General features: G+C 40.4%; 109 protein-coding genes and 5 pseudogenes (2 of these 114 only partly in view). 66 read left to right on the forward strand and 48 right to left on the reverse strand.

Translation table 11 applies throughout. The annotated features are described in order from the left end of the window. On the forward strand, positions 1-1,079 hold the 3' portion of the coding sequence (locus tag AACU25_RS33425) for a reverse transcriptase domain-containing protein (protein ID WP_096583080.1). 487 nt of this gene lie to the left of the window's left edge; 1,079 of the gene's 1,566 nt are visible here — the last part of the coding sequence; its start codon lies beyond the left edge, outside the window; its stop codon occupies positions 1,077-1,079. 215 nt (positions 1,080-1,294) lie between these two features. Next, positions 1,295-1,660: a hypothetical protein gene (locus tag AACU25_RS33430; protein WP_096583082.1), complete on the forward strand. Its 366-nt coding sequence runs from the start codon at positions 1,295-1,297 to the stop codon at positions 1,658-1,660. 305 nt (positions 1,661-1,965) lie between these two features. Here AACU25_RS33430 and AACU25_RS33435 read toward each other — a convergent pair whose 3' ends face one another. After that, positions 1,966-3,234: an RNA polymerase sigma factor gene (locus AACU25_RS33435; RefSeq protein ID WP_096583084.1), complete on the reverse strand. Its 1,269-nt coding sequence runs from the start codon at positions 3,232-3,234 to the stop codon at positions 1,966-1,968. Between the two features lie 168 nt (positions 3,235-3,402). Here AACU25_RS33435 and AACU25_RS33440 point away from each other — a divergent pair, with 168 nt between their 5' ends. The 5 genes from AACU25_RS33440 to AACU25_RS33460 all read left to right on the forward strand — a co-directional run bounded on the left by AACU25_RS33440 (position 3,403) and on the right by AACU25_RS33460 (position 5,975). Then, positions 3,403-3,762 carry a YciI family protein gene (locus tag AACU25_RS33440; RefSeq protein WP_012408899.1) on the forward strand — a complete coding sequence of 120 codons (360 nt, stop codon included), beginning with the start codon at positions 3,403-3,405 and terminating at the stop codon, positions 3,760-3,762. 35 nt (positions 3,763-3,797) lie between these two features. After that, the gene (locus AACU25_RS33445) at positions 3,798-4,295 is read left to right on the forward strand and encodes a VOC family protein (protein ID WP_096583086.1); all 498 of its coding nucleotides are present in this window, start codon (positions 3,798-3,800) and stop codon (positions 4,293-4,295) included. A 231-nt stretch (positions 4,296-4,526) separates the two neighbouring features. Beyond that, positions 4,527-4,958 carry a YciI family protein gene (locus tag AACU25_RS33450; RefSeq protein WP_096583088.1) on the forward strand — a complete coding sequence of 144 codons (432 nt, stop codon included), beginning with the start codon at positions 4,527-4,529 and terminating at the stop codon, positions 4,956-4,958. A gap of 84 nt (positions 4,959-5,042) precedes the next feature. After that, positions 5,043-5,453, forward strand: coding sequence for a VOC family protein (locus tag AACU25_RS33455; protein WP_096583090.1), 411 nt, complete (start codon positions 5,043-5,045; stop codon positions 5,451-5,453). An 87-nt stretch (positions 5,454-5,540) separates the two neighbouring features. Further along, on the forward strand, positions 5,541-5,975 hold the full coding sequence (locus AACU25_RS33460; RefSeq protein WP_096583092.1) for a VOC family protein: 435 nt from the start codon (positions 5,541-5,543) through the stop codon (positions 5,973-5,975). A gap of 305 nt (positions 5,976-6,280) precedes the next feature. On the opposite strand, the pseudogene AACU25_RS37030 reads toward AACU25_RS33460, so the two are convergent. Further along, positions 6,281-6,986 (reverse strand): annotated as a pseudogene (locus tag AACU25_RS37030) (hypothetical protein). Positions 6,987-7,144: 158 nt separating this feature from the next. Next, on the reverse strand, positions 7,145-7,396 hold the full coding sequence (locus AACU25_RS33470) for a hypothetical protein (RefSeq protein WP_339382098.1): 252 nt from the start codon (positions 7,394-7,396) through the stop codon (positions 7,145-7,147). Between the two features lie 198 nt (positions 7,397-7,594). Between AACU25_RS33470 and AACU25_RS33475 the strand changes: the two genes are divergently transcribed. Beyond that, positions 7,595-7,744 carry a hypothetical protein gene (locus AACU25_RS33475; RefSeq protein ID WP_190446003.1) on the forward strand — a complete coding sequence of 50 codons (150 nt, stop codon included), beginning with the start codon at positions 7,595-7,597 and terminating at the stop codon, positions 7,742-7,744. A 27-nt stretch (positions 7,745-7,771) separates the two neighbouring features. On the opposite strand, the gene AACU25_RS33480 is transcribed toward AACU25_RS33475, so the two are convergent. After that, positions 7,772-8,758: an NAD-dependent epimerase/dehydratase family protein gene (locus tag AACU25_RS33480; RefSeq protein WP_096583096.1), complete on the reverse strand. Its 987-nt coding sequence runs from the start codon at positions 8,756-8,758 to the stop codon at positions 7,772-7,774. Between the two features lie 385 nt (positions 8,759-9,143). Then, positions 9,144-9,650: an NUDIX hydrolase gene (locus AACU25_RS33485; RefSeq protein WP_190446004.1), complete on the reverse strand. Its 507-nt coding sequence runs from the start codon at positions 9,648-9,650 to the stop codon at positions 9,144-9,146. Between the two features lie 111 nt (positions 9,651-9,761). Here AACU25_RS33485 and AACU25_RS33490 point away from each other — a divergent pair, with 111 nt between their 5' ends. Then, positions 9,762-10,478, forward strand: a complete 717-nt coding sequence (locus tag AACU25_RS33490) for an MGMT family protein (RefSeq protein WP_339382099.1) — start codon at positions 9,762-9,764, stop codon at positions 10,476-10,478. A gap of 200 nt (positions 10,479-10,678) precedes the next feature. Here the strand turns inward: AACU25_RS33490 and AACU25_RS33495 are convergent, their stop codons facing one another. The 3 genes from AACU25_RS33495 to AACU25_RS33505 all read right to left on the reverse strand — a co-directional run bounded on the left by AACU25_RS33495 (position 10,679) and on the right by AACU25_RS33505 (position 14,039). Then, positions 10,679-11,071, reverse strand: coding sequence for a hypothetical protein (locus AACU25_RS33495; RefSeq protein WP_096583102.1), 393 nt, complete (start codon positions 11,069-11,071; stop codon positions 10,679-10,681). Between the two features lie 70 nt (positions 11,072-11,141). Further along, positions 11,142-11,453, reverse strand: coding sequence for a hypothetical protein (locus AACU25_RS33500; RefSeq protein ID WP_199347502.1), 312 nt, complete (start codon positions 11,451-11,453; stop codon positions 11,142-11,144). Between the two features lie 72 nt (positions 11,454-11,525). Continuing rightward, complete coding sequence (locus tag AACU25_RS33505) at positions 11,526-14,039, reverse strand: protein kinase domain-containing protein (RefSeq protein ID WP_096583106.1); 2,514 nt, start codon at positions 14,037-14,039, stop codon at positions 11,526-11,528. 592 nt (positions 14,040-14,631) lie between these two features. Between AACU25_RS33505 and AACU25_RS33510 the strand changes: the two genes are divergently transcribed. Beyond that, positions 14,632-15,126, forward strand: coding sequence for a quercetin 2,3-dioxygenase (locus AACU25_RS33510; RefSeq protein ID WP_096583108.1), 495 nt, complete (start codon positions 14,632-14,634; stop codon positions 15,124-15,126). Positions 15,127-15,595: 469 nt separating this feature from the next. Next, positions 15,596-16,003 carry a hypothetical protein gene (locus tag AACU25_RS33515; RefSeq protein ID WP_096583110.1) on the forward strand — a complete coding sequence of 136 codons (408 nt, stop codon included), beginning with the start codon at positions 15,596-15,598 and terminating at the stop codon, positions 16,001-16,003. A gap of 210 nt (positions 16,004-16,213) precedes the next feature. Here the strand turns inward: AACU25_RS33515 and AACU25_RS33520 are convergent, their stop codons facing one another. The 5 genes from AACU25_RS33520 to AACU25_RS33540 form a co-directional block, all read right to left on the reverse strand. Continuing rightward, positions 16,214-16,534: a BON domain-containing protein gene (locus AACU25_RS33520; RefSeq protein WP_321206875.1), complete on the reverse strand. Its 321-nt coding sequence runs from the start codon at positions 16,532-16,534 to the stop codon at positions 16,214-16,216. A gap of 426 nt (positions 16,535-16,960) precedes the next feature. Continuing rightward, complete coding sequence (locus AACU25_RS33525; protein ID WP_096583114.1) at positions 16,961-17,488, reverse strand: hypothetical protein; 528 nt, start codon at positions 17,486-17,488, stop codon at positions 16,961-16,963. 35 nt (positions 17,489-17,523) lie between these two features. Next, positions 17,524-18,585 carry a hypothetical protein gene (locus AACU25_RS33530; RefSeq protein ID WP_190446005.1) on the reverse strand — a complete coding sequence of 354 codons (1,062 nt, stop codon included), beginning with the start codon at positions 18,583-18,585 and terminating at the stop codon, positions 17,524-17,526. 16 nt (positions 18,586-18,601) lie between these two features. Further along, positions 18,602-19,072, reverse strand: coding sequence for a hypothetical protein (locus tag AACU25_RS33535; protein ID WP_190446006.1), 471 nt, complete (start codon positions 19,070-19,072; stop codon positions 18,602-18,604). 66 nt (positions 19,073-19,138) lie between these two features. Next, positions 19,139-19,366: a hypothetical protein gene (locus AACU25_RS33540; protein WP_096716357.1), complete on the reverse strand. Its 228-nt coding sequence runs from the start codon at positions 19,364-19,366 to the stop codon at positions 19,139-19,141. Positions 19,367-19,626: 260 nt separating this feature from the next. On the opposite strand from AACU25_RS33540, the gene AACU25_RS33545 reads away from it, so the two are divergent. Further along, positions 19,627-20,835: a lysozyme inhibitor LprI family protein gene (locus AACU25_RS33545; protein WP_321206876.1), complete on the forward strand. Its 1,209-nt coding sequence runs from the start codon at positions 19,627-19,629 to the stop codon at positions 20,833-20,835. Between the two features lie 78 nt (positions 20,836-20,913). Here AACU25_RS33545 and AACU25_RS33550 read toward each other — a convergent pair whose 3' ends face one another. Continuing rightward, positions 20,914-21,507 (reverse strand): hypothetical protein, encoded by a 594-nt coding sequence (locus AACU25_RS33550; RefSeq protein ID WP_321206877.1) that lies wholly within the window; start codon positions 21,505-21,507, stop codon positions 20,914-20,916. Between the two features lie 296 nt (positions 21,508-21,803). Further along, positions 21,804-22,253, reverse strand: coding sequence for a hypothetical protein (locus tag AACU25_RS33555; protein WP_096583120.1), 450 nt, complete (start codon positions 22,251-22,253; stop codon positions 21,804-21,806). A 359-nt stretch (positions 22,254-22,612) separates the two neighbouring features. Here AACU25_RS33555 and AACU25_RS33560 point away from each other — a divergent pair, with 359 nt between their 5' ends. The 4 genes from AACU25_RS33560 (at position 22,613) to AACU25_RS33575 (ending at position 26,925) form a co-directional block, all read left to right on the forward strand. Next, positions 22,613-24,037, forward strand: coding sequence for a hypothetical protein (locus AACU25_RS33560; RefSeq protein ID WP_096584409.1), 1,425 nt, complete (start codon positions 22,613-22,615; stop codon positions 24,035-24,037). 127 nt (positions 24,038-24,164) lie between these two features. Continuing rightward, entirely contained in the window at positions 24,165-25,172 is a 1,008-nt protein-coding gene (locus AACU25_RS33565) for a WD40 repeat domain-containing protein (RefSeq protein WP_321206878.1), read from the forward strand. Between the two features lie 80 nt (positions 25,173-25,252). Then, positions 25,253-26,470, forward strand: a complete 1,218-nt coding sequence (locus AACU25_RS33570) for an SMI1/KNR4 family protein (RefSeq protein ID WP_096583124.1) — start codon at positions 25,253-25,255, stop codon at positions 26,468-26,470. 98 nt (positions 26,471-26,568) lie between these two features. Beyond that, a complete protein-coding gene (locus tag AACU25_RS33575; protein WP_096583126.1) occupies positions 26,569-26,925 on the forward strand; it encodes a hypothetical protein in 357 nt (118 codons plus the stop codon). 22 nt (positions 26,926-26,947) lie between these two features. Here AACU25_RS33575 and AACU25_RS33580 read toward each other — a convergent pair whose 3' ends face one another. From AACU25_RS33580 to AACU25_RS33610, 7 genes are all read right to left on the reverse strand, one after another. Continuing rightward, the gene (locus AACU25_RS33580; RefSeq protein WP_096583128.1) at positions 26,948-27,913 is read right to left on the reverse strand and encodes a hypothetical protein; all 966 of its coding nucleotides are present in this window, start codon (positions 27,911-27,913) and stop codon (positions 26,948-26,950) included. A 10-nt stretch (positions 27,914-27,923) separates the two neighbouring features. After that, positions 27,924-28,583: a hypothetical protein gene (locus AACU25_RS33585; RefSeq protein ID WP_321206879.1), complete on the reverse strand. Its 660-nt coding sequence runs from the start codon at positions 28,581-28,583 to the stop codon at positions 27,924-27,926. A 236-nt stretch (positions 28,584-28,819) separates the two neighbouring features. Beyond that, entirely contained in the window at positions 28,820-29,269 is a 450-nt protein-coding gene (locus AACU25_RS33590; protein WP_321206880.1) for a hypothetical protein, read from the reverse strand. Positions 29,270-29,351: 82 nt separating this feature from the next. Then, positions 29,352-30,449, reverse strand: coding sequence for a tetratricopeptide repeat protein (locus AACU25_RS33595; RefSeq protein ID WP_096583132.1), 1,098 nt, complete (start codon positions 30,447-30,449; stop codon positions 29,352-29,354). A gap of 64 nt (positions 30,450-30,513) precedes the next feature. Continuing rightward, the gene (locus tag AACU25_RS33600; protein WP_096583134.1) at positions 30,514-31,125 is read right to left on the reverse strand and encodes a hypothetical protein; all 612 of its coding nucleotides are present in this window, start codon (positions 31,123-31,125) and stop codon (positions 30,514-30,516) included. Positions 31,126-31,201: 76 nt separating this feature from the next. Continuing rightward, complete coding sequence (locus tag AACU25_RS33605) at positions 31,202-31,672, reverse strand: hypothetical protein (RefSeq protein ID WP_096583136.1); 471 nt, start codon at positions 31,670-31,672, stop codon at positions 31,202-31,204. A gap of 319 nt (positions 31,673-31,991) precedes the next feature. Further along, a complete protein-coding gene (locus AACU25_RS33610; RefSeq protein ID WP_096579305.1) occupies positions 31,992-33,296 on the reverse strand; it encodes an NF041680 family putative transposase in 1,305 nt (434 codons plus the stop codon). A gap of 191 nt (positions 33,297-33,487) precedes the next feature. Here AACU25_RS33610 and AACU25_RS33615 point away from each other — a divergent pair, with 191 nt between their 5' ends. Together AACU25_RS33615 and AACU25_RS33620 are read left to right on the forward strand one after the other, a co-directional pair. Beyond that, on the forward strand, positions 33,488-33,772 hold the full coding sequence (locus AACU25_RS33615; protein ID WP_339382100.1) for a helix-turn-helix domain-containing protein: 285 nt from the start codon (positions 33,488-33,490) through the stop codon (positions 33,770-33,772). Between the two features lie 26 nt (positions 33,773-33,798). Beyond that, positions 33,799-34,617 (forward strand): IS630 family transposase, encoded by an 819-nt coding sequence (locus AACU25_RS33620; RefSeq protein ID WP_339382121.1) that lies wholly within the window; start codon positions 33,799-33,801, stop codon positions 34,615-34,617. A 117-nt stretch (positions 34,618-34,734) separates the two neighbouring features. On the opposite strand, the gene AACU25_RS33625 is transcribed toward AACU25_RS33620, so the two are convergent. After that, on the reverse strand, positions 34,735-35,886 hold the full coding sequence (locus tag AACU25_RS33625) for a hypothetical protein (protein ID WP_096583141.1): 1,152 nt from the start codon (positions 35,884-35,886) through the stop codon (positions 34,735-34,737). Between the two features lie 205 nt (positions 35,887-36,091). Between AACU25_RS33625 and AACU25_RS33630 the strand changes: the two genes are divergently transcribed. From AACU25_RS33630 to AACU25_RS33645, 4 genes are all read left to right on the forward strand, one after another. After that, positions 36,092-36,505, forward strand: coding sequence for a helix-turn-helix domain-containing protein (locus tag AACU25_RS33630; RefSeq protein WP_199347505.1), 414 nt, complete (start codon positions 36,092-36,094; stop codon positions 36,503-36,505). A 67-nt stretch (positions 36,506-36,572) separates the two neighbouring features. After that, complete coding sequence (locus tag AACU25_RS33635) at positions 36,573-37,502, forward strand: hypothetical protein (RefSeq protein WP_096583143.1); 930 nt, start codon at positions 36,573-36,575, stop codon at positions 37,500-37,502. 42 nt (positions 37,503-37,544) lie between these two features. Then, positions 37,545-37,895, forward strand: a complete 351-nt coding sequence (locus AACU25_RS33640) for a DUF5674 family protein (protein WP_190446018.1) — start codon at positions 37,545-37,547, stop codon at positions 37,893-37,895. Continuing rightward, positions 37,876-38,232 carry a hypothetical protein gene (locus AACU25_RS33645; RefSeq protein ID WP_190446017.1) on the forward strand — a complete coding sequence of 119 codons (357 nt, stop codon included), beginning with the start codon at positions 37,876-37,878 and terminating at the stop codon, positions 38,230-38,232. The genes AACU25_RS33640 and AACU25_RS33645 overlap by 20 nt, the downstream gene beginning before the upstream one ends. A 51-nt stretch (positions 38,233-38,283) precedes the next feature. On the opposite strand, the gene AACU25_RS33650 is transcribed toward AACU25_RS33645, so the two are convergent. Continuing rightward, positions 38,284-38,694: a hypothetical protein gene (locus AACU25_RS33650; protein ID WP_096583147.1), complete on the reverse strand. Its 411-nt coding sequence runs from the start codon at positions 38,692-38,694 to the stop codon at positions 38,284-38,286. 68 nt (positions 38,695-38,762) lie between these two features. Here AACU25_RS33650 and AACU25_RS37035 point away from each other — a divergent pair. Beyond that, positions 38,763-38,910: pseudogene (locus AACU25_RS37035) on the forward strand (IS701 family transposase); the annotation flags it as partial. Positions 38,911-39,022: 112 nt separating this feature from the next. Here AACU25_RS37035 and AACU25_RS33655 read toward each other — a convergent pair. Further along, complete coding sequence (locus AACU25_RS33655; RefSeq protein ID WP_096583149.1) at positions 39,023-39,769, reverse strand: rubrerythrin family protein; 747 nt, start codon at positions 39,767-39,769, stop codon at positions 39,023-39,025. Positions 39,770-40,035: 266 nt separating this feature from the next. Between AACU25_RS33655 and AACU25_RS33660 the strand changes: the two genes are divergently transcribed. Next, positions 40,036-40,182: a hypothetical protein gene (locus AACU25_RS33660; RefSeq protein WP_321206885.1), complete on the forward strand. Its 147-nt coding sequence runs from the start codon at positions 40,036-40,038 to the stop codon at positions 40,180-40,182. A 333-nt stretch (positions 40,183-40,515) separates the two neighbouring features. Further along, positions 40,516-42,375, forward strand: coding sequence for a hypothetical protein (locus AACU25_RS33665; RefSeq protein ID WP_321206884.1), 1,860 nt, complete (start codon positions 40,516-40,518; stop codon positions 42,373-42,375). A gap of 264 nt (positions 42,376-42,639) precedes the next feature. Here the strand turns inward: AACU25_RS33665 and AACU25_RS33670 are convergent, their stop codons facing one another. From AACU25_RS33670 to AACU25_RS33690, 5 genes are all read right to left on the reverse strand, one after another. After that, positions 42,640-43,866, reverse strand: a complete 1,227-nt coding sequence (locus AACU25_RS33670) for a multidrug effflux MFS transporter (protein WP_096583151.1) — start codon at positions 43,864-43,866, stop codon at positions 42,640-42,642. Between the two features lie 561 nt (positions 43,867-44,427). Beyond that, complete coding sequence (locus tag AACU25_RS33675) at positions 44,428-45,330, reverse strand: sugar phosphate isomerase/epimerase family protein (RefSeq protein WP_190446016.1); 903 nt, start codon at positions 45,328-45,330, stop codon at positions 44,428-44,430. Between the two features lie 26 nt (positions 45,331-45,356). Beyond that, positions 45,357-46,097, reverse strand: a complete 741-nt coding sequence (locus AACU25_RS33680; protein WP_190446015.1) for a hypothetical protein — start codon at positions 46,095-46,097, stop codon at positions 45,357-45,359. Positions 46,098-46,416: 319 nt separating this feature from the next. Further along, positions 46,417-46,554 carry a hypothetical protein gene (locus AACU25_RS33685; protein WP_190446014.1) on the reverse strand — a complete coding sequence of 46 codons (138 nt, stop codon included), beginning with the start codon at positions 46,552-46,554 and terminating at the stop codon, positions 46,417-46,419. Positions 46,555-46,680: 126 nt separating this feature from the next. Further along, positions 46,681-47,451 carry a hypothetical protein gene (locus AACU25_RS33690; RefSeq protein WP_190446013.1) on the reverse strand — a complete coding sequence of 257 codons (771 nt, stop codon included), beginning with the start codon at positions 47,449-47,451 and terminating at the stop codon, positions 46,681-46,683. Between the two features lie 505 nt (positions 47,452-47,956). Between AACU25_RS33690 and AACU25_RS33695 the strand changes: the two genes are divergently transcribed. The 7 genes from AACU25_RS33695 (at position 47,957) to AACU25_RS33725 (ending at position 57,593) form a co-directional block, all read left to right on the forward strand. Then, entirely contained in the window at positions 47,957-51,610 is a 3,654-nt protein-coding gene (locus AACU25_RS33695) for an NACHT and WD40 repeat domain-containing protein (RefSeq protein WP_096583157.1), read from the forward strand. Between the two features lie 192 nt (positions 51,611-51,802). After that, positions 51,803-52,264, forward strand: coding sequence for a hypothetical protein (locus tag AACU25_RS33700; RefSeq protein ID WP_190446012.1), 462 nt, complete (start codon positions 51,803-51,805; stop codon positions 52,262-52,264). A gap of 235 nt (positions 52,265-52,499) precedes the next feature. Beyond that, on the forward strand, positions 52,500-52,973 hold the full coding sequence (locus AACU25_RS33705; RefSeq protein ID WP_096583161.1) for a hypothetical protein: 474 nt from the start codon (positions 52,500-52,502) through the stop codon (positions 52,971-52,973). A 238-nt stretch (positions 52,974-53,211) separates the two neighbouring features. Further along, positions 53,212-53,916 carry a hypothetical protein gene (locus AACU25_RS33710; protein WP_339382102.1) on the forward strand — a complete coding sequence of 235 codons (705 nt, stop codon included), beginning with the start codon at positions 53,212-53,214 and terminating at the stop codon, positions 53,914-53,916. Between the two features lie 94 nt (positions 53,917-54,010). Beyond that, positions 54,011-54,679, forward strand: coding sequence for a response regulator transcription factor (locus AACU25_RS33715; RefSeq protein WP_096583165.1), 669 nt, complete (start codon positions 54,011-54,013; stop codon positions 54,677-54,679). A gap of 60 nt (positions 54,680-54,739) precedes the next feature. Beyond that, the gene (locus AACU25_RS33720) at positions 54,740-56,590 is read left to right on the forward strand and encodes a sensor histidine kinase (protein ID WP_096583167.1); all 1,851 of its coding nucleotides are present in this window, start codon (positions 54,740-54,742) and stop codon (positions 56,588-56,590) included. A 205-nt stretch (positions 56,591-56,795) separates the two neighbouring features. Next, positions 56,796-57,593 carry a DUF928 domain-containing protein gene (locus AACU25_RS33725; protein WP_096583169.1) on the forward strand — a complete coding sequence of 266 codons (798 nt, stop codon included), beginning with the start codon at positions 56,796-56,798 and terminating at the stop codon, positions 57,591-57,593. A 67-nt stretch (positions 57,594-57,660) separates the two neighbouring features. Here the strand turns inward: AACU25_RS33725 and AACU25_RS33730 are convergent, their stop codons facing one another. Continuing rightward, positions 57,661-60,516, reverse strand: coding sequence for a CHAT domain-containing protein (locus tag AACU25_RS33730; protein WP_339382103.1), 2,856 nt, complete (start codon positions 60,514-60,516; stop codon positions 57,661-57,663). 280 nt (positions 60,517-60,796) lie between these two features. Between AACU25_RS33730 and AACU25_RS33735 the strand changes: the two genes are divergently transcribed. After that, positions 60,797-64,675: a two-partner secretion domain-containing protein gene (locus AACU25_RS33735; RefSeq protein WP_190446011.1), complete on the forward strand. Its 3,879-nt coding sequence runs from the start codon at positions 60,797-60,799 to the stop codon at positions 64,673-64,675. Between the two features lie 13 nt (positions 64,676-64,688). Here AACU25_RS33735 and AACU25_RS33740 read toward each other — a convergent pair whose 3' ends face one another. Then, on the reverse strand, positions 64,689-66,239 hold the full coding sequence (locus AACU25_RS33740; RefSeq protein WP_096583174.1) for an ATP-binding protein: 1,551 nt from the start codon (positions 66,237-66,239) through the stop codon (positions 64,689-64,691). 200 nt (positions 66,240-66,439) lie between these two features. Here AACU25_RS33740 and AACU25_RS33745 point away from each other — a divergent pair, with 200 nt between their 5' ends. From AACU25_RS33745 to AACU25_RS33760, 4 genes and pseudogenes are all read left to right on the forward strand, one after another. Further along, positions 66,440-69,820 carry a beta strand repeat-containing protein gene (locus AACU25_RS33745; protein WP_339382104.1) on the forward strand — a complete coding sequence of 1,127 codons (3,381 nt, stop codon included), beginning with the start codon at positions 66,440-66,442 and terminating at the stop codon, positions 69,818-69,820. Between the two features lie 26 nt (positions 69,821-69,846). After that, positions 69,847-70,122, forward strand: a complete 276-nt coding sequence (locus AACU25_RS33750) for a hypothetical protein (RefSeq protein ID WP_321206883.1) — start codon at positions 69,847-69,849, stop codon at positions 70,120-70,122. Positions 70,123-70,166: 44 nt separating this feature from the next. Further along, positions 70,167-71,234 (forward strand): annotated as a pseudogene (locus tag AACU25_RS33755) (ISAs1 family transposase). Then, a complete protein-coding gene (locus tag AACU25_RS33760; protein ID WP_190446127.1) occupies positions 71,200-72,750 on the forward strand; it encodes a ShlB/FhaC/HecB family hemolysin secretion/activation protein in 1,551 nt (516 codons plus the stop codon). The pseudogene AACU25_RS33755 and the gene AACU25_RS33760 overlap by 35 nt, the downstream one beginning before the upstream one ends. Here AACU25_RS33760 and AACU25_RS33765 read toward each other — a convergent pair. The 8 genes from AACU25_RS33765 to AACU25_RS33800 form a co-directional block, all read right to left on the reverse strand. Next, positions 72,732-73,301: a hypothetical protein gene (locus AACU25_RS33765; RefSeq protein ID WP_339382105.1), complete on the reverse strand. Its 570-nt coding sequence runs from the start codon at positions 73,299-73,301 to the stop codon at positions 72,732-72,734. The genes AACU25_RS33760 and AACU25_RS33765 overlap by 19 nt on opposite strands. A gap of 207 nt (positions 73,302-73,508) precedes the next feature. Further along, positions 73,509-74,387, reverse strand: coding sequence for a calcium-binding protein (locus AACU25_RS33770; protein ID WP_096583184.1), 879 nt, complete (start codon positions 74,385-74,387; stop codon positions 73,509-73,511). 389 nt (positions 74,388-74,776) lie between these two features. Continuing rightward, the gene (locus AACU25_RS33775; RefSeq protein WP_096583186.1) at positions 74,777-75,265 is read right to left on the reverse strand and encodes a hypothetical protein; all 489 of its coding nucleotides are present in this window, start codon (positions 75,263-75,265) and stop codon (positions 74,777-74,779) included. 129 nt (positions 75,266-75,394) lie between these two features. Then, the gene (locus tag AACU25_RS33780; RefSeq protein ID WP_096583188.1) at positions 75,395-75,883 is read right to left on the reverse strand and encodes a hypothetical protein; all 489 of its coding nucleotides are present in this window, start codon (positions 75,881-75,883) and stop codon (positions 75,395-75,397) included. Between the two features lie 261 nt (positions 75,884-76,144). After that, positions 76,145-77,137: a helix-turn-helix domain-containing protein gene (locus AACU25_RS33785; RefSeq protein WP_096583189.1), complete on the reverse strand. Its 993-nt coding sequence runs from the start codon at positions 77,135-77,137 to the stop codon at positions 76,145-76,147. Further along, complete coding sequence (locus AACU25_RS33790) at positions 77,134-77,799, reverse strand: alpha-ketoglutarate-dependent dioxygenase AlkB family protein (RefSeq protein WP_321206919.1); 666 nt, start codon at positions 77,797-77,799, stop codon at positions 77,134-77,136. Before AACU25_RS33790 ends, AACU25_RS33785 begins: the two co-directional genes overlap by 4 nt. Further along, positions 77,786-78,601 (reverse strand): hypothetical protein, encoded by an 816-nt coding sequence (locus AACU25_RS33795; RefSeq protein ID WP_190446123.1) that lies wholly within the window; start codon positions 78,599-78,601, stop codon positions 77,786-77,788. Before AACU25_RS33795 ends, AACU25_RS33790 begins: the two co-directional genes overlap by 14 nt. Before the next feature lie 193 nt (positions 78,602-78,794). Further along, complete coding sequence (locus AACU25_RS33800; RefSeq protein WP_096583195.1) at positions 78,795-79,964, reverse strand: hypothetical protein; 1,170 nt, start codon at positions 79,962-79,964, stop codon at positions 78,795-78,797. A 261-nt stretch (positions 79,965-80,225) separates the two neighbouring features. Between AACU25_RS33800 and AACU25_RS33805 the strand changes: the two genes are divergently transcribed. The 7 genes and pseudogenes from AACU25_RS33805 to AACU25_RS33835 all read left to right on the forward strand — a co-directional run bounded on the left by AACU25_RS33805 (position 80,226) and on the right by AACU25_RS33835 (position 87,199). Continuing rightward, a complete protein-coding gene (locus tag AACU25_RS33805; protein WP_096583197.1) occupies positions 80,226-80,480 on the forward strand; it encodes a helix-turn-helix domain-containing protein in 255 nt (84 codons plus the stop codon). Between the two features lie 174 nt (positions 80,481-80,654). Continuing rightward, on the forward strand, positions 80,655-81,551 hold the full coding sequence (locus AACU25_RS33810) for a hypothetical protein (RefSeq protein ID WP_096583199.1): 897 nt from the start codon (positions 80,655-80,657) through the stop codon (positions 81,549-81,551). 183 nt (positions 81,552-81,734) lie between these two features. Further along, positions 81,735-81,922: pseudogene (locus tag AACU25_RS33815) on the forward strand (hypothetical protein); the annotation flags it as partial. A gap of 108 nt (positions 81,923-82,030) precedes the next feature. Next, positions 82,031-82,699: a sigma-70 family RNA polymerase sigma factor gene (locus tag AACU25_RS33820; protein WP_096583201.1), complete on the forward strand. Its 669-nt coding sequence runs from the start codon at positions 82,031-82,033 to the stop codon at positions 82,697-82,699. A 38-nt stretch (positions 82,700-82,737) separates the two neighbouring features. Continuing rightward, positions 82,738-83,667: a DUF1822 family protein gene (locus tag AACU25_RS33825; protein ID WP_096583203.1), complete on the forward strand. Its 930-nt coding sequence runs from the start codon at positions 82,738-82,740 to the stop codon at positions 83,665-83,667. Positions 83,668-83,728: 61 nt separating this feature from the next. Further along, on the forward strand, positions 83,729-86,869 hold the full coding sequence (locus AACU25_RS33830) for a tetratricopeptide repeat protein (RefSeq protein WP_096583205.1): 3,141 nt from the start codon (positions 83,729-83,731) through the stop codon (positions 86,867-86,869). 114 nt (positions 86,870-86,983) lie between these two features. Next, positions 86,984-87,199, forward strand: a complete 216-nt coding sequence (locus tag AACU25_RS33835; protein WP_321206900.1) for a DUF4351 domain-containing protein — start codon at positions 86,984-86,986, stop codon at positions 87,197-87,199. A 65-nt stretch (positions 87,200-87,264) separates the two neighbouring features. Here AACU25_RS33835 and AACU25_RS33840 read toward each other — a convergent pair whose 3' ends face one another. After that, positions 87,265-87,885, reverse strand: a complete 621-nt coding sequence (locus AACU25_RS33840) for a Uma2 family endonuclease (RefSeq protein ID WP_096583207.1) — start codon at positions 87,883-87,885, stop codon at positions 87,265-87,267. Between the two features lie 194 nt (positions 87,886-88,079). Here AACU25_RS33840 and AACU25_RS33845 point away from each other — a divergent pair, with 194 nt between their 5' ends. Together AACU25_RS33845 and AACU25_RS33850 are read left to right on the forward strand one after the other, a co-directional pair. Next, a complete protein-coding gene (locus tag AACU25_RS33845; protein ID WP_096583209.1) occupies positions 88,080-92,621 on the forward strand; it encodes an nSTAND1 domain-containing NTPase in 4,542 nt (1,513 codons plus the stop codon). Between the two features lie 130 nt (positions 92,622-92,751). Then, positions 92,752-93,531 (forward strand): tetratricopeptide repeat protein, encoded by a 780-nt coding sequence (locus AACU25_RS33850; RefSeq protein ID WP_190446041.1) that lies wholly within the window; start codon positions 92,752-92,754, stop codon positions 93,529-93,531. Positions 93,532-93,566: 35 nt separating this feature from the next. On the opposite strand, the gene AACU25_RS33855 is transcribed toward AACU25_RS33850, so the two are convergent. The 4 genes from AACU25_RS33855 to AACU25_RS33870 form a co-directional block, all read right to left on the reverse strand. Beyond that, positions 93,567-96,212, reverse strand: coding sequence for a tetratricopeptide repeat-containing serine protease family protein (locus AACU25_RS33855; protein WP_096583213.1), 2,646 nt, complete (start codon positions 96,210-96,212; stop codon positions 93,567-93,569). Between the two features lie 124 nt (positions 96,213-96,336). Beyond that, complete coding sequence (locus AACU25_RS33860) at positions 96,337-96,927, reverse strand: COP23 domain-containing protein (protein ID WP_096583215.1); 591 nt, start codon at positions 96,925-96,927, stop codon at positions 96,337-96,339. A 66-nt stretch (positions 96,928-96,993) separates the two neighbouring features. Then, entirely contained in the window at positions 96,994-98,127 is a 1,134-nt protein-coding gene (locus tag AACU25_RS33865) for a S1C family serine protease (protein ID WP_096583217.1), read from the reverse strand. Between the two features lie 307 nt (positions 98,128-98,434). Then, positions 98,435-98,851, reverse strand: a complete 417-nt coding sequence (locus AACU25_RS33870) for a hypothetical protein (RefSeq protein WP_190446040.1) — start codon at positions 98,849-98,851, stop codon at positions 98,435-98,437. A gap of 295 nt (positions 98,852-99,146) precedes the next feature. On the opposite strand from AACU25_RS33870, the gene AACU25_RS33875 reads away from it, so the two are divergent. The 3 genes from AACU25_RS33875 (at position 99,147) to AACU25_RS33885 (ending at position 103,024) form a co-directional block, all read left to right on the forward strand. Further along, a complete protein-coding gene (locus AACU25_RS33875; RefSeq protein ID WP_096583221.1) occupies positions 99,147-101,186 on the forward strand; it encodes a calcium-binding protein in 2,040 nt (679 codons plus the stop codon). Positions 101,187-101,471: 285 nt separating this feature from the next. Then, positions 101,472-102,173 carry a hypothetical protein gene (locus AACU25_RS33880; protein WP_096583223.1) on the forward strand — a complete coding sequence of 234 codons (702 nt, stop codon included), beginning with the start codon at positions 101,472-101,474 and terminating at the stop codon, positions 102,171-102,173. Next, a complete protein-coding gene (locus AACU25_RS33885) occupies positions 102,170-103,024 on the forward strand; it encodes a sugar phosphate isomerase/epimerase family protein (protein WP_096583225.1) in 855 nt (284 codons plus the stop codon). The genes AACU25_RS33880 and AACU25_RS33885 overlap by 4 nt, the downstream gene beginning before the upstream one ends. On the opposite strand, the gene AACU25_RS33890 is transcribed toward AACU25_RS33885, so the two are convergent. From AACU25_RS33890 to AACU25_RS33900, 3 genes are all read right to left on the reverse strand, one after another. After that, the gene (locus AACU25_RS33890; protein ID WP_096583227.1) at positions 102,973-103,305 is read right to left on the reverse strand and encodes a molybdopterin dinucleotide binding domain-containing protein; all 333 of its coding nucleotides are present in this window, start codon (positions 103,303-103,305) and stop codon (positions 102,973-102,975) included. The two genes, AACU25_RS33885 and AACU25_RS33890, sit on opposite strands and share 52 nt — an antisense overlap. Before the next feature lie 461 nt (positions 103,306-103,766). Further along, positions 103,767-104,129, reverse strand: a complete 363-nt coding sequence (locus tag AACU25_RS33895; RefSeq protein WP_096583229.1) for a hypothetical protein — start codon at positions 104,127-104,129, stop codon at positions 103,767-103,769. Beyond that, positions 104,129-104,464, reverse strand: coding sequence for a DUF5674 family protein (locus tag AACU25_RS33900; protein ID WP_096584422.1), 336 nt, complete (start codon positions 104,462-104,464; stop codon positions 104,129-104,131). The genes AACU25_RS33895 and AACU25_RS33900 overlap by 1 nt, the downstream gene beginning before the upstream one ends. A gap of 252 nt (positions 104,465-104,716) precedes the next feature. Between AACU25_RS33900 and AACU25_RS33905 the strand changes: the two genes are divergently transcribed. The 17 genes and pseudogenes from AACU25_RS33905 to AACU25_RS33985 form a co-directional block, all read left to right on the forward strand. Then, a complete protein-coding gene (locus AACU25_RS33905; protein WP_321206898.1) occupies positions 104,717-105,043 on the forward strand; it encodes an XRE family transcriptional regulator in 327 nt (108 codons plus the stop codon). 342 nt (positions 105,044-105,385) lie between these two features. Continuing rightward, a complete protein-coding gene (locus tag AACU25_RS33910; RefSeq protein WP_190446039.1) occupies positions 105,386-105,538 on the forward strand; it encodes a hypothetical protein in 153 nt (50 codons plus the stop codon). Positions 105,539-105,649: 111 nt separating this feature from the next. After that, the gene (locus tag AACU25_RS33915; RefSeq protein ID WP_339382106.1) at positions 105,650-106,351 is read left to right on the forward strand and encodes a hypothetical protein; all 702 of its coding nucleotides are present in this window, start codon (positions 105,650-105,652) and stop codon (positions 106,349-106,351) included. A 246-nt stretch (positions 106,352-106,597) separates the two neighbouring features. Further along, positions 106,598-106,831: a hypothetical protein gene (locus AACU25_RS33920; RefSeq protein ID WP_096583233.1), complete on the forward strand. Its 234-nt coding sequence runs from the start codon at positions 106,598-106,600 to the stop codon at positions 106,829-106,831. Between the two features lie 34 nt (positions 106,832-106,865). Next, positions 106,866-107,231: a four helix bundle protein gene (locus tag AACU25_RS33925; protein ID WP_096583235.1), complete on the forward strand. Its 366-nt coding sequence runs from the start codon at positions 106,866-106,868 to the stop codon at positions 107,229-107,231. A gap of 41 nt (positions 107,232-107,272) precedes the next feature. Then, on the forward strand, positions 107,273-108,127 hold the full coding sequence (locus AACU25_RS33930) for a hypothetical protein (protein ID WP_199347534.1): 855 nt from the start codon (positions 107,273-107,275) through the stop codon (positions 108,125-108,127). Positions 108,128-108,333: 206 nt separating this feature from the next. Then, on the forward strand, positions 108,334-108,552 hold the full coding sequence (locus AACU25_RS33935) for a hypothetical protein (RefSeq protein WP_096583239.1): 219 nt from the start codon (positions 108,334-108,336) through the stop codon (positions 108,550-108,552). 39 nt (positions 108,553-108,591) lie between these two features. Next, positions 108,592-108,888, forward strand: coding sequence for a hypothetical protein (locus AACU25_RS33940; RefSeq protein ID WP_096583241.1), 297 nt, complete (start codon positions 108,592-108,594; stop codon positions 108,886-108,888). A gap of 290 nt (positions 108,889-109,178) precedes the next feature. After that, a complete protein-coding gene (locus tag AACU25_RS33945; RefSeq protein ID WP_096583243.1) occupies positions 109,179-109,472 on the forward strand; it encodes a hypothetical protein in 294 nt (97 codons plus the stop codon). 55 nt (positions 109,473-109,527) lie between these two features. Beyond that, on the forward strand, positions 109,528-109,905 hold the full coding sequence (locus AACU25_RS33950; protein WP_096583245.1) for a hypothetical protein: 378 nt from the start codon (positions 109,528-109,530) through the stop codon (positions 109,903-109,905). A 3-nt stretch (positions 109,906-109,908) separates the two neighbouring features. Beyond that, the gene (locus AACU25_RS33955) at positions 109,909-110,478 is read left to right on the forward strand and encodes a hypothetical protein (RefSeq protein WP_096583247.1); all 570 of its coding nucleotides are present in this window, start codon (positions 109,909-109,911) and stop codon (positions 110,476-110,478) included. Positions 110,479-110,591: 113 nt separating this feature from the next. Then, the gene (locus AACU25_RS33960; RefSeq protein ID WP_339382107.1) at positions 110,592-110,747 is read left to right on the forward strand and encodes a hypothetical protein; all 156 of its coding nucleotides are present in this window, start codon (positions 110,592-110,594) and stop codon (positions 110,745-110,747) included. Between the two features lie 159 nt (positions 110,748-110,906). Beyond that, positions 110,907-112,211: an NF041680 family putative transposase gene (locus AACU25_RS33965; RefSeq protein ID WP_096583249.1), complete on the forward strand. Its 1,305-nt coding sequence runs from the start codon at positions 110,907-110,909 to the stop codon at positions 112,209-112,211. Between the two features lie 381 nt (positions 112,212-112,592). Further along, entirely contained in the window at positions 112,593-113,000 is a 408-nt protein-coding gene (locus tag AACU25_RS33970; RefSeq protein ID WP_096583251.1) for a hypothetical protein, read from the forward strand. Positions 113,001-113,161: 161 nt separating this feature from the next. Beyond that, positions 113,162-113,866 carry a hypothetical protein gene (locus AACU25_RS33975; RefSeq protein WP_096583253.1) on the forward strand — a complete coding sequence of 235 codons (705 nt, stop codon included), beginning with the start codon at positions 113,162-113,164 and terminating at the stop codon, positions 113,864-113,866. Positions 113,867-114,460: 594 nt separating this feature from the next. Continuing rightward, a pseudogene (locus tag AACU25_RS33980) lies at positions 114,461-114,838 on the forward strand (reverse transcriptase N-terminal domain-containing protein); the annotation flags it as partial. A 371-nt stretch (positions 114,839-115,209) separates the two neighbouring features. Beyond that, on the forward strand, positions 115,210-115,343 hold the beginning of the coding sequence (locus AACU25_RS33985) for a hypothetical protein (protein WP_096583257.1). The gene runs 826 nt beyond the window's last position; 134 of the gene's 960 nt are visible here — the first part of the coding sequence; the start codon lies at positions 115,210-115,212; its stop codon lies off the right edge, out of view.

A 115,343-nucleotide genomic window follows, 5' to 3' on the forward strand; every position in this document is an offset into this window, starting at 1 on the left:
AAAGACAGGTGTTTTTAAACCTCAGCAGTAAGGCAAACGGAATCACTAAAAGAATCCTAGAACTAGACATAGAAAAGTGCTTTGACAGGATAAACCACACAACCATAATGGATAACCTTATCGCTCCCAGAGCATTGAAAGATGGAATATTCCGAGCATTAAAAGCCGGAATAAACCCAGAATTCCCAGAACAAGGTACTCCCCAAGGTGGTGTAGTAAGCCCACTTCTGGCAAATATAGCCCTAAACGGCATTGAAGAGTTGCACCAATACAACAGACATCTAGGAAGCAAAATAACCAAACACACAAAAAAGGAGGATATAAAAAGTGCGTGTGTCAGATACGCCGATGACATGGTGTTCTTCCTAAGACCAGAAGATGATGCAGACAAATTACTTGACAAAATTAGCCAATTCCTAGCAAAACGAGGACTAAAGGTAAGTGAGAAAAAGACAAAGCTAACCGCTTCGACAGAGGGATTTGACTTTCTAGGCTGGAAATTCAAAGTACAGCAAAACGGAAAATTTAGATGCGTTCCCTCAGAGGAAAACTACAAAGCTTTTCGTAAGAAAGTCAAGAAAATCGTCAACTGCCCGAATTATGGAGCTAAGGTGAAAGCTGCAAAGCTAGCACCAATTGTTAGAGGATGGAGACAGTACCACAAGTACTGCAAAATGAATGGTTCCCGGTTCTCACTGTGGTTCATGAACCATAGAGCATTCAAGGTATTTAACAAAGAAATTAGACAGGATAAAAAATCAGCCGAAAAGCTGACTAAACAAGCCTTTCCTGCGGTTCCTTACTCCGAAAATGCTCATATCAAAGTTAAAGGAAATAAATCACCTTTTGACGGGGATTTAGTCTACTGGTCTGAAAGGAACAGTAAATTATACGATGATACCACCTCAAAACAATTAAAGAAGCAAAACCATACGTGTGGATACTGCAAGTTAAAACTTACAAGTGAAGAAAAGGTACATCTACATCACATAGATGGCAATCATGGAAACTGGAAGAGTCACAACTTGATGGTAGTACATGAAAGCTGTCACGATTACATCCACATGAGCAAAAGATAGAAGGGAATTAGCTGATACCACCATGCGCGAAAACCCGTTATACCAGTTAAAACGAAAGTGACTTTCGTTTGGGAATGGGGGAGCAGGTTAAGGAACTTACTATCTAAGAATATCGAAAGCTGGATGCAGCGAAAGCGGCACGTCCAGATTGAACGGAGAGGGGCGAAGGGTAATACCTTCCCTCGACTCCAACCCTGTGGATTGGTTTTGGGGCAATGGCGCAGGTAGTATGGTTACAGTGGTGGTTGATTGGGGCGCGTTTGCGGATTTTCCCTATTCTGGCAGTTGCTTGTTTTCCTTGGTTTTTAGCTGCTGGAGTGGCACAGCAAAATCTTAATTTGGGAGAGCGAGTTTTATGGTGGCTAGGACAAAGCACAGTCTTAATTAGTGGTTTTATTCTAGTTCTTTATTTTCTGCCGCAACTAAGTTTTATTTACCTTTTGCTGCCATTATTTCCTATATTTATGGCGATTGTTTCATTCTGTTCTGCATTGCTAAATAATCCTTGGAGCTATGCCCTTGGGAGTTCTTTATTTTTTGGTTGGGTATTAGCATCTGCCTTTCCATTATCGAAAATTTAGCCTGCACCTCTTAGGCGAGTATGTGAATGTAGAATCCCCGCGATCGCGCAGTATCTGAATCATACAATTCATTAGGAGAAGGCATCTCACCGCCAAAGCAAAGATAGCAGAACTATTTCCAGATTTTTCTGTAGTTTAACCAATCTAAACAAGCTTTTTCTAATTGGCTGAGGCACTTAAATGCTTTTCAGAATGTACTTTGAATGTGGTGTTGTTGTTTTGAATTATGAGCCGAAACAGAACTAAGACAGGCGAAACATAAACAGCCTTCACATTGCTTGCCCAATTGAAACTGTTGTAAACCCTTAGCCGGACTGAATGTTAGGTTGAACTTCGCGCAACCGACGTTCCAGAAAACGACGCTCACTGTCATTTGTCACTAATTCTAGTGCTCGTGTATAGCTCTGGGTCGCTTTCTCTAATGCTCCAACACGCCGGAATAAATCTGCACGGGTGGCATGAAACAGATGATAGCTGTCCAGTTCTGGAGCAAGGCTATCAATCAGTGCAAATGCGGCTTGAGGACTGTCTGCCATTGCGATCGCCACTGCTCGGTTCAAGGTCACAATGGGTGAGGGCTGCAAGCCCTCCAACACCTCATAGAGCCGCACGATCTGCACCCAGTCTGTTTCTTCGGCGCGGGTTGCCTGACAATGGAGGGCTGCGATCGCCGCTTGCAGGGCATACACTCCGGTTCCAAAGAGCAACGCTTCCTCTACCAGAGGTAACGCCTCAGCAATCTGTAGATGATTCCAACGACTGCGATCCTGATCTTCTAGCAAAATCAAATCGCCTGCCTCATCTAGACGCGCATTGCGCCGCGAATCGTGCAATAACATCAGCGCCACCAGTGCTGTGACTTCAGATGGGGGTTGGGGTGCCAGCAATTGCCGCACCAGTTGCCCCAAGCGAATCGCTTCGATGCAGAGGTCAGCCCGCACGATCGCATCTCCTTTGGTTGCGGCATAGCCTTCGTTGAAAATGAGATAGATGACTCTCAGGACTACCTCTATCCGGGGAGCGAGATCGGTCGTCTCGGGTACTTTGTAAGGAATGCCTGCGTCTCGAATTTTGCGTTTAGCACGAACTAACCGCTGTGCCATTGTTGCAGTCGGTATCAGAAAGGCGCGGGCAATTTCGTCGGTTTCCAGTCCACCCAACATTCGGAGGGTCAACGCTACTTGAGTTTCCGTTGCCAGTGCCGGGTGACAGCAGGTAAAGATTAATCGCAGGCGATCATCTGCAATTTCATCACTGTCATAGGTTGGTTCTTCAGTGGATGGAATTAAACCAGATGCCGCATACCACTCCAGTTTTTCGGTCAGTTTCGTACGTCGTCGGAGGTGATCGATCGCCTTGTACCGGGCAGTTCGGATAATCCAGGCACGGGGACGATCGGGAATACCGTCGCTTTCCCACTGATTCACTGCTGCTGTAAATGCTGCCTGTGCAGCTTCTTCAGCTACATCAAAATCTCCGACCAGCCGAATCAAAATAGCGACAATGCGCCCCCATTCAGTTCGATAAAGGGCAGCAATTGCTTGAGCCACATCTGTTTTTGGGATTGAAGCCATACCTTTCACAAAAAGACATAAAGAATTTTGGGCAAGGTGTCGATTTGAGCATTTGCCGTTCGACTTACTGATAAAGGGATATACAGTTCAATTGTACTAGATAAAATTTTTGCACTCAGGTGTCGATTTGGACAATTCCCGTTCGACTTAATCACAAAGGAGGTTTAGATGAAATATTTGCTGCTGATTTATATGGACGAAAACGCCATGAGCGACACCGAGCGGGAGCATTGTTATGGGGAATCTGCCCAACTTGCCCAGGACTTGCATACTCAAGGACAATTTCTGGCAACGGCTCCACTCCATCCTGTTGCAACCGCAACCAGTGTCCAAGTCCGTGATGGCAAATCACTCGTGACCGATGGGCCATTTGCCGAAACCCGCGAACAATTGGGTGGATTCTTCCTCGTTAATGCTCAGGATTTGGATGAAGCCATTGCGATCGCCACCCGCATCCCAGGTGCAAAAGTCGGCACCGTCGAAATCCGTCCTGTCATCGAAGTTGCAGGACTACCAGCACAGCCCTGACCGTCCTTAACCGCTTGAACGCAAGGAGAACCCTCATGCAAAACAATTCCAAAATCACTCCCTGTTTATGGTTTGACGATCAAGCCGAAGCTGCCGCTCAGTTTTATACGTCGATTTTTCGCAATTCCAAAATTGTCCACGTCAGTCGATATGGAGACGCTGGACAGGAAATCAAAGGAAAACCAGCCGGAGCAGTCATGACTGTCAGCTTTGAACTTGATGGTCAGCCGTTCACAGCACTGAACGGTGGTTCGACCTTCAAATTTAACGAGGCGATTTCCTTCCAAATCTTTTGCGATACCCAGGCGGACGTGGACGATTACTGGCAAAAATTGTCTGCAGGTGGGGATGAAACTGCACAGCAATGCGGCTGGCTCAAAGACAAATACGGCGTTTCCTGGCAAATTATTCCTCGCATTCTGATTGAGTTACTCAACTGCCCCGATGCGGCAATCTCTCAAAAAGTGACCACTACCATGCTGCAAATGAAGAAGATCGAGATTGATGAACTCAAACGTGTCGCTGCTGATTAGCGGTTCCTTCAAAGTTGCGCTTTGTGCTAATCAGCATACCCAACCCAATACTTGTCGGGTTTTTGGGAAAAGGGGAAGGTGAAAGGGGGAAGGGGAAAGAAAAAACCTTTAACCTTTACCCTTTAACCTTTTCCCCAAACCCAATGCCGAGTTGAAAATGCACAAAGCGTGCAGTATTGACACCCAACCCCTTGCAATCTAACTCAAAACCATTCAACAGGAGATTTCACAATGAAAGTCATGGTCTTTGTCAAAGCAACCCAAGACTCCGAAACTGGGGTCATGCCGAGCGAACAGCTTTTAACTCAAATGGGGCAGTACAACGAAGAATTAGCCAGGGCAGGTATCTTGCTCGCCGCTGAGGGGTTTCATCCTAGCTCAAAAGGGGTGCGAGTTCACTTTTCAGGAACCGATCACACCGTCACCCAGGGACCTTTCACTCCAGCGCAGGAGTTAGTGGCAGGGTACTGGCTGTGGCAGGTGAACTCAATGTCCGAGGCAGTTGCTTGGGTAAAGCGCTGCCCTAACCCTATGCCAGGAGACTCCGAGATTGAGATTCGTCCCGTATTCGAGGCAGAGGATTTTGCTGAAGTCCTGACACCCGCCTTAAGGGAGCAGGAAGACCGCATTCGCGCTCAACTTGAAACGCAGCAGCAAGAGTAACGTCATCAGCAACCGCGCAAATGATGTTCATGTGCGAACTATCCGCTCATCAAAACGCAGAATCGATTACAAAAGGAGAAATCAATGCAACTCAATTCTTACCTGATGTTCAACGGCAACTGTGAGGCAGCGTTCAAGTTCTATGAACAATGTCTGGGTGGGAAGATAACTATGATGATGACACACAAAGAAGCACCTTCCGCAGAAAATGTCTCACCGGAATGGCAGGACAAAATCATGCACGCTTGCCTTGAACTAGATGATCGCCTCCTGATGGGATCTGACTGCCCACCAGGATACTTTGAAACCCCGCAAGGTTTCTACGTACAAATTAGCGTTCCCCAAATCGCTGAGGCAGAACGGCTTTTTCATGCTCTAGCAGAAAACGGCAAGGTGAAGATGGCGATCGCGCAAACGTTCTGGTCATCGCGCTTTGGCATGTTGACCGATCAGTTTGGGACACCGTGGATGATCAACTGTGAACAAACCATCTGAGCCTATACCAACATCTGTCATTTGTCCTTTGTCCTTTGTAAATAGCCACTGACCACTGACCAACAACTAACTACACTAGGAGAAACCATGAGTACTCAAATTTTCGTCAACCTACCCGTCAAAGATCTCCAGCAATCGATCAAGTTTTTCACAAAACTTGGCTTTCAGTTCAACCCCCGATTTACCGATGAAACGGCCACCTGTATGATTGTGTCCGAAAGCATCTTTGTAATGCTTTTGACGCATGAGAAATTCAAGACATTCACGCCGAACCCGATTTGCGATGCCACAGAAAGTACCGAAGTGTTGACATGCTTATCAGTTGAGAGCCGAGAAAAAGTGGATCAGCTGGTTCGTGAAGCCGTTGCTGCTGATGGCACAACCTACAACGAACCTCAAGACCACGGATTTATGTACGCGCATGGATTTCAGGATTTAGATGGTCACATTTGGGAACTGATTTACATGGAACCCGAAGCAACCCATCCAGTTGAGGCTGAAAGGGAAGGAGCAGGAGTATGAACCACAACAGAACTTTCAACATACTGAAAAGCTAGTCGCGAAGCTACCAGATCCGCCTGTTCACTCTGTGCCTTCCAGGTTTCTAATCGCTTATGATGCACTTTGCCTGATGTATTGGTTAGCGTTGCTAAAGCAAGGTCAATCATGGCGCTAGAGGCTTCAACAGTAAACCAAAAAGTTTTTCTTCAAAAAGCGATCGCAGAAATTTATGTAACTTATAATACTTATGAATATCGAGTACTCTAACTAGCAGACATAAGATAGATTATGATTACATATGATTAGCTAGCCGATGATGGTTAATATTAACCTGATTGAATATAAATGCTTTCAACTAATTGATATTTACGCTCAATGGCTTGAGATAAAAAGGCTAACATCTGTTTGAGTATGAAAAGTGTACGATAAATTAATCGACTGCCTTTCCTTTTACGACTAATTCTGAGCCAAAGTAAATTCACCCAAATATTAACTAGGAGAAAAGATATACCAACAAAGAGTAATCTCAATACTGGATTTTTATTATTGGTTCTAATACGACAAATATTTTTAAGCCGATAGCTACTTTCGATGCCAAATCTTTGACGATAATCTTGATAAATGTAATCTAAATTTGTTTTGATTTTGTAGATAACATAAACAAAGTATTGAATTCCACGTTTTTTATGCTTTCCTTTTCTATATTTACAGATAATCCATAAATCAAATGTGACTGAATCATCTTTATCCCTAATAATTGTATGAGTAGTTTTATAACTTTTTTAATTCCTCAAAATTGTTGATTTTATTGAGATGATATCTAATATCATTGGCTGTGGGAAGGTTTTTTAATAATTTTGCTGTATTTTCAATACTATCTCCATTGCTAGCAGCATAAGTCAGAATCTCAAATAAAGTCTGTTGGTCACATACTCCTTGAGTTTGAATAGAAAAATTTTCTACTAAGCACTCAATAACCTCTTCAAGGGTTTCTGAGTCTGTTAAAACCAGTTCTGATGATGAAACAGTCAATTTTTTCAGCCAATCTGCTTGCTACACACTACTTTCATCATTTCATTTTTTGAAATCTTTCAGAGCGGTATAAACATTACTTATTTATTAAGTAAAATATAGCACATTAAATTACGCATACTTAATTAGCGATCGCTTTTTGGGAAAAACTTTTTGGTTTACTTTTCAATGCCGATGTAAGAGCGTGCCCCTTGTAAGAGCGCTTCTTTTCCAAACGATGCATCGCCACAGCCGAGATCGATGATGTCAAGCTGGTTGAGGTTACCTGCAAGTTCTAGAAAAATCGGACGTTCCAGTGTGTCATTGGGATTGTCACATTGAGTACGACGGGCAATGTACTTGGCTCGTACATCTGGATTGTCATAAAACTCTTCATGGTTTGACATGATTTTGGGTAGGTAGATTCGCAAGTATCTGGAGAGGTATGATTTCTTCCTTAACGATTTGTTTGTTTGAATAGTCCGGCAGCAAGCAAAACAATACCCGTTAAGAAGAGATAAGCGTTTTGAAGGAGATAGCTGTCAGCCGTCATGCTTCTAAAAGCAATAATCTCTGGGCTATCTCCGATGACTCTACCGCCCTGATTAACCAGTGAGGAGATTAATAAATTGAGACGAAGGTTAACCAGTGACGGCAGAAAAAATAGAACGATGAAGGCGATCGCAATCAAAATTATGCCGATCGTGACTAAATTGGAACTGGAAGAAAAACGTCGCAACATGGCTAAATTGTCGGAAAATGAGAACCTGAGAGAGTAATCCTTGCTTTGTCATCCCGTCGCTTTATCATCTGCTAAGCGATCGCGACTCTGGACTGGTTGCGGTTAGGTTTTCTAGTTCCCAGGCGATCGTTTGCCGCAACGCTTCCTCTTTAGTCATGGCTTCAACATAGCCTAACTCTTCTTGAAAACGAGTTGTGTCAGTTGCCAGATGATACTGCCACTGTAAATTCATCTGCAAATGAGAGGGGAGTTGATCTCTGGGAAGAGTTACTATCTCGCCATGCCAATTCACCAAATTTCCGAGCGCCTGGATTCGCTCCCGTAAAGTTGGAGTGGATGCTTCACCCAGGTTGTAAATGCGTCCAGCGGCACGATCGTCCGTGACAGCGAGTGTGATCGCTGCTGCAATATTCTCTACATAGCCATGAGAGAAGCGCCAATGGGCTTGTTCCTCCTCCAATAGAATCGGTTGCTGGTCAAACATCTGCCGAAGATAGGGTAGAAATCGATGCTGGCGCTCGCCAGGACCATACATAGCTGGCAACCGGAGAATTGTGGCAGGAAGTTCTGGGTGCTCCATTAGCATCTGTTCCACCAGGATCTTGTCATAATCCTGCTTAAACTCAAAGTCTAACGCCTCCAAGTCTCGATAGGGGTATCGCGTTTCCCGCAGTGGTGCATCTTCAGTTAAGGGCACTGGGTCAGGGGGATGGCTTTCCTGACCTTGCAAACCCTCATAGTTACGGTAAACATCTCCACTACTGATAGCAACAAGACGCTGAGTGCAGTTGCTAAACACCTGAACAACATCCTGTGCTTGTGCTTCTGTAAAAGGGATGATGTCGAGAACAACATCGGGAGAAAATTGTTCAAATTGGGCTTTGAAGTTGGGTAGTTGATTGCGTCTGCCATAGAAATGGGTCAGCGAATTTAATTCACTAGTAGTGGTGCTACCTCGGTGAAACAGGGCGACTTGATGCCCTTGCACCATTAATTGGTGAGTGACATGGGAACCAACAAAACCTGTTGCCCCGATCGCAAGAATTTTCATGGCATAGGATGAATCATAGGTAGAAGTTGCTACGCTTTACGCTTTGCCACTTTTGTCAGCCAAGCAGAGAAATTACCACAAGTGTCATCCAATACAGCGATTTTGACCTCTCCCATTGGAGTTGGTTTGGAATGAAAAACCACACCCAATTTCTTCAAGCGTTTATAGCCTCAGAACTTTTTCCTGGTCATCAACAAACACACTGTTGAGTTTGATCTTCACTGCTCCTGCTCCCAAAGTTGAGGATAATCAGCGATCGCTTTTGGGTCTGTTATTTGATTAACTTGTGATGGGAGAGAATTAGGCACATCGCGTTAATATAAGTATTCGAGTTCTGAGCTATTAGCATATTTACTACGAAAAGGCTATAAAATGCTTTTATTGTTTACATAATATAAAAAATTTGCACAAGTTTGAGCAAGTCGCTTTTTGCAGGTTCCCCTTTATGCAACCATTTGATTAACTCATCAGGATTTAACCAAAAACTCTCAATAAAATCATTTTCATTGTATTCTGGTTGAGAATCTAATTTGATTTCATAAACTTTCATAAAAGCAGATACTTGATGCTGATGTGGTATGAGATATCCTAGTAAACGAACTTTCAGCATTTTGAGTTCTAAGTTTAATTCTTCTTGAAGTTCGCGTTGCAGAGCATCTTCATAAGTTTCTCCACTCTCAACATGTCCGCCCATGCTGACATCAAGACAACGGGGAAAAATTTGTTTTTGAGCAGAACGGCGAGGTATCCAGAGTTGACCTAATGAATTAACAACAAAAGCATTGACAACTCTAAAATTGTATAAACCTTGATTATATATTTCTGAACGTTTCTTTTGTCCAATAACGCGATCTCGTTCGTCTACAATATCAAGTATCTCATCATTTTGCATCAGAGTTTTATCTTAGGCGTTATTTATATATTTTGGTTTTTAAATAAATTCTATATGTCTAGCAAAAGTTCAATTAAACATCTTTTTATTAAGCATCAGCATGGTTCAGTCATGCGTGAAGTAGAAGAACTCAACTTAAAAGTAGGTTATGGTATAGAAGGAGATATTAATGCTAATCCTATCAGCCCTAGGCAAATTTTAGTTGTGAGGTATGAAGATATTAGAGAATTAGCAATTTCCCCAGGAGAATTAAGAGAAAACCTAGTCATATCTGGGGTTGATTCTGCAACTTTTACTCCTGGTGCTCTGATAAATTTTGAGAGTGGTGCAGCGATTCGTTTAACTTTCCATTGTGAACCTTGTAAGCGCATAGCCTATTTAGTTGATTCCTTAAAAACTATTCAAGCTAAAAGAGGGATTTTAGGTGTAGTTATCAATTCAGGTAGAATTTATGTGGGTAATAATCTTCGTATTCAGGGTCATAAATTTCCGGCATTATCTGAACAACCTTATGAACGCTTTCTAAATTTTATAGTTAAAGTACCATCAGGCAAAGTAGTAACTTACAAACAGATAATTGCAGCAATTGGTGTAGATAACAGTTATCTGCGAGCGCTGCCGATATATCTCAAAAAAACATCTCCTGATGATTATCCAATCCACAGAATATTAAATTCTCAAGGTCAATTAATTAGATATATAAATAATCAAAAATCTAAATTAGAGTCCGAAAATATTGAAATTTTATATAATTCGGGTTTAGACAGGGAACCTCATACCTATTTTGTAGAGGTTGATAAATATCTATATAACAATATAACAATGTGAAAAATATCGGTTTTGATGGTTAACTGTGAACATTGAAAATCATTTAAGCTGAACTTCCACTTTCTCTAGTAATGATAGCAGCGGTAATCAAATGCGCTAACCGTAAAACCTCTGCTACTTGGCCACAGTCAGTTAAGCAGTGAAGTACAACAGCTACTATGGCAAACTTGTGATGGCAGAAAATTAGTCAGCATTGGTATTCAATCCAAACTAATTTTCCATAAACCTTCTAGCGGATTGAACTGTTGCAATTGACTATCGGTGGCGCTAGGCCAATCACTGCCATATATCAAGCCAACACTGAAGAAATTATTCACCCGATACTGCCCAAGTTTTCCAAAACCTTCGATATTTTTTGCGTCCGCGATTACTTGGCTGTTCAACTGTATATCCATTTGATTGCCATTATCAAAGTAAATCGTGGCTCGTTGTTTGTGAAAGCTGACCTGAATGTTGTAGACTCCACCAGTCGCATAATAATACGCTCTAGCAGGCAGCTTTTGACCATCAATGGAATGCCCTTTGTATTCAACTGCCATAGCAGGTGAGCTGAGTAATAACAAAGCAGATACAACCAACCTGAAGATTTTCATTGGTTTGTTAACAACAATCGTTGATCAAACTATTTTCTAGTCTAAAAGATAAATTTCATTGACGGAGCAATTACAAAGTATCAGTACGATAGATGGATTCAATCAACTCCTCAACTTCTTCTTCGTCTAAGCATTGTTTCACTTGGTTATTAAACCACTTTATCTCTTCAGGTTCTGTGTTTTGGAGTTGGTAAACCAGTAGTGTTCCTGCAACACGGGCAAAAGTCAGGGGTGATGGGGAAAGGTGGCTCAGTAGTTCAGATGCATTCTGGTATATTTGTATGACTGATGTTTCGTCCAAAGGAGACCCCAATTGAGCAGAAAGCTGTTTTAAGCTCTCTTGAATAGATAAATAAAAGTCTGGCTCTTGTTCATGTGACATAGGGTTACTTATAAACGCTGATCAATATGATTTTTTCTCAACTCGCAAAAAATTTAGGCACTGCTTTTACATCTACCGTAGCTTTTGAATCTCAGTGTTAGCTGTATTATAGCGATCAAGTTGTTTTTGCTCGAAAGCAAGTTTTGCAGCCTTTTGTAAATCTTCTATCGCCTGTGGCTTATAGCCTAAATTTGCATAAGCACGCCCTCGACTCATGTAGTAACTAGGAAGATAAGCTTTAGGGTCGTAGTCGTCTAAAAGCTCAGGAATACGAGATAATTTAGCTTTTTCAACTGCATCTTCAGTGACTTCAATTGCCTTAGTAAAATCCGCAATTGCACCGGGAATATTGTTGATATGAACGTAAGTTAGTCCTCTAAAGTGATAAGCTTCTTGCTTGTATCTGGAATAAGAATTATCGTCAATAACTTTTGTAAAATCTGCAATCGCTCCCTGAAAGTCTTGGAGCTTGTCTTTTGCAACTCCTCGAAAAATATAGGGAAGGTCTTTAGTTGGTAAAGGATTTTGACTCAGTAGCCAATTAAAATCTGCGATGGCTTCGCCAAAGCCTTCGGCTAACGCATCTTGTGGTTTTCCTAAGTCAAGGTAGGCTCTACCTCTCTGAAAATAAGCATTTGCCAGATAATTCGGCTCAAGAATAGAACGAACTTGCGGATTGATCTGAATTATTTTAGTAAAATCTGCAATCGCCGCTTGTTTTTGTCCTAAATAATTAAAACGGGTTTCACCACGCTCAGAATAAGCCTCGACAAAGTTGGGATTAACTTGAATCGCTTGATTATAAACTTCTACGGCTTCTTTGGGTTTATTTAACTGGCGAAGAATTTCACCTTGCTTAATGTACGGCTTTTCCAGTTTCGGGTCTTTACTAATGGCTGTTCTATATGCATATAGTGCATCCTGTTTCTTACCTTTACTAGCTAAAGCAAGTCCCTCATAGTAGTGAAACAACCCTGTAGATTTGGAATTAGGAAGAATTTCTTGCGCTTTGCGAGCATCCTGAAGCGCACCTTCATAATCTTTATCTCGCCATCGAGCAAAGCTCCTTTGTCCGTAAATAATTGCTAACTGCTGATTTGGAGCCAGAACTCGTTTGCATGTCACCTCAAATTCGCTCGTTCCTTGGCGAGCAAGTCTAAAAGTGACGGGTGTATTAGCTTCACCCTGGAGCATTTTCTGTAATTGGATATCTGTTTTATTGACTGTGGGTTGATTGTCTATTGCCAAAATGCGATCATTTTGTCTAATTCCGGCTTGAGCCGCAGGTAATTTATAAGGAACATCAGTAATAATTGGTAGTTTGGTATTGGGGTCAATACTAAATTGGATACCTACTTGCGATGTCAGAGGTTTGAGGTAACGTAGAGCTTGCGTATAATCTGCGATCGCTTTTTTGGTGGAATCGACATCGAAAGATTTACTCTGACTATACCCTCGCCAAAAGTAGGCTTCACCATTTTGGGGTTGAATCCGCAGCAGTTGGTTCAAATCTGCGCTAGCTGCTTGATAGTCTTCTCGGTTAATTTTGGCTCTAGCTTGTTCTAGAAGTACTGAAGCCTGAGCATTTTGCTGATGATTCTGCCAAAATGCAATTCCCAACCCACTGAGTAAAATAACAGTCACTCCGCCAGCAACCATTAACCAAACTCGCTGAGGTAACTGACGCAAGCGGTGAGTCACATTCACCGACTGTTTTACAGGCAAAGATGAAGGTTGACGGGTTGCTATTTTCACAGTATCTCGCAAAACTGTCAGTGCGTCTGCCGCAGTTTGATAACGCTGGCGGTAATCTACACGCACCATGCGATCAACAATAGCAGCAAACTCAGAACTTACCTGAGCGCGATCGCGCCACATCATCTCACCAGCACTAAGATTATCGGGATCTTTTAACCTTAAGAGGTCACTTATTCCTAAACCTGTCAGAGCTTGAATCCCCATGATCCCAACAGCGTAAATATCGCTACTATATTGAGGATAACCATTCAATTGTTCCAGTGGCATATACCCTCTAGTGCCAATTACCACTGTTGAAATCACCTGTCCTTGAGAATTGACGGTTTGTGTAGCCAGTTCTTTTACGGCTCCAAAATCAATTAAGTAGAGCTTGCGATCGGACTGGCGGCGGATTAAATTAGCAGGCTTAATATCTCGGTGAATCACTCCTTGTCCGTGAACAAAAGTTAAAATTTCCAAGACTGCAATTAAGAGTTGGCGAACTTTTTCTTCAGACCAAGGATGTCCAACTTGAATTTCTGCTGCCAAAGTAGAACCAGGAATGAATTCTTGAACTAAATAAAACTCTTTTTGTTGTTCAAAATAGGCAAATAATCTCGGAATTTGTGCATAGTGACCCAATTTTTCTAAAGTTTCTGCTTCCTTAGCAAACAGGTCACGGGCAATTTTGATTGTATTCGGGTCTTGATTTGGGGGACGAAGCTGTTTAACAACACAAATAGGATTACCAGGACGCTTCGTATCTTCTGCTAGATACGTATGTCCAAACCCTCCTGCAGACAGAGAGCTAATAATTTTATAACGCCTGTCTAAAAGTAGACCAATCACAATCTTTGGATTTGATAAATTATCGAAATTACAGACTGTATAATTTCATTTTTTTTCAATAATATTGCTAATATAACGCATCACTCGTGTCATATCATGTAACTAATAAAATATTTCTAAAGTATCAATTTTTAGGAAAATTCTACCTAATTCTTGCTCAACTGTCGTAGAAATGTTTAATTCGCTCCAGTAAATATTTTATCAATATTACCAGCGAGAAATTTTAGGCGATCGCTAATTCAAATTTCTCACCTCAATCAGCAAATTTCAGTATAATCGCTAATTTCTAGCTGAGTATGATAGGAAAATTTTTTTGAGCAAATAGCATAACCTAGCTTAAAAGCATCTAAGAGTTACGTAGCGTTTTTATAAAAAATTTCAAATCCAAATAAAACTAATTCTTTAGATAGAAGCACCTCGAAAATATCAGTTTTAGGTTTAAGGCTAAGTGTCGTAACTACTTTTCGCACAAACAATATTGAAGAGCGCATAAGAGCTTAACTACTAAACTTCTTAATCATAGCTAGGATATTTTTTTGGATTGGTGCAAACAGTACAGTTTGTTTGGGATAACACTCAGGAGATAACAACAATGACAATTAATCATGGGATATTATCGCAACCAGGTGAGGGGGATAGTTATTCAGTAGCAGGTGATATAACCACTATTAAAGCTACGAGTGAACAAACAGATGGTAAGTATGCATTGTTTGAAGTAGTACTTGCACCCCAATTAGGCCCGCCACCGCATATTCATAGTCGAGAAGATGAAGCATTTTACATTCAGGAAGGTTCAGTTGAGTTTTATCTTGATAAACAAACGGTTTTAGCCACTCCCGGAACATTCTTGCATTCTCCTAAAGGTCAACTCCATAGTTTTAAAAATATTGGTTTTACACCTGCAAAAATGTTGATTTGGGCTACTCCAGGTGGAATAGAAAAGTTTTTTGCACAAGTCGGAACTAAAGTAGAGAATTCGTCAGTTCCACCATTACCGATAACTCCAGAAGTGATTGAACGGATATTAGCAACTGCTCCTGAGTATGGAATTAGAATTTTTATTTCTGAACCTGGTATTTCGCAATAAAAACCTAAGCAAGGTTAGATTTTTTATCATAAAGTTATTAGTTTAGTGGAGGCGACACAGACAATTAAGCTAACACTAAGTGACAGTGAAGGTGGCATACCTTGTATACTCCAGCGTCCATTCAGCAATGAACCTACCACCCTTTCAAAGGTAGTTGATACAAATAGCCAACTATAGATTGTAGATATGATCAGAATTCAGGAGCCAGAAGGGTTAAAAAATGAGGATAAATATTTGAGAAGTTAATTTACTAATCTATTAAATTACCTCTAAAATCTGAATTCTGGCTCCTGGGTGCCGAATTATTAATAGAAATGCACTTTTAGAAAGATATTTTATCAACCCCAAGTTAGAAATCTTTTATATTTTACGGTAGAAGATTTTTAAATTTTAATTTAGTAAAGTAATTCATTATCTCACTAAAGTTTTTTGAAAAAACATATCTTTCGATTAGAAAATACTAAAATTTATGCCTTCAGAATCATCATCTAGCGACCTGACACAAACACCTAAAACAATTGATATAGATGGACAGCGCCCAGTTGACCCCAGTAATATTGAAATTAAGGAAACGCTGCATATAGATGGGCAGCGTCCGATTGCCAAGGCTGAAAATTATTCAGAAAAAACAATTGATATAGATGGCCAACGCCCGATTGCTAAGAGTGATTTTCCAGAGCATGAGATGTTAACAGTAGATGGCAAACGTCCAATTGATCCTAATAATTTAGAGATAGAAGAAATTCTCGAGATAGACGGTCAACGTCCGATTGCTAAGAATAATTTTCAAGTTCAAGATACTCTAGAAATAGATGGTAGCCGTCCAATTTCAGAGAACGCTGTTGAAACGCAAATGCCCGCTGGCTATATGGATTAAAATCATCAAATTCAACGATTTTTTCTTAGCAATCGCTACATCATTCAGAATTAATCAGCCAAAACAATTGCTCAAGTTACAACTAACTTAAATCCCTCATAGAGATTGAAACTAACTACTAGCAAGATTGTAAAAGTTGTTTCTGACAGGCTCTTAGAGAAAACTCTTGTATTTTTTAGTGACAAAAACTTGAACGCGCATCGCCAAAGCTTAGGCGGCGATTGTCACCTCGGTAGTGTCTACTCCTTTGGTGCCATCTACTTTGGCGGCTACACCTTCAAGAGCATTTAGGATGTCCTGGCTTGACACAGAACCCTTGAGGACAATAGTGTTACCATCTTGACAGATTTGTAGAGTTTCAATTTCATCGATATGTGGTGCTTGCTCGAAAGCCTCAGCCACACGCTTAGCTAAGCCTAGTTGATCGTATTCACCCTCAAGTCCCATATATTCAGGAGGTGGAGGAGGTTGATGCTCTCCAGCCTTCTCACGTCGAGCTTGATCGTATTCACCAGTCAGCCCAGGACTCATACTCGTCTCCGATTGCCCAGCGTCCCTTGTTTTTAGTAGGCTGCTTGTTTCTTGTTCACAAACTCTTTTTAGCCAACTCATGAGTCTTACCTAGTTACCATAGTTTATATCTTTCTACTCGCTTGGCTGTTGATTTTTTGGTTTCCAAACCGTAAATTCTTACAGAAATAAGGCAATGAATTAAGCTTCATTTGTGATTAGCGAGTATTTCTTTCAAGATAACTATCATTACTGTTGATAACTTCTACTAAAAGAAAGGGTTTTATATTAACCTTTAATTCCCACGGATCTAAAACATATGCAGAACGCGATCAATACAGCAAAAAGCAGTACCAAGGCAATAATAAGCCAAATAGATGGAAATTTTCATACAAATACATCAATTCAAGGTTGTTTGACCATTTTTAATGAGAAAGCATAAATTTGTTAGCGATATTTTTCCCTCAACTTGCTTAAGGTTTCCGCAGCAGTACGGCGAATCATTTCATCCGCATAGTAGCTGTTGGGAATAGTCGTCGCCCTTTCCAAGGCATCTAGAACGGTTGGAGTCGGGTTATTTAATTGATTTAGGGCATCAATGACATTTAACGGGACACAGTATTCGGTACTGCAAATATGAGTTGCGATCGCATTTACCATTTCATCATCCCCAAAGCCCAACGCACCACTCGCCGTTAGTACCTCATTCAGCACCCGAAAATCTAATGGTGCTTCAATATAGCGCAAAAAAGCATTGCGGGTGTCACAGATGCGATGGCGGCAGCCACTCCTTCCAGGAGTATCGCCCCAAGAACTGAGGATTTGAGGACACAAAGAACAAATCGAAGGTTCTGGATCGTGAAAGAGTGTATATCGAACCACTTCTGCGTTCTCATCTGTCCAAGGTTCATTCCACAAATCCGTGAAAAAAACATAGCGATCGCTCGGATCGATGGGTAAAGCGTTTACGTTCATCTACAAGCCAAAAATGCGAAGCAATTTTCTATAATTTAGGATATAAGCTCGATGGAGTTGAGTAGTTTAATTCGCCCTCCTTCCCATCCAGTAATCAGTTGATACTGATTGCCATGTATTTCCATTCGTAAGGTTTCAGGTTGTTCCAGTTGGGCAGTTCTGAAGGTAGCTAAAGCGCGTTCGCGAAGCGACTCCAAAGGAGTATCGCGAAACTCAACATCATCCATGATTCCGACTGGATAAAGCGGATCGAAGACCATCCAGTCCAAACTTAAATCAAATTCCTGAATTGGCATATCCCCTACCATCCAAAGAAATTCAGCCTCATCAACGCATCGTCTCAGATGAGGATAAGTGCCCATTAGTTGGGAATAGACGCTTTCAGGTATTTCGCAATTGAGCAATCCGACAGCATCAAGTTCCTGAAGCAATTTTGTGCGACAGGGTTCTACTAAGTTGGGTTGATATAGGTGCCCTTGATTGGCAAAAAACTGCATATAATCCGCAGCAATTGTTTCTAATTTTCGGAGAACGCTAGGGACGAACCCAGTTACCTCAGCCCAGCCAAACCGTAAATCCCACTCATCTTCGGAAAAAAGCTGTACACATAAAGGAAAGTTTAACTCCCCCGCTTTAATCTGTTGAGTGACTTGAATGATTTTGTTAATGCTACTTTGCGGGATATAGTGACCGCAACCATCCCAACCTGCAAAGTTTGGACTTACATACCAGAAAGGTTCAGTGGGTGGATATCCTGTTCGTTGCTGATATCGCTCGATTTCTTGCTGGAATTCTGCACCCTCAATCGCTACATCATGCCCCAAAATCGACCGAAGCTGGAAATAAATGACTCCATTACCGAATTCTTGCCCACTGACAAACGCCTGATGTAATTGATTATGGATGCTCTCAACTCGCGTTGAACCTGACTCAAAGACAAAATCCTCACCTGGTTCTGCCAAGGGTAATAAAAATTCGATGATGTTTTGGTAATATCCTTCAGATATAAAGCGCAGCTCATTATCTTTTGCCAAGACGACGAGGGGGTAATCATCAATTAACAATCGCAGATAGATTTTCCAGCCTGGGTATTCCATCAGTTCGCTCTTTCTATCACGAGTTACCGGTGGTTTCTTTGTCGTTTTCTAAAGGGGTAATTGCTTGTTGACCCTGCCACTTTCTCTGCCACATTTTCTCCACTTCTCCTCCTGGGAATCTATCCCTTCCCCGCTCACCATCAAACATGGCTGTTACATCAACGCTCACAAACTCAATTCGCCTTGCTGGCGAGTAATCCCGCAGGTATATTTCGTTACTAATGCGGTAAAGCAAATCATCTAACCAGGCTTCATCTTGAAAGACAGAGCGATTTACCATACCAGAAACGACCCACGCGCGATCGCCAACCTCTCGAAACCAAAGAAATCCCAAGTCCGGAAATGGCGCAAATGCATCAGATACAGATCCCTTTGGCTGAGTGAGGGGATCGGTTAATCGACAGACCCAATCAGAATCTGCACCATAGCAGGCTATTTCAATTTTAGAATTATCATCCAAAAATTCTACCGCAATTTTTCTCATCATCCATTTCACCGTCTCAATTTTAGTAAAAAATAATATTGTTCTAGGCAATATTTGAGATATTCAGCACTAGGCAATGAAGGATCGGTGCTGAGGTCTTCCAGTTCCTCTAGCAACCCCAGCGCACCCCAATCTACCAAAATATCCCAATTCATCACGCGACCAAATCACCACCATTGGTTGATAGTCTCTTGCTTGATATGTAAAGTAATGAATGTAATCCTTAGCGGTTTTTTCCAGTTCCTGTAAGATGCATCGCCGCTCGATTGTCCAGTCAGGATATTCTATTTCTTCCATTATTCTGTTACTACTCCCCTATGAGCCAGGTCAAATAATACGCCTCATATTTCAAACTTCAATTTAACTACAAGTTCACTTCTAATATTTACGAGAATATACTGAGTTAAATTCAGAATCAACAAAGTCACTATATTTTTTATACTGGATTGCATATTACTTATGGAGTGAACTGTTCACAGGGCTGGCTATGAAAAAACGCTCAGTTTGGCAGTCGGGGATAGTGGTTGAAGGCTACTGAGGATTGTTAATTATGGAAAATGATGAAATTTAAGATTGCGATATTTACGAGTGTCATTTTATTTGGAACTCAGCTTGGTGTGGAACCGAGCCAAGCTCTCCCTGCGTCAGATGCCAAGCCACAGACTCCTCTACCTGATCCAACCGTGATATTAGGATTTGGTGGAGTTTTGCAACCGGACTGTGTTCGACAGGTTGAAGCGGGTGAATATCGCTGTGCAAAGCGTTGGGCAGAAGTAACCCATTTGCTCAAATCATTGGTTTATCAAGATGTTGAGTCCCAGCTTATTGCACCCCTGCAACATCAACTGGCGATCGCAGATCAATCCTGGCATCAGTTTCAAACACAACACTGTCAACAGTTGACTCAACGCTTACGCAATACGCCAGATTTTCCAATTGCAGCATCTGTCTGTTTGGCGCGATTAAATAACGATCGCATTCTAGAATTACAGAGAGGTGGTCAGATTATTACCCTCCAATCCCGCGATCCTCGATTTGAATCCTTACTTGATCGACTCAAATTGAGAAATTCATCGGTGCAACGTCACTGGGAGCAATATCAAACTCAATATTGCCAGATCGAAAAAGCTCTATTCGTTTTTAACCCCCTGAGATTGGCTCAATGTCATCAGCTTCTCAGAGAGGCTCGACTTCACCAACTAGAAGACCTTTTGGCAGCACCTACTCGTGGCTTGGATCTGTTCAAGGATTCTGTACGACCTGGAATTCCAGAGCTAAATTGTGTGGATGAGACACAGATCGGATTAAATCGATGCGCGGTCTATTGGTCGAAAACAACTCGGCTTTTGCAATCAAGCATTTATGGCGATTGGGCAAAAAGACTATCGAAGCAGTATCAGCAAACATTTGCGATCTCACAGAAATACTGGCAAGACTATCGGGAAGCACATTGTACTGAGTTGGTTGAACCTTTTAAAGAAAATTCTATGGCACCGATGCTCTATCATCGCTGTTTAGCTCGGCTAAATAACGATCGCATTGCGGATCTAAAGGGGATAGCTGTATATGATTCAGAAGACGAGCCGCAGCAAGCCCCAGTTACATCTCGGCAAGATACCACTCAAGCTCTTTGGGAACGTTATCAAACTCAGTATTGCAAGTTTGAGTCACTGTTTTTTGGTAGTCAAACCAGAAGTAAGCAATGCCCAAATCGTTTAAATCTGGGACGGTTACACCATATCAAAGCAATGATGAATACTAGATAAAGAGGCAAATAATACTAGTTTATTACTTCCTAGAAATTTTTCGATATCAAATAGCGTTGCTCCCTCTTGCAATTCAAGTCAATCTATTAATAAACTTCCTTTTAATTGAGATTGAGGATAATTATTATTTTCTTTCAATCTAATTGCAGTTTCATCAGAATTCCAAATTACTTGGAAATCATCCTCTGTTTTGCATCTTCTCTGGGAATTATGGGAAATTGAGCCGATTTCTTTTTCCAGTATCCAATAATGTCTAAAAACAGCATGATGACAGTCCATATAACATGTCTCGTCAATTGCGATAGATTTTTTCCCACTAGGAGAAACAAAGTCAGTTCTACATCCTGCTCCAAAAATAAAAATTACTACAAACAATTGAAAAATAAATAAAGTTAAGGGCATTATCCCCAAGAATTGAGGTATAGACAATACGAATTTTAACCACCGAGACAAATTTGATTTAAAAATTAGGATAACTGCTGTAATAGAAATAATTAGGACTAAAATCGTCAAGAAAAAACTACTAAATGCTCCTCCTCTGAGTGAATATTTAGTATTTCCCGATAACCAAATCAAGGATATCAAGGATATAAAACCGAATATAGATAGTATGTATATGTAGAAAGTGGGACGATTTATAGGAAAAATATTGATATTCTTTTGAGTATTCATATAGAAAATTTTCGTGAAAATATATAAAAAATCCAGAAAACCAAGTTGAAGATATTAGCTATCATCAAATATAATTCGGAAGAAGATGGCAATTATCACAACTATTGCAAATAGAGTTGCAAACAAGGTGAAAGAGGTACGATTAAATCTCAACCACTTGAGATTAGAAAATTGTTTAAGCACAATTGATTTCCTGGGTTTGATTCGCCAGGGTTGTAACATTGTTCTTTAAAATTGGACTAAATTGATGAATCCAATTAGTAAGCGATTTGATTTGTAGTCTATTGCGATCGCAATTAGTGACAGTTGCGATTCCCTTTGATAAAAGCAGTTTTAGGGATTGCACTGCATTTAACCCCTGGAGAACCAAATCCACTATATTGATCGAAACTTCCTTGAACCTGCAAATCTGGGGGGAGCTTGGCAATGCTAGTTTTGTACAAGAAAAGGTTTCCGTCAACCACCATTGCAATGGGCAGTTCTTCAATGTACGTACCGCTAATAGTTAGGTCGCCTTTGACGGTTAGTTGATTAGGCAGTCGCTTGAGATTACCTTCCAGGGTAACGTTACGATTTATGATGCAGCGTCCTTCTTGTTCGAGCGCGCCAAATTTTTTCAGGCTTCCACAAGGTGCGGGGGGAGCTGGTTGCAGCAGATAAATTCCAACCACCACCAAGGGAAATATGAAAAGCAGCGATGCTCCAAGGGAGCCGCTACGCGATCGCCATCTTAGTTTTGAGAACATACAATTCTAATTTAGGTTAACTTAATATCTTGCACCTTTACGTATACATACAGCAAAATTAAACATCTGGGCGATATAGCTACAGTACCTTTGTTTGCTTTTAACACTAAATTAATACTTTTAGCTTTATGCTGAGTATTTAATCTCACTATTTTTGCTTGGAAGATGTGAGGAGTATGTCACAAGAAGCAGAGGAGCAGGGAGCAGGGGGCAAGGGGGAAGACTTAGAACGGGGCTTGATACCCATGTTCCGCTCCGCTCCACGGCTCCAGAACAGGGGACTGCTCCCCCTGCTCCCTGCCCCCTGCCCCTCCGCCTCTTTGGTCAATAGAAAATCCAAGTCCTTCGAGAGTTGCTGGATGAGAGATAAGCATGGAAAAACGTTTGTTCTAATTGATGGGTATACATTAGCGATCGCACAAAGCGATTCAGGCGTGTTATTCTCTGGTCGCCACAGTCGCAAAGCCATAACCCGATATGACGATTCGCTCCTAATTAAGTTTTTGGCACGTCATGCCCAACATGATACTTTTTGGCAGTGCTTTCAGGCGCGTGAAATGTATGAGAATGAGGATAATCGCTTCTTTGTTAGGAATTGCCAGCAGCTTATTGGCGAACGCAGTTGGAAATTACCGCAAGTTTATCAAAATTGGGCGATTTGGGAACTGATAGATCAGCTGTTTCAAATTCATGGCGAGTCTTACAATGAACCGATTTGTTTATGGCATCCAGGGAGTTACTATCCGATGTACGGTATTCCCTATGGAACTGCATTGAAGGTGATACAGGTTGCGCGGAATTGGAGCAATCTGCAAGAAATCGAGGGAATTGAACTGCTCAATGAAACCCAGTGGAATTTACGCTTTGCGTCTGCTGCGAGTCCTACTCACTCTTTACTAATCCCGCAGATTTTGTCTGAGATTGAGGAAGCCGCTAGTATATATCTACTATTTTTTGAAGAAAAAGCACGCTTATATACACCCAACCAGGTTGCAGCAATTCGATATGAACTGCTGCATCAGATGGTGATCGCCAACCTACTCAACCGTGAAATCTCACCAGAAATTCTTGCTTGTCTAGTTGCTTATCCAAATCTGCAACGCTGTGTCATTCAAGCTGAAAAACTATGGCGTTATTTAGATGGTGCTTCTGTGAGCCAAGAAAAAAATAGTTTGTGTTTAGATTGGATGTTTTTTGATCCACCACTACCTCAACCTGACTTTCATCAGCTTTGCTTACAGCATTTTCAAAAAGCAAAATTGCAATACCCCTATACGATTCCCTTTGAAGCCGATGGGAAGCAATATCGGCTGGTGACAGGAAGTGTACATCACAATGCGATCGCCTTGTTAACGGTTTTAGAAATTACAATGACGATAAATGCAAATGCCTTATTTAGCAACGTGAATGAGCCGACGTACCTAGAGTTAGTTGTCTGGGCTTCGCTGGAATCCTGCTTACCTCCCGTCGAAGATTGGGAAATGTCTGTTGATTGGAGAGGAAGAGAAGATGAGTTGCTCACTTTAGGAACAGATCCTTCCTTGCCTAAAGCTGAGTTTTTCTTGAACTGTTTAGCATCTCACCTGGCAAGACTCTGGCAAAATGGGGAGCGAACGGCGTTGAAACAAGGATTGCTCCCTTTGCAAAGTTATTTCCCAAAAGAAACCTACTTTCTTTACTGTCGAAGTCAGATGCTACTATCCGGGGAACTGCGATTTCACTATGGGGAATGGTTTGATGGGGGCTTTCTCCGGCTTTTTCGGGCAGAACAAGGGGAGTCTTAACAATTCAAAATTCAAAATTCAAAATTCAAAATTAATGGCGATGGCTAGGAGGGCAAGGTGTATGGATTGCAAAGCACTAATTTACGACGCGGTAAGGAAACAGGCGATTCTCCATAGGAGACACTTCGTGAACGCACCAATATACCCTCATTCTTTGGTGAAGTGGGATATTTCCCAACAACCCCGGATAATTGGACAAATCGAGTTACCCTATGATTTTGAATCAGTACCAAGTATTGTTTTGTTACCGGATGGGGAAAGGTTTGCTGTGGCTCCTTCTGAGGTTACGCCAGAATTTGGGATTGAGATTCGTCGCTGGGATGATTTTTCCGTTTTGCAACGAGTTGACTTACCCCATGCACCCTATGAGGAGAATTCCCAGGAGGATGAGTATTATGGACATGGTAAATGTACTCATATTTCCTGGTTGGGATTAACACCTTGCCAGGGCTATTTATTGGTTGGTGAGGGTTGGGGAGATATTTATCTAGTTAATTTAGAAAGCGGTGAGCAGATTCGTTGGTTGCGTCGTTGGCGAGATTATAATGCTGCTTTTGCCATCGATCCACAAATGCAGTTTCTCATTGTTAATTCTGTAGACATGGATGAGTCCCATCAATTTTACAGAATTGACAGTATGCTTGAGGATAAATTGACCTATTTGGGGGAATATTCAGGTGGTGTGCGTTGTCATCGTGGCGGCTTGAGTTTTAGCCCAGATGGTCAGCATCTGGCTTATACTGCATATCGATATCAAGGTGTTGATTTATTAAGTTTTCGGCTTGAACGCTCGATATTAAGCACTTTATCCCCGCAAACGCAGGAACCACTCCATGAAATATGGAAAAAATGGGAAAAATCGTCACAATATCGCGCGAAAATGTGGGGTCAATTCTTTCGGTTGTACCATGACCATGATGGATTAAATCCTTGGCAAAGTAATATCGTTTGGCTAGATAACAACAGGTTATTGTGTGGTGTAGGGCAAATTCTGGCAGTGCTGTCAGCTCAGACAGGGGAAATAATAAAAACCTATGACGTGGATGCAGTGGTTAATACTTTGGTGTTTGACTACACATCTTTCCAAGCAATTGTTGCCACCAAGCAAGGGATAAAGGTGGTTGCGATCGCCTAATCAATGTAGCGGTAAAACCTATGATAACAAGTGAAGACATAACTGGCGGTGATTGAGATGGGTGTTTTCGAGGTGAGTAAATGTGGGAATATGTTCAATATCTGAATGCAGAGTTACTTGATCTTAAACTTTGGGGCGAAGGTTGTCGCCTGTATCAAATTCGCCAAATGGGTGATGATGAGATTTGCTTGATTCAAACAGATGATAACTGGCAAGTCTTTTATACCGAGCGTGGTGCGGTTCAACAACTGCTGTTTGAATTTACGGATGAGGCGGAAGCTTGTGAGTTTATGTATCGGGAGATAAAGACAATTAAGCATCCTCATCTTGTGGGATTATTTCCGACTGATGATGATGCAGAGCAATTCTGTCAGGTGTTGACTCAGTTACAAATTCAATTCTCTCACGACCCGCAAGGAAGGGTGAGAGTATACGATCAAGACATTTTTACAGTGGAGCGTCATTTCGGTTGCCAATTACCCCTGCGAAAATGGTTAAGCGTTCCTGAACGAATTCACGTCACCCTCGCTCGATTGCGAAAATTCGATCCATACAATCGCTATACCCAAATCACGACTAATCCGCCAATTGGTTCTGAAGCAAAGTTGAGCGCGTTAGAAGCACAACATGGAATTAAACTGCCTGAAGTTTACAGAACATTTTTGCTAGAAGTTTGCAATGGTGGCAATTGGGAACGGCTAGGACATTACTGGTCGGCTGAGGAAGTTATGGCAAACAATTCTGTAGAACTATGGAATCAGCCTTTACCTGAGTTCCTCGCAAAGTTGAAAGCAGCAAAGTCGGGGGATTGGCTCAAAAATGCAGAAAATCGGCAATATCCAGGGTTGTTACGAATTGTCGATTGGGATAATCCTGTGCGGGATTTGTTTCTCACTCAGGAAGGATATGAGGTGGAAATTCAGGGGGATTGGATTCGTTTTTGTGAGTTTTCCCCAGAACAATGGCTCAAGGATTTTCTAGATGATATTCAATATGGGTTATCTCCAATTGAAGGATTACTGGCTTTTCTTCGCTCTGGGGAATTAATTCGAGATTATCCATACTTGCACACTGTGAATGTTGCCAGACTCCTTGCAGAAACGATTGGACTCAATATCGAGCCTGAACTCACAAATGAGCAAGTGAAGATGAGCGATGAAATAGATTATAAAATCAACCAATGGCGAATTGAGAACATGGGTAAGATGCGGTACAACTTTGGGTTTAATGCAGAGCAAGCTGAGGTGCGAACGCAACGAATTTTAGAAAGGCTGGAGTACCTAAAAAAAATTATTTAGCTTTGCTTGCATCTGGAGAAAAAAAGTTACGAAATAATAACTATTAATACAAAAATTGGTGCAACTTTTTATTTGCTCTTTATTGTTCTTCCAAACCGATGACGCAGTTGTTAGCACTATTAATTTCTTGGGTAATTGAAATACCTGTGGTGTTAATTACTTTAGCAAAGACACAGCAATTTTCTTCCCGTGGGGATATCTACAATACGTCGATTATAGCCTTTGCTGCAACCCTCTTCACCCATCCCCTAGCTTGTGAAAGTAACCAAATACTAATTCCTTACATGGACTTTCCTCTGAGAGTAGCACTGATAGAAAGCTTTGTGGCGATCGCGGAAGGTATTCTCTATACAATAATTTTAAAATTAGCTTGGCAAAAGGGTTTATTTTTATCTATCATTGCCAATGGAGCTTCGTTTTTAGGAGGTTTGCTAATCGCTGAATTCTGGCGATAATAAATATTGATTAATTTCAGCATTAACCATTTACTTTACTCTCTTCTGGTATTGCCAAAGCTAGGAGTAAAATTGGAATTTCCACCCAAGCATGTACTGCTGCCACAATCCCATACACCGCACGAGTATTGATGAATGATATAGTAAAACCGACAAATAATAACGCACTTAAGAATGTAACGAACCAGCGAAAATGCTTTTTTTCATAATATGTTAAAAACCTGTTAGATGTTCTACATTGATTAGCATTATCCCACTTCGGTAACACACCTATAACCACAGCATAGTGCATAGATTGTAAAAATACTGCTGCGGAAAAAGCATGAATCGCTATTACTTGGTTATGTAGTTGCTTTGGTACAAAAGCTCCTAAATGAAACTCCAATCCTCCAACTGGAAATAAAGATGCTTCTAATGTAACCAAACCCATAGAGGATAAAAACTTGTAGGGTATTCCAGAAAGAATTACTAAAGGAACAAGAAAAAAGACTACAGCACAAGCGAATAAAGCGCGATTGCGTTGCCAACCCCGTAATTTTTCCGCTATAAATCCCACAGGGGTAATGTTATGTAAAATCGCGAATAATAACAGTGTGAGAGTCGCTGACCAAAATATCCCAACTGCGAGGATAACACATAAAATAGTTCCCAAAACTCCTAATCGCCAGTCTTTTTTAGCTAAAATCGGGATAACAAGTGAAACTAACCCAACTACGCAACTTAATTCTAAGCTTATGCTTAACCAAGTTGGAATTAAGCCAAATACTTGTAAAATGCGAAAACAAATTACTAGTAGAAGTAACTGACTAATTCTCAAACGCAAACTATTTCCTAGACGCTGATGAAAGCGATGATTAACATAATGTAATTCCGTTAAAACATGGGTAAGTCCAAATGTTGCTAAAGTAAATGTGTATGTAGCTAAAGGACAAGCTACTGCAGATATTGCACTAACTAAAAATAGAATAATAGCAGCAAAGATTGACATTTTCTAATAATTAATTCTGTTTGTTGCCAAATTTGATTTTTTTATAAACCATCGTGATACCAACTAGGGATATTCCGGGAATTATCAAGTTGAACCAATTCAGATTCTTACTCAATGAAGGTAATGGTCGTGTATCTTGCACTTGATAAGCTTTTGTTTCTGAATTTCCTTGCTTAGAAGTGTAAACAACTTCCTTATATCTTAAATCGAGAGATTTGGGTGCGATCGCGACAATTTCTAAAACATCAGCAACTTCTTTTATGCCATATCTATCTGGTAGCAATCTCAGAGATGTAATACTATTCTTGGCTGGAATTAACAGAGCTTTTTTACTATTCAAATCTTTAATGGATTCACCTTCTTCACTCTTGACAATATCTTGCGATTTAAGCAAAGTTTTTTTAATTGCATAGATATCACTATATTCTCGATATCCATTTAAACCCAAACATTTACCTGACCGAAGAATTCTGTTAGATGTTGGCAGGTTGGGATTTTGTGATTTAACATGTGCAATCAAAAAATACTTGGGATATTTGTCAATATTGGCAATTTTAAAACAGTAATTAACTGGAGATTCTCCCGGAGGTAAAACATCTGCCCAAGCAACAGGTACATGAATATTGTTTATTAGCGTTACTGTAACTAATATTTTGAGAATATCTTTCATAGATTTCATCATAATAAGATAGAAGTTAATTCACAATTCATAGTTATATCCTAATTTTGTATAAATAATTGATAATTTTCTTGAATCAAGTTTGGCAGTGGGTGTAATATTCGCTTTACCTAATCATCTGCCAAATATTTTTTCACGGATTCAATAATAGGATTCATGGTGTCATTATTTGCTTCCAGGCTTAGTTTTCTCATTTTAGAAAATATCAATCTTTAAATTTTCATCAATTATCCAAAATCATATTCATAGGATGCAGCATCTGTTGTTTGAAATACCTGAATGATACTTTCTATTCTCTCGCTCATAAAAGCTAAATCTTCTTGTTCTAAAGTATAAGAATGTAAATAAATCAATTCTTCTACAATTCTAAAAATATCTTCTGTTGAGACGACATTTAAAGACCAATCATGAAAATGACTGATTAATTGTAACCCAAGACACCTACAAGCCGGCAACCAAAATTTGTAAAATACTTCGCTAGTTGCAACAGGAATCACCTCATAATTCCCGGTATTAATTTGGAGAATTTCCATCTCTATTGTCATCTCATTATCTCGTAATATTTCAGATTCAAATCGGTTGAAAATTATATAATTACTGCGTTGGTTGCCAAATACAGCAGATTTCGTGATTATGAGGTACAAATTATCATCATGAAACTCTTGTGGGGTAGGCATCTTGCCCGCCCAAAGTGTACATCATTACACCGGAAAGTGCTGTATATTCAGGAATTACGCAGGCTGGAGTACATACATCATATTAAGAGCCATAATTACATTTACTATCGCTAAACTGAGCAAATTCACTCTGATATTTTTCATGACTATATAACGGTGCTGCTTGCTGTGTTGTAATTTTTTTCAAGCAGATTAAGCGATAAATTTCCAATCTACCATATGTACTAATTGGATTGGCTCCATTTTCTTGAGCTTTACCTTCAATTGCTACTTTTTTGTACCAAAATAAAGCCTTTTCTATATCTATTGGAGTACCCAAACCTTGCTCATACATCTGACCAATTTTTTGCCAAACAAAGGCATTATCACTATTAATGAGAACCGCTAAGGCTTCTGTGTAACGTTTGGCTTCGTAGAGCGCATCACCATATTTGTGTATTACCCAGTTATTATTAGGAGTTAATATATATATTTGGCGTAGAGATTCAAGATAATTCCCAGCATTTTTTGGGATTGTTCGCAAGTTGATGAATTTTACACTTGGGTCGCTAAAAGCAACAAATTCCATCAGGGTTTCGGACAATAATTTTCCAGAAGATGTTTCCTTGGCTTTATGCAGCCATTTGCTAGCTTCATTTTCATCTTTTTGTAAACCCATCAATCCAGAAAAATAGGCTCTGTAGAGAAAATATGCAGCAGGTGCATAATCAAGCTCGGCTGATTTGTGATACCATTTCAAAGCTGATTGGCGATCGCTCTGTTTTTTAATGCCAAATTCTTCCAAATAGTAGGTTTTTGCCAGCCAGTAACAAGCAACTGCATCATTTCGATCGGCTAAGGGTTGTAGCCGTTTGCGGAGAGCGATCGCTTTTTGGTGGTTAAATTTACCAAATTCAAAAATCTGATTAAATTCGGTAATTTCTGCTGGTGAAATTTGAGTTTTTAAGGGATATTTTTCTGATTGAAGTTCTATTTTATAAGTTGTTTTGGCATCAATATATCCAGATTTCCCGTTAATTTTCACCTTCCATAACTGGGGTAATGAATTCTCTTGTGCAGACTTCACTGTGATAGAAGATATTGATTGATGAGTATCACTAGATATAGATGGTGTTGGAAACAATGCTAGCCCAGTTATCGCTACTAGCAAAATTAAGGGATGGTGAATATGAGATTTCATATTTGTGACTTAATAAGTAGTAATGTCACTTATCCATAGCTCAAAACTAGCTTAATTGTCATCCCTAAAAATCATCGGATACATGAAACCAATACCAATCACCGCACAGGTAAAATACTTGGTAATTAGCAGTACCAAATGGACTTCCTTCACGATTAGGTTGATGGACAAAACCATAGGATATGGTATCAGGACTTAGACCATCACCACCCCAGAAGACACGAAAATATAGACCACCACGGGAGTCCATAGCGTATTCATCAACTTCATATAAACCGAGTTTGCGGTTTAATGTGATTTTTCCTGTTGCAGAAATAGGAAGTTGTACCCGAACTTGTTCAAACGCCGATTGCGATATCATAAATGCTAAACGACGGGGAATGTAGAACTTGAGCAGGACATAACAAACTAAAACTATACCTGCAATGATAGTAACTTCTCTCCAGGGTACAAAAGTGTGCCAGGAAAGCCTAATACTTTTCAAATCTTGTCTTCCTAAAGTTCTCAATCCCCAGAAGAGAATTGCCAATACTGTAAATATTGGTACACAAACAATTGACACCAGCATGACTGGAAAAAAGAAACTATTTAATGCACCAGGATAAATACTGATAATTAGAATTGCGACACAAATAAATAAGGTTATACATATTGCTATTTTGCTAAATATTTTCATGGAACAATTCATCCATATTTAAAAATTTCATTTTTAGTAAACATTATATTTTTGTGCTATTTCTACTGAGTTACTATTAGGATCGCTTTGGTTTGGGTTCCCAGTTAAAATCATGAGGACAATCGCATTCTTGCGCTTGGTTGCAGTTAATTACCATCATGCTAAAGCAAAAATTTAGGAGAGTCCCGTTGTCAAATTTTACTTGTAAATTGCCTGGACTACGAAAACCAGCACCACTATAACCAATAATTTGATACTTAGAACTTAAGTTTGATACATTAAAGAAATATGGTTTAGGGCTGAAGCTGGAATCACCCTTTAAATCATTTAAACAAAAGGCTTTTGTAATATATCTTTGTGCTATAATTTCTGCTTCTTTTGCAGATGGATCACCAATTGCACTGATAAAAGTGTCGGATATCTTGGTGATTTTATTAGCTTGAGTACAGTCAACTATATAGGTTATGGGAAAAGCAATACGTAATAAATGATATGTCAAACCTAGTGATAGAATTATAATAATTGAGATTTGAATAAGTTTTTTCATTGATGCCAAGGGATAGTGCTGTCCTAACTTTGTGTTGCTGATAGATCAAGTTTGTTCACAAAGTGCTACAGATGATGGTAAGCAAGCTGAATTGTGTATATCCTTCCAAAGAAGACTCTGACAACATCTGGGGTGTATCTGAAACATCCAAACTTACCAATTTATAACGCTTTTTATCAAAATCTAAAGTAATTGCCTCTGATCGTAAATTAAAGTTTTGCAGTTCATTTTGGAACTGGAGTTTAGACTAAAGCATGACAAAATGACCCAGCAGCAGTGAGTTGACAAGTTACACATCTCAAAGCAAAAAAACTCAATGTCAAGCGGACTGTGGTTGTTCTTTTTTCGGCTTGGCAGTACTTTTTTTAACTGTAGGATAACGAATTCTACGCAGGCGAACTTTGCCAGCAGGCCAGCCTTGAGACTTTCCACGGGGTTTGGGTGAAACAGACGGTGTACCAATGGCGGCGAAAACTGCTGCCATTGCTTGAGCGACCCGTCCAGGGGACAATCTGGACTGTTTTTTCTGCCAAGGTAAAGGATTGTCATGTACAATCCCATGTGCAAGCCAAAGTTGCCAAGTCATCAGGGGTAAAAGGTCACTCCACCGCTGACACTGTTCTGGGGTACTCAATTGCGGCAGAGTCCAATGCAAGCGCCCTTTGGCAAAACGATACCAGTGGTCAATGGCAAATCGACGGCAGTAAAGCTGCCAGAATGAGGATAAAGCAGGCATAGATAGTCCCACCCACACCAACCATAAAGCCTTGTTTTTTGGCACACCAAATTCATCTAAGCGCTGAATTTGAATCAAATTCATGGAATGATCTTTGGACTGTTGAAAATGAAGATTACACCATAAGCGGATAGATAAACGCCCCATTTTTGGGTCGTTGACTTCAATGATTTGGTCAGGTGTCCACCATGTAGACGAATCGTTGAGTTTAAATTTATCACCGTGGATACGGGGACGACCAGTGCCGCCATAAGGTGGGGGCGCACCATACAGCAGTCGATTGGAGCGCAAACGCATTAATTTGTCTGCGGCAATATCGCTTGTTTGTTTCACGAAACTAGCACACCCGTATTCTGCATCCCACAAGCTAATGGGGCTTGTTGGCAGGTTTGAGCATACTAGTTTTAGTTGTGCGGCAGCTTTTTGAATTGGGTTCTCAAAACTGGTGATGCGTTCATGTAATAGGGGTAATGCCCAACTGCCCTCTGTTTCCGGCACAACTGCAATGGTGCTGTAGCCTTGTCCCAAGGTTACGGGTTTTGCCCCTGACATGGGTTGAACTTGATGCTCATAGGTTCGGTCTTTCAATGTTGGGGCATGTAATCTTGCCCAAGCTGTATGGTCTCCTGCTAAGATGATTTTTTCTGTGGGATTGAGTTGTTTTATATACAACTTCATCAGTTCGGTTCGGGGCGGATTTCCGTCTTGTATTGCCTCGTATACACTCGACCATTGCCTGCGAAACACGGGAGACACTGATAGTTCTGCAAATGAATTAATACTACGTGTTACTAACACTGCATCCATCAAGTCGAATAAGGCATCTTTGGCTTTACCCAGGATAGTGTACACACCTGTGCGAAATTGTTTAAGCTTTTCTAATGTCATGGTCAAGCTGTTAATTTTTTTCCTTTTATCAGCATTGACCAATTTGCGGTTAGTTCAACATCGCTGACCGCTTTTTTTGTTCGCGGATTTTTCTCCTGTTCAGCTATGTCCTTTTTTTGACTATTTTTCTCTCAGTGTTATTTTCCCCGCCAACCCTATTTAGTCTAAAGTCCAGATCCTAAGTTTTAGAAGTGGTGATTGAGGTTGGTACAAGGATGTTGCGCGTTGACTTTTCTGGTTGGGGTGAAAGTGCAGAAGCTTTGAGAGAAAAAGCATTGAGAGCAGAGCATCCCCGTAGTCGTGAGCGGTTTATGGCACTTTACGAGATTAGTGGTGGTAAAAGTGCAACTCAAGTGGGTCGGGAAACGGGACGCAACCCACAAACGGTAATGGAATGGGTGCATCGTTACAATCAAGCCGGTCCAGAGACACTAGTTTACCAACGTAGCGGTGGGCATCCCCCCCTTTATCTATAGAGATAGAACAAGCATTAGATCAGCAGATTCAGGATGCCTTGAAATTAGCCGCAACACCACCCCAAAAGCGTCAAGAGCAACCTCAACCCCGTTGGACGTTAAAACGTTTAGTCACATGGATCAAAGCCCAATTCAATATCGATTGCTGTCGCGACACCGTTGGCAAGACCCTCAAGGTATTAGGGTTGTCTTGGAAAAAAGCCCGTAAACTACTCAACAAGGCAAATCCCAAAAAACGTGCCGATTTTCTCTTAACTCTCAAGGGTTTACTTGATGATGCCCTCCAAAATGGGCAGATGCTGATTTACATTGACGAAGCTCATATTCATCTTGATACTGATGAAGGCTACGGTTGGTCGATTAAAGGTGAACGTTTTTGGGTGAGTTCTTCTTCCCCCGGAAGAACCAAGGTCTCTTTCTATGGGGTCTACATCTATAATTTGGGTGAGGTGAGAATTTTTCCCTACGACACCGCCAATGGTCTCAACACTATTGATGTCCTCAATACCCTCAAAACCGAATTCCCTTTTCACCCCATGACATTGATTTGGGATGGCGCTCCTTATCACCGCTCACAGAGCGTTAAAGATGCGGCCGCAACACTGGATATAAAGATAGAACCATTACCCGCTTACAGCCCGGACTTTATGCCTGTAGAACATCTGTGGCAGTGGTTACGCTCAGATGTTACTTATCATGCTTGCTATGAGCATCAGTCTGACCTGATTGAACAGGTCTCGGCTTTCCAACAACGAATTAACGCTTCTCCCAATACAGTGGCGGATCGTTTATGGGTGACAACTCATCTCAAACCTAATGAGGAAAAACTACGGGTTTCAACCTAGACGAGGTTTATCTCCCAATTTTTGACGCAGGGTAAAGGAGCGGTATTGCATCCAGACCGCTATCTAAATTTGTTAATTTGAGTGAGCAGCAATTTCTACTGCTGCCCACAGTTGGTTTTAGACTGTTACCAATTTTTGACCTTGGGCTGCGCCTGAAAGATGCGATCGCCATTCTCTAGGGCTGAGGTGTTCAAGTAGTCGATATCCCAAATATTCATCAGCTGCGCTCTCTGACAACAACTGCACAGCATCTGCTGCCGAGTTACATGGAATACGTTGACTATCTTGTGCTGCACGTACTACCCACCAACGACCATCAGTGCATCCGACTTCACCGAGCTTTACATCATTCTGGTAAATACCATCGTCAAGCATTTCAAACCCATAGTTCTCGCATTCAGTAAAAATTTCAGCCATGATTTCGTTACCAGTAGCCCAAGGTTCTTCCGGTTCTAACTGCTCTTGCAATGGAAGTTTGCCTTGCTGGTACTGCTGTTTAATATAGCTGTGGCATCTAGCAGGACTGATGTCTCGGAAAATTTCCTGTCCGTTAATCATTACCCGCCAGTACAAATTCTGGTAATTGCCGTGGTCATAGCTAATGCTGGCTACCAATTCATCCCCAACAAATGCCTCTTGGTCATAAAACGAGATTTCTAAAATTGTTGGGACTTCTGGTACTTCAATTTCACTTTGTGGGTTAAGTTTTCCATCAAAAGAAGAAGTCAGAAATCGGAAGTCGGAAGTCGGAGGTAATTTACTTGCGTCTTCTATCTGCAAAGTTCCAACTTTATCTTCAGAGCATTTTTCCACTTTCGACTTCCGACTTAATACTTCCGACTTAACTTTGTGTTGCCATTCGATGAATCGTTGGCATTGGGCGATTGTGTTATTCCGGAAAATCTCTTCGCCGTTGACCATGACTACCCAAGGTTGTGTAACAAACTCGTCATAGTCGTAGGCAATGTAAGCGACCAGTTGGTTGAGTGCGTAAACTTCGTAGTGGTAGCAGTTGATTTCTACTGTGGTCAGTTGAGGGGCTATGCCTTCGGCTTGATCTGCAATGTACTGGTCGAGTTCGGCTTGAGCGAGTGCTTGTTCGTCAACTTCCTGAAGTTCGGCTGACTGGTGAGTGATGATTGCGTTGCTCCAGGTGTTGGATGCTCTTTTATCTCCTGTGGGTTTTACGCCAAGGTCAGCAGCAATTCTTTTGAGCCGTGGCAGATTGTAATGGGAAAGCTCTTGCTGTGTATATTTGGCATGGGTCATAATGATGATCTCCATAATTAAGTGGAACAAAAAGCGATCGCTTCCAATTTGCGAGAGAGGGGGGATCGCTTTTTGCTAATCATAAATATAGCGACCTCGCTATATTTATGTCAAGCTTGCACTTTAATTATTGTCCTTGCTATATTTAGAGGAATCGCTTTAAGTAAAAAGCGATCTAGCTATAAAAGCATTAGTGGAGGAAACTATGAGAGTAAGGAAAACAAAAAAAGACTCTCAAAAGATGATTCGTTGGCGGCTCAGAATATTAATGGCAGAGAAAAAAATCAGCAACAAAGAACTTGCTGAACTTTCAGGTATCCACCCAACGTCCATTTCAAAGTTGAAAAACGCTGATGAGATTGAGCAGATAAGTGGGAGAGTTTTAAACAGCTTATGTAATGGCTTGACAAAAGCGTATCAAGCCACAGGGGATAACCGAATAATTACCCCTGGAGATTTGTTTGACTATACTTTCGATCATGATGGCGATCCTACAACTGGGGATATTCAAGCGAAAACGCTAGAAAAAGCTGAAGATGGGCAAATATCTAATCCTGGTAAATCATCTAAAACTAATACTCAGGTGGTATGGTTAACGCCTAGTCAGGAAGCATCATAAGCATTTTTGTTTCTGGTCAAATTAACGTATTAACCTTGCCATCACTTGAGCTAGAAGAGGTGGATGAATGGACAACCCACCCCGTAAGCGCAAAAAAGCCACCTCTACATCCAGTGACTTACAACCAGCAGTTAACCCACAAAATAGCTCTCCTCAGAACAATCAGGATGTAGTAACCATTGATGTTCCTGCTGTTGAAGTACCTGAATTAACTCCAGAGGAACAAAGCGATCGCCTGCACCTGGAGCGAAAAGTTGAAAGAGCGTTTTTTGAAGCGGGTAAGGCACTGGCAGAATTGCGGGATCGCAGACTCTATCGCTCCACCCATCGCACATTTGAGGAATATTGCCGCGATAGATTTGGGCATAGTCGGCAACAGTCGAATTATTTAATTGCCGCAGCTGGTGTTTACGAAAATCTGACAACCATTGGTTGTCAAAATGTGGCGAATCAAGATTTGACAACCATTTGTTGTCAAATTCTGCCCACTAATGAGCGTCAAATTCGCCCACTCAATAAGCTAGAACCCCAGCAGCAACAGGAAGTTTGGCAAAAAGCAGTACAGAAAGCTGGTGGTAAAGTACCGACGGGAAAAATCGTCAAAGATATCGTGCAGAGTATCATGGAACGCACCCAAGTACCCAACAGCTACCAGTTGGGTGAAGTCTGCCAAATCTTAGCCAAGGACAATCCCGAACTCAGGGGCAAAGGCGGTTGCTGGGCGATTGTCACTCAAGTTAACGACTTCACTTGCACCGTGAGGACTTGGGATGGAGAACTGACGGTGGGGCTGAAGCATCTGAAGTCTTACGAATACCTACCTGAGGACTGTCAGCAGATGCAGGAGGTGTGCGATCGCATTTCACGGGTGTATTCAAGTGGGCTGGGGGAATCCGTGCAGAGCTTTCTGGAGTCGTTGGGGAAGCTGAAGCGGGTTTATTTGACGGGGTTGGAGGAGAAGGTGTTGAGGGTGCTGGAGACTGAGATGAAAGACTGATGCAATAATGCTTTGGGTAATTTATTGTGTAAGGATGAAATTTTGGTACTGATTATCAGAGAAAGAGCGACGCTAGAACAAGTTGAGCAAATGCTGCAAACGTTGAAAATTTACATTAAAGTTGCAGTAGATATAGAAAGAGGGATATTAGCAGGGGGAGGAGAAAAACACGCTTTCTGTGAAGCAGCATTACTCGAAGATGGTAGTAGACAACGAGATATTTGGGGTGCTGACTGGACTCCTTTTAACCAATCCATTGCCTATGAATCGATTATTAACATTCGCCCTAGTCAGAATAATCGCTCAATGCTAATTCAAGACTCAGCAATTCAAGAACGTGTTAAACAAATCACTCAGGAGTTAATCGGTGGTTATGAACCAGAAATTAGATGAAAAACAAGCAAGGTTTCAAAGTGAAAATACATCAAATCGCTTAGGACATATAGCTTCTAATTTAGCCAGGTTGAGAACATTTTGCAACACAGATTACCCTGAAGCAGTTGAAAGTGTGGCAGATGAAACTATGTATTTTATCGAATGGACAGCAGCAGACATTGAACCGGAATATGCCGAAGAATTAGTCAACATTCAAGTTCAAATAGCACGGTGGAAATTAAAATTTGATAGTCTTTGGTCTGATGAGAGTGAACGCAGAAATATGTCCGAGCAAGCTAGTACTTGGTCAGCGCGAGTATTAGATATGTCAGGTTTGTTGTCCGAATCTATCTAAAATTTTAATCGTGCTCGCATTTCTGGAGAGTGCTTTTGCGTTACCCTCATCTCAATTAAGCTCGTTACGATTATGTGTCGGCAATTGAAGCACTTCAGAAAAACGTGAATACTTAACCGCATCGGTAGGAGGATAATCTGCTGACACTGCGATTAACCCAATTTTTATATCCTCGAAATAAATCACACCTCCAATACGCCGTTCAGCCTGGAAAGGCCCATGAAAAAAATGATACTTTGCAAGATAAATCGATAAAAAGTCAGTAATTTTTGTTTCCCTGCCAAACATTTGGTGACAAGTCTTGCGGATGACAGTATGTAGATATTCATTATGGATAGGCTCACCCATATCAGTAAATTCCGGATGATCTGCAAAATGATCCATATAAAATAACCAGATATTAGACAAGTCTGCGTCATGAGTCAGTTTTTGCTTGAGTTCTTGCAATCGATTGATATTCATATTGTGGATATTAATGCGGTGGAACGAGCAAACAGCACTGTTAAAAATCTAAGTAGATTATTAGAGAATTTAACTTAATTCAGTCTTGGCTCACAGTTTCTCCTATTCCTCAACTATTATTAGGATTTGCTAAACTTCAATAAGAGTGTTTATAGGCTCACTTCTCCACTTTTTATATTCCTGACTCACCCCGATTTTGTATTTTCCTCTGCTTAGAGTGACAAATGAGGGTTAAATTCGATCAACTTTTCCCTGCCTTGAACTTCAGTTTAAGGCAGGGAGAAGTTTTTTATGTCTAGCTAAATGGACACCAAATAAACCGTCGAATTTACGTTCCAATCAGTTGAGAATCTTTTTGTGAAGGCATACTATCTTGTACTAGAGAACGATTTGGTGATTTGCCTTGTAACAGATTACTAGCAAATGCAAAAGTCGCGTTGACTTTGCGAGTCCGCCACTCATCTATAAGCTCTTGTACTTGGGTAAGAGACATTCGCTTTGTCATTGCTTCATAAAGATAAGCAGCATGAGTAGTTTCATCTTTGGCGACATTCAAAATACCCAGTTTCAAATTGCGAGCAATAGGTTCATCATCGGGTAATGCCTTCGCCATCCTCGGAAAGTCTTTGCTAGCATCTAACTCCAGAATGTAAGTGCTACCCATGAATACATTCCAGTCAATCACAGCAGGTTTTAGTTGTTCTGGAGTGTAACCTTCAAAGAAGGCGGCAAAAAATGGACTACGCTGCTGTTTTGATTTATCTGTAGATGTGGTTTGGGGTTGACTCTTCCAATCGATAACTTGTTTATTGAGTTGTTTTAAGCCATGAGCGAAAATTTGACCGTGCCGAGTTTCATCTGATGCGTGTTGTTTGAGCTTTTGAGCTAACCATGTGTCGCCCTCGGCTGCGGCACGTTCGCTGAGTGCTGTTAAAAAAGGCACAGAACCAGATTCTGCTAACTGAAACCCAGCCAGGATATTAGGGCGAGTTTTAGAGTCACGGATCTGAGCAGCACTGTAGTAGGCGAAAGCACCAGAACCTACTAGATGCATCACATAAGTCAACAAATTCATGAGAGATTCCCGCTAACCTTTCTTCTTATGGTAAACATTGAGCATGAGGGATTGGGGATTGGGAAAATTATAAGAGCGTCAGTACATGGAGCAACACAAAGCGGGGGTTAGGGGATTTTGCGGGTGTTAGGAGTGAAGAAATGATGCTTTTGAGGCTATCACCCCAACGGCTGTTGAAAACTCTGGACTAACCGAGCCGTAACATAGCAATCAACTTTTATTAAAGCGAAGCTGTATTTCAGGCGTGAAAACGTGAAACTATTGCTATGACTTGGCGTAGATGGTTAGATGTAGGGTGTAGTAAAAATCAAAAAAGCCCAACATTAAGTGCAACCTTAATAAATTTAGCGGAATTAGAAATTAACTTTAGCTATGGAAGACCAGCCTTTGATAGGTTTCCCATAGACCTGTAGCGCAAGTTATTAGCTCGTCATTGTCGCTCACGTGCAAGTGTACTTGATTATACGGTTTATTCAATGGGGTATGAACCATTTAGGCAGGCGATCGCTTCTTATCTAGCTCGTTCTAGGGCAGTTCAGGCGCAGGATTATCAGCAGATGCAGGAGAATGCAATCGCACTTCCCGGGTGTATTCAAGTGGGCTGGAGGAATCAGTGCAGAGGTTTTTGGAATCGTTGGGGAAGCTGAAGCGGGCTTATTTGACGTTTGTTAAATAATATTTGACAGTTCTGCTCGTTACCTCTGGTTGAAATAGGCTATTTATGTAATGCTAAGGGGATTTAGGAGATGCCAAAAAAGAGCCAGAGCAATTCTCAGGGTAATCTTAAACAAGAAACCTCTGTTGGTTCGCGCATCCTTGAAGCACTTACCGAAGGTGAAATTTCCCAGCTACTCGACTCCTTATTTGTGGTTTTATCTGACGAACAGCAAGAAACTGCATTTGCTCAACTGCAAGCGAATACCCGGGAAACTTTAACTCAAATCATCACTCCACCTCAAACAGTAGAACAGGTAAAAACAAGCAATATTCGACCAACTTCTAATGCAAAATTAGCTCAAACTTGGTCGCAACTATGGGAACAATGGAATCAGATTATTTGGCAAGCATCCCAAGAAGAGGGGAAATATATAGTTCAAGAAGCCAGCTGGGAAGAACCTTATTTTGATGATTGTACTTTTGTTGAAGATTTAGAAGTAGTTGCACAACAGATGAAGCCATTGGTAAAAACAGCTTTTGAGAATGGCTTTAGTAATGACGATGGTTTTGCAGCCAGTTTGTTATCAGCAGAAAGCGAAATTTCTAATGGTATACCCGACTGGATGGAAATTGCTAACGGCATTAATTTGGAAGGAGCAACAACAAGCTGCTTGTTGGAGTGGGAGTGGTTGTTGGTGCAGTCACAAAGACAAGATGGGTTCAAATTAGCTCAAAAAATTAGGGAATGGTCAGAAGAATTTACTGATACCAGTTTAAATGATGAAGCTGTAATCGATTTTTTCTCTAATTTATCTGATGTTCAAAAAAAAATAATTTTAGATGGAATGACAGCCAATAGAGAAAGTAAAGAGTGGAAGTCAGAACTGGAAAACACTTACTCCTATTGGCATATCATTTACATGGAATTGATGCAGGAATTTGCAACACCAGAGATATATTTGAACAATCTCCGGGCTACTATTTCGCAGCAATGGCAAAATGGTTTACCTGTGATTGAGGATTTATTGGGTAAACAGGAATATCGAGAAAGTCTCACAGTGATTCAAGAGACTTTGGATGCGTTGTTAAAAAACAAACAAGATCAAAATCCCTGGACACCAGAAAATTCGCTGCTGTTTGTTGTTGTGGGCGGATTTTCCTACGCTGCTGGGAATGGGGAAGAGCACAAAACTTTACTTCGCTATTATCAACAAGCTGTTCGAGAATTGGGAGAAATAGAACGAGCGAATGCTTTAGAAATTCAGCATATTGCTTTTGAATATTGTTACGACTGGTCGAGTATGCTCAAAGCTTTTGCTGAGATACCAGTAAGTAAAGATACTCAGAAATCCTTGTTTACTTCTTGGCGTGAATCAATAATTAAACGTAGTACACCTTACAGATACTCAGATTTTTATACAACTTCAAAAACCGTAGATAATTGGTGGTTGCATTGGTTACTAGATAGTATTACGACAGAAGCAAAAGGACATACTTGGTTTAGGCAACGAATTATCGAATGGTTGGAGAAATTACCTGGAGATCCGGCACAACTGGGTAGGGAATACAATGTAATACATTTGTTAACAAGAGATTTGACCCAAATAAAGTACCAAGAAAAATCCCCATTACCTAAATTTTATGAGGTCGTGATTCAAGCAAACCAACTATCGACACCAGATGAGATTTCTCGGAGAACGTATCTCCAAGAATATGCACCCCCCGATTTATGGGAAAGAGTCTTGGCTTATTGGCAAGCAAATTTACATAATTTCGTACCATTACCAGAAGCATCTAAAAGCTCAGATTATACGAAGAATGCACAATGGATGTCTGCCTTAAAAGAGTTAGCACCACAGAATTATCACAGCTTGTTGTCCCAATGGAAAGCCCAGCACAAGCGACGGTCTAATTTGTGGAAAGCGATGAGAGATTTGGGATTGATGTAAACTCACCAGATAATGGGGGCAAATGAAGCTTTGTTTGAGCCTTGCTACTTCCTTTTGCCACGCTAGATAATTTCTACCAACTGTTCCTTGACAATTGGTTTAGTTCTTCTTCCGTTTTGGCTTTTACTGTCTTTTAGCTCATGACAGTGATGCTCTGGCACTAGAGTATCCTCTGTATACTGGTAACTCGCTGGCTACCTACCCTACCACAAGCACGGTTTCGGATGGCAGGGGGAGTTTAGCAATAAATTCCCTCGACCCTAGCTAATTTTTTGTGCCACTATGTAGTGCAAAACGGCGTTCAGCGGGGCGTGCCCATATCGTATAGACGGCATAAGCGCTGATTGCAAATGCTGCCATGACACTAGACATAGCGATTGCGCTGTGTCCATCATAAAGAAAAGCCACTAACCCACTAGCTAGTGAGCCGCCTAGCATTTGCAGAAATCCGACTACGGCGGCTGCAACTCCGGCATTTTCTGGTACTGGCTGGATGGCACTATGCATCGCATTCGGTGAAACTATTCCGCGACAAAAGGTATTCAGCACTAGCAACGGCATCAGGGTAGCAACTTGCGCTGCACTACTCATTGACACAACCACAAGTGCTACCGTGGAAACAACACCAACAATTAAGCTAACACTCAATAATCGTGAAGGTGGCACACCTTGGATACTCAAGCGCCCATTCAGGAATGAGCCGACCGTAATTCCGAAGGCGGTGGATGCAAATAGCCAACCGTAGACTGTGGTTGAGACACCGAAAACGTTGAGCATCACTAGTGGCGAGCCGGCAACGTAGGCAAACATACACCCAAAGTACAGTGCATTAACCAGGGCATAGCTAAGGCAAATGGGATTGGTGAGAATTTTTCCGTAATTCTTGATGAGCCGACGCGGTTTAATTGCATTGACATCACGCTTGTCTAGAGACTCACTCAATCCAAAAGCAACAGCCAGTACCAGCAGTAATCCTCCTACAGCCAGCACACCATAAATTCCTCGCCAACCTACAATTGCCAAAACCCACCCACCAATTGTCGGTGCAATCATTGGTGCTACACTCATCACCAAGTTGACGTAAGAAAGTTGTGCCCGTGCTTCTGACCCCTCGAATAAATCGCGGACAATTGCCAACGTCACCACCATACCAGCACCAGCACCAGCACCCTGAACTAAACGCCAAGCAATCAAAGTCTCAATTGTTGGTGCCACAGCACAGATTGCACCAGCCAATGCAAAGATTCCACAGCCAGCTAGTAAAACGGGTCTGCGTCCATAACGATCTGAAAGCGGGCCAAAACCAAGCTGCGCGATCGCAAAACCAAGCATAAACAAACTAAGTGTTAATCCCACCGCCCCTGGTGAAGTGGAGAGCGCCGCACCGATCTGAGGAAATGCTGGTAGCCCCATATCGATTGACAAAGGCGGTAGTGCAGAAAGCGCTCCCAGCAGGATTGTAAAGCCCAGAGATTTGGGTTGAATTCGCATTTTGTCAGCTTTTTAGTTGTTCACAACTTTGAAGATTCATCCTTCTGCTAAGCTATAGCGTTTCTCAGTCTGGTGAAGTACGAAATTACCCCTCCCCAACCCTCCCCTTGGTAAGGCTACGGTGTACACAGAAGTCTTGAAATCCTACCTGGAAGGGGTTTTAAACTCAGATAAAAATCGCTCAAAACCTGTCATTGCGAGGAGGAACGACGAAGCAATCGCAAGGTGCTGGGATTGCTTCGCTACGCTCGCAATGACGATTTAAGGGGGTTGAAATCCCTGAAACGTATGCGGAGAGTACTTGTGTGTACACCGTAGCCTTGGTAAGGGGAGGGTGCGCGATAGCGCGGGTGGGGTGTATTTCATTTGCTTGGGAATTGCTATAATGCGCGCCTAAATTGTATAACTACTCAAGAAGGCTGTTAACAGTTGACTGTCAACGGTCAACCGTCAACAGCCCTCATGAGGGATTGTGCAACTTAAAAGCAGAATAGCTTATCTGCTTTTCTTTAGTAAGAGTGCTTTGAGTATTTTAACTGATAGAAAAAAGGCGCTTTATTTTTAAATCTTACAGATGAGCGATTGTAAAATAGTTGCACTCATATTTTCGTAAATTTTATGGAATTCATTATGCACTGAACACAAGTAAGCGATCGCTGCCTGCTTGCTGTGATTAGGAACTAGGAAATCCTCAATGGCGTAATCACCCGAATATCGGTTGCGGTTGAGCAAGCAGATGAGTTCGGGCCAATTTACCATCCCAGTACCAACGGGTGCCCATTCCCAAGACCAGCCTTTGTTACTAGAGAACCAAGATATATTTTTCACATGGATGTTATCGATATGGGAACCGATTAACTTCAAACCAAACTCCCAATCTTCTTTGCCTTCCACCATCATATTGGCGGGGTCGAAAGTAATCGCGATACAGCCAGGATCGAGGTCGGAGGTTAACAGATAAGCGCTGCTAAAACTACTCATTACCGTTCCCCAGTGCAATTCCAGTAATATCTTGACACCTGCTTTGTAAGCTTTGCGTTCGATCTGGCGTAGCTTTTTGTTTAAAGTTTTGATCAACTCCACTGGTTCGCGGTCAGTGACTTCAAACGAAGGAATGATTTCCTTAACATTAGCAATTTTGGCTACGGATGCACCATAACTTTTAGGTAGAACCAAGCGTGCTTTTGGCACAGCCATTTTCTGGCAGCATTCAAGCAGTTGGTCTACGGAGCGATCATCTTCTACAGGTATGTAGGTGTTGAGCACTGGTACTGATAGATTAGCCTGTTGCAGTTGTTTCTTGATGAAAGTACCTTGAGCGCTCAACTCCTGCAAACTTTTGTGGTAATCATCACTAACTCGCAGTTCGATTCCATGATAACCAGATGCTAAAGCGATTTCTACTACATCTATAAACGAAAAGTTGGGTAAAGTTGCCGTACATAAATTCAGATTTAGAGACATTGGTAACTTCTCAATACTGTGTACAACTAAATCAAGGCCATCTCCTTTTGGAAAGGATATATGAGTAGCCGATCGGGATGATTCAGGTTTTGCAAGGCATACGCTAATAATTCTTGAGTCCATTGTGTAAACCAAGCAAACACCAAATTGACTTTTTCAATAGCCTCAGCACGTGTTTGTTCATCCATTTCAATCTCTGCCAGGATGGCATGGTCGTTTGTCATCGCATGACCAGATTCTTTACTAAAATGGAATTCCCCACAGTAGCGTAATTCTATACCTGTTTCGGCTTCAATTTGTTTTGCTAATTTGCCCATCAGTTCAAACAAAACGTTGCCTGTTTCTTCAATGGCTTCGATAATAGCTAGACGTACAATACTCGATGAACTATAAATCAAATGAGCTAGCTTGTGTGATAATAGACGATTCACTGCTGTGCGATCGCCCCAGAAAAACTGTAAAGACTCAGTAGCCGAAAGTTTTTCGCGATCAAAGCCCAATTTGATAAAGTCTTCCAAATACCAAGGCCAGTGATGATCGTCCTCATAGGAATGTTCGTTCACCATTGCCTGATAAGGATCTGCGGTTGGTTCTTGGCGCATGACGTAGCGATTTAGATCGCCAAAACTCATGATAAAAGGAGCCATGCAGGGATAAAATTCTAGCCGCTGACGAGCTGATAATGTCTCATCCCGTAAAAAATCAAAAAATGGCAGATGGCTGTACTGTTTCTTGAGGTTTAAAATGTGACGTAACGTAGTTTTCATATTTTCTTTCCTCAGAATTAATCAGAAATTTGTACTTTGTAGATGAGCGATCGCTGGCTGAAAATAATTTTTTACCTCTTCTTTGCAAAGTTAGAATCTTTGGTGAGGTGGCGATGCTCCCGATTTGAAAACAGGCAATCTATTTCTGTGCTTAAGATTTTTAATAGTTATTACCAGCTTCCCCTCTAAATCTAAAAACGTAAATAGGGATAAATTAAGGAGTTTGATTTTCACAAATCAGCTACAAAATAAGGTAACTTAAGCTTAAATAAGAAAATTTAAGGAGAGGTCATCTCTGCGCTCACCCATTCGTGAGAGGTTAAGGTAATTGCACAAATGTCTGCAAGGGTGTAGGAAAAGGAGATAAATCCAGCTTGAAGACTGGCTTTCGTATGGCTTTGACAGCGCTTAAATCTTGATTTTCTGGAGTAGCACAGTACTTAATAAGCTCATCCACCTTCCCCTCCTCCGCGCACGATTATCATTCTTCTTTAAATTATTGTGAGTATTTTAACTGATTGACAAAATGCGCTTTATTTGCAGCTCCCCCGAATGCACGTGGTGCAGGCTTGCCCGTGCCTTCTCAATTACACTTCGAGCAAGATTTCGATTTTATATAAGAAACATTAATCCATAACCAGTGAATCTGAACTCCGCACCCCTTGTCGAATGCCCTGAGAATCGACGTAAAGAATCCAATCGCTGTAGTCACTGGCCCCGGAACGTTTCCGACAAGCCTTCCGCCGCTACTTAGTGCCTCTACGCCGCAGTGATTGATCCGTATTCTGACTCCCCACCACTTGAACTTCCAGCACACTCGGCCATTACTACAGCCCTGTTTCGTTTGGAGGGGAACCTCCGCAGATTGCTCGTCTTGCCTTAAGGCTGCAGCTGTAAGATCGCCAGCAGCAACGGCGGTTTGAAATCCGTTCACCAAATTGTTCGCGGCTTGTTTTTCCTGAGCGTTCAAAGAGGCAACTGCTTGCGCGTTCACTGCCAGTGTTGGCCGTGCTGCCGCCTCATCGCCTCCAGCTACGGCACTATCAACAGGTGCTGAAGGTACGGTGAGTTGAACAAGGTTGCCTTCAAGTGCATCTAGTGCCTCATCAATTTGATCTGCTGATGCAGCCAGGGACTGCGATCGCCTTGCCGCATCTTGAGCAGAGAGACGGCTCGATGGAGCCGTTGCGATCTCAGAAACTAACACCTGTCTGACGTTCCCCGTCTTTACTGGTATCCCTGGGCTTGGGGTGCTTGTTTGCGCGAAGCCCTTCCTTATAAAACCGCTTCCTAACGTTACGAAGGTACCATACACCATCAGCATAAAATTCCTGCGCTTAAAACCGTTTTGCATTACAACTACCTCTATCTCTGTTGATTGAATGAGCATCAATATGGTATTGAGCCCTTGCTGTGTCTGGGTTTGATAATTTTTTTTCCAGGGGCGACAATCGCCTCTAAGCCCTGCAGATCCTAAAGATATTTGTTTAGAACTTGGTATTGGAGTTTGGACAAATTTTCAAGAAAACTAAATTTGTCCAAAGCCAAATCATTGCTATCACTTTTATTACCAGTTTGCCTTTTGCACTCAAAAAGTAAAATGGGGATAACTTAAGGAGTTTGATGAAAAAATCTAGCTATAAAAAAGGTTTAGTTAAGGTTAAGTAAGAAAATTTAAAGAGAATAATCTCAGTAGACCGATTATGGTGAACCATCACCAGATGAAGCACCATATATTTTCCCACCCAACTAGGCAAGCTATGGATTTCAGCCATTTGAATATTTTTTGGGAAAAAATCTGGAAAGTTAAGATCTCAGACTGTAGCTCAATAATTGTAGATGTTATACATCCCTGAGCAATGGACTTTGAAACAGCATTGAAAATAGTAGATGCAGCAGTTGTTGCCCACACAAAAAGACATCTAAAAGATATTGAAGTGATCGTGCTTCGCAGATCTTGGCAAGGCCAGAAGTATAAAGAGATTGCCAAAACTTATGGCTACACTACCGACTACCTACAACATGATGTTGGCCCTAAGTTATGGCAGATGCTGTCAGCAGTATTTGGGGAAAAGGTTAGTAAAAAGAATTTTCAGGCGGCAATAAAGCGGCAGATGGGGTTACAGTTGTTGGCAGTTCCAAAGCCTCCAGGGGTAGAAGAAGTAGAGGAAGTAGCTAAAATTTCCCATTTTCAGGCGCTTAATCATCGGTATCAAGATTGGGGAGAAGCAGTTGATGTATCTGTTTTCTACGGGCGTACAGAAGAACTGGCTGTACTAAAACAATGGATTGTCAAAGACCAATGCCGAGTTTTGGCACTACTGGGTATGGGCGGTATGGGGAAAACTGTCTTATCTGTAAAGTTAGCCGAACAATTTCAGGAGCAGTTTGACTACGTGATTTGGCGAAGTCTGCGTCATGCTCTACCCCTCAAAGACCTGCTCGCCGAGCTAATCCTATTCTTATCCGACCAACAGCAAACGAATTTTTCAGAAACGGTAGACGTTCTAATATCACAATTGATTAATTATTTACGCTGCTCCCGTTGTCTGCTAGTCTTGGACAACTTCGATGCGATTTTAGACAGTAGTGGTGTGTCAGCTGGGCAGTACCGAGAAGGCTATGAAGAATATGGGGAACTACTCAGACGCTTGGGAAGCGAACGCCACAAAGGCTGCATAGTATTGACTAGCCGGGAGAAGCCCAAAACGCTGGCACTGTTAGAAGGCGAAACCCTACCCATTCGCACTTTACTACTAGCAGGTTTAAGCGTAGAAGAAATCAGCAAAATCTTGCAAGCCAATGGATGTTTCTGTCACTCACAGGCTGATTGGCAGAGCTTGAGGGAGCGTTATTCCGGCAATCCTCTAGCACTCAAGATTGTCTCTACAACTGTGCGAGATTTATTTGATGGTAGCATCAGTGAGTTTTTAGAACAAGGAGCGATCGCCTTTGGAGAAATTAATACATTGCTAGACGAGCAGTTTCAGCGGCTGTCACAGATAGAAAAGCACCTGATGTATTGGTTAGCGATTAATCGAGAATTGGTAACGCTTGCCCAATTGCGAAAAGATTTTGTGCCAACGATATCGCAGCCAAAATTACTAGAAGCATTGCAATCTTTAGGGCGACGATGTCTAATTGAAAAGAGTAATAGGCTGTTCACTTTACAGCCTGTGGTGATGGAGTATGTGACAGAACAGTTCCTCGAACGGGTTTATCAGGAAATAGTTGAGAAAGGTGAGGACACAGAGGTTAGGAATGAAACCAATCCTTCATCTTTGTTTCTCAGTCATGCCTTGATGAAAGCTACTGCCAAAGATTACGTCCGAGATAGCCAGATTCGCATCATCATAGCACCACTTGTAGCTCTGCTAGTCGGCAAGTTTAAGTCTAAAAAGGATGTGGAGTATCAGCTTCATCAAATTCTATCTGGGTTGCGATCGCAAAGCGCGCCCAAAGAAGGGCGATCGCAATTTGCCAATTCCGTGGGATACGCTGGCGGAAATATCATCAATTTATTGCGTCAGCTTGAGATTGACTTGAGGGGTTATGATTTCTCGCATTTGACTATTTGGCAGGCTTACCTCCAGAATGTAAATCTGCAACAGGTAAACTTTGCCTATGCCGATCTCGATCAAACTGTTTTTACCAAAATTATCGGTGGTGTTATTTCCGTCACATTTAGTCCGGACGGAAAGCTATTAGCTACAGGTGATACCAATGGTCAGCTGTGCTTGTGGCAAGTTGCAGATGGCAAGCAACTGCTCACCTGTGAGGCACATGACAGTTGGACGCTTGCAGTTGCCTTCAGTTCAAATGGTCAAATTCTCGCCAGTAGTAGCATTGATCGAACCGTGAAATTGTCAGATACTCGTACGGGTCAATGCCTCAAAACCTTACTGGGACATACTGCTTATGTAGATTCAGTTGCCTTCAGTCCAGATGGTCAAACTCTCGCTAGTGGCAGTTGGGATCAAACAATCAGGCTATGGAATATTTACACGGGTGAATGTCTGAAAATTTTGCCAGGACATGACAATCATGTCCACTCAGTCGCCTTTAGCGCAGATGGTCAAACTCTCGCTAGCGGTAGTTTGGACTGTACTGTCAAGCTCTGGGATGTGCAGACAGGTGAATGCATCAAAACACTTCAGGGACACACCAGCCGAGTTTGGTCAGTCACCTGTAGCCCTCAAGGTAAAATCTTGGCTAGTGGCAGTGACGATTGTACCGTGAAGCTCTGGGATCTACACACAGGTAAGTGTCTAAAAACATTTTCAGGACATACTGATAGTGTAAAGTCAGTTGCCTTTAGTCCTCAAGGTGAAACCTTAGCCAGTGCCAGTGTTGATAAAACCATTAAATTATGGGAGGTCAGCACGGGGCACTGCTGCCAAACATTGCAAGGACACAGCAACCAAATATGGTCGATTACATTCAACCCAGCTAGCCACACCCTCGCTAGTGGTGGTGAAGAACAAGCAGTGAAGTTATGGGATACCAAAACAGGCAAATGCCTGATGACGCTACAGGGTTATAGTAATCCCATATTTTCAGTTGCTTTTAATTCAGAAAGTCAGACTATTGTCAGTGGTAGTGAAGACGGAGTGGTAAGGTTATGGAATGTTTCCACGCGTGAATGCAGCCAAACACTACAGGGGCATAATAAGCGGATCTGGTCTGTTGCTTTCAGTCCCGACGATCGAACTCTAGCTAGTGGCAGTGAAGATCGCACCGTGAAGCTTTGGGATGCCTATACTGGCCAATGCCTACACACATTGCATGAGCATACTAGTTGGGTCTGGTGCGTTGCTTTCAGTCCCCATAGTCGAACTCTAGCTAGTGGCAGCGATGACTGCACCATAAAGCTTTGGGATGTCCTCACAGGGCTGTGCCTCAAAACGTTGCAGGGACATACTAGCGTAGTTTCGGTAGTTATCTTTAGTCCAGATGGTCAATTTATAGTTAGTAGTAGTTTAGATACCACAATTAAATTGTGGGATGTCCGCACAGGGCTGTGCCTCAAAACGTTGCAGGGACATACAGGCCCAATACTTTCAGTTACCTTCAGCCCAGATGGGCAAACGCTGGCTAGTGGTAGTTTCGATCAAACGATCAAGTTATGGAATTTCCGGACAGGGCAGTGCCTCAAAACATTGCAGCAACCCAGCCAGATCAAGTTCATGGCATTCAGCCCAGATGGTCAAACCCTAGCCAGTAGCGGTGTTGAAGACCAAACGATTAGCCTATGGAGCGTCAGGACTAGCCAGCGTTTTAATACTTTGCAAGGACACCTGAAAATAGTATCATCATTTAGCTTCAGTTCGGACAGTCAGACTTTGGTCAGTAGCAGCTTAGATGAGACGATTAAGCTGTGGGATGTGAATACAGGTGAGTGCTTAAAAACCTTGAGAGTTGAAAGACCCTATGAGGGCATGAAAATCACAGGTGCTACAGGTCTGACAAAGGCACAGAAAGCCATATTGATAGTGCTGGGGGCAGTAGATTAGAGTTGACACCTGTACGACCATGACAGTTCTCAAAGCCTGAGTTGAAATTTCATTGAATCTTTATGAGAGAGGGAGCAATGCTATTTTGTGAGGTCGGATAAAAAACAAGCGTTCACGCAGTATGCCGTAGGTATCACTAAAAACCACATTTAAGTAAAAACTAATCAACAAATGTATAAAAATTTGATGCAAATGAAGCTATTAGCTTTCTTCGACAAAACACTGGTATCTTACAGCGAAGTGGCGCATATAGATGGCTTAATTGAAAGGATAGTTATTTTTGCCCACCGACATAAATATGAGAATAAGAAGGTAGATCGCGATGCCTTAGTGATAAAGAAGTCAGGTTTATGGCTTATGCTAACTGGATTATCAGCGAGCCTGAGAATTTCAATATCAATTCAACCAGACAAAACTGAAATAACATTAAGTGATTATGTCAAAGAATTTAGGCTAAAACAATTTATTTTTTTAGCTACTTTTTTGATTAGCTCTCCACTATTTTTTTGGAGTAATTTTGCTGGCATTTTTCTCATTCTAATTTTCCCTGCCTATGGTGCATTTAGGCAATATAAGTTGATAGAGGACATGAAAGTAGAAATTGATGATTATTTTGCACAAAGATTGGCAAAGCCGAATACAGCACGAAGGTAGTGTAGTGCGATCTCCCCTAAGGTAAAGCAGTGATGATTTGGGGAGAGGTTGAGAAAGGTGTGATGAGGGGTGATCGCTGTACAATGTTGGCTAACAACCCCAATGCACACCCCTCTGTTGTTCAATTTACACCCACAAAAGTTTTTGTCTACCATTCGACCTCATGATTTGTAGATGAACTTGAAAGTATTATTGAGTAAACAACATTTGCAATTAACTGTTTGGAGAGAATTGAGTGTGGTTCTGGCAAAAGGACTCGATTGAATACGAAATCTTCAAAAAATACGAGCGAGCATTAGTTAGCATCGGCGTTAACTTTTCTTCTGATGAAGTCCAAAGCGCTCTGGAAGCTGGTAGTTACGGGCTAGAGGATGCTTTAAGAAGCACTATCGATTACGTGCTATGGTTGCATCAAAATGAAAAGCAAATTTTTCCCAACGCTATATTAATTCGTGCTTTAGTTGAGCAGTGGAAGCCAAAAGCATGGCGTGATGATTATTTAGAACTACCAATGTTGGAATCGCCAGGGCAAAGATGGTGGAATGCCGCAGCATCAATGTGGGGGTATGATACAAGAAATCAACTTGTTGCTGATGTTTGCTATCTTGACGGTAGAGAATTCATCAAATTTACCAATGGCAAAGAAATAACGGTAGAGACTGCTTGGCGCTGGGAATGGGAAAGAGTTCTCAAATATGCAACTAGTTGAAAGCGTTGTTTGCAGGATTTGCCTCAGGGACTTCCAATTTCAAAATGGCACTTTTGTGCCAATAACTTGGTGATTTTTTGCCAACTATTAACGGCTCAGTAAGGGTAAACTATTGAATCCTTGTAATTAGATAACAGGTTGAGCAACATGCAATATTCCAAGTAGTGCCTAGACTATGATCCACAGTACTAACTATGACCAACCCAAAATCAAGCCATAAACTTTATCCAGATAAATAATGTCTTTTATATTGATATCTATAGTTGGAATTACTGTAATTTCAATTTTACTGTGGTTGCTCGCATCCAATTACAGAACTCAAAGAGCATTAAGGTGGTGGCATAGTAGGCAATTAGCAAGGATGCGTCAGGAAGGAGAAGCTATCCGCAATGAAGTGCTACAAAATACATTTGTTCTGCGTCGGCATTTGGAGTCGCCTTTACCTACTAGTTCTGAGAGTCAGCATAAATTAAACACACACTATTTAGAAAATATCGAAAAATTCCATTATTCCCTTAAAGAACTAAGCGACTATTTATACCCTGCTTATGTTGATGAGAGTTTACCCTTAGCAATTCGGCATATGCTAGATACGTGGAATAAGCGCTTTCCTAGCCTAAATATACAATACGAGCTACCAAATGAATGGCGCGAGGAATCGCGCGATCGTAGTCAAGTAATTTTAATAGCACTAGAAGAATTACTTAATTACTGTGTATCGAATACTTCAACTAATTTTTCTCTATTCGTCAGTTTAACACTACAAGGAAACTTGAACGAATTGATGATTAAATTTACAGATTTAGATGTATCTAAATCTACTTTGACCGCAGCTACTACAGATGATTTACTTCACCTCTGTCGTGCTTTGAAATTTTGGCTATCCGGTAAGTGTTCTCGCTACCGACAAAATCAGACAGAGATTTGGTACTTGCGTTGGTAATGTCCTAAATGAGACTGTAGAAGAGAATAAATTTGCTGATTTGACTTTTTAATTGAAAAATCGTCTTTTTCTGTAGCTTATCAGGTGATTAATTATGTCTCAGGCAGTTTCCGTGGAAAATTTGACATTTTTGGTGGTTGACGATCAAGAGTTAGCGTTATACGCAACAATCAATGTCTTGAAACCGCAGTATCCAAATGCAAAGATTATCGAAGCTCAGACTGCACAAGAAGCACTCAACCTGATAGTAAATAATTTGCCCGACTTGGCTATTGTTGATTTGTCAATGCCAGAGACAGCAGGAGAATCTGCCCGAACTGATGCAGGAATTCAGCTATTGCGGACGTTAATGGAGAAGTATCGCAGTCTCAATATTGTAGTGCAAAGTGCCTATCCTCGCTCTTTAATTCGTTTAAAACCTTTAATTAGCAGTCATGAAGGAGGGTTTACCGTTGCAGATAAAAGTTTATCAATGAAGGAGATGTTAACTAAGGTCGATTGGGCACTTAATGGTGTAATTTATACTCCCAAGGAAATGCGTGTAGTGCTGGAGGTCAAGCCGGAATGGTTGGAGATGTTGGATTTGGCTTTTAATAAGGGGTTACAAGATAAGGAGATTGCCAAACAAATGCAGATTGCCGAACGAACAGTCCGTCACTATTGGAAAAATGTTCAGGATGTTTTGGAAGTTTACCCAAATGAAGGTCAAAATCTACGGATTCAAACAGAAATTCGGGCAAGGGAAGAAGGTTTAATAGATTAATTTTTGGCTACGAATTTAGTAAAAATTTATTATTTTGATGGAAATTTGATATTCAGAAATATGAGTATACGGCGTATTGGTGTATTACCGGGAATTGTGGCAATTGGTTTTGTAGTCGCAGCACGAATGCTAGGTTCACTGCAATCATTAGAACTGGCTGCATACGATACGTTTATGCGTTTGCGTCCAGATGAACCCATAGATGAAAGAATTTTGATTGTGGGAATTAACGAAGAGGATATTCAAAAATTAAAAGCTTATCCAGTTCCCGATAGAGAAATTGCTAAGTTATTACGAACATTACAAAGTTATCAACCTGCTGTGGTTGGGCTAGATATTTATAGAGATATGCCTGTTGAACCAGGACATAAGGAATTAGCTAGTGTATTTAAGGAGATGAAAAATTTAGTTGGTGTAGAAAAGGTTTTGCCAGATATTAGTGGTATGACAGTAAAACCACCTCCAGATTTACCAAATGAACAAGTAGGCTTTGCTGATGCAATTTACGAAGCAGATTGGACAAGACGTAGAGGTTTATTAGGTACTTCAAATTTACAAGATGAATGGCGATTTTCTTTGTCACTTAATCTGGCAAAGATATATTTAAAAGAAAAACAAATTTCTTTAGGAAATGTAACTAATGATCAATATGGAATGAGCTTTGGTGTCACGAAAATTGTACGGTTTCTCTCTAATTCTGGTGGTTATATTTCTGCTGATGATAAAGGAAGCCAGATGTTAATTAATTTTCGTAGTAATTCTAATCCTTTTCGTGTTGTTTCTTTAGAACAAATTGTAAATAGGAAAATTCAACCTGACTGGATTAATGGCAAGATTATTTTAATTGGGATGACTAGTCCTAGCACGAAAGATTATGTATTATCTAGTGCAACAAAAAATCAAGCTCCTCCCTGGATTTATGGTGTAGAAATAAATGCTCATATAACCAGTCAACTGATAAGTGCTGTGCTAGATAAACGACCTTTCATCAATTCACTGGGGGAATTTTGGGAATATCTATGGATTATTACTTGGGCTGTTATTGGTATTTATTCAGCAAGAAAATTTAGTTTCCCGATAACAATTCTTAGCCTAATTTTTCTATCTTATGTATTACTTGTTTTCTGTTGGTGGCTTCCAGTTGTTCCGCCTCTTTTAATATTATTTTTTCATGGAATCGGTACAGTTTTCGCAGCAGTTGAGAGAGAGAATGAAAGTTTACAAGTACGAATTCAGGAACGTCAGTTAGTGATTAATCAAACTTTTGACATTATTCATAATGGCCCATTACAAATTCTAGCTCGGATGATGAGACAAGTTGAGGATAATAATCAGGAAATGTCACCACAACAATTTTTATTAGAACTACGCCAACTTAATCAAGAGTTACGAGGTGTTTATAAACTCGTAAAACAAGAAAGCTTGATAGGTGGTAATAATTTTTATCTTAGTCAAGAACGAGTAATCGATTTACAAAAACCTATACATGAAGTTCTTAATGAAGTATATTTGGATGTGTTTGAGAGAGATTTCCCAGGCTTTAAAACAATTAAAATTAATGTAGTAAAGTTTGAGCCTCTGAATGAGAGAAACTTGAATATTCAACTAAGACACAAAATTTGCCGTTTTCTAGAAGAAGCACTATGTAATGTTGGTAAATATGCTCAAGATACTACTCGTCTTGAAATTATTTGTAAGCAAAATGAAGGAAAAAATATAATTAGAGTTACAGATAATGGTTTGGGAATTAATCAAGTGAGTGACTCATCCCATCAAGGATTTGGAACTCAGCAAGCATTGACTTTAGCGAAACAGTTGGGAGGAGAGTTCCAGCGTTGTGCTAATTCCCCTAAAGGAACTATCTGTCAACTCACTTGGTCTTCTGAAAAGATATTGCAGTGGAAGTGGTAAATAACAAGTTATGAAATCATGAAAGAAATCTATAACTCTGATTTTTGTTAGCATTTAATCACTAATCAAATATAAGTAATGGCACTTTTCTGTCAAATTATTTGCATTTTTTAAGCAAAAGTTTGGCATTAATGGTTAGTTACTTCTCTCCAAAATTTGCTTATATTTATGCATAAGTAGAGTTTCGTTATTCCCACAGTCAGCTATGAATACAAATTATTTATCTAAAAAGTATTGGACTGGTAAATTACTGCCAAGTTGTGTTTTTTTATTATTTTTAGCCACTAGTAATATAGCTTGGGGTAACTATATTCCACCAAAAAAACCTTCTAGACCTTCAACACCAACTGGTTCAGACTCTGGAAGAGGTAGAGGTAGCTGTAGTAACTCTGCTAACACAGAGCTAGCAGTTCTTGCCCCTGCGAGCTATTTTGGACAAGCAGTTTCTATATATCCAACATTTGCTTGGTTTGTACCTAAAGAGGAATTACCTAATAAACCTGATATCGAGTTTAGCATTTATGAATATGATGTAAATACAAATGATAAAAAAGGTAGCTACATCCAAAGGTTACGACAACCAAGTATACCTGGCATTATGAAAATCTCTCTTGATAAGGAAAAACCTGGTTTAGTGGTTGGGCAAAAATATTTTTGGCAAGTAAAACTTATATGTGAAGAAAATGATGATTCTAAGTCTATAATTGTCAATGCAGTAGTGGAAGTTGTTGCCACATCTCCTGGTTTAAAACTCAAACTCTCTGATGGCAAAAGCAGTCTGAAAAGGGCTGAAGTCTACGCAAAAGAAGGATTATGGTATGAAGCTTTAAGTACAACCTTAGAAGGCATAGAAAACAAAGAATATCAGCTAAAACTTTTAGAACAGTTGAGCAATTCAGAACAAGAAGAAGCAAGAGGTATTAGTAATGATGAGTTCAAAATACAATTAGAAAAACAAGCATTAAACCTTCGACGAATTGTTAATGATGAGAAAAAACAATGATGAATAACAAGAGGATGGATAAATTATAATGCAGTAAACATAACTGTTCAGATTTAACCATCCCTCTTTACAACCAGTTGCCAATTAATACAATTCCAGACCAATAATACGGATGTTTGTCTTTATCTCCTATCTTTGTATTTTCAATAATATTTTTTTGTACGAGTTGTAAAGCTTCGGCTTTAGTGAGGTAAGATTCATTCTGCAAGTTAGCATAAAAACCTGCTGCAATGGATGCCGTTGCCCTATCACTAATTGTCCAAAGTGAAGCTAAAGCACTTTTTGCTCCTGCTTGTATTGCAACACCTCCTAAACCGAGTGCAGAGCGGTTGTCTCCAACTGCTGTTTCACAAGCAGTCAAGGCTAATAGCTCTAATGGTTCTGTATTGCGAGTAAAACGACGAATTAGAATATCTAAATCCTTAAATGTTAGTTTTTCATTGTTGTTTTTATCGTTCTTAGCGCCAGTTACAATGAAAGTATCTTCTGGACGAATACCAAATTGCCCGTGAGTTGCTATATGAATTATAGGGTAAACTTGTTTACTTAATTCTGTTCTTATACGTTCGCGTGTAAAATTTTGATCTCTCAATATTAGCGAATCTGGAATTTTCTGTGTGATATCTTTGATTTCTTGATTGACGTAGTTAAGCTCGTTTAATGGCTGTTCATCGACAATTGCTTTTTCAGTTAAGCCTAAAGCAAGTACACGCAATTTACGAAGTTTAATTAATTCTGCTTGTGTCAAAGTAAAACTAGGGATTGTTGCAATTGCATATTTTTGAATTAAAAATTTTTCACCATCATGAAGTGCTGCCATTGGAACACTTCTAAAAATACCATCTTGAATAAAAACTAATGTCTTAATAGCTCTTGATTGTAATTTTTTATTAAAAGGGGCTATTAGCTCTTTATAAATATCTTGAGAATAAGAGATATCTGGTTTTTTATGATCACCTTTTTTATAATCACCAATAGTATCCCCTTTTTTTCTTAGTACATTTCTAAAATCATTGATTTTCTGTATCATTTCTCCTTTATTTATAGAAGACCAATGCAAAATGTTCTCAATATTATCCCCATCTAAAGTAGTTAAAATAACAGCTGTCCTATTTTCTAGCATAAAGGTACTAATAAAAGCCGTACCTTTTGAAATTAGACGCGATTTAAGCAACTCATTCAAGAACGATTCTGGCTTGATATTACGTAAATTATCCCTACTTTTGTTGAATGCTGGAAAATTACAATCATCGCCAAAATAGTTTTGTAATTCTGCTAATTTTAAAGAATCAATAGTCTTAAGAATAGAACTGAAATTACTTTTACCGTCTTTAGGCTCAATAGATTTACCTGATGCTTCAACCGATGACTCTAAACTGAGTTTCATTGCAACTAAATCGCGGTAAATTGGCTCGATACTATCTCGGAAGTCAAATTGAATATCTCGATTTGCTGTTAAAATATCAGCACGGGTGCTTCCTTCTAATGTATTAATTGCTCGCTCGTAAGCTTTAATTGCTTCTTCTGTCTGGTTTTGCGCCTTAAGAATACGTCCAATTTGCCACTCCCACAAATACAAGCTATCTGGCGACTTTGCTGTTTCTGCTGCGACTCTGGCTTTTTCGGTAAATGCGATCGCACTCCCATATTCTTGACGACATTCGTACATATAACCCTTTTCTCCCAACGCAAATGACTCTGCACGACTATCTTTCAGGGTTTGGGCAATATTAATAGCATCATCGAGTAGTTCTTCAGCTTGCTTATCAAAATTTGATGCTATACATTTCCTCACTGTTGATTTTTGCAAATTGATTAAATTTATAGTCGTATATACTCGTTCTCGATTTCGGGGTAAATCTTTTAAGATATTATTCCCTTGACCTAATAATTTTTTAATTTCTTGGGAAGGATTAATTTTATTAAGTGTGTTATCAGTATCTAGAATTTCTTTAAATTCTTTTTGTTCTAAAGTTTTGTATAGATGACCTAAGCTTTCTATTGCTTTAATTTCAGATTTTTTATCTAATTGAATTTGAGCATTTGTCAGGCTTTGCTGTAAATGAATATATGATTTTTTGATTTCTTCCTTGGCATATTGTTTAAATTTGGAAGTATCATTAAAGCTTCCGACTGGACTCAAAGCGCGACGGTAGTTTAATAAGGCTTTTTGTAAATAGGTGTTACCTAAACTATTGTTCAGTGAAGTAAAATAAACAGGATTTTTCTTTTCTTTTTCTTTTGCTTTCTTTAAACCAGATTCAAGATAGTAAATTGCCTTTTCGTAATCGTCTGTTCCTGTTAGGCGATAGGCATCACCTAAAGTACCTAAAATAGCTATTTCTAAATTAGTGTCTTTGACATCGGCAAATTGCAAAACACTATTTTTTGTACAGTTATCATGATTATCTTTTTGTTTCTTCTTGTCCTCATTATTATCATTTTCTTCAGGATTACACAAAAGCGCGATCGCCTTTTTTGGTTGTCCGATACTGCTGTATACCTGCGCTAACTCAGTTGTGGCTCTAGCGATTTTTTCTTCTCTGTGCTGAGTGCTTTGAAGTTTTCGATATAAGCTAATAACTTGCTCCCAATTCTTAATTGCAGCTTCTGTTTGACCAATTTGTGGATATGCTCTCGCTAAATTTTCTCGGACAATAGCTTCGCTAACAGGGTTTTGATTGTTTTTGTAGAATTGTAGCGCTTCGTTCCAAAGGTCGATCGCTTGTTGAAAATTTCCTAAACGATAACTGTCGATACCTTTTTGAACTAGTTGACTTAGGTTACTATTTTGTGCTGTTGCGATTTCACCTATTTGCACCTGTAAATTTGTGGATGATAACTGACCCAACCATAGAGAAAGAGTAAAGCCGATAACGCAGAATAATGCTATCAATCTATGTTTCTGATATCGGCTTGACACGGGTTAACTCCTGTAGCTGATTGTGGTTTGAAAATTCTGTGCAGAGAAAAAATATACACATCTCACAGAAGGCTTTAATTTAATAGACTACCAAAAAGCTTGTCACTAGAAAATCATGAATCCTAGCTACTGAGTTATCAAAAAAGATTGCGTAAGTAAAATTAGATATTCTAGTGTTTTACAGAGTACACACATGATAATCTGAGAAATGGAATCAGTATAAATACAGATTTAGCGATCGCGTTTTGCTCTAGAGCTTTGAGTGGTGGGAGTGGGGAAAGTGAAAAAACTAGGCAGGGGTAGAAAAGTTAGGCGATCGCATTGTAGTGCAAAAAAAGCATCGCCTACTTCGGTTTTGTTGGGATGCTTGGGTGCGTTAGCGAAGCTTTCCTGGGGAATCGCACAGTTTACCGTTGGAATTGCCGCTTTCATCAGTCCAGCTTTGGCTCAGAGTAACATAGTACCGGATAATACACTCGGTTCTGAGGCTTCTAGGGTAATATTCAACTTTAATGGCACTCCCAACGAGGTGATTGGAGGTGGAGCGCAACGGGGACAAAATTTATTTCACAGTTTCCGAGAGTTTAATGTTGGTGAAAATCGAGGAGCTTATTTTTTTGTTTTCGATCCAAACATTCAGAATATTTTGGCACGGGTAACGGGAAGCAATCGCTCAGATATTTTGGGTATTTTAGGGACTCGGCAAGTAATTGATGGTGATCTTTTCCGTTCTAATGCCAATCTATTTTTGATGAATCCCAATGGTATTGTTTTTGGGGAAAATGCAAGTTTAGATATCGGTGCTTCGTTTTATGCGACTACTGCAAACGGGATTCAATTTGGAAATCAAGGAAATTTTAGTGCGACAAATCCCCAGACACCAGAGGTGTTAACTGTTAACCCATCGGCTTTGTTTTTTAATCAGATTAATCAAAATGCAGCTATTCAAAATAACTCAATCGCACCAGCAGGAATATCTCCTTCAGGACTTAATGCATCTGGTTTACGAGTGCCAGACGGGAAGAGTTTATTACTTATAGGTAGCGACATCAAAATGGATGGAGGCAGATTGCGAGCCTATGGTGGTCGAGTTGAGTTAGGAGGATTGTCTGCTGTTGGAAACATCAATCTTCAGCTAGATGGTAATAATTTTAGTTTGGAATTTCCAGAGAACATCACGCGGGCAGATGTATCTCTCAAAAATGCTGCAAATATAAATGTGAGTGCTGGGAATGGCGGAAGTATAATAGTCAATGCTCGTAATATAGATATTTTACAAGATAGCGCCCTCATTGCTGGCATTACACAAGGTTTGGGTACATCTGAAACTGTTGCGGGGGATATAATTCTAAATGCTACGGGAGAAATCAATGTTTCTGGACTTGGGAGCGGAATTTTCAATTTTGTAAATTTGGGAGCAAAAGGTAATGGAGGTAATATTTATATCAATTCTAGTTCCCTCCTATTACAGGATAGCGCTCTACTCGCTGCTTCAAATTTAGGAAAAGGAAATGCGGGAAATATCGTTATAGATGCTCGTGAAGATGTTTTGTTTGATAGGGCTAATGCTTCTAGTACAGTTGGAAATCAAGGGCTTGGTGATGCTGGCAATATTTCCATTAAAGCTGGGTTAGTATCTTTGAGCAATGATACATACTTATCTGCTAGTACTAGTGGACAAGGAAATGCTGGCACTATTGAGATCAACGCCCGCGATAGTATATTTTTTGATCAACAGAGCTACGCTTATAGCCTAACAACAACTGAAGGGGTAGGAAAAAGCGGCAATGTTAATATTAATACCATGTCTTTGTCTTTGAAAAATGGTTCACAACTGAGTGCCAGCACTTTTGGACAGGGAGATGCTGGTAATGTAACCATTAATGCTAGCGATACAGTCCGCTTTGATGGAAAAGCTAGTGCAGCCTTTAGTCTTTCAGGGACGGGAGCAGTAGGTAAAGCTGGTGGCATTAGTATCACCACTAATTCACTATTTGTCACTAATAATGCGGGGCTAGATAGCAGTGCTAGTGGAAGAGGAGATGCTGGAAATGTGAACATCAACGCCAGTAACATCACTGTCTTTGATATGGGAAGCCAAGTATCTGCTCTCGTAAATGCTAGGGGAGCGGGAAAAGCAGGTACGATAAATATCAACACTGGAAAGCTCTCTGTCAATAATGGTTCACAATTGAGTGTCAGCAGTTTTGGTCAGGGAAATGCTGGTAATGTAACCATTAACGCTAGCGATACAGTAAATTTTGATGGAGCAGGTAGTGCGGTTTTCAGCATCTCAGGAGCAGGAGCGGTAGGTAAAGGAGGTGGTATTAACATCTCCACAGGCTCATTATCTATGACAAATGGAGCTTTTTTGACTGCTAGCACCCTTGGACGTGGAGATGCAGGCACAGTGAGCATCGATGCTCGTGATAGAGTAGTTTTTGATGGTGTAGGAAGCAATGGACTCAATAGTGCTGCTCGCAGTGCAGTATTGTCTGGAGCGGTAGGTAATGGTGGTGAAATCCGCATTAATACAAGGTCATTATACGTTAGTAACGATGCTGAACTGACTACTAGAACTAGTGGTAAGGGAGATGGTGGCAATGTCACAATTAATGCTCGCGATATAGCCTATTTAGATAAAAATGCTAGGATTTCTAGCTTTGTCGAAGCAACAGGTGAGGGTAAAGGAGGGGATATAAATATTACTACTGGCTCGTTATCTGTAACGGATGATGCCACAATTTTGACTAGCACCCTTGGACGTGGAAATGCAGGCAATGTCTTCATACAAGCCAAAGATTCTGTTTCTTTCTCAAATGGTTTTATATTTAGTTCTGTAGAAAGTGAAGGATTGGGTAAGGGTGGAGAAATTAATGTTACAGCTAACTCTCTTTCATTAGTGAATGGCGCTCAATTTGTCGCCACTAGCCGTGGAGCTTTTGCTAATGTAGAAATTACTCTTGCTGGAAATCCTTCCATAGATTTTTTTGACTTTATTAGAAGTTCTATTAACGCTGGAAATATCCAGATTAATGCAACTGACAATGTTAGTATTTCTGGTTTTAATCCCATCAATGGCGATTCCAGCGGATTATTTACAGATACTGAAACTTCAGGTAACAGTGGCAATATCACTATAAATACTGATGTTTTTAGTATACTTGATAGTGGTTTATTAGACGCAAGAACTTATAATTTTGGTGATGCTGGAAACATTACAGTCAATGCACGAATAGTCGAGGTTCGTAATGGGGGACAACTTACTACAACCACCACGAGAGGTGGTAATGCAGGTAAGATTCTAGTCAATGCTAAAGACCAAGTAATTGTTTCAGATACCTACATAAATCCCAATAATACAGAAGCTCAAGTTCCTAAAAGGTTTCTGAAAGATGATACTAATAGTGGTTTCTTTGTTCGTTCTTCAGGCTTTGGTGTTGCAGGTGATATTGAAGTTAACTCGCCCAAAGTTACTTTAGATAAACAAGGAAGATTAATCGCTGAATCAGCATCAGGCAATGGGGGTAATATTAAGCTGGTAATTAGGGATTTACTCCTCATGCGCCGTGGTGGTCAAATCTCCACCAACGCAGGGACGGAAGAAAAGGGCGGTAATGGTGGTAACGTCAATATCAACTCAAAATTTATCATTGCTATTCCCAAAGAAAATAGTGATATTGCAGCCAATGCTTTTGAAGGGAATGGTGGTAGAGTTCAAATTAACACTCAAGGAATATTTGGTACAGAGTTTCGTTCCCAAGAAACAAATCAAAGCGATATTACTGCTAGTTCTAAATTTGGTGTTTCTGGTATTGTCACAATCGAATCTCCCGATAATAGTGCGATCCAAAACAACCTGGGCAAACTTCCCCAAACCGCCATCGATACCAATGCTCTCATCGCCAATAGTTGCATAGCCCGCAGAAATCAACAACAAAACGGTTCCTTCTTCATCACTGGTTCCGGTGGTGTAGCTGTACGTCCTGGTGATGCTCCGCTTCCTTCCTATTCCACTGGAGATGTGCAACCAATCCCAGCAGAATCAACAACATTACCAACACAAACACGACCTTGGCAAATTGGCGATCGCGTTATCGAACCAACTGGAGTATACGAACTGCCAAATGGCAAACTTGTACTTGGTAAAGAATGTTGATTTTATACCCCAACTAAGCCCTAACAATAGTTACAGAACGCCCATTTTTTGTAGTTGTGACTTCAGTTGTTAATCGTTCTTCGATGGGTAAAGCCTTGGCACGTAAATCGAAAATAATTAACCAACCAAAATTTACCCCCAACCTTGCCAAATAGGAATCTAACTGTTCAATACCTGATTCCATTGGGTCTCTTCTTTTATCCCGCCAAGCTTTTAACTCGATTCCTAGAGTAATCTTGCCATATCTCAGACATAAATCCATGCGATCGCGTCCAATGGCATATTCCCTTTCTAGGGTTCCACCCCCATTCACCACCCGATGTAAAAATGCCATTAGTACCAAATGGGGAGCAATCTCATGGTAAGAAGCACTACCAAGTAACGGTTCCCCATGTTGTTGCCAAAACGCTAAAAATGCCTGTAATAGCTTATCCGTATCTAACTCACCTGACTGAGTTAACCAAGTAGGTGCTATTTGAGGCAAAGAAGCCATCGGTGTTACTGTTAATACTCTAGGTAAAACCTCCCGATAAATTGGATTAGCGATCGCCAGTCCTCCCAAAGCGTGCATTTTACATAAGCCCAGGTCAATGACAAATTGGATATCATCATTTGGCACATCCCCTAGTTCTAAACCTGCAAGTATAGGCTCAATAATTGCCTTAACTCTCGGTTCTCGCAGTCTTTCGGCTAGGGAATCAAGATGGGTATCTTGCCTTTTAATTAGTATTTCTTTGGCTGCGTGAATATGCCCAGGTGTAATTGCTACATTTACATCCGTCACCATCTCTTCGACAATTTCTTTAGCAAGGGCATTTACCAACCAAGGTTGTCCCTGAGTCAAATCAAATGCTGTTGCGATCGCTTCCGGGGTAAAAACTTGTCCCGTGTCTTCGGTATGTTGTTGGTATAATTGTTCAACTTCACTGGCATTAAAATCTCTCAAGGTGAGGGAGCGGACTTTGATATTAAAGGGGCTTGCTGTATTTAATCTATTACTTCCACCAGAAGCAACCTTATAATCTCGTACATCTCGCAAACCGATTAACCCGACAGATAAAGGAAAGTTTTTTGGACGTTCGGGATAACCATCACGTAACTGCCGCAAAATTGAAATTAGGGCTTTATCCTGCAAAGAGTCGATTTCATCAATAAATATTACTAAAGGTCGGGGTGAAGTTTGCGCCCATGCCTGCAAACTAGCTCGAATCCTTTGTCCTGCATCCTCAAACTTCCAAGCAGGTGGTTGTAGTTCTTGGGGTAAACGGATTGCGATCGCATCACTCCAAGCACCAAGAATTGCTAATTCGGCTGTTCCAGGATCATCACTAAACGGTGCGCCAACTTCCACAGATACCATGACTGCCGCATAGCTGCCGCTTTCTGTAAGTTGTTTTGCCAAAGCCAGCATTGCCGTGGTTTTACCCGTTTGGCGAGGAGCATGGATGACAAAATAGCTTTCTTGGGCAATTAGTCGCTCCAAAGAAGGCAACCTCACAGTTGGCGGTAGCATGTAGTGAATGTCGGCTTTACAAGGACCTGCGGTGTTAAACCAACGAGGCATAGGGACTTGATGACTATTGTTGAGATGTCCTTAGTGTAGCGCTTCGGGCCATAGCTATTTTTCGCTTATTTTCTTTTCTGTAATGTTCTTACGTGATATTGTGAGGAAGAGAATCAGTGTAAATACTAGTTTTATTATTAAATTTAAAACTTTTATTTGTGGGAAAGAAAAGAGTGCAAAAATTGGGCTGGAGTGGGAAAGTGTGGCATTTCCTTGAAATATCGTCTGCTTCGCTTCTGTTGGAATGCAGAGGTGCAATATTGCAGGGATATAAAACTCTGTTGCTTGCATCAATTATCTTTTCTCCATTTACGGGTTCCCAATGGCCAGTTTTGGCTCAAAGTAATTTAGTCCCGGATAATACACTCGGTTCTGAGTCTTCTAGGGTAATCAACAGTAGTAGCAACGAATTTATTCTAGGTGGAGCGCAACGGGAGCAGAATTTATTCCACAGTTTTCGAGAATTTAATGTTGGCGAAAATCGAGGTGCTTACTTCTTTGTTTTCGACCCAAGTATTCAGAATATTTTGGCGCGAGTGACGGGAAGCAATCGCTCGGATATTTTGGGTATTTTAGGGACTCGGCAAGTAATTGATGGTAATCTTTTTCGTTCCAATGCCAACTTATTTGTGATGAATCCCAATGGTATTTTGTTTGGAGAAAATGCTCGTCTAGATGTTGGTGCTTCGTTTGTGGCGACAACCGCTAACGGTATTCAATTTGGCACTCAAGGAAATTTTAGTGCGACAAATCCCCAGACACCAGGGGTGTTAACTGTTAACCCATCGGCTTTATTTTTTAATCAGATTACTCAAAATGCAGCGATTCAAAACAATGCTAGCTTATCAGTTTCTGAAGGTAATAGTTTGCTGCTGATAGGTGGGAACGTCAATATTAATGGTGGAATATTGTTTGCTCCTGGTGGACGAGTTGAGTTGGGGGGTTTGACGGAAAAGGGGAATATTGAAATTCAAAAAGACGGTGATATTTTCAGTTTGACTTTCCCAAACCAATTGCAGCGCGGTAATCTGTCGCTAAATAATAGCGCTCAGGTATATGTGGTTTCTACTGGAGGAGGTAGTATTGCTTTCAATTCTCAAAATATCGATATTTCCGGAGCAAGTCAGATTTTTGCGGGGATTTTGAGAAATTCTGAGACTGTTGCAGGTGATATTAACCTCAATGCAACGGAAGCAATCAAAGTAGAACAAAACAGCTTTATAGGAAATTTAGTTACTTTTGGTAATGGAGGTGATATTAATATCAATGCAAACACCTTTTCTATCTTTGGAAGCAGGGTAAGTACCAGAACATCTGGAGAAGGGAATGGAGGGAATTTAACAATTAATACTAAAGACTTGCTTGTGCAAGATGGAGCGCAAATAAGTGCTGGTACACTTGGTTTAGGTAATAGTGGAAATTTAAATGTTAATGCCTCCAATAGTGTCAAAGTAATTGGTGTAACAGGTAATAACATTCGCAGTACTTTGGCAAGTCAAGCACTTGAAGGGTCAGATGGAAATGCAGGAACTTTAACAATTAATACTAAAGACTTGCTTGTGCAAGATGGAGCGCAAATAAGTGCTGGTACATTTGCCGCGGGAAATGGAGGGCAATTAACTATCAATGCTACTAACAGCGTGCAAGTGCTTGGTTCATCTGGCTTGTTTGCTGCTGCTGAAAGAAATTCAACAGGTGATTCAGGAGATTTAACAATTACCACTAAAAAATTGCTATTAAGCGATAACGCACGAGTTAGTGTAGCGATGGGTGGTGTTGGGAAAGCAGGAAATTTAAATATTAATACTCAAAATTTATTAGTAAATAATGGGGGGCAGATATCTGCTGGTCTTTTTGGGTCTGGAAGGGGAGGAAATTTGATTGTAAATGCCGAGGAAGTGCAATTAATTGGTCGCTCTGATGATGGTCGTTTTGGTAGTGGTTTATTTACTAGTGCTGACCCTGATTCAATTGGTAGTGCAGGAGATTTGACAATTAACACCCAAAATTTACTTGTGCAGGATGGGGCGTTAATTGGGGCTGACACATTTGGTAGAGGGAACGGAGGTAATTTAACTGTCAATGCCTCCGGCAAAGTTGAATTAATTGGTACATCTGATGATGGTCGTTTTGGTAGCGGCTTATTTGCTCAACAGAAAGAAACGGGTGGAATTGGAAATGCAGGAAACTTGAAAGTTAACACCCAAAATTTAATAGTTCGAGATGGTGCGCAGATAAGCACTGCTACATTTGGTGCTGGTAGAGGAGGTAATTTAACTATCAATGCCTCAGGAAAAGTCCAATTGATTGGTAGGAGTGCAGACAATAGTTCCCCTAGTGGTTTAAATTCTGCTGCTGCAAGAGGTTCCACTGGTGATGCGGGTGATTTGACAATTAATGCCCAAGATTTATTTATACGTGATGGAGCAGAGGTCATTACTGCAACAAGAGGTGCAGGCAACGGAGGAAATTTAACTATCAATGCTCTTGGTAAAGTCGAACTTATTGGTAGGTCTACTGAGAATATTTATGGCTCTGCTTTGAGGACTTCTGTAGGCCCGAGTGCAAAGGGGAATGCAGGTAACTTGATCATTAACACTAACGATTTATTTGTACGGAATGGTTCACAAATAAGTGTTGGGGTTTTTGGAGCAGGCAAAGGGGGAAATTTGATTGTAAATGCGATGAGGAAGGTAGAAATCACAGAAGAATCTACAAATAATTTTTTTTCTAGTGGATTATTTGGTCAAACAGAGTCAGGTACTACCGGAGATGCTGGCGATTTGACAATTAACACCCCTGAGTTACTGGCAGAAAATGGTGCTGGTATATCCGTACAAAGTTTTGGAACAGGTAACGCAGGTATTTTGAATATTAATGCAGCCTCTATACGCCTAAACAATAATGCTCTGATCACTGCCAACACCCAGAGTGTTAACAAAACACCAAACCGTGAACAAGCAACAATCAACCTCAACACAGAAAATTTACTTCTCCGTCGCAACAGCAACATCACCACCAATGCTCAAGGTGAAAATGTCATTGGTGGCAATATTAACATCAATACAAAATCTTTAATTGCCTTAGAAAACAGCGATATTGGTGCTAATTCTACTGACTTTCGCGGTGGGCGCGTTTCCATAATGGCGCGAACTATCTTTGGTACCCAAGCCCGCAACACCCGAACTTCAGAAAGTGACATCACAGCAACAGGTGCAACACCTGAACTGATTGGTACAACTGAAGTTAACTCTCCCGATAATAGCTCGATCCAAAACAACCTGGGCAAACTTCCCCAAACTGCTATCGATATCAATGCTCTCATCGCTAATAGTTGCATAGCTCGCAGAAATCAACAACAAAACGGTTCCTTCTTCATCACTGGTTCCGGTGGTGTAGCTGTACGTCCTGGTGATGCTCCACTTCCTTCCTATTCCACTGGAGATATACAACCAATCCCCACAGAATCAACAACATTACCAACACAAAAACGACCCTGGCAAATTGGCGATCGCGTTGTCGAACCAACTGGAGTATACGAACTACCAAATGGGAAGCTTGTACTTGGTAAAGAATGTTGATTTTCTATAAAGGAGAGACAAAAGCGGTGCAACAGGTGCTTCAAAAAATAATTATTTCGGTATTGGCGATCGCCGCTTTTAATCCAATTTCTCTCACCGCAACAGCCCAATCAACTCCCCCTGCTGGTGTTAATATTCCGCCAAATATTCCCGAACAAATCGAAACTATTCCCAAAACCCCTGAACCTCTTCCCCCAGCAGAAATTCCTTCTCCTGCTCCCACTTCTCCACTACAAACTCCTTCTAATCAACAACCCCCTCAACAACCAGGGCTGTTTCATTCCCTAAAACACGTAAAATAGCAAGTGTTGAGGGGAAAAAATATGGGTGCAGATCTGATTGAACAATTAAAGCAAGTGGAAGATTTTAGAACGACTGATGGACGAAGACATCCACTGTGGCTGGTGTTGCTATTTGTCATAATGGGAACAATGAATGGATACGTGGGATATCGGGGATGGGGGGATTTCGTCAAAAGGCATAGTCGAGTATTAATAAATAAATTTGGCATTCAAAAACATGGGGTTCCCTCATATTCAACAATCCGACGTATAGTCATGGGAGTGGATTTCGATAAACTGGCTCATAAATTTAATGAATGGGCAAAAAATTATGTGGATTTAGAGGTATCACAATGGTGTGCTATAGACGGCAAAAGTATTAAGGGTACAGTACAAAACTATAGTTCATCTCATCAGAATTTTGTGAGCATAGTATCAGTATTTGCTGGAAAAAAAGGGCTGGTTATCGGGATGGAGAAATTTGAGAACCAGCATAAAAGCGAAATTCAAGTTGTACAAGAGTTAGTCACAGCATTGGGTCTAGAAGGTGTGGTCTTGAGCTTTGATTCCTTACATTGTCAAAAAAAACTTGTCAAATAATTATCGAGGGCGGTAATGATTATGTCATTGCTGTTAAAGATAATCAGCCCAAACTACATAGTCATATTCAACGTATTGCTGCTACAAAAAAACCTACTTCTCGTATAGTTGAGACCGAAAAAACTAGAGATAGATGTACAACACGTACTGTAGAAGTCTTTCATGATATCAATGGAATTGACCCGTTATGGACTGGAATAAAATCTTTAGTCAGGGTCGAAAGAATTGGTACGAGAAAGGGTAAGAAATATCATGAAATTGTTTGTTATATTAGCAGTCTGATCGCCAGCGCCAAGGAATTTGCTCTCGGTATTCGTGGTCATTGGGGTATCGAAAACTGCCTTCACTGGGTGAAAGACGTTGTTTTCAAAGAGGATTGTTCTACAATCCGTCTTGGCAACGCTCCTGCTAATCTTTCCATTATCAGAGCGATCGCACTCAATATTCTTCGTCGCAATGGTTATCATTCCATCACAATTGCTCACAGATTTCTCTCTCATGATATTGACAAACTCCTTCATCTTGTGGAATGAAACAGCCCTGCCTCAACAACCCTCTCCTACAACTCGGAAGTTTCGTAAGAAAATCAAATTTGATGGTAGCACTGTTTTCAAAGAAGAAATTAATCAGAAAATAAAAAATTTTCAGCAGAAATATTCTGATGGATATACTTTTGAAAATCTAATTGAACTCCGTACTGAAATTAGCCTGCTTTACTTTAAGAACGATTATGTTACTTCGGGAGCATTTATAGTCTTTGACAATCATGAATTTGAGAAGGGTATAATCACAATTCAAGTAGTAGAAGGACAATTAGAAGGTATTGAAATAAAGGGATTAAACCGCTTACAAGAAGGATATGTGCGAAGTCGTTTGCAAATCGCAGCTAAAGTGCCATTAAACAAAAAACGCCTTGAAGAAGCATTGCAACTATTACAAATTGACCCCTTACTAGAACAAGTCAATGCCGAATTAACAGCAGGACGTGCCCCTGGTTTAAACATTTTACAAGTACGCTTAAAAGAAGCTCCTGCTTTTAATGGTGGTATTATTATTGCTAATAATCAATCCCCCAGTGTCGGCTCAATTCAAGGTAGCGTTTATACCAGCTACAACAACCCATTGGGTATAGGAGATAAATTCACTGCTGAATACGGATTAACTGATGGATTAAACTTGTATAGTTTAGGCTATAGCTTACCAGTAAATGCCCGTAATGGTTCTCTGAGCTTTCGCTATAGCAACAATAACAGCAAAATTATTGAATCCGACTTTGAAGAGTTAGGTATCCGTAGCGACTCTGAGAGTTTTTCGGTTGCTTTTCGTCAACCTGTTATTCAAAAAGTAGAAAGCGAATTAGGTTTGGGTATTGGTTTCGATGTCCGTCGCAGCCAAACTTACATACTTGATAACATTCCTTTTTCCTTTTCTGAGGGGCCAGAAGATGGTAAATCAAGAGTTGCGGTAATTAGATTTACCCAGGATTGGGTGAAAAGAGATGCTACTAGAGTTTTAGCAGCGCGATCGCAATTTAGTTGGGGTATCGGTGCATTTAACGCAACTATCAATGATTCAGGAACAGATGGACGTTTCTTTTCTTGGTTGGGACAGTTTCAGTGGGTACAGCAATTATCTCCCAGAACATTAATGCTTGCCCGTCTCAACACCCAATTAACCCCAAATTCGCTGTTATCCCTAGAAAAGCTGAGTCTTGGTGGTGTGGATACAGTTAGAGGATATCGCCAAAACCAACTGGTATCAGATAATGGAGTGTTAGCATCAATAGAATTTCGCCTTCCCCTCAGCAATCAATTAAAAACAGTTCAATTAACGCCTTTTTTTGAAATTGGTGGTGGATGGAACAACCGCGCTGAAAATCCCGATCCTGGTATAATTGCTAGTCTTGGTACTGGCTTGCGCTGGCAAGTTACACCTGATTTAAATCTGAGTTTAGATTATGGAATTCCTTTAATTGCAGTCAAAGATAAGGGGAATTCACTGCAAGATAACGGATTATATTTTTCTTTAAATTACCAACCATTCCGATAAAAATTATATCTTTTTAGGAATATATTTACCAGATGAATTAATACTAAACCTGTAATAATTCCATTTATAACTCCCATTGTTGCTCCAGCAATTGCTAAATGGAAAAAACTTACCTTAACTATACTCTTCAATCCCAAAAATAAACTTACAGCATAAGCGAAAGCATTACTATTAATCAACAAAACTACTTCTTTTATACCTAATCTTAGACATTTCTTTATGGCTAAACCTTGAGCTAAACCCATCACTGTCCCCATAGTAGCACCGAGCCACAATAACCTAACAAACAGTAATGAAGTTGGTAATACCTCAGTGGTCAAAGCGAATTCTAAGGCTGTTATCACACTTACCACTAACATAAATATCCAGCCGATAAAGGCTCCAATTGTTGTGGCAATTAACCAAGAGAAAAAATTAAGAATATAGCGACGCAAAACAAAATATTGAGTAATTCCTAATATAATACCTCTGATTAAACCGATGACAATTAAAATCTCATTACCATTTATACCTTCAAATATTGTGACTGCTTTATTTACTATCGCAATCAAAGTGAAATTGAAAATCTCTGCAATTACATTTGCAATTACCCATCTTTCCCATAAAATGAACCCATGTCTGCGGTGAAAGTTTCGGGATGTGGGTCTTATACTTTGCATCGTCACCTCTCTCACAAAGCTAATTATTACTACCCACATTTCCCGAAAACTCTGATTAAACGGGTTTTGGGTAAAATTTATCCTTGAAGCAGCTAAAATTTAAGCACCCAAAAATATACCCAAACTTTGACCAGAAGCGAGTGTGAAAGTCCCAACTGGTAAACTTGCAGCAAAGGTACTACGGACATCTGCAACTAAATCAAAAACAGACCCTCTAGCAACAAATAAGTCAAACCCAGCCGCATCTGGTCTAGCAAAATAAGTTTCACCGATTCCTAACTGAATCACATCTCCCCTAGATAAATCGGAAATTTGAGCATAATCTGCATTACCAACAAAACCATAGTAAGACCCACTGCGATCGCCTAAAATAAATGCATCATTATTAGTGCCACCAACCAAAACATCAAATTCTCCTTTTCCTCGCGAAAATTGATTGCTACCTAACAAAATGTCATTACCAGCATCACCTACCACCAAATCATTACCAGCAGAACCAATTAAAAGGTCATTACCACCAGCACCAAAGAGTGAATCATTACCAGCAAAGCCATCAATCGTATTATTGAAATTATTACCAATGACTTTATCCTGATTAGCAGTTCCCAACACATTGCTAAAATTCACAACTTGAAAATTTAAGGAGCCAATTGTCGGGATATTATTAACAGTAAGTCTATTTTGACCTAAATCAACATTTAATGATGCTCCTCCCGAACCACTAGAAGCATTAATTGTATTACCTTGAACATTAGGAGCAATAATGCTTTCAACATTTAATATTTGGTCAGTTCCAAAACTGCCTTTACCAATACCACCACGCGGGAAAAGTGAGATGGCTTGTCTAAAATTACTATAATCAACAGTATCAAAACCATTACCACCAATAATGACATCATTGCCCGGCGAAGAAACGAAAATATCATTACCTACAGAACCCACAAGTCTATCATTATTTTGAGTACCAAAAATTGTCATTTATTTGCCTCCAATCGCAATAGTTTAGTAGGTGCAAAACATTGTTTTCAGAAATTGGGCAACATTAGATAGCGGATAACAGCTATTCAGAAAGGCTTTCCGCAGATTTAAAAGATTTAATTTTTATCTAAAACTCACAGGACTTATACAAAAATTTCCCAAATCATTAATTGATGGAACCGCCTTCTCTGCGAGAGGCTTCCGCCAACGCGCAGTGTCTCCCCTTGGGAGAATAATTCGTAGAGTGTGTGTAAGTCCTAACTTAAAATGAATGAAATCTTTTCATCTAATGTTGCGTAATCTCAACATGGATTAATATTCAGCTAGTGCTTTTACGTTTGTTCACAGGTATTCACTACCAGAAGCACTTAGACAGATATATATAGAAGTTACTTAATTACTTCTAAATCTACATGAGAGCATCTTTCCATTCTGTCACAAGTATAAAATATTGGGCCATCAGGAGTAAAAGAAAATAAAAAGTTGTCAGGAGAATAGTCTATGGCTTTTTTAGAAGTTCCATCATATACAGGATCGGAGCCTATTAAGAATAAGCCTATGGGTATTGACTTGAGTGTCATATTTTGTCTAACAACTTCCGTACCCCTATCAGGGTTGTAATATCTCGTTCTCATCACCCCACTAAAGCCATTCATCTTTAAAATGCTTTCGTAAACAATCGCATCAACACTGTATGTCAGTTTGAATGTTCCATAAATTGGAGATTTAGCATCTGTTATTTGCGAGTTAACTTGAGCAATTGTATATGATGAAGATGGTTTTTCGGAATTATTTCTTGCATCTACAGACTCAACTCCAAATAATCCAGTCACACTAATTAATAGAATCCCTAGAGTGGCAGTTGTCTTGAATTTCATACTCTTGATTATCCAAAATACTAGATTGTCATCAACGATGAATTAATGAGTAATGTGTAATAACTTTGGGTTTTAGATTTTAGAACTTATATATATCCCCATATCTAAATCCCAAAACTTTATTCGCTATTAGAATTTGTAACCAACACCAAGCTTCCAAAGTGTTCCACCTCCATTAGTAAAGTAAGTTCCATCACCATAGAGAACAACATTTTGGCTAATAGCTCCCTCCGCACCAGCCTGTACCACAGCACCAGTACCCAAAGAAACAGAAGAATTACCATCACTTATAGAAACCGCAGAACCACCAATACCTGCGTAAATATTTGCGTTTTTACCAATACTTAAATCATAGGTAACAGTTGGTATTACTAAAGTTGCACATAAACCACTATCACAAGCACCAGTAACAGTAGTTCGTATCGAAACAGGGTTTAAATCGATACGTCCCGTTACAGCTGCTGCTGCACCACTTCCATCAGCATTAACACCGATACCAACATAACTCCCGCGCATTCCTTCTTCTGCATTAGCTGGAGAAGTTTTGACTAATATGGGAACAGATGCGATCGCACAAACAGCACTTATCGTCACCACAGAGTTCAAGAAGTGTCGCATAATAACCTCTATTCAACTAAGTTCTTAATTTTTTTCAGCTTTAGGAAATGCAAACTCAAACAGCTATATCATTGCTTTTTGGCTTGAGAATTTGATGTTTGAGCCGTCAGTGCTTTCACTGACATTTTTATCATAGAGACATAATTATTGAGATAAAATAACCCTATCTACCAGTCTTTTGGCACGAAGAGTTATAAGTAATGGCACAAAACTGCAATCAAGATAAATAACCCTGGCCATAGGTCAGCAGTATTGCTTCATTTACTCTTTAAGCGGATACTGTCGCATCATCTGTTGCAAATCCACAGGCTCCCCATCAGGTGTATAGACAACCTTGCCAGACATTGCTGCAACTATCCTTTGGCGTTTTGCCCATTCATACCAAGCAATTACATCTGCCGTCGCTGTGTTTTGAGGTTTCTTGCCTTCTTTACAAGCTGCGATAAACACGCCAGTGGGTGAGTTGACTGATTGCCAAGTTTGGAGTGCTTCTTTGAGATATGCAAGTGCCCCGGCAACATTGCTCCAATATTTCTTCACCACTCCCAAACATGGCTCTGGGTTTATTCGTAACCGCCGTAACTCAGTACAAACCTCAGCAACCTCGTGCTTGCTAGGCTGATACGTACTTGAACCGACTTTGACCTGCGCCTCGGAAAACTCGTCCTCATGAGGGTCTATCTCCCCTGTCGATTTATTCAGTTCTAATTCATCAACAAAGCGAGTCATCTGGGGTTGCTCTGGTTGTGGTGCTTGGTGAACTGGCTCATATTCACTCTGTTCTACCCCTTCATCCTTTTTTTCCCCAACAGCAGTGTTGTTGTCTTTTAAAAGGTTTAAAGTAGTTTCAAATGTTGCTGGATTATTCGCACATCTTGTCGAAATATCTGGCACATCTGTGTCAATTTTTTCGCATCGTTGAAAAGCGAGTAATTGTGTGAGCTTTTCCCGATTCAATTGATACTCACAAGCTGTATCCTTGGGAAATTTCTGAGCAGCCTGTTCTTTGATTAAGTCATCGAAAACTAACTCCTTCATATGACGGCTGATAGTTTCTCGACAGTAACCCAAAATATCAGCCAACTTCTCAAATGTGATTCTTACCCATTCATGCCCATAGTAGTGCTTACCATCCAGCCAAGATAGTATTGCGGCTTTGCACTTCTGGCGACGGTTAAAAGTCGCCAGAAATTCAGAGAGAATATTGACGGGAGTGTGTATTTCTCCAAGTACTGCGGAGGTAAAGCTAGTCATTTTCTACCTCCCACATGCGGACGAAAAGTTAGATTAATTCTTGTGCCAACCAATTTCTTGGTCTTGGGAACTTGATGAAGGTGCGTGGACTGACATCCTGGGTGCATGAGCAACAAACTCCCATGCTCCAGCCAGAAATCAGTCGGCTTGCCCCCGATGGGCTTTATCTGAAACTTTCGCTCCACACCCAAACTTACAGATGCGATGGCTGGATTAACACCCATCGACGATTCATTATCTGCGTGCCAGCCACCCTTCGGGAATTCAAAATGCAAAATGCAAAATGCAAAATTAAGATTTGTTCCTTTCATTTTGAATTTTGAATTTTGAATTTTGAATTGAATGCTGTATTGATTGCCGATGACTATGTTGAATTTGTAGCCAGCCAGAGCAGTAATCCTATCCCTCAACTCGGCCAGTAATGAAGTCCAAGGCAGTGGTTTCAGTAGCACGCTCTTGGAATACAAATACTCACAACCTTCGTCACCATAAATGCATTCTAGCCGGGGCACAAGTAAAGTTTTACCGACCATTTTGATTTGATTCTGTTGCCATTGCAGTTTTAGGCAGTGTTGGTATAACACGCCAGCTTCTTCTTGGCTGAGGAACTCTGGGTAATAAGTGACTGGTAAAACTGGGGTTAGTTGATTAAAAAGGGACATCTGTATCATCTTGTTCTCCTTGTAACCAAAGTTGTTTCAGTGCTTGTTGTTTTGCTGCTTCTAATTGCTGTTTCTCCTGGGCTGAGGACTCACCGACGAGCTGCTCAAATTCTGCCCGTTGTCGCTGCTTCAATTGCTCAGTAGTTACAGGAGGTAATGCCAGTTGCTCATTTGTGCCTTGACCAGAAGGACGGAAGCCACGACGACGATACAAAAAGCGAAAATGACGTTTGTCCTGTGGGGCAAGCTTTCGCCATACTTCTTCATTCCAGCCTGGCGGGATGAAGTCGGCAGATGGGGGCAGGAGGTTTTGGATTTGGGATTGGAGTTGAGCAATCTCCTGTTGCATAGTAGGGATGCAGTCAAGTAATGCCAACTGCTCACTACTAACAGATTGAGGAGAGTAACCAGTTTGCGACCAGATGAATACTCGTAGCCCTGCTCTGGCAACCATGCGGTAATTTCTAATAGCGACCTGTTTACCTTTGTATTTCCGGGCATCTATCGCGTAGTATTCCAAAATCGCGTGGCAGACTTCATCAATAATGAACATACTGCCTTGAGCTTCATTCGTTTCCAGCCGCAACCGTTGACCTGCCAAAGGTTTTAGCGTTTCTGGCAGGTTGTTCGTTTCCGGGTCTGAATCCTCAATTTGCGTTAGTAGATTAGAGATAGCAGAGCTAGATCCAATTGCTAGTCCGCAGAAATTAGACAAAGCTCTCACCGTCATCCCACTGACCCCATCATTTTGACGGGTACAAAATCCCAACTCATCTTTGATGTGAAATGCGCTCGCGTCCATAGTTACTCCCAATTTTTGACGCATGAAACTGTTGCGGCGCTTGAATATGCCAATCGAGCGATAACTTCTTTTAGTAGTGCGTCTGCTATACCAACAAGACACATCTGCGAACTTGAGCTACGCTTACGCACTGTCTGGTATCGGAAAATAAAATTGAGTGAGCAGCAGTGGAAATTGCTGCCCACAGTTGGTTTTAAGCTGTTACCAATTTTTGACCTTGGGCTGCGCCTGAAAGATGCGATCGCCATTCTCTAGGGCTGAGGTGTTCAAGTAGTCGATATCCCAAATATTCATCAGCTGCGCTCTCTGACAACAACTGCACAGCATCTGCTGCCGAGTTACATGGAATACGTTGACTATCTTGTGCTGCACGTACTACCCACCAACGACCATCAGTGCATCCGACTTCACCGAGCTTTACATCATTCTGGTAAATACCATCGTCAAGCATTTCAAACCCATAGTTCTCGCATTCAGTAAAAATTTCAGCCATGATTTCGTTACCAGTAGCCCAAGGTTCTTCCGGTTCTAACTGCTCTTGCAATGGAAGTTTGCCTTGCTGGTACTGCTGTTTAATATAGCTGTGGCATCTAGCAGGACTGATGTCTCGGAAAATTTCCTGTCCGTTAATCATTACCCGCCAGTACAAATTCTGGTAATTGCCGTGGTCATAGCTAATGCTGGCTACCAATTCATCCCCAACAAATGCCTCTTGGTCATAAAACGAGATTTCTAAAATTGTTGGGACTTCCGGTACTTCAGTTTCACTTTGTGGGTTGAGTGTTCCATCAACTGAAGAAGTCAGAAATCGGAAGTCAGAAGTCGGAGGTAACTTACTTGCGTCTTCTATCTGCGAAGTTCCAACTTTATCTTCAGGGCATTTTTCCACTTCCGACTTCCGACTTACTACTTCCGACTTAACTTTGTGCTGCCATTCGATGAATCGTTGGCATCGGGCGATTGTGGTATCCCGGAAAATCTCTTCGCCATTGACCATGACTACCCAAGGTTGTGTAACAAACTCGTCATAGTCGTAGGCAATGTAAGCGACCAGTTGCTTGAGTGCGTAAACTTCGTAGTGGTAGCAGTTGATTTCTACTGTGGTCAGCTGAGGGGCTATGGCTTCGGCTTGATCTGCAATGTACTGGTCAAGTTCGGCTTGGGCTATGGCTTGTTCATCGGGGGTAGCATCAATGACTGTCTCAACCCTGATTGCCTGATACTCGGCGATCGCATTCATCCAAGCATCCTTGCACCGCTTGTCAAGTACCTCAACTGTGCAGCCGACTTCACAATAGATTTGCTTTAGTCTAGCTATGGATTTGTGTTGCAGCTGTTGATGAGTGTATTTGAGATAGGTCATAATTTATTGGTACTCCATCAGTATGGTGGATGTTTTGCAAAAGGCGATCGCTGCTCCGGCCAAGAAACGCGGTCGTCTTTGTTTTTGTTTATTCACAGCAGTGTTAGCAGTCAAAAGAGCTTTTTAGGTTATGACGGTAGCTGCGAATACTTTTAGCTTATATTTTATAGTATTACTTGTCAAGCGAGACTAGAAAAGTTATGCTTGAAACGTGAGGAAAGAAACGCTATGATCTGAGTACATTAATGGAGACGTGAATTTATGAACTTAATGCAAGTTACTTTGTCTGTTGATCTGCCTGGGTTGGGCAAACGAATTAGAGAAATTCGTGAGACTAAAGGATTATCACCAACATGGGTTGCAGCACAAGCGGGTATGAGTGTTGCTAACCTTTACCGTATTGAAAGCGAAGATGCAAAATCTTTACCTCGTGAAACTTTGCGAAAACTTTCTGAAGCTCTTGATGTAGATTTTGATGCAGAGGTGAAAGCTGCTTTAGCTCAAGAAGTTGGATAAAACATTAGCTCAATATAAACGTTGATGATCGTTAGCTGTAATGCTCTAACTTCCTGTAGTGATGCTTTGTTGTTACCAATGGTAAGCCCAACAGTAATTGCTCATGAACATCAAAATTAAACTCTATCTGCAATTGAATTGAGCAAATGCCACTGAACCAAAAGAGGTGGAATCATGAATATCCCACCCCGTAAGCGCAAAAAAGCCACCTCTACATCCAGTGACTTACAACCAGTAGCTAACCCGCAAGATTTTTCTCACCAGGACAATCAAGATGTAGTAACCATCGATGTTCCTGCTGTTGAAGTTCCAGAATTAACCCCAGAAGAACAAAGCGATCGCTTGCACCTGGAGCGAAAAGTCGAGAGGGCATTTTTTGAGGCAGGTAAGGCATTGGCAGAATTGCGCGACCGCAGACTCTATCGCTCCACCCACCGCACATTTGAGGAATATTGTAAGGACAGATTTGGTTACAATCGTTCCCGTTCTTATCAATTGATTGATGCGGCTATCGTTGTGGACAATCTTACTGAATGTCCACAAATTGTGGACATTTTACCAACAGCAGAAGGGCAAATTCGCCCACTCACTAAACTAGAACCCCAGCAGCAACAGGAAGTTTGGCAACAGGCTGTAGAAGAAGCTGGCAGTAAAGTACCGACTGGTAAAATCGTCAAAGATGTAGTGCAGCGCATCATGGAACGCACCCAAGTACCCAACACCTACCAGTTGGGTGAAGTCTGCCAAATCTTAGCCAAAGACAATCCCGAACTCAGGGGCAAAGGCGGTTGCTGGGCAATTGTCACTCAAGTGAATGACTTCAGTTGCACCGTGAGGACTTGGGATGGCGAACTGACAGTTGGGCTGAAGCATCTGAAGTCCTACGAATACCTGGCGGAGGATTGTCAGCAGATGCAGGAGATATGCAATCGCATTTCACGGGTGTATTCTGGTGGGCTGGAGGAATCCGTGCAGAAGTTTTTGGAGTCGTTGGGGAAGCTGAAGCGGGCTTATTTGACGGGGTTGGAGGAAAAGGTGTTGAGGGTGCTGGAGTCGGAAACTAGCAGATGAGACAAGGATTACCAGCAGGCTTATTATCACGCTCGAGTTTTGGAGTGAAGGCGACATCAAAGTATATTCCCAAGGCCTTGCTGAAGTGAGTTCAGCAGATGGAGTAACAGAAGGCACATGTTAAGGACATATTGCAGATATTGGGAGTGATGAAATGATAATGTTGAAGCTATGACAGTAACTCGCTTGCACCTCGAACGCAAGGTAGAACGGGCATTTTTGAGGCAGGTAAAGCGTTGATGGAATTACGTGATCGCAGACTCTATCGCTCCACGCATCGCACATTTGAGGAATATTGCCGTGATCGATTTGGGCATAGTCGCCGCCAGTCTTATCTTCTAATGGATGCAGCTGTTGTCTTTGATAACTTGGTTGGAAATTGGTAAAGTTTTATAGTTCCCCATACATTTTGCGTAAAATCTCAAGCTAAGGGAAGATACCAGAATAGATATTCCCTACTGGAGCGATCGGAGTGTGAGATGACAAATGATTTTCCTCTAAGAGACGACACGCTCAACCAGGAACTACAACAGTTAGTTAATGAAGCCAAGCAATATCCGGCTAACAGTCAAAATCCCACTGACAGAGCCAGGCGACGTATCGCTTTAAATAAACTAATCAATGCTATTAAGTACTCTGGAAAATTGAGCAAGCAAAGTAAGTGGTTGGGATCGCCTCACTATCAAGATTATTATGATGAAGCATTACAACTCACATTTATAGAAATTTGTCAAAAAATAGAACAATATAAGTCAGAATATGATGTAATGACCTGGGTAAATACAATATTCTCCAGGCGAATGTCTGATGTAGGAAGAAAGGACCAAAAAAGAGGAATGACTTGGAGTCCTAAGCAACAAGAAATTAGCTCTTTAGATACATTAAACGAAGATGTACCTATAGAGCATGAGATATCAGATCAAGAGCAACTAAAAGAAATTATCGAAAATGATCCAGAAAAATTTTTAAGTAACGAGTATATAAAAGGAAATCCACAAGCTAGTTTAAAAGTAATTCTGCTACTGATTTTAGAAGGTAAACAATGGAAAGAAATTTCTGAAGAATTAAAAGTACCAATTTCAACTGCTTCTACTTTTTATCAGCGTCAAATGCGTAATATTGTTCCCTATTTAAAGAAGTATATATAGAAATTCAATTAATTTTTTCTAAAAAATGGAGATTTCTGATGAAAAGTATGACTGAACAATTGACTTTTAGCATAACTCTAACTAGAGAAGCTCATACTATTGCTGAAGAATATAGCAAATCAATTTCTAACTCTCTTAAGCAACAACAAATTTATGTGAATACTCTGGCTGTATATGCTGTAGATTCCTATCTCCAGTGTATGGGTTTTGCTACTGATTTGCAAGCGAGTGATAGCCGCGATCGCCTGACAATTAAATTGATGAATGTAGCTGATTTAGTAATAGAAAATATCGGTAAAATAGAATGCCGTCCGGTTTTAGCAACTGCTGAAGTTTGCGAAATTCCGGCAGAGGTTTGGTCAGATAGAGTCGGTTACGTAGCTGTACAATTAAGCTCTGACTGCAAAGAAGCAACGATTTTAGGTTTTACGCCTCAAGCGGAAGCTGAAATTCCTCTAAGTCAATTACAATCTTTAGAAGATTTTTTACTTTATCTGAGCGAACTAGAAATAGCTAAATCTCCCCATCATGAAAATTCATCCACTATTGTGAATCTGGGACAGTGGTTGCACGGATTTATCGATACAAGTTGGCAAAGTATAGAACAACTATTAAACCCGCAACAATTGGGATTAGCTTTTAAGAGTGCTGTGACTACGACGCGGGGACAAAAAATTGATTTGGGAATGCCCATTGAGCAAATATCTGTGGCTTTAGTAGTAAAAATTTCTGAAGCAACAGCAAGTGAAATTGAGATTTTAACCCAAGTATATCCTATTAGAAATAATGTTTTACCTGAAGGAGTCCAGTTAAGCATTAATGATGAATCAGGAGATAATGTTTTATCTGTCACATCAAGAAATGAAGATAATTGGATTCAATTAGAATTTAGTGCTGAACTAGGAGAAAAATTCCAAATTATAATCACTCATGGAGAATTCCAACAAAGTAGAGTATTTGAAGTTTAATTTAACTCTCTGCGTGAGATTCACACAGTCTTTGTTCGCAAAACCAAATCGTCTAGTTTTTATGAATAAAACTATTATCCTGATAGCTTCCTTACTTTTGTTACCCTCCCACACTTTTGCTACTCAAACATTCTTGGATAAAATCTCTCAAGCAGAAGTAGAAACTACTGCTTGCAAAATCGCACCAGAAAACCCAGAAACCGGGGAATATTCAGAAAAAAAACTGCAAAGCCTCGCTAAGAATATTACAGTAAAAGTCATTGGTGACAATAACGGCGGTTCGGGAACATTACTTGCGAAAAAAGGTGATACCTACTTAGTGATGACTAACTCCCATGTTGTGAGAGGAGTGAACAGCATTAAATTACAAACATCTGATGGTAAAACTTATTCTGCACAAATTCTGCCCAAAACTAACTTCGATAAATTTGATTTAGCCTTAATTCAATTCCAGTCAAACCAAACTTATTGTCTACCCCAAGAAATTGCTGCGTCAGTTCCCAACCCAGAGACATTAGTTATGGCGGCGGGATATTCTTCAGAAAAAGGAGAGTTAGTATTTCGCACAGGTAAAATTCAACAAATTGCACAACGACCGCTTAAAGAAGGATATCAAATTGGTTACACTAGCGACATTGAACAAGGAATGAGTGGCGGAGTAATTCTTAACTCGCGTGGAGAACTAATTGGGATAAATGGTAGAAGTGCTTATCCTATTTTAAATACAGGTTATGTGTATCCTGATAATTCTCGTCCCACAGAAGCAGAAATCCAAGAAATGCGAAAACTCAGTTGGGGAATACCAGTATCCACCTTTTTAGCACAGGTGAATACAGAAATATTGACAGCTTATTCTTTACCTTTACCAAAAAGTCCTGATAGTAATAGCCCAATTAAATTAACCGGATGGTTAGGGGAATTAGAAGAGAAAGCCAAAAAAATTACCGTCAGAATTGACAGTACAAGTGGCGCAAATGGTTCTGGGGTAATAATTGCTAAAAATGGAGATACATATACAGTATTAACAGCAGCACACGTCCTTTGTGAAAGACAAGAGGCTAAACAGCCTTGTGGTGATTATAAATATCAAATACTTGCGCCCGATGGTAAACAATATCTTGTAGATAAAAGCACGATTAAAACAGAAGAAGGTGTAGATTTAGGTGTTTTTAAATTTACTGCTAGTAACCAGAATTATCAAGTTGCGACTTTAGCAAATTATAATCCTAATACTGGTAACTATATGTTTACTGCGGGTTATCCCAAATTAGGTGATAAATACTCTCCTTGGCGGTTAACAATAGGGCAGATTTTTGAAAAAGAACTGGGATTGCTCCAATCTAGACAATCCGATTTCCAAACTGATAGCTCTGGTAGATTACAAACAGCCAGTTCCCTAACGGGAGGATATGAATTAGTTTATACTAGCATTACTTATGGTGGGATGAGTGGTGGCCCTGTATTAGATTCTTTAGGAAGAGTGATTGGGATTCATGGACGCGCAGAAGGGCAAATTTACGAACAATATACAAAAGAGCAAATACAACTAGGCTATAGTTTAGGCATTCCAGTCAGTACTTTTTTAGGAATAGCAAAACGATTTGAAGTACAGCCACAGAAAGTAGAAACTATTTCTGCACCACAACTCAATACACAACAAAGTAAGGCTATTCAAGAAGCTGTATTGTCAATTAATGTCTCCAGAGGGAATACAACAGCGCGTCAATGGATAGAAAGGGGAAATCAACTGTGGAGGTTACGTCGTAGTGAGGAAGCAGTTATAGCATTTGATACAGTAATTAAACAAAACTCTAATTTTGTTTATTTAGCTTATTATGGTAAGAGTTTGGTATTATTCCAAGATAGAAAATATAAAGAATCAATAGCCGCGTTAGAGTCAGCAGTTAAACTCAAACCAGACTTTGTTAGTGCTTGGCAATCACTAAGTGTATTTCACCGACGATTCAAGCAACTAGATAAAGCATTGGTAGCTATAGAAAAAGCAATTATACAACAGCCAAACAACCCAAACTTGTATAATGAAAAATACGCGATTTTAAATGGTTTAAAACGATATCTAGAAGCAGAAATAACAATAAATAAGGCTATTGAGATTCATCCACGCGCTGTATTTTACAACAATCGTGGTGTTTTATACTATCAGCTTAAGAAATGGAATTTAGCTTTAGCTGATTTCAATAAAACTATTACAATTAATCCTGAATCTGTTTATGGTTATAATAACCGAGGGCTTATTTACGAAGAGCTTCAAAAATGGGATTTAGCTCTAGTTGATTTCAACAAAGCTATTGCAATTAATTCTGAGTTTGCTTATGGTTATAATAACCGAGGGTTTATTTACAAAGAGCTTCAAAAATGGGATTTAGCTCTAGTTGATTTCAACAAAGCTATTGCAATTGATCCTGAATTGGCTCAAGCTTACTACAATCGTGGTGTTGTATACGATGAGCAGAATCAATGGGGTTTAGCTCTAACTGATTACAACAAAGTCATTGCAATTAATCCTAATGATGCTGATATTTATAATAACCGAGCAGGTCTTTATTATAAGCTTCAAGAATTTAATTTAGCTCTAAATGATTATAATAAAGCTATTGAAATTAATCCTATATTAGCTCCAGCTTACTATAATCGAGGGATACTTTACTATAAGCTTCAAGAATTTAATCTAGCTTTAAATGATTATAATAAAGCTATTAAAATCAATCCTATGTTTGCTCTGGCTTACAAAAATAGAGGAATTCTTTATTATGAGCTTAAAAAGTGGAATTTAGCTCTAGCTGATTTCAACAAAAATATTGCAATTAATCCTAATGATGCTGTTGCTTACCACAATCGTGGGCTTCTTTATGAAGAGCTTAAAAAGTGGGATTTAGCTCTAGCTGATTATACCAAAGCTATTGCGATTGATCCTAAGTTAGATATAGCTTACAACAATCGTGGGCTTCTTTACCAAAACTTCCAGGAATGGGATTTAGCTGTTGCTGATTATACTAAAGCTATTACTATTAATCCTGATAAAGCTAATGCTTATTACAATCGGGGGTTAGTTTACTCTGAAAAAGGTGATAAACAGAAAGCTATTCAAGATTTACAGCAAGCAGCCCGACTTTTCCAAGCTCAAGAGAACACTGTTAGTTATGAAAGAGTGATAAATTTCTTAAAAGAATTACAACAATAAACATCATAAATGGAAGGATTTTTTCTCACGCAAAGGCGCATAGACGCGGAGCGGCTTCCCGCAGGGTAGGCGCAAAGAAACTTAAGGATTACAAGGTTATTACGGAGTGATGCTATGCGCGAGTCTGTAATTTATCAGGATATTCAGCAGGAAAAAGCTTTGGCGATTGTGACACGACTACTTCGCCGTAAAGTTGGAACTGTACCACCTGCACAATTATTGAAGATTCAAGCTTTGGAATCAACGCAGTTAGATGATTTAGCAGAGGCTTTACTTGATTTTTCTAGTTTAACTGATTTAGAAGCTTGGTTAGTGCAATATCAAGCTTAGTATTATTTTTAGCTTTGCTTCTGGGAGTGTAACCCAACAGCGAAAATACTCGGTTTATTTGGGTTTCACTCGGTTGACGATCGCCCAGCTTGAAAAATCTGTTCAGCAGTCAAATTTAACTCTGGGAATGTTGGGGATATCAGGCGATCGCTTCCTCGAAACTGGTTAACTTGATACTCATCTTCTACTAAATAGTAAATAGAAATAGTTGGTTGTTTGGGATTACCTATGTACCGCCTACCACCCAAAGCTAAATAATCCACAATCCAATATTCAGGAACGCCGAAAGTTTCATAGTCAACTAGCTTGTGTGCATAATCATCTTTCCAATTGGTACTCACAACTTCTATAACTAGGGGAACAGATGCAGCTTGAGTCACCGTTGAAGATTTTTTCCACATCGGTTCTGATGAAAGATGGTTTTGATTAATCACTATTACATCGGGTGAATACCCAGACTCTTTATCAGGAATTTTGACAAGTGCTTGCTTGGGTATGATGTAAGGAAGTTTTAATCTTTTAAACTCGTAAGTTACTTCGCCAGCTAAAAAACCATTAATCTCTTCATGATCTCCTACTGGCTGCATTTCAACAATTACCCCATCATGTAATTCGTAACATCCGCCATCTGGCTTCCAATTCAGGAATTCTGCAAAAGTTACTGTTTTCGGTAAAGCTTGAAACATGAGACTTGCTCCTGACTCTGGTTTAAAGTTTAGCACCAAAGTCTTGCACACTATAGTTCTCAAGCTATGGGATATGGTAGCGCGATCGCTATTTACATAGAGTAAATTTTTGTAATAATCTTAGACATTCGCGTAAAATATTGCCAAGCAAACCGAATTGAAAATAGAGAGAGGTTTTTGCTGGGGTAGGAGTGATGAACAAATTAGTTGTCCTCAAACTGGATGGTGACTTCTATGAGGGGTTTCGCGTTAGTCTAGAAATTGGCGAAGATGGTTCGCCTGCTGATGTCGAGTTAAGTGACAACGCCTTAAAATTATCTCCCCTTCCTACCCTACCTAACATCTATCAAGATTGGTCTAAAAGTTATCGTAGTCTGGATGGATACCGCATTAAACCGAAAAAAGACCAGATTACTAATGTTAAATTTCAAGCTTTAAAACAAGAATGTTACACTCAAACGGATATTCTCAAACAAAATTTTATTACTTGGTTACAAGCAGATTCATTACGACAAATTAAGGAATTATGCTTAACACATTTAAATATTGCTGACGAAGTGCGCGTCATTATTCGCACAAATGAAACTCAACAGCGAAAATTACCTTGGCATTTATGGGATTTATTTGAGCCTTATGCTTATGCAGAGATAGCTTTTAGTTCTTTGTCATCCTACAGACTGCCAAAAAGTCTACGCCTAAATCCCCGCATTTTAATTATCTTGGGCAATAGTGAAGGTATTAACGTTGCTGAAGATGAAAAATTACTCAAACAATATTGCCAAGAAGCCGCCGAAATCGTCGTTTTAGCTGAACCTACACCCGCAGAACTCAACAAATATCTCTGGGATGACACAGGCTGGGATATGATATTTTTCTCTGGTCATAGTCGTACAGAGTCAACAAAAGGGAGAATTTTTCTCAATCGCACCGATAGCTTAACAATGGAAGAGTTGCGGTATGGGCTGCAAACCGCCGTTACCAAAGGGTTACAGTTCGCTTTTTTTAATTCTTGCGATGGCTTGGGAATTGCATCTGAGTTAGAAAGTCTGCATATTCCCCAAATAATTGTGATGCGCGAACCCGTACCAGATAAGGTAGCCCATCACTTTTTAAAAGACTTTATGCAACAGTTTACAAGGGGAAAATCTTTCTATCAATCTGTAAGTATTTCCCGCAAAAAATTACAGGGTTTAGAAACAGAATATCCTTGTGCTAGTTGGTTGCCTGTAATTATACAAAATTTGTTATCAACACCTCCCACTTGGCAGAGTATGGGGGCTGTAGCTAAATGTCCCTATCAGGGTTTAGCGGCTTTTCAAGAAGCAGATGCACCCTATTTTTATGGACGAGAAACGGTGACGCAGCAGTTAGTAACTGCGGTGAAGCAAAAAAATTTAGTAGCCGTTGTTGGGGCTTCAGGAAGTGGAAAATCTTCGCTGGTGTTTGCGGGGTTGATTCCCCAATTGAAGCGAGATAAAAGTCATCTTTGGCAGATTGTGTCTTTTCGTCCTGGGAATAATCCGTTAGAATCTTTAGCGATCGCACTTTCTCAAGGATTGGGGAATAGGGAAAGATTGCGAGAGTTGGAATTGGAAGTCGAGTTAAGAAACAGCGATACTGCCTTGCAAGACTTTTTAGAGTCTACCATTACAGCCTCACCCAAATCTCATATAGTTGTGATTGCTGACCAATTTGAAGAACTCTACACTCTTTGTCAGGATACTAAAGAACGCACAATCTTTTTAGATCGTCTCCTGAATGCGGTGAAGTTTGTTCCCAACTTTACCTTAGTTTTAACCTTAAGAGCCGATTTTTTTGGTGAAGCTTTATCTTACCGTCCTTTGAGCGATGCCTTACAAGATGCCCAATTAAATTTGGGTGCGATGAATGCCGTAGAGTTAGAGAGTGCGATCACTCAACCTGCCCATAGTCTGAATGTACAATTAGAACCAGGATTAACCCAACGCCTCATTGATGCGGTGTTAGAGTCTCCCAGTCACTTACCCTTACTCGAATTTACCTTAACTCAGTTGTGGCAACAGCAACAACAAGGATGGCTAACCCATCAAGCATACACAGACATTGGGGGAATAGAAACCGCCCTAGCCAGCCATGCAAATTTAATCTACACCCAACTGAGTACAGCAGACAAGGAAAAGGTGCAACAGATATTTATTCAGCTAGTGCAACCAGGAGAACACAACGCAGATGTCCGTCGTTTAGCGACTCGTGAGGAAATTGGGGAAGCAAATTGGCATTTAGTCGCACAGTTAGCAGATGCGCGGTTAGTTGTAACTAACCGTAACGAATTGACTAAAATTGAAACCGTGGAAATTATTCATGAAACATTAATTAAACACTGGCGCACATTGAAACAATGGATGATTAATCATGGAGAGTTCCGCCGTTGGCAAGAACAATTAAGGGTAAACATCCGACAATGGGAAAATAGTCATCAAGATGATGGGGGTTTATTGCGGGGAAAACCTCTATTTGATGCCGAAATATGGTTAATGCAACGCCCGACAGAAATTAGTAATTATGAACAGGATTTTATTAATTTAAGTTTAGCACTGCGGCAAAGAGAAGAACAAAAAGAACTTAATGCTAAAAGAACAAAAATTATCGGTTTGACTGGCGGAATAATAGTAACTTCAATATTCGCTTGCTTCGCCTTCTTTCAATGGCAACAAGCCGATTTTCAACGTCAACAAGCACAAATTAACGAGTTAAAATCCCTAAGTCTTGCAGGTAAATCTTTAACTAACTCAGGAGATGAAATAGCAGGATTAATACCAATATTAAAAAGTTTGACAAGTTTAAAAACATTAACCAATTTAGATAACAGCACTAAGATAGGTATATTAGGTAATAATCTCGAAGTTATCAATCAAATCCGCGAATACAACCGCTTAACAGGACATCCAGACGAAGTTGCCAGTCTTAACTTCAGTTCTAACGGTCAGATATTAGCATCAGCCAGCCGAAACCAAATTAAGCTATGGGGACGCAAGGGAAACTTACTGCAAACCCTGAAGGTAAATAATAATCATATTTTTAGTGTAATTATTAGCCCTGATAATCAATATTTAATAACGGCTAGTTTTGATAATAAAATTACTGTTTGGCGATATAATTCTGCAATCAATTTATTTGTAGAGAAACCTATTTTAAATTTTCTCGAAAAAGATGGATTATGGGCAACTAACATTAGTCCTGATGGTCAAACTATAGCAACTGCTACAAAAAACGGTCAAGTCAAGCTCTGGACAATTGATGGTAAACTCTTAAAAACTATTTCTGCTCATAATAAAAAAATTTGGCATTTAAGTTTTAGTGCGGATGGTCAAAAATTGGCAACCGCCAGTGCTGATAATACTGTAAAAGTCTGGAGTAGAGAAGGCAAATTATTAACAAATTTACAAGGTCATAATGATGCGGTTCTCAGTGTCAATTTTAGTCCAAATGGTCAAACTTTAGTTACAGGTAGTAAAGATAAAAGTGTGAAGGTATGGGATATAACAGGTAAATTATTAGATACATTTACTGCTCATAGTGATGAAGTTTTAGATGTCTGTTTTAGTCCCGATGGTGAATTAATCGCCTCTGCAAGTGCTGATGATACAGTTAGAGTTTGGAGTATTAAAGATAAAAAAGAACTCTACAAATTTGCAGGACATGGTGGGAAAGCATCAGAGGTAAGTTTTAGTCTTGATGGTCAAATTTTAGCAAGTGCAAGTGCAGATAAAACGGTGAAACTTTGGCGTTTACAAGGTATTTTACCAACTGTCTCTGGTAATTATGTAGCTATCAGTCCAGATAAGGAAACTATCGCAGTCAGTAATCAACAAGGTATCGTCAGCTTGCGACGACGGGATGGGACATTAGTACAAAGCTTTAAAGCACATAGCACAGAAATTATCAAAGTAATTTTTCATCCCCAAGGTAAAAATATAGTCACCATTGGTGAAGATAATCAAATTAAACTTTGGGATTTATCAGGAAACTTATTAAAAAGTTGGCAGGGACATGATATTACTCCTCAGAATGCAAATATCTTTGAACCTATTCAAGATATTAGTTTCAGTCCTGATGATAATCAGATTGTCACGATTAGCAGAATTGACAAAAAAGTAAAAATTTGGAACCTAGAAGGTAATTTATTAAAAAGCTGGCAGACTGATAATCAGTTTCTAACTAGAATTAACTTTAGTCCTGACGGTAAGACTTTAGCAATGGCTGGAGATAAAACAGTAAAACTGTGGAATTTATCTGGAGATTTATTAAAAACTTTATCAGGACATAAAGATAATGTTTCTCACGTTAATTTTAGTCCCAATGGGAGAATAATTGCGACGGCAGCAGCCGATAAAACTGTGAAGCTTTGGGATAGTCAAACTGGTGAAATGCTACGTAGCATAGCACATAGCGACAATGTATCTGATATTGCTTTCAGTCCTAACGGCGAGGTTATGATTACAGCCAGTGCAAACAAAATTCAGTTTTGGAATTTGGATGGAGAACTACTGCATACCCTCGTAGGACATAAAGCAGATATTTCTCAATTTAATTTAAGTTTAGATGGGAACTTTCTAGCTTCTGTAGACATCAAAAATCATGTAATTTTATGGAATTTCAATATTAGTGATTTACAAAAACGTAGTTGTGATTGGTTGCAAGATTATTTGACGACAAATCAAGAGTTAGATGTAGGCGATCGCAATATTTGTAGTTGAGCGAGCATTGTAAAATATTTTCTATATGAGCAATCAACAAAAACCAGAGTTATTATAATTACCAATTACTCTCATGTTCTGCCTCAAAATACCTGTTACTTGTCTTAGCCTGATAATTGCTACTTCTACTATGTATAACGTAGTAATTTCAAAAGTTGAAGCATCTCCCATCCCTACCCAACAACAGACAGCTACTAACTGGCTTTTAAAAGGTAAACTTAAAGTTAAACAACAAGATTATTCAGGGGCGTTATCAGACTTTACACAAGCTATAAAAATAGATCCTAAAAATGCAGAAGCCTATTATCAACGAGGTTTAATTTATGTTCGATATACCCAACCACAACCATTGAATTCGGATGGAAATATACCAGGTTGTGAAATAGTTGATAAATTAAGAATTGTTTGCCCTTTTGCACTGATAGATAAAGTTGCAGAATATAAACGCAAAGCAATTACAGATTTTAGTCAAGCAATTCAACTGAATCCTCTATATGCAGCAGCTTATCATCAGAGAGGCTCGATCCAAGAAGAGACGGAAAAAAAGTTAGTAGATTTTCAAGTAGCAACAGAACTTTATCAGCAACAAAGTTTAGAGTTGTTAAAAACAGATCAATTTGCAGAAGTTCTAAGCATCTGGGATATTATCGATCAATTAGATATAAAAACTCAATCACTCAGTAGATTGCAAGTGCTACAAGAATCGCAAGACTTGAAAAATCCTATAAATTCTTCAACTGTTTCACCTGAATCTTGCGAACAATTGGAACAGCAAGGGCGTATGGCTTTGAGAAATGGAGATAGGAATACAGCACTGCAAAAATTTAAGAGGTTAGTTAGCAAATGTCAAGGTGCGAAATATCAAAGAAGACAAGCAACTATTGAAGCACTGGAAAAAATTCGTAATTAGTGGAACTTAGATAAAAAGTAGGTTTAAAAAAAGCATCAAATGTATATACACAAAGACTTTGATATTGTTTTACACTGTTTTAATATATTCATCACTTTTTCATAATCAGCAGTATTACCTTGAGCTTGAAATAGTTGGGCTGCTCTTTGGAAATTTTCAATAGCTTTTTGTTTATTACCAATTTGTGCATAAACTAATCCTATGTTTCCATAAGCTTCAGCGTGCTGATTATTAATCCGAATAGCTTGAGTATAATCAGCTAAGGCTAATTCCCATTGCTTAAGTTCAGAGTATAAAACACCACGGTTGTTATAAGCTTGAGCAAATTGAGAGTTAATCCGAATAGCTTGAGTATAATCAGCTAAGGCTAATTCCCATTGCTCCTGATTTTTGTATAGAATACCACGATTGTAATAAGCATCAGCATATTGAGGGTTCATTTGAATAGCCTTTGCATAATCATCAAAAGCTAATTTCCATTGATTCAGAGCAGAATATAAATTTCCACGGTTATTGTAAGTAAGAGCATCTTGAGGATTAATTTGAATAGCCTTTGTGTAATCAGTCAGAGCTAATTCCCATTGATTCTGTTCATAGTATAAAACGCCACGATTGGTGTAGAATACAGCACGAGGACTAAGTTTAATGGCCTCATTTATTGCTGCTTCCGCTTCTTTATACTCTTGCATATCTCCTAAAATTAGAGATTTTTGGTTATACAGTATGGGATTTTTTGGTTGCTTTTGTATAGCTTTATCTATCGCTAATAATGCTATTTTTGGTTGGTTTAATTTCCCATAGGCCACACTTAAACTCAGCCAAGCAGGAATAAAGTCATCTTTGAGTTTCACTGCTTGCTCAAATGCAACCATAGCTTCTTGATATTTCCCATCCCAGCCTAATGCTAAACCCTTGCCATAATAAGCCAAGTAAACAAATGATGGTTTTTGCTCAATCACTTTATCAAAAGCTGCGACAGCTTCTGATAAACGATTTAATCTCCACAGTTGATTTCCTCTTTCTAACCCTTGACTAGCTATAGTATTTGTTTGAGAGATATTATTTGATAATACTGTTTCTTCAATAGACTTGACTTGATGTGTATTTAGCTGGAGTGGTTTTGTGTTTTCTACTTTTTGTGATGTAATATCAAAGCGCGTCGCCAACCCTAAAAATGTACTCACAGGAATACCTAAACTAAAGCCAATTTGTGTTTGACATTCAGCATTAATCCCACAATCTCCAGTTTTCTGATCATAAGCTACTTCTGCTTCTGCGCGTCCATGAATCCCAATAACTCGACCGTTTGAATCTAGTATTGGCCCACCACTCATTCCTCCATAGGTGATGCTGGTGTAAACTAATTCATAGCCTCCAGTTAAGGAAGGTGATGTTCGTAATCTGCTATCATTTTCACTTTGAAAATCTGATTGACGAGTTTCTAATGATCCCTGTTCCGTTTCAAAAATTGTTCCCATTGTCAATCGCCAAGGCGAACTATTTCCTAATTTGGGATATCCCGCAGTAAAAATATAGTCAAAATTATTCGGATTATAATTTGCTAAAGTTGCAACTTGATAATTCTGATTATTAGCTGTAAATTTAACAACTCCTAAATCTACACCCTCTTCCGTTTTAATCGTACTTTTTTCTACAGGATATTGTTTACTATCAGGCGTAAGTATTTGATATTTATAATCACCACATGGTTGAGTAGCATCTGGTCTTTCACAAACAACGTGCGCTACTGTCAATACTGTGTATGTATCGCCATTTTTAGCAATAATAATTCCTGAACCATTTGCGCCACTTGTACTGTCAATTCTGACCGTGATTTGTTTAGCTTTTCGTTCTAATTCTCCTAACCATCCTGTAAGTTGCGGTTGTGGTAGGCTATCTCGCACATTTGGTAGGGGAAGGGAGTAGGCTGTTAATGTTTTTTGGTCTACCTGCGCTAAAAAGGTAGAAACTGGTATTCCCCAACTGACTGTTCGCATTTGTTGAATTTCTGCTTCTGTGGGCTTTGTTTCATCTGCATAGATAAAACCTGTGTTTTGTAGGGGATAGGCACTTTTACCATTAATACCTATGAGTTCTCCGCGACTATTGATAATTGCACCACCACTCATTCCTTGTTCGATATCGCTGGTGTAACCAATTTGATATCCTTCTTTGAGTGGTCTATCTGGTATTTGTTCCACTGTTCCAGGGCGATAGACTATTTCTCTTTTTTCGATGGAATATCCGGCGGCGATGACTGGTGTTTGCTTTTTGGGGATGAAATTTGCGATTTGTCTAAGACAGTAGTTTTGATTTGTTTGAAATTCTAGCAGGGCTAGGTCGAGGTTTTCTAAGTTGGGGTTGGGAATAAGTTTTGCTGTGTGGGTTTTGTTGTCTGTAGTTTGGATTTTGATGTCGTTTACACCTGTGATGACATGGGAGTTAGTAACGACTAAGTAAGTATTACCTCGTTTGGTGAGTAGTGTTCCCGAACCGCCGTTGCTATTTCCGATAACTCTGACTGTGGTTTGGCTAGCTAGGGTTTGCAGTTGTTGTGGAGAGTATTCGCCGCTTTCTGCTTGGGCGGGTTCTATTTCACAAGTTTGGGGTTGGTTTTCTTTAGCTATGACGGGGATGGGTAAAAGAGTTAAACAGGTAATTAGGATAATGATTTTTTTCATCAGAAGTAATCAATTTTTAATTTATAATTCGTAATACTCGCCAAAAACGAAAAGTAAGCTAACTAATTCTTAATCATAAGATGGAGTGCTGTCACACAAGAAAATGCACTCCACACTTATTAGATTATTGCTGAGTATTGGCTGATGGTTCGATATCCATAATAGGTGATTGAGCTAAGAAAGCTTGTACAGGAATATATATCTGATGACCTGAATTTTGCAGTAGTGGTTCTGATGCTTTACCTTCTGAAATATCCATCAGTCTGCGGATAACTTCATTCGGATTAACACCAGATTTCAGGGTAAATAGTTGATTATCTAGATTGCAAGTTTCTGCTAGGCTAGTAACTCCACAAATAATCGGATAACCGTTGTGTGTGCCGCCTGTGATGTAATTTAAGCGATTCTGGGAGTAAAATTCTTGGAATTTCTGAGTTACGTGTTCACAGCGTTTTTCTGGATTCCATGCGGGAAAATATTCAGATTTCCAGCCGATAAAATATACATGATTTCTTTTTTCAGGAATCCAAGCAGCCGTGGTTGGTATTCTTTCGCCACTTGCTTGGTCAAATTTTTTTGTACACACAAAAGTTACTTGAGAAGGCTGTGATTTAGCAGCCGTTGATTGACTGAAACTAGGAGAAATATAGGCAAAGCTAGTAATTGTTGTGCAAACAGCAAAGACTAAGTTAATAAATTTTTTGGAGTTTTGCATAGGTCTAATTATGTAAACTAAACTAAAGTTGAATTCAGCGAAATCCGATTCAAAAATGGTGTTGATTTAGGGTTTAGTCGTTGCTTGTAAAACATAATTGCCTGTTTCTCCTGGATCTAGAGAACTGGCAAATATTAAATAAACCCCACTTTCTGGCAATGTAGTGATAATCTGTGCATTCAAATCACCAGGCCCTTTGTCATTATTTCGGGCGATTTCTTTACGCCGACCATCACTCGTAAGTTGGTACAAAATTAGCACTGAGTTGAACATTTGACTGTTCATTTCAATGACTACTTGTTGACCAGTCTGACCTTGAAATTGGTACAAATTGACAAAACTACCATTGTCTCTAACTAGACGGCTTTTACCTAAGTTATCGTTAATCACTCGACCATTGAGTGAGATAGTGGTAGGATTTGGTTTTTCCTGGGGTTTAAATATAGTGGGTACGCTAGAAATTTCTTTTCTTCTAGCTGCGGCGATGAAAGAATGAACTTGCGAAACTGGGATAGCAAAGTTCATACCTGTATTCAGTTCCCCAATCCCTGCTGTATTCACTCCCACTACTTGACCTTGGGTATTCAGGAGAGGCCCACCAGAATTACCACCCATTATCCTTGCATCATGTTCAATTTCGCCATCTGCTGAGTTGATGCGAGTGATGTAGCCTTGCGTAAAATTATCTTTAAAGTCTGTATGCAGGGGAGTCCCCAAAGCAAAAATGCGATCGCCTACTGAAGCAGATCCAGCCTTAGCCAAAGGTAGTGTAGTCAAGTTTTTTTGATTGTGGATTTTGAGAATAGCTAAATCTACTCCTCCTTTACCAAAACCCAACACATCAGCCGCTACTGTTCGCCCATCAGCAAAAATCACAGTCACAACGCTAGGAAAATCATAAGGATTATAATTGTCCGGGTTTTCCCCTTTCCTTGGTGATGGTTTAATCACATGGGCGTTGGTAACAATTAATCCATCTTGACTAACAACAAAACCACTACCATGACCTCTACCCGTCTGAATTGTGACTGTAGCAGGACTGGCTTTTTGATAAATTTGCTGGGAAATTCCTTCCTCTGCTGTTTGCGCTACGGCTGTACTATCATTATTCGGTAGTAGCTGTTCAATACTAGTGCCACTAATCACAGTCAATATAGTACAAATTGCTAGCGTGCCAAATTGTAAGAATTGGTTTTTCATTGCTTAAGAACATATTGTTGTATAATCGAAAACAAGCCAAATCGGAAATTCGGACACTTTTCAGCACACAGCACAAGTTTAAAGTTTTTGAAACCGTAAAGACTATAAAGATTCGGTTAATTTTGCTAAAATTTTGGCATATTTAACCACAAGCTTCATTTTTTTCCCTGAATACATAGATGTTTTATTTAGGCAAGCGATCGCTTGCTTCTATGGGAATTTCATCTGAAGCCTATGGTTTATACGCACAGAGGTATTTTGGTTACAAAAGTTTATATTTTGCAGAGGTAGACTCTGTAACTAAATACTATTGACTTAGAGTTTTGAGAAAACCTACAGTTAATAGATGCTGCCCTAAATTAGCGTTAAAGTTCTTGAGTTCCCAATTCCAGTACCTTTGATCCCCTTGAATTCTCACAATTGCAGCATAGGGTTTATTTTCTTCCCAAGGGTGTTGCCAGTCCATTCTCACATAGGCAATAAAAGCACCTTCGTTAGCAAAGTATGTGCATTCTTCAATCCTTGTACGCAGATTCAGAGGTAACAAGAAGAACATATTTTTCTCTTCAGTTACAATTCTGGTTACATAACTATTGGCAGAATTATGAACTTGAAAAGGGCAGTCTTGAGCAGAAAGTGCAGGTTTATGAGTAGCTGCGATCGTACTCAAGACTAATGTTGGTATGACAAACATTGTCTTGAGTAAGGATGGAAAACGGGGCATTTGTTTGTCAAAGCTATTGTCAGAATCATTTTTCTTAGAGAGAGTAACCATCAATCTAACCTTTTGTATTGCAACCAAGTCTGTTCTTTAAGTAGTTCGTAGTTAGATTGAAAAAATTACGCACACTGCCAAAAACTTTATTGTGCAGTTCTTAGTGCGTTAGCCGGAGGCTTTGGCAGAGCGATCGCCAGCGATCACCCTCTGAAAAAAATTTGCTAGTTTGCGTAATTTATGGGATTTGGCTGCGAAATACTTCTAGCGCATTCTTTTTTACCCACCTTAAAAACAGAAAATCATGGAAATTATCACAGGTAGCGGCAACGACACTGTTATCAGACCAGTTTCTGTCAATGGCGCAGTGTTTCGCAGTAATGATACTATCAGCACTGGTGCTGGTAACGACACCATTAACCCTGGACTAGTTAAAGATGACCATGTTGATGGTGGTGAAGGTTTTGACCACCTCATCATAGACTACTCCGTTGGTGATACGGGGGGCGCTATGTCTTTTAATAGTGGTGTTAACCCTAATTTAGGCACTACTAATCGACATCAAAGCGGTTCTCTATTGGATTACGTCGCCTTCAAAAATATTGAGAAATTCACCGTCATCGGTACTAGCAAAGATGACACTATCAAAACATTCTATGGCAACAATGTCATTCAAGCGGGTGCTGGTAATGACAGCGTGACTGCTGTTGCTGGTACTTTAGATGGTGGTTCTGGCTTAGATTACCTTACCCTCGACCTCTCCACCCAAACGGCTAACCTTAACCTTTCTGACCTCACCAATATCAATATTTCTGGTGTTGTGACTGCTATTAATTTTGAGGGATTTTCGATTACTACCGGCAGTGGTAACGACATTGTTACCCATTCGGGAATTTTTAACGGTGCTGTACTGCGGACTAACGATCTCATTAGAACTGGTGCAGGTAATGACACAATTAACGCCGGACTAGGCGGTGGAAGTATCAATGATGGTGATGTTGTTTATGGTGGCGATGGTATTGACCGCCTCATCGTAGACTATTCTGTTGGTGATACTGGTACTGGTATGCGTTTTAATGGCAGTAGCATTTATGGCACAGCCATTAGACAAATCAGCAGTACAAATAATACACGCTTGGATTTCATTGGTTTCCATGATATTGAGGAGTTTACAGTCATCGGCACGAGCAAAGATGACACCATTAATACTGTTGGTGGCAACGATATCATTAATAGTGGCGCTGGAAATGACACTATCTATACAGGCGATGGAAATGACACTATTGATGGGGGTACAGGTAACGACACCATTGATGGCGGTGCAGGTAGCGATCGCATGACTGGGGGTACAGGTAACGATACTTACATTGTTGACAGCACCGGAGATATCGTCACCGAAACCTCTACAATCAGTAGTGAAATTGATACAGTTAAAGCTTCTATTACTTATACCTTGGGAGCCAATCTAGAAAACTTGATTCTCACAGGTTCAGCCGCAATTAATGGCACTGGTAATACCCTGAATAATCAGTTAACTGGCAATCAAGGTAAAAATATCTTGAATGGTGGTGCTGGTAATGACACCCTTGACGGTGGTAATGGAGATGACACTCTTGAAGGTGGCGCTGGTAATGACACCCTGATTGCTAATTCAGGCTTCGATGTGATGAAGGGTGGTACTGGTAACGATATTTACATTGTGAATGTTTCAAATGATGACATCATTATCGAGAATGCAGACGAAGGAATCGATACTGTTCAAGCACCTTATACTTCTACCCAGGGCTATACCTTGGGTGCTAACCTAGAAAACCTGATTTTAGTGGGAGGAGGAACGAAAGGGACAGGCAACTCCCTCGACAACGTTCTCACGGGTAACTCTAACAATAATACTCTCAGTGGAGAAGGTGGCAAAGATACCTTAATTGGGGGAGATGGTAACGATACCCTAATTGGCGGCGCAGGTGATGACATCTTAACAGGTGGCAGTGGCGCTGATTTTTTCCTTTACAATACCAATGCTGCTTTTAGCAGTGCAGCTATTGGTAGCGATCGCATTACGGATTTCGTCAAAGGCAGCGATAAAATTATCCTGGATAAAACTACCTTTACAGCTTTGCAAAGCATAGCTGGTAATGGGTTTAGCATTGTCAATGAATTCGCTGTAGTTAGCAGCAATACAGCAGCTGCTATTAGCTCTGCCAAAATTGTTTACAACCAAAGTAGTGGAACGCTCTTTTACAATCAAAATGGAGTTGCATCTGGCTTCGGTACTGGAGCAGAGTTTGCTATCTTTACAGGTAACCCCTCACTGACTGCATCAGATTTTACGATCCAAATTTGATGAGGATTGAGAAGGTCTTTCTCGCCTACTGCTAAATTTCTCTAGATACAAGCGTAGACACAGCCCGCATTTGGCATCGCAAGTTTGACATACTGGGTACTAACTTGAGTATGACTTGCGATCGCCTCACTTTATAGTCAGGCTAACTCAACTCTCGCGATCGCCGAGAAGTTAGCTCAACTCATCAATGCTTTCAAAAAACCATCTGGCTCTTCAACAATTAATGGTATATTAGTACAAAAGCACTAATAGCTGCTTACCACTAGTTTATTCCCTGCAATAGACATGACAGATTCTCATTCTCTATTTTCGAGTTATGAAGAGTTAGTGCAAAATCATGCCAGACAATTTGACCCACAGATTGCACAATTGCAACAGCTAGTAACAACAAGAATGCAAGAACTTCGTGCCGCAGAGCAGACGTTGGTTGATGCACAAGCAATAGAACTTCAAAATATTTTTAATGCTCTGGCTACTGATGCTCGCTGCTTGTTGCCAACGCCAGAATTCAGAACATTTGTGCAAGAGTTAAAACAGACACAAAGTCATAATTGGTATACGCGCAAATCTGAATTTAGTATTGCAGAAGATCCAACTACTTGGTTATTAGCAACGCTCGAACTACCGATAGGTTTGAGCAACTACCAGATTCACGAAGACCTTGATGGTTATGATGACGAACGTAACTATATTGGGTACAGCTATACTCTGTCTTTAAGATTTGGTTCGGTCGAGCATTTGATAGAAATACTTTATAAACGCATCTATAACGTGAACGACTGTACAGAAACTTCTATAAAAGAGCAAATTGACTACTATATTTGGGGTGAAGTTGAAGATTTACTCACAAATATGCCATATCCAAAAGAACAACAACAGCAATTAGCTCAAGAAATAAGTGTTTTAGTAGGATATTCGAGCAAAGTATTTGCTTTCAAACCTAGAACTGCAATTTTTGAATATTCATCGACAACACAAGAACAATGAAGTTGTATCTGAGTTTGTCAGCCTATGGTGGAGTGTCAACCCGTGAAGCCTTAACAGTATTTTGGAATGCAGGAGTCCGGTATACTGAACTAGCAATTGGGCCTAAACCTGATGCTGATGCTGCACAAGCAATTTTCGACTTTAGAAAACTGGGAATGCTCTATCGAGCACACCATGCCTTTGTTTGGGGCGATCGCCACTATCCTTTGAATCTAGCCCAAACCCAAGATTGGGATTATTTTAAGCGACTAACAGATTACTTGGCCAGTATAGATATCACAGCTTATTCAGTGCATGGAGGCAGTTTTTCCAAAACCACTGAACGTATCGAAGCATACACAACATTTGTAGAAAATATTCATTGTCTTCACCAGCTTTGCCTGAGTCGAGGTATTGTTCTGGGTGTAGAGACAATGTATCCCACACTTGGTATCAGCGCTACCCAGAACCTTTTGGATCATGCTGACGAAGTTACCCAATTTTGCCAAGATGCTCCACAAATGAAGATAGTTATTGACTTAGCGCATCTCAACATTTGGCATAATAAAAATTCACTAGTACTGAATCAATGGTTGGCACTACCACTAGAAAGACTTTTAGAAATTCATATTTCGGATAATGATGGCAGACAAGATATACACTCCCGGATTACAGATGATACTTGGTGGTTACCGCAGATTACTCAATTTCCAGATGAAGTTCCTTTGGTATTAGAGAGCCGATTAAATCGGTTGCCTATAGTTGTAGTACAACAAGAGTATGAGCGGATTACGAACTTAATACTGGATCTCCAATCAGATCAATGTAGCGATCGCTGTTTTCCATACACTAGCATCGGCACCCGTTTGTAAGCAGGCGTACCGCAGCGTGTTTCTGTTCTGGCTTTAAAAATGACATTCACTTGGGGATAAAACATCAACGCTGCCCCTTCTCGTACAGCACCATAAATCACTTCCACGTTCTCTAGTTTGTCGGCATCGCCCTGTACTGTGACGAGATCATGTTGGGCTAACCCAATTTTTTCTGCGTCTGTGCGATTCATCAAAATACAGCGGCGATGGGGCATTCCTCGATATTGATCATCAACTTTGTAAACCACCGTGTTGTGTTGGGAATAGCTGCCTCCAGTCATTAATGCCAGCACGAGACTATTCGCTGGGCGAAATCATCCCATGATTCAGCCATTGAGCCTATTCTTGCTTCTTTTTATGGTAAATAAGTATAAGTACTCTAAATAATACAGACAGAAATAATGACATCTGTTTTTTTTGGATTGGCTTGGGCTGTTTACGGATTTCTTCTAGGAGGTCTGACTCCCACAATATTTTATTTCTTGCTGTATACATTTTTATCTTTTGTCAGCCCAGATTCTGGGGTATATAAATACACGAATAAATACATAGAGCCAACAAAAGTCATACAGATATGTGCATTATTAGGTGCTATCTCCGGATTTTTCTTTGGTATAACTTACTAATTTAAGATGAGAGCAGCTGAATTATGTCTATATTTGCTGCTACCCTTTGTTTTTGTGTTTCTTGCTCTTTTTTAAGTTCTTGAATCTTTATGCACTTATGGTAAGTTCTTGAATCTTTATGCACTTATGGATTGATTGGTCAGCAAACCAGACATATCTAATACTCGCACTGACCAAGTAGATGCACAATCTGCCATATTTGCGCTTTGGGTCGATTCGCTCCAAGTGTTGACCCAATTGAGTTTCCAGTCTTGTAATACCTCTATTAGTTGATTTAATTCAACATAATTAACTTCACTGTTTTGCTGTATCAAAGACAAATACAATAAGCTCTCTTCTAACAATACTGGAACTATTTCGCCCTTTGCACTATTTTGTACCCAAGATTTAAGCCGTGCTAGACAGGCTGCCAATTCCCCTAATTGCTGTGGCTGGGTTAGATGTAAAAAACTAGTTTCAATTGCACTCCAGTTAGGCATTACAATCCTCCTAGCAATTGCTTGGTAATTTGGCTGACTTGTTCTCGAATCTTTGGTGACTGTATGATCATACTACGGTTGTTCTGGCTTGGACGGATATTGATAATTGACTCAAACACTATCTCCTGAGTATATGGTGACCAATCAGCCCCCCAAATATCGCGTTGTCGGCTTCCATCTTTAAGCAATTCTTGTTCACATTCGTAGTGGCGAACCCCACCACCTGCAAGAATTTGACGTTCGATGTCTACTGCTATTTTAATAAATACATCCCAAGTTTTCAGCATTTCCTCTATTTGTTCATGGGTAGCAGGTTCCCGAATAATTAAAACCAATTGCAACTCATCCTACTTAATAATCAACAACATCAATTTATACAATCCTTAATATAAGGATTAATACGTAGACAATAACAGTTCAAGGGTACAGTCTGTAGCTTCAAAAATTCTCTATACCATATACTCCTTTCACCAGAATCTCACAGGTCTAAACTTAATGAACTTGTCATCTGGTGATAATTCCCACTTTTTCCTTGATACTAATAGTTGCACTTTACTCTTGTTTTCGTCAACTAAAGATTGCATAATATGGCTAGCCAAGAACAGATAGAAGAGGTAGTAATGTTACCACTAACTGAAGTGGGATCTATTAGATGGACAAAGGAGCGCGGGCAGAAAATGCGCTCTTTGCGTGGTGATATGCCATTAGTAACTTTATCCAAAAAGCTTGCTGAATATGACGTAGATATGTCTCGGCAATATTTGAACCGGATGGAAACCTTCACAGAAGTCAAAAGTGCTTCCCCAGAACTCGTTACTGGCTTATGTAAAGTATTTGGCTGTACTTTGGCTGAATTACTGTGTTTAACAGAAACCAAAATTGTGCAATTAGGGGTTGACAAATGCAACTTTTAGTTGCACTATATTGTTAAGGAGAGCAAGAAGAAGTCAGGAGTCAGAATACAGGAGTCAGAATCAATCAGTTGGGGATTCAGATCCGCGACTGATTGAACGCGAGTGCTTCTCTATGAGGGAGAAGACCAGCAAATTTTCAATTTGGTGGGAGTTGGTGGGAGTGCAAAAACGCCGTTTATTCGCCCTAAGGGTGACGCTCCTGCGTTGCTAATGCTGCGCTAACGGCAGTTCCTTTAAGCGGAGGAACCCCGCCAACTGACTGCCGAACCAGTCGGACAGAATACAAGCAAGAGAATTCTGGCTTCTGGCTCCTGAATTCTGTTTAGATACCCACAAAACCCAATGCCACCGGGACTAGCAGCCGGATGCCAAACTTGTAATGCTCAAGCCGCCGGAGATGATTCCGATGACCTAACTAAGTCTGAAAAATTGGTTATTTATCGCATATACGCCCGTAATTCCAAGATTTGTACAGCTTCGCTGATTCTGTTGTGAGAGCGTTTTGTCATTTGTACAGCGCTCTTTTGTGCTTCAAAAACAAAGGCGATCGCCTGCCTGAGAAACATTGCGATCGCTTTTTATCCAAATTTACTGGAGATTTTCATTATGACCCATACAACGCAGACACAGCAAGCAATTTTCGCTTCTTTCACCGTTGACGAACAAGCTCTAGCTCAAGCCCAACTAGAGCAGCACATCACACAACAGGGTGAGGTTGTAGCAACCGAAGAATTCACCGTTATCGAAATCAGCTGCTACGACTATGAAATTTACGTTGGCGACAAACTAATAGCTAGCATCACCTACGACCACGACGAATTCATAACCCAACGCTGGGTAGTGAGTGTGAACTCAACCGAAGTACACCGTGCAAACAGCTGGGCTAAGTGCCACAGCCACGTCACTTGGCACCACAAGCAAGGCACACTACCTGTACAAAAGCAAAAAGTTCCAGCCAATACTACGGGTAACGAAGTGATGGCACAAATTGCTGTGGAATGTGAGAAATTTGGCTTTGAACTCCTCGATGACGGTATCTACAACAACGACAAAAAGCTAGGCTCGGCAGGATGCACTGACGGTCGCTGGTGGGTGAGAAGAGCATCATCAGACCATCAGCAGCAAGTGCCCTGTGATTCTGGATTCGATGCTATGTGGTCGTTGTCGATGGTTGAAGTATTGCCTAGTGTAGAAACTAAGTCTTGTGATGAATTGTTGGATAAACCATTTGATCAACTGACGAGCGAGGAATGGAAGCGGCTAATGGAGTATCAGCCACTTCCAGAGAGTATGGTGTTAGTCGCGTAGTTTAAGAGAGAATATGGTGGGTGCATTGTACCCACCATCTCAATATCAGCATAATAAGCCGGACGTGAGAAGTCTTATTAGATTCATTCAAAAGAGTTAATCATTAAAAAAGTTTGAGTTTAAATCAACAAACAGCGCTGAATCAATTTCAATAAGATGAAAATTGACTGACTCGCGCTCAAAATTAATTCAATTAGCAAAATCAACTGCAAATATCCACTTAATTATTAGGAATTGAAAAACCTGATGGATATTAAGACTATTGCTGTCACCTATCACAGAAAATTTAACTTAGGTGACTATGAATCGTTGGAATTGGGTTGCTCATTATGGGCACAAATCGACCCAGAAGAAGATGCAGAGGGCGTAACACAATTTTTATATCAACAAGCCAAAGCCTCTGTGAAAGAAGCTGCAAGGCCTGTAATTCAAGAATCAATTCACCAGATGAATAAAGTCAAGATGCAAAAACAATCATAAGGATTCAGAAGTCAGGAGTCAGGAGTCAGAATAAATGAGACAACCAGCAAGAACATTTCAAGATTTGATAGTTTGGAAAAAAGCGCATCAATTCGTTTTAGCAGTGTACAAGCTTACTAGTCAATTTCCTAAATCTGAAATATATGGTTTAACTTCTCAATTTAGAAGAGCGGCAGTGTCAATCCCAGCAAATATAGCTGAAGGTTTTAAGAAAAAAGGAGCAGCAGATAAAGCAAGATTTATGAATACAGCACAAGGTTCTCTAGAAGAGTGTCGCTACTATTTAATCCTCACCAAAGACCTTGGGTATGATGATACCTCAGAATTAATGCTCCAACTTGAAGAAGTTAGCAAGTTACTGACAAGTTATGCTAATTCCATTCTGACTCCTGGCTCCTGACTTCTGAATTCTAGCCAAACTGAACTGGATGATTTTTAATTATGCCTGAAATTAAACTTGGATTAGGTAATCCACCACAGCCAATTTATCTGTATATGAAGAAATTAGAGGTTGATGGTTGGATTTATGCTTGGTATAACTGCGAAATTGAACAAGATAAGAAGATTCCTGTCAGCCAAAGAGCATTAACAGGTTATGTTTTAGAGCTAAGACTAACAGATAAGGATTTCAAAGGCAAGGATAATCTAAAATTAGATATTGTTGTTCAAGCTGATGAAATTTATATCGTCCGCAGTGGCATTGAAACTAACTTTGCTAAATCATTCTTGTTAGCTGCATCTGTTGTGAAAGATTTTACTCAGCCTATAATAATTGTTGCTACTCCAGGTGATGAAAATTCAGTTTTCTGCAATCTTTATGACGCTTTAACTAAAACCCGTATTCGTCGAGAATGGAATCCTAACGCTGACTGGGGAGCAATTATTCGTGATGTTCAATCTAAGTTAACTCCAACTTCAGATTCAGTCGATTATGCTCAATCTGCACAACCGCAATCAAATCCAAAGCAAACTACTGTAACATCTGCAATACATCCTCAAGATTTACGGGTAAAACAAATTCGTAAATTACTAAATTACCCGCTTGATTTAATCAAAGAATGGTTACATTTTCAAGATGTTAGTAGTCCCAGTGAGCTTCATCACAGTAAAGTTGATGAACTTGTAAAAACTATGTGTATTGCTTGGGCATCAGGGAAGTTTGACCACCCCAATCATGCGGCTAATTCCTATCAAAAATATGTTGTTAGTGCTGTAACTGATGGTGTGGATGAACTACAAGCAATTAAGGGATGGATGCAGCAAGTTCAACAGCAGATTGTTGCAAATATGGTATGAGCCAATAGCTTCTGTATCAAAACAGAATACATTCGTCAGGAGTCAGAATTCAGGCTGAATTCTGTGCGACTGCCTCACCAAATTATTTGGTGGTCTTCTCCCAAAGGAAAACGCACTCGCGTTCAATCAGCCGCGGGTCTGAATCTCCGATTGATTCTGGCTTCTGAATTCTGACTGCTGAATTCTTCTTCAACTTAGATAAAAATATGATTGAACCAACTCTAGATAAAGCGCTGTACTTAGACAGTAGAACCAGAGAATCTGTGCATGAAGAATTAGAGAGAGTCTTCAATTCACTAGTATATTTTCAAGAGCATAACTCACGAGTTTATCAATTCTTATGTGATAACAAAAGGGATTTGAGTTTGGCAGATGCAATACAAGCGCTTGCACAAACTTTGGAAGTTTTGAAACTAGATGAATAGCTTTGTTACAAGCAATTACCAAGATTTAGGTTAATCAATATGGACGTACAGCAACAAACTCAACAAGCTTGGGATGCATTAATGGGTATCGACAAGCGACATTATGTACTCACTGGCTTTTATGCATTAGGAGATGCATTTTTTATCAGTGGTCAAAATCCTACTTATCAAAACCAAATAGTTCTGGTAGAACATCGTGGAAAATCTCAAATTAATCACTGGGATTTCAGATGTAATCGTTCGGAATGTAGACAGCAGCCTACCATTACAACCAATGGGGATGATGGCAACGGTAATTTGAAGCGAAAAGCTCCATCACTTCAGGTGTACAGCTAAAAAGAAGTAGAGACCCAAAGCTCAAAGTGTTAACTTTCGTCCCTGAGTGCTTGTCCCTAATGAAGAAGAATTCAGAAGTCAGAATTCAGGAGTCAGAATCAATTAGTGGTGGGTCTGAATCCCCCACTAATTGTTCGCGTAGCGTCTCCCCTTGGGAGAAGACCACCAAATCTACGATTTGGAGGGGGTCTTAAACCCGTTTATTCATCCACCAGTCGCACAGAATTCAATTCTGAATTCTGGCTCCTGACTCCTGAATTCTGTTTGATCAACCTGGAAGGAGAGAGCAAATGTTACCAAAAACTCGGATTCAGGAGATATCTCCATTAACTTTTTGTAGAAAAATTAAATCCGCCTATAGTGGAATGTCTTTGCAGACTGTAGAAACTCAAGAGAGCGAACGCGGAACTTTCAAAGAATACTGTTCGATTCTGTCACAAGAACTAGATATTCCTTTCAAAACAGTACAAATTAAATGGGGGCCTGGCATAGAATTTCCCAATATGCCTCAAAGAACAAGAAGTATGCTGAAGTTCGTTTTAATAGCTCGTTTATTAGAAATGAAACAAATACAAGCTGCCTAATTATTAACTAAGAGTTAATCAAGTGATGACCTGCTTTGTCTGAGCAGGTATTTTTATGTTGATGGCATCAATAGTTCCGGTCAAATTCCGGAACTTGACCGGAACTCAAGGAGAACTCAAGGAGGCGAAAAGCTTGTTAATTCAAGGTAATTGCGTAGTCGAACAACCTCTCACACGAGAGCAAGTAGCAAAGAATTTGCAACCACAGGTGACGATGAGGCAATTGCAAAAGTATTTAGACTTAGCCAGTCTTTACTTACCAGAGTTTGCAGATTTTAGAGATGAAGAAAATGGGGGATTAAATGGACATATCAAGTTAACAAACTGGCATATCCCAACTCTGCAACTGATTAGAACTTCAGTACTTACCAAAGGGCTGAAAAAAACAGCAATAGAATTAGCCAACTACCCAGAAAAATTTACAGGAGTTTAGATAATGACTATTAAAGAATATGCAGAATCTATTGGTATCAAGCCAGGTAAGTTAGTTGACGAGTTCCGCAAGAACTTTCCAGGCCAAACTTGGACAATTAATTCTCAACTCCCTGAAGAATTTCTTGCTGCTCATTCAAAAGTCAAACAAGACCAAAAGCCGGACTCGCAACCATTCAATGGCATGGGAGAAGCCACAATTACAAAGGCTGACGAGGCAATTCAGCAAGCGTCGTACAAGCTAACAGCAGCAGATAAACAGACGATATCAGGAGCGATCGCGGTTCAAAACGAACAATCGAAAATCTTGGGTGCCTCCACTGGGGTAACAGGCGCATTGTTGTTCATGGAATCCTTGATTGCAGCTAAAGGAACTGTGCTAGATGCTTTTGCCGAGCAATCTCTGCTTGAAGTTGACAATCAAATAGCGGAGATTGATCAGAGCTTAATTAACCTAGCCCAAGAAGCCTCAACAAGATTGGGGGAGTCCATCCGCAAACAAGAACAACTAAAACAGCGACTGAACCTTTTGAGAGAACGAGTCAGTTCAATGGGGACACAGATTCGCTTCTAGAAGCTTATTCAACAGTAGCGCTTGCTCTACAACTTCAAACGGAAACTGTCGCTACTGTTGCTCAAATACAACTACTGCAAGAAATCTTGAAATCCCAAAGGAAAAAGACAGTTATGGATATTCTCAGTACCAGTTTATTCACCACTTCAGTTTTAGGTGCTTTGGGTGGTAGTAGCTATCTCGTAGGATGTGCGATCGCCACTGGTGTACTTTCTGCTGGATTGCTCCCAGCTTTAGGAATAGTTATTGGTGCCTGGACTTTAGACTAAATAGGGTTGGCGGGGAAAATAACACTGAGAGAAAAATAGTCAAAAAAAGGACATAGCTGAACAGGAGAAAAATCCGCGAACAAAAAAAGCGGTCAGCGATGTTGAACTAACCGCAAATTGGTCAATGCTGATAAAAGGAAAAAAATTAACAGCTTGACCATGACATTAGAAAAGCTTAAACAATTTCGCACAGGTGTGTACACTATCCTGGGTAAAGCCAAAGATGCCTTATTCGACTTGATGGATGCAGTGTTAGTAACACGTAGTATTAATTCATTTGCAGAACTATCAGTGTCTCCCGTGTTTCGCAGGCAATGGTCGAGTGTATACGAGGCAATACAAGACGGAAATCCGCCCCGAACCGAACTGATGAAGTTGTATATAAAACAACTCAATCCCACAGAAAAAATCATCTTAGCAGGAGACCATACAGCTTGGGCAAGATTACATGCCCCAACATTGAAAGACCGAACCTATGAGCATCAAGTTCAACCCATGTCAGGGGCAAAACCCGTAACCTTGGGACAAGGCTACAGCACCATTGCAGTTGTGCCGGAAACAGAGGGCAGTTGGGCATTACCCCTATTACATGAACGCATCACCAGTTTTGAGAACCCAATTCAAAAAGCTGCCGCACAACTAAAACTAGTATGCTCAAACCTGCCAACAAGCCCCATTAGCTTGTGGGATGCAGAATACGGGTGTGCTAGTTTCGTGAAACAAACAAGCGATATTGCCGCAGACAAATTAATGCGTTTGCGCTCCAATCGACTGCTGTATGGTGCGCCCCCACCTTATGGCGGCACTGGTCGTCCCCGTATCCACGGTGATAAATTTAAACTCAACGATTCGTCTACATGGTGGACACCTGACCAAATCATTGAAGTCAACGACCCAAAAATGGGGCGTTTATCTATCCGCTTATGGTGTAATCTTCATTTTCAACAGTCCAAAGATCATTCCATGAATTTGATTCAAATTCAGCGCTTAGATGAATTTGGTGTGCCAAAAAACAAGGCTTTATGGTTGGTGTGGGTGGGACTATCTATGCCTGCTTTATCCTCATTCTGGCAGCTTTACTGCCGTCGATTTGCCATTGACCACTGGTATCGTTTTGCCAAAGGGCGCTTGCATTGGACTCTGCCGCAATTGAGTACCCCAGAACAGTGTCAGCGGTGGAGTGACCTTTTACCCCTGATGACTTGGCAACTTTGGCTTGCACATGGGATTGTACATGACAATCCTTTACCTTGGCAGAAAAAACAGTCCAGATTGTCCCCTGGACGGGTCGCTCAAGCAATGGCAGCAGTTTTCGCCGCCATTGGTACACCGTCTGTTTCACCCAAACCCCGTGGAAAGTCTCAAGGCTGGCTTGCTGGCAAAGTTCGCCTGCGTAGAATTCGTTATCCTACAGTTAAAAAAAGTACTGCCAAGCCGAAAAAAGAACAACCACAGTCCGCTTGACATTGAGTTTTTTTGCTTTGAGATGTGTAACTTGTCAACTCACTGCTGCTGGGTCATTTTGTCATGCTTTAGTCTAAACTCCAGTGGTGCAGGTTTTGCAATTTTGGGGCGTGTTTCAAAATGAGCCAAAAACTCGTGGAAGCATTGCAGAAATTAGCAACCAGCCCAGTCAAACCAATTCGCAATTATGAATTCGCAATTCGCAATTAATACTGTCTGTTTTTTTGTTCATAGTTGAAATTAAAAGCTTGTAAAAACAATGAATCAATTGAAACTTTTGTTCATAATTGCGAATTGCGAACTGCGAATTGCGAATTGTTCGTCTGCTATGACTTTAGGCTTTACTGGCGGTATATCAGCGAAATTGATTGAGGATAAATCGTGAGTACTAGTGCTAATAAATACCTTGGACAAGCAATACTCGGTTTTATAGGAATCGCTTTAATTGCATCTCCTTTATTCCTAAAACTCCCATCCCAATTTCAATCATTTAACGCAGCAGCAAGCATTGAGCAGAGCGAAGATGTAGAACGCTCACGCATCGAGCAACGCCAGCTGACAGCTTTAAAGTTAGCTCAAACCCAAGTTATACCTAATACTCAAAAACTGAAAATCCGGCAGTACATTGACAATCCAAAACGAGATCCGCGCCCAGAAACTACAGGTTGGTTGGAATCGGAAGTGATTTATGTTTATGACTCTGCGGGTGCTTGCATAGGGCGGATTTCTGCTCGGCAATGGCAATGGAAATACTACTACAAAAATGCTTGTAATGATGCACCAGGTTAGTGGTGCGCCACACAAACTTCGCGTGGTGACAGGCTGGGGAGGCTGGGGAGGCAAGAGAGTCATTGAACAATAACTCTTTTCTCCCCCAGCACCCTCAGCTACCCCCGCTCCCCCAGCTCACCCTCGCCTAATAATTTCGGGTTAGTGGAGGAATAAAGAGAATGGATACTCAGAAAAATTCATCTTCTGAGCAAGCAACCGAAAAGCAGACTCAGAAAAGGAAGGGAGTTTCTGATTACATAGAAATCCTTGCGGGCTGGATTGTTGATATTATCTCTATCCCTGTATCTTTCGTTTCCCATATCCTGGCACAGTTCGTCACTCCTGGTTCTGGCGGTACGAAAATCATCGGCGCACTGGGCTTTTTCATCGGTTCGTTACTCAGTACTGATGGCATTTGGCAGACTATGTTTGCTGGAACTCCTCTTTTGCCCTGGTTCGAGCAAAATTGGATTGGGTGGATTGGTTGGCTAACACTACCTTTCAACCCATTATTCTGGTTATCTTTTGGCATATCTGCATTAGTCCAAGTAATGCAAGCTCGAACATTGCGTGGTAAACGTCCAGAAGAAGCTAAAACCGAGTTTGAATATTCCAAGCAGTTTACATTAGGCGGCAAACCCAGTGGCACCATTGACCTAACACTGGCATTGTGGCGAGATTACAAGGTTGCTGGCATGAAAGAACGACACACAGGCGGTGCAGTTGCTTTGTTCTTTTGGATTTTCGACCTGACAACCACTTTTGTTGGACGGAACCCTTTTGCTTTCACCAATCCCAGCACTATCCTTGCTTGCCTTATTTACAACTTAGGCTCAATGATGGCTGGCGAAATCGGCTACACGATTTGGAAATTAACCAAGTGAAGAAGAATCCAGAAGTCAGAAGTCAGGTGCGATTCGTTGTGTGATGAATCACGGTAACCAGTCCGTACATAATCACACCAACCTGGCAGCAGATTACTGCCACCAAGGGTTGAACTCTCGGTCTGATGCGGGTGAAAACCCCGCCTACCAGACTCAGGTATGACTCCCTACCTGCCCACACCGACCAGACTCGGTTTCTGGAGAGTGAAGCTGGGAACAGGGCGCAATCAGACATCTGTTGTGGGATGACACTGGCGCTAACGGGGGGTTCCTATGGTGAAACAGAACCTAAAAAAGCGACCTACTGACAGGCAAGGGCACAACAACAAAACCCTGACCTGACTGGAGACAAACCGCATTCCCGCCATACATCTGACTACGAGATGGCACGAGTCTAGGGAATCCAGTGGTTGAATTGGTTCCACCTAATGGGACATAAGAATCTAGCCGAGGGAACGAAGAAAAACGAATTGAGGGTCTAGGGGAGGTCGAAACCCTTTGTAGGCTAGACGAGTAGCGGAACTCCCTTAATTCGGGTAGGACTGACCGTAACTGGTCGGAGGTGTTCAGAATACACACGCTTGGAGTCAGAGCTTGATTAGACACAGCAACAATGCTAGTGAATCCTGGAATAACCTACCGTGGAAGCAATTCCGCCTTAACCTCTTCCGCCTACAAAAACGAGTGTACAAAGCCGTTCTAGTTGGAGACAAGCGCAAAGCAAAGTCCCTGCAAAGGCTGATACTGAAATCCACCTCGGCGATATTACTGGCAATCCGTCAAGTAACACAGCTAAACGCTGGGAAAAAGACAGCAGGAATTGATGGCAAGGCATCGCTCACTTTTGAGCAAAGGCTTAAACTGAGTGAAGAACTCAAATCTAAAGCCCATAACTGGAGCCATCAACCACTACGGGAAATCCCAATCCCTAAAAAGGATGGTAAAGTCCGTATCCTTAAAGTCCCGACGGTGTATTCATATTGCACCTTGATTCAATGAAGTTTAGGGATATTCTCTCCTTTATGATTATTCTCCACTCAATGAGCTGCAATTGGGTACAGATTTTCTCACAAGCGAGCGATGCCAAAGGCGGGCTACGCCTACGTGAAAAACAAAGCAATCAGAAATAGAGGTGAACTTAGCACTGAGGGAAGTGAGCTACGAGTGAGTCACCAATAGGATAGGTTAGAGTATTCTCTTTTTGGACACAGATTTTTGCCAACGAGGGAGCCTTCCAAAGAGAGGAGCTTGGCTAATGTGAAAAAAATTAGTGCAGAGTGAGCTATAAGTGAGCTACTCATAGGGTAGGCTAAAGTTGTATCAACTGTGGAAGTCTACCAACAATGGCAACAAAAAATCCCCGGATAGCGGCCTACCCACCACCCAAAGTCTATGAACTGTTGGTTGAATTTAAGCGCTCTCAAGGATTAAAGTCAGATTCTGCCGCTATCGTGGCAATTCTGGAGACTTACTTATG

It is taken from the genome of Tolypothrix tenuis PCC 7101 (genome assembly GCF_963874875.1).
Classification (GTDB): domain Bacteria; phylum Cyanobacteriota; class Cyanobacteriia; order Cyanobacteriales; family Nostocaceae; genus Aulosira; species Aulosira tenue.

What these genes read in the sequence shown, in the direction of transcription:
- AACU25_RS33430 (WP_096583082.1), top strand. Translation starts at nt 1,295, where the DNA reads ATGGCGCAGGTAGTATGGTTACAGTGGTGGTTGATTGGGGCGCGTTTG.
- AACU25_RS33435 (WP_096583084.1), bottom strand. Translation starts at nt 3,234, where the DNA reads ATGGCTTCAATCCCAAAAACAGATGTGGCTCAAGCAATTGCTGCCCTT.
- AACU25_RS33440 (WP_012408899.1), top strand. Translation starts at nt 3,403, where the DNA reads ATGAAATATTTGCTGCTGATTTATATGGACGAAAACGCCATGAGCGAC.
- AACU25_RS33445 (WP_096583086.1), top strand. Translation starts at nt 3,798, where the DNA reads ATGCAAAACAATTCCAAAATCACTCCCTGTTTATGGTTTGACGATCAA.
- AACU25_RS33450 (WP_096583088.1), top strand. Translation starts at nt 4,527, where the DNA reads ATGAAAGTCATGGTCTTTGTCAAAGCAACCCAAGACTCCGAAACTGGG.
- AACU25_RS33455 (WP_096583090.1), top strand. Translation starts at nt 5,043, where the DNA reads ATGCAACTCAATTCTTACCTGATGTTCAACGGCAACTGTGAGGCAGCG.
- AACU25_RS33460 (WP_096583092.1), top strand. Translation starts at nt 5,541, where the DNA reads ATGAGTACTCAAATTTTCGTCAACCTACCCGTCAAAGATCTCCAGCAA.
- AACU25_RS33480 (WP_096583096.1), bottom strand. Translation starts at nt 8,758, where the DNA reads ATGAAAATTCTTGCGATCGGGGCAACAGGTTTTGTTGGTTCCCATGTC.
- AACU25_RS33485 (WP_190446004.1), bottom strand. Translation starts at nt 9,650, where the DNA reads ATGCAAAATGATGAGATACTTGATATTGTAGACGAACGAGATCGCGTT.
- AACU25_RS33490 (WP_339382099.1), top strand. Translation starts at nt 9,762, where the DNA reads ATGCGTGAAGTAGAAGAACTCAACTTAAAAGTAGGTTATGGTATAGAA.
- AACU25_RS33495 (WP_096583102.1), bottom strand. Translation starts at nt 11,071, where the DNA reads ATGAAAATCTTCAGGTTGGTTGTATCTGCTTTGTTATTACTCAGCTCA.
- AACU25_RS33500 (WP_199347502.1), bottom strand. Translation starts at nt 11,453, where the DNA reads ATGTCACATGAACAAGAGCCAGACTTTTATTTATCTATTCAAGAGAGC.
- AACU25_RS33510 (WP_096583108.1), top strand. Translation starts at nt 14,632, where the DNA reads ATGACAATTAATCATGGGATATTATCGCAACCAGGTGAGGGGGATAGT.
- AACU25_RS33515 (WP_096583110.1), top strand. Translation starts at nt 15,596, where the DNA reads ATGCCTTCAGAATCATCATCTAGCGACCTGACACAAACACCTAAAACA.
- AACU25_RS33520 (WP_321206875.1), bottom strand. Translation starts at nt 16,534, where the DNA reads ATGAGTCCTGGGCTGACTGGTGAATACGATCAAGCTCGACGTGAGAAG.
- AACU25_RS33525 (WP_096583114.1), bottom strand. Translation starts at nt 17,488, where the DNA reads ATGAACGTAAACGCTTTACCCATCGATCCGAGCGATCGCTATGTTTTT.
- AACU25_RS33530 (WP_190446005.1), bottom strand. Translation starts at nt 18,585, where the DNA reads ATGGAATACCCAGGCTGGAAAATCTATCTGCGATTGTTAATTGATGAT.
- AACU25_RS33535 (WP_190446006.1), bottom strand. Translation starts at nt 19,072, where the DNA reads ATGATGAGAAAAATTGCGGTAGAATTTTTGGATGATAATTCTAAAATT.
- AACU25_RS33540 (WP_096716357.1), bottom strand. Translation starts at nt 19,366, where the DNA reads ATGGAAGAAATAGAATATCCTGACTGGACAATCGAGCGGCGATGCATC.
- AACU25_RS33545 (WP_321206876.1), top strand. Translation starts at nt 19,627, where the DNA reads ATGATGAAATTTAAGATTGCGATATTTACGAGTGTCATTTTATTTGGA.
- AACU25_RS33550 (WP_321206877.1), bottom strand. Translation starts at nt 21,507, where the DNA reads ATGAATACTCAAAAGAATATCAATATTTTTCCTATAAATCGTCCCACT.
- AACU25_RS33555 (WP_096583120.1), bottom strand. Translation starts at nt 22,253, where the DNA reads ATGTTCTCAAAACTAAGATGGCGATCGCGTAGCGGCTCCCTTGGAGCA.
- AACU25_RS33560 (WP_096584409.1), top strand. Translation starts at nt 22,613, where the DNA reads ATGAGAGATAAGCATGGAAAAACGTTTGTTCTAATTGATGGGTATACA.
- AACU25_RS33570 (WP_096583124.1), top strand. Translation starts at nt 25,253, where the DNA reads ATGTGGGAATATGTTCAATATCTGAATGCAGAGTTACTTGATCTTAAA.
- AACU25_RS33575 (WP_096583126.1), top strand. Translation starts at nt 26,569, where the DNA reads ATGACGCAGTTGTTAGCACTATTAATTTCTTGGGTAATTGAAATACCT.
- AACU25_RS33580 (WP_096583128.1), bottom strand. Translation starts at nt 27,913, where the DNA reads ATGTCAATCTTTGCTGCTATTATTCTATTTTTAGTTAGTGCAATATCT.
- AACU25_RS33585 (WP_321206879.1), bottom strand. Translation starts at nt 28,583, where the DNA reads ATGAAAGATATTCTCAAAATATTAGTTACAGTAACGCTAATAAACAAT.
- AACU25_RS33590 (WP_321206880.1), bottom strand. Translation starts at nt 29,269, where the DNA reads ATGCCTACCCCACAAGAGTTTCATGATGATAATTTGTACCTCATAATC.
- AACU25_RS33595 (WP_096583132.1), bottom strand. Translation starts at nt 30,449, where the DNA reads ATGAAATCTCATATTCACCATCCCTTAATTTTGCTAGTAGCGATAACT.
- AACU25_RS33600 (WP_096583134.1), bottom strand. Translation starts at nt 31,125, where the DNA reads ATGAAAATATTTAGCAAAATAGCAATATGTATAACCTTATTTATTTGT.
- AACU25_RS33605 (WP_096583136.1), bottom strand. Translation starts at nt 31,672, where the DNA reads ATGAAAAAACTTATTCAAATCTCAATTATTATAATTCTATCACTAGGT.
- AACU25_RS33610 (WP_096579305.1), bottom strand. Translation starts at nt 33,296, where the DNA reads ATGACATTAGAAAAGCTTAAACAATTTCGCACAGGTGTGTACACTATC.
- AACU25_RS33625 (WP_096583141.1), bottom strand. Translation starts at nt 35,886, where the DNA reads ATGACCCATGCCAAATATACACAGCAAGAGCTTTCCCATTACAATCTG.
- AACU25_RS33630 (WP_199347505.1), top strand. Translation starts at nt 36,092, where the DNA reads ATGAGAGTAAGGAAAACAAAAAAAGACTCTCAAAAGATGATTCGTTGG.
- AACU25_RS33635 (WP_096583143.1), top strand. Translation starts at nt 36,573, where the DNA reads ATGGACAACCCACCCCGTAAGCGCAAAAAAGCCACCTCTACATCCAGT.
- AACU25_RS33645 (WP_190446017.1), top strand. Translation starts at nt 37,876, where the DNA reads ATGAACCAGAAATTAGATGAAAAACAAGCAAGGTTTCAAAGTGAAAAT.
- AACU25_RS33650 (WP_096583147.1), bottom strand. Translation starts at nt 38,694, where the DNA reads ATGAATATCAATCGATTGCAAGAACTCAAGCAAAAACTGACTCATGAC.
- AACU25_RS33655 (WP_096583149.1), bottom strand. Translation starts at nt 39,769, where the DNA reads ATGAATTTGTTGACTTATGTGATGCATCTAGTAGGTTCTGGTGCTTTC.
- AACU25_RS33660 (WP_321206885.1), top strand. Translation starts at nt 40,036, where the DNA reads ATGACTTGGCGTAGATGGTTAGATGTAGGGTGTAGTAAAAATCAAAAA.
- AACU25_RS33665 (WP_321206884.1), top strand. Translation starts at nt 40,516, where the DNA reads ATGCCAAAAAAGAGCCAGAGCAATTCTCAGGGTAATCTTAAACAAGAA.
- AACU25_RS33670 (WP_096583151.1), bottom strand. Translation starts at nt 43,866, where the DNA reads ATGCGAATTCAACCCAAATCTCTGGGCTTTACAATCCTGCTGGGAGCG.
- AACU25_RS33675 (WP_190446016.1), bottom strand. Translation starts at nt 45,330, where the DNA reads ATGTCTCTAAATCTGAATTTATGTACGGCAACTTTACCCAACTTTTCG.
- AACU25_RS33680 (WP_190446015.1), bottom strand. Translation starts at nt 46,097, where the DNA reads ATGAAAACTACGTTACGTCACATTTTAAACCTCAAGAAACAGTACAGC.
- AACU25_RS33690 (WP_190446013.1), bottom strand. Translation starts at nt 47,451, where the DNA reads ATGCAAAACGGTTTTAAGCGCAGGAATTTTATGCTGATGGTGTATGGT.
- AACU25_RS33695 (WP_096583157.1), top strand. Translation starts at nt 47,957, where the DNA reads ATGGACTTTGAAACAGCATTGAAAATAGTAGATGCAGCAGTTGTTGCC.
- AACU25_RS33700 (WP_190446012.1), top strand. Translation starts at nt 51,803, where the DNA reads ATGAAGCTATTAGCTTTCTTCGACAAAACACTGGTATCTTACAGCGAA.
- AACU25_RS33710 (WP_339382102.1), top strand. Translation starts at nt 53,212, where the DNA reads ATGTCTTTTATATTGATATCTATAGTTGGAATTACTGTAATTTCAATT.
- AACU25_RS33715 (WP_096583165.1), top strand. Translation starts at nt 54,011, where the DNA reads ATGTCTCAGGCAGTTTCCGTGGAAAATTTGACATTTTTGGTGGTTGAC.
- AACU25_RS33720 (WP_096583167.1), top strand. Translation starts at nt 54,740, where the DNA reads ATGAGTATACGGCGTATTGGTGTATTACCGGGAATTGTGGCAATTGGT.
- AACU25_RS33725 (WP_096583169.1), top strand. Translation starts at nt 56,796, where the DNA reads ATGAATACAAATTATTTATCTAAAAAGTATTGGACTGGTAAATTACTG.
- AACU25_RS33740 (WP_096583174.1), bottom strand. Translation starts at nt 66,239, where the DNA reads ATGCCTCGTTGGTTTAACACCGCAGGTCCTTGTAAAGCCGACATTCAC.
- AACU25_RS33760 (WP_190446127.1), top strand. Translation starts at nt 71,200, where the DNA reads ATGATATTGACAAACTCCTTCATCTTGTGGAATGAAACAGCCCTGCCT.
- AACU25_RS33770 (WP_096583184.1), bottom strand. Translation starts at nt 74,387, where the DNA reads ATGACAATTTTTGGTACTCAAAATAATGATAGACTTGTGGGTTCTGTA.
- AACU25_RS33775 (WP_096583186.1), bottom strand. Translation starts at nt 75,265, where the DNA reads ATGAAATTCAAGACAACTGCCACTCTAGGGATTCTATTAATTAGTGTG.
- AACU25_RS33780 (WP_096583188.1), bottom strand. Translation starts at nt 75,883, where the DNA reads ATGCGACACTTCTTGAACTCTGTGGTGACGATAAGTGCTGTTTGTGCG.
- AACU25_RS33785 (WP_096583189.1), bottom strand. Translation starts at nt 77,137, where the DNA reads ATGACTAGCTTTACCTCCGCAGTACTTGGAGAAATACACACTCCCGTC.
- AACU25_RS33790 (WP_321206919.1), bottom strand. Translation starts at nt 77,799, where the DNA reads ATGTCCCTTTTTAATCAACTAACCCCAGTTTTACCAGTCACTTATTAC.
- AACU25_RS33795 (WP_190446123.1), bottom strand. Translation starts at nt 78,601, where the DNA reads ATGGACGCGAGCGCATTTCACATCAAAGATGAGTTGGGATTTTGTACC.
- AACU25_RS33800 (WP_096583195.1), bottom strand. Translation starts at nt 79,964, where the DNA reads ATGACCTATCTCAAATACACTCATCAACAGCTGCAACACAAATCCATA.
- AACU25_RS33805 (WP_096583197.1), top strand. Translation starts at nt 80,226, where the DNA reads ATGAACTTAATGCAAGTTACTTTGTCTGTTGATCTGCCTGGGTTGGGC.
- AACU25_RS33810 (WP_096583199.1), top strand. Translation starts at nt 80,655, where the DNA reads ATGAATATCCCACCCCGTAAGCGCAAAAAAGCCACCTCTACATCCAGT.
- AACU25_RS33820 (WP_096583201.1), top strand. Translation starts at nt 82,031, where the DNA reads ATGACAAATGATTTTCCTCTAAGAGACGACACGCTCAACCAGGAACTA.
- AACU25_RS33825 (WP_096583203.1), top strand. Translation starts at nt 82,738, where the DNA reads ATGAAAAGTATGACTGAACAATTGACTTTTAGCATAACTCTAACTAGA.
- AACU25_RS33830 (WP_096583205.1), top strand. Translation starts at nt 83,729, where the DNA reads ATGAATAAAACTATTATCCTGATAGCTTCCTTACTTTTGTTACCCTCC.
- AACU25_RS33835 (WP_321206900.1), top strand. Translation starts at nt 86,984, where the DNA reads ATGCGCGAGTCTGTAATTTATCAGGATATTCAGCAGGAAAAAGCTTTG.
- AACU25_RS33840 (WP_096583207.1), bottom strand. Translation starts at nt 87,885, where the DNA reads ATGTTTCAAGCTTTACCGAAAACAGTAACTTTTGCAGAATTCCTGAAT.
- AACU25_RS33845 (WP_096583209.1), top strand. Translation starts at nt 88,080, where the DNA reads ATGAACAAATTAGTTGTCCTCAAACTGGATGGTGACTTCTATGAGGGG.
- AACU25_RS33850 (WP_190446041.1), top strand. Translation starts at nt 92,752, where the DNA reads ATGTATAACGTAGTAATTTCAAAAGTTGAAGCATCTCCCATCCCTACC.
- AACU25_RS33855 (WP_096583213.1), bottom strand. Translation starts at nt 96,212, where the DNA reads ATGAAAAAAATCATTATCCTAATTACCTGTTTAACTCTTTTACCCATC.
- AACU25_RS33860 (WP_096583215.1), bottom strand. Translation starts at nt 96,927, where the DNA reads ATGCAAAACTCCAAAAAATTTATTAACTTAGTCTTTGCTGTTTGCACA.
- AACU25_RS33865 (WP_096583217.1), bottom strand. Translation starts at nt 98,127, where the DNA reads ATGAAAAACCAATTCTTACAATTTGGCACGCTAGCAATTTGTACTATA.
- AACU25_RS33870 (WP_190446040.1), bottom strand. Translation starts at nt 98,851, where the DNA reads ATGCCCCGTTTTCCATCCTTACTCAAGACAATGTTTGTCATACCAACA.
- AACU25_RS33875 (WP_096583221.1), top strand. Translation starts at nt 99,147, where the DNA reads ATGGAAATTATCACAGGTAGCGGCAACGACACTGTTATCAGACCAGTT.
- AACU25_RS33880 (WP_096583223.1), top strand. Translation starts at nt 101,472, where the DNA reads ATGACAGATTCTCATTCTCTATTTTCGAGTTATGAAGAGTTAGTGCAA.
- AACU25_RS33885 (WP_096583225.1), top strand. Translation starts at nt 102,170, where the DNA reads ATGAAGTTGTATCTGAGTTTGTCAGCCTATGGTGGAGTGTCAACCCGT.
- AACU25_RS33890 (WP_096583227.1), bottom strand. Translation starts at nt 103,305, where the DNA reads ATGACTGGAGGCAGCTATTCCCAACACAACACGGTGGTTTACAAAGTT.
- AACU25_RS33895 (WP_096583229.1), bottom strand. Translation starts at nt 104,129, where the DNA reads ATGCCTAACTGGAGTGCAATTGAAACTAGTTTTTTACATCTAACCCAG.
- AACU25_RS33905 (WP_321206898.1), top strand. Translation starts at nt 104,717, where the DNA reads ATGGCTAGCCAAGAACAGATAGAAGAGGTAGTAATGTTACCACTAACT.
- AACU25_RS33910 (WP_190446039.1), top strand. Translation starts at nt 105,386, where the DNA reads ATGCCACCGGGACTAGCAGCCGGATGCCAAACTTGTAATGCTCAAGCC.
- AACU25_RS33915 (WP_339382106.1), top strand. Translation starts at nt 105,650, where the DNA reads ATGACCCATACAACGCAGACACAGCAAGCAATTTTCGCTTCTTTCACC.
- AACU25_RS33920 (WP_096583233.1), top strand. Translation starts at nt 106,598, where the DNA reads ATGGATATTAAGACTATTGCTGTCACCTATCACAGAAAATTTAACTTA.
- AACU25_RS33925 (WP_096583235.1), top strand. Translation starts at nt 106,866, where the DNA reads ATGAGACAACCAGCAAGAACATTTCAAGATTTGATAGTTTGGAAAAAA.
- AACU25_RS33930 (WP_199347534.1), top strand. Translation starts at nt 107,273, where the DNA reads ATGCCTGAAATTAAACTTGGATTAGGTAATCCACCACAGCCAATTTAT.
- AACU25_RS33935 (WP_096583239.1), top strand. Translation starts at nt 108,334, where the DNA reads ATGATTGAACCAACTCTAGATAAAGCGCTGTACTTAGACAGTAGAACC.
- AACU25_RS33940 (WP_096583241.1), top strand. Translation starts at nt 108,592, where the DNA reads ATGGACGTACAGCAACAAACTCAACAAGCTTGGGATGCATTAATGGGT.
- AACU25_RS33945 (WP_096583243.1), top strand. Translation starts at nt 109,179, where the DNA reads ATGTTACCAAAAACTCGGATTCAGGAGATATCTCCATTAACTTTTTGT.
- AACU25_RS33950 (WP_096583245.1), top strand. Translation starts at nt 109,528, where the DNA reads ATGTTGATGGCATCAATAGTTCCGGTCAAATTCCGGAACTTGACCGGA.
- AACU25_RS33955 (WP_096583247.1), top strand. Translation starts at nt 109,909, where the DNA reads ATGACTATTAAAGAATATGCAGAATCTATTGGTATCAAGCCAGGTAAG.
- AACU25_RS33960 (WP_339382107.1), top strand. Translation starts at nt 110,592, where the DNA reads ATGGATATTCTCAGTACCAGTTTATTCACCACTTCAGTTTTAGGTGCT.
- AACU25_RS33965 (WP_096583249.1), top strand. Translation starts at nt 110,907, where the DNA reads ATGACATTAGAAAAGCTTAAACAATTTCGCACAGGTGTGTACACTATC.
- AACU25_RS33975 (WP_096583253.1), top strand. Translation starts at nt 113,162, where the DNA reads ATGGATACTCAGAAAAATTCATCTTCTGAGCAAGCAACCGAAAAGCAG.